Origin of the sequence: Streptomyces sp. NPDC047061, from assembly GCF_040643955.1 — a bacterium.
GTDB lineage: Bacteria > Actinomycetota > Actinomycetes > Streptomycetales > Streptomycetaceae > Streptomyces.
Genome location: NZ_JBEYVI010000001.1, coordinates 456,421 through 566,871, shown reverse-complemented (window position 1 = coordinate 566,871; position 110,451 = coordinate 456,421). Strand labels below are relative to the sequence as shown.

At 72.4% G+C, this 110,451-nt stretch carries 108 protein-coding genes and 3 pseudogenes (2 of these 111 cut by a window edge); 58 read left to right on the top strand and 53 right to left on the bottom strand.

From position 1 onward, the window contains the following. Positions 1 to 788, bottom strand: the 5' portion of a protein-coding gene (locus ABZ887_RS02690) for a hypothetical protein (protein WP_361282116.1). It extends 727 nt beyond the left edge of the window; 788 of the gene's 1,515 nt are visible here — the first part of the coding sequence; the start codon lies at positions 786 to 788; its stop codon lies off the left edge, out of view. A gap of 220 nt (positions 789 to 1,008) precedes the next feature. Here ABZ887_RS02690 and ABZ887_RS02685 point away from each other — a divergent pair, with 220 nt between their 5' ends. From ABZ887_RS02685 to ABZ887_RS02670, 4 genes are all read left to right on the top strand, one after another. After that, positions 1,009 to 1,515 carry a SigE family RNA polymerase sigma factor gene (locus ABZ887_RS02685; protein ID WP_361282114.1) on the top strand — a complete coding sequence of 169 codons (507 nt, stop codon included), beginning with the start codon at positions 1,009 to 1,011 and terminating at the stop codon, positions 1,513 to 1,515. A 10-nt stretch (positions 1,516 to 1,525) separates the two neighbouring features. After that, positions 1,526 to 2,083: a hypothetical protein gene (locus tag ABZ887_RS02680; protein WP_361282112.1), complete on the top strand. Its 558-nt coding sequence runs from the start codon at positions 1,526 to 1,528 to the stop codon at positions 2,081 to 2,083. 96 nt (positions 2,084 to 2,179) lie between these two features. Next, on the top strand, positions 2,180 to 3,331 hold the full coding sequence (locus tag ABZ887_RS02675) for a dolichyl-phosphate beta-glucosyltransferase (protein WP_361282110.1): 1,152 nt from the start codon (positions 2,180 to 2,182) through the stop codon (positions 3,329 to 3,331). Then, positions 3,328 to 4,584: a hypothetical protein gene (locus ABZ887_RS02670; protein ID WP_361282108.1), complete on the top strand. Its 1,257-nt coding sequence runs from the start codon at positions 3,328 to 3,330 to the stop codon at positions 4,582 to 4,584. The genes ABZ887_RS02675 and ABZ887_RS02670 overlap by 4 nt, the downstream gene beginning before the upstream one ends. A gap of 28 nt (positions 4,585 to 4,612) precedes the next feature. Here ABZ887_RS02670 and ABZ887_RS02665 read toward each other — a convergent pair whose 3' ends face one another. After that, positions 4,613 to 5,413 (bottom strand): SAM-dependent methyltransferase, encoded by an 801-nt coding sequence (locus tag ABZ887_RS02665; protein ID WP_361282106.1) that lies wholly within the window; start codon positions 5,411 to 5,413, stop codon positions 4,613 to 4,615. 221 nt (positions 5,414 to 5,634) lie between these two features. Between ABZ887_RS02665 and ABZ887_RS02660 the strand changes: the two genes are divergently transcribed. After that, complete coding sequence (locus ABZ887_RS02660; protein ID WP_361282104.1) at positions 5,635 to 6,024, top strand: cold shock domain-containing protein; 390 nt, start codon at positions 5,635 to 5,637, stop codon at positions 6,022 to 6,024. A 77-nt stretch (positions 6,025 to 6,101) separates the two neighbouring features. Here the strand turns inward: ABZ887_RS02660 and ABZ887_RS02655 are convergent, their stop codons facing one another. After that, positions 6,102 to 6,446: a hypothetical protein gene (locus ABZ887_RS02655; RefSeq protein WP_361282102.1), complete on the bottom strand. Its 345-nt coding sequence runs from the start codon at positions 6,444 to 6,446 to the stop codon at positions 6,102 to 6,104. Between the two features lie 260 nt (positions 6,447 to 6,706). Here ABZ887_RS02655 and ABZ887_RS02650 point away from each other — a divergent pair, with 260 nt between their 5' ends. The 3 genes from ABZ887_RS02650 to ABZ887_RS02640 all read left to right on the top strand — a co-directional run bounded on the left by ABZ887_RS02650 (position 6,707) and on the right by ABZ887_RS02640 (position 9,923). Continuing rightward, positions 6,707 to 7,294, top strand: coding sequence for a hypothetical protein (locus tag ABZ887_RS02650; RefSeq protein WP_361282100.1), 588 nt, complete (start codon positions 6,707 to 6,709; stop codon positions 7,292 to 7,294). Positions 7,295 to 7,437: 143 nt separating this feature from the next. Next, entirely contained in the window at positions 7,438 to 8,799 is a 1,362-nt protein-coding gene (locus tag ABZ887_RS02645; protein ID WP_361282098.1) for a carotenoid oxygenase family protein, read from the top strand. 281 nt (positions 8,800 to 9,080) lie between these two features. Continuing rightward, positions 9,081 to 9,923, top strand: a complete 843-nt coding sequence (locus ABZ887_RS02640; protein WP_361282096.1) for a sigma-70 family RNA polymerase sigma factor — start codon at positions 9,081 to 9,083, stop codon at positions 9,921 to 9,923. 103 nt (positions 9,924 to 10,026) lie between these two features. Here ABZ887_RS02640 and ABZ887_RS02635 read toward each other — a convergent pair whose 3' ends face one another. Both ABZ887_RS02635 and ABZ887_RS02630 read right to left on the bottom strand, forming a co-directional pair. Continuing rightward, positions 10,027 to 10,524, bottom strand: coding sequence for a MarR family transcriptional regulator (locus ABZ887_RS02635; RefSeq protein ID WP_361282094.1), 498 nt, complete (start codon positions 10,522 to 10,524; stop codon positions 10,027 to 10,029). Positions 10,525 to 10,595: 71 nt separating this feature from the next. Beyond that, positions 10,596 to 11,378: a DUF3152 domain-containing protein gene (locus ABZ887_RS02630; protein ID WP_361282092.1), complete on the bottom strand. Its 783-nt coding sequence runs from the start codon at positions 11,376 to 11,378 to the stop codon at positions 10,596 to 10,598. A gap of 241 nt (positions 11,379 to 11,619) precedes the next feature. Between ABZ887_RS02630 and ABZ887_RS02625 the strand changes: the two genes are divergently transcribed. Genes ABZ887_RS02625 through ABZ887_RS02615 form a run of 3 tightly spaced genes read left to right on the top strand, consistent with a single transcriptional unit; the run spans position 11,620 to position 14,377 of the window. Continuing rightward, entirely contained in the window at positions 11,620 to 12,312 is a 693-nt protein-coding gene (locus ABZ887_RS02625; protein WP_361282090.1) for a response regulator transcription factor, read from the top strand. Then, positions 12,309 to 13,796, top strand: a complete 1,488-nt coding sequence (locus ABZ887_RS02620) for a HAMP domain-containing sensor histidine kinase (protein ID WP_361282088.1) — start codon at positions 12,309 to 12,311, stop codon at positions 13,794 to 13,796. Before ABZ887_RS02625 ends, ABZ887_RS02620 begins: the two co-directional genes overlap by 4 nt. Further along, a complete protein-coding gene (locus ABZ887_RS02615) occupies positions 13,793 to 14,377 on the top strand; it encodes a hypothetical protein (RefSeq protein ID WP_361282086.1) in 585 nt (194 codons plus the stop codon). Before ABZ887_RS02620 ends, ABZ887_RS02615 begins: the two co-directional genes overlap by 4 nt. Positions 14,378 to 14,385: 8 nt before the next feature. Here ABZ887_RS02615 and ABZ887_RS02610 read toward each other — a convergent pair whose 3' ends face one another. Then, positions 14,386 to 15,876 carry a long-chain fatty acid--CoA ligase gene (locus ABZ887_RS02610; protein ID WP_361282084.1) on the bottom strand — a complete coding sequence of 497 codons (1,491 nt, stop codon included), beginning with the start codon at positions 15,874 to 15,876 and terminating at the stop codon, positions 14,386 to 14,388. A 140-nt stretch (positions 15,877 to 16,016) separates the two neighbouring features. Here ABZ887_RS02610 and ABZ887_RS02605 point away from each other — a divergent pair, with 140 nt between their 5' ends. Further along, entirely contained in the window at positions 16,017 to 17,279 is a 1,263-nt protein-coding gene (locus tag ABZ887_RS02605; RefSeq protein WP_361282082.1) for a helix-turn-helix domain-containing protein, read from the top strand. Positions 17,280 to 17,326: 47 nt separating this feature from the next. On the opposite strand, the gene ABZ887_RS02600 is transcribed toward ABZ887_RS02605, so the two are convergent. The 3 genes from ABZ887_RS02600 to ABZ887_RS02590 all read right to left on the bottom strand — a co-directional run bounded on the left by ABZ887_RS02600 (position 17,327) and on the right by ABZ887_RS02590 (position 20,717). Further along, positions 17,327 to 18,106 (bottom strand): crotonase/enoyl-CoA hydratase family protein, encoded by a 780-nt coding sequence (locus ABZ887_RS02600; protein ID WP_361282080.1) that lies wholly within the window; start codon positions 18,104 to 18,106, stop codon positions 17,327 to 17,329. A gap of 73 nt (positions 18,107 to 18,179) precedes the next feature. Continuing rightward, the gene (locus ABZ887_RS02595; protein ID WP_361282078.1) at positions 18,180 to 19,397 is read right to left on the bottom strand and encodes a CoA transferase; all 1,218 of its coding nucleotides are present in this window, start codon (positions 19,395 to 19,397) and stop codon (positions 18,180 to 18,182) included. 42 nt (positions 19,398 to 19,439) lie between these two features. Continuing rightward, positions 19,440 to 20,717, bottom strand: coding sequence for an acyl-CoA dehydrogenase family protein (locus ABZ887_RS02590; protein WP_361282076.1), 1,278 nt, complete (start codon positions 20,715 to 20,717; stop codon positions 19,440 to 19,442). Between the two features lie 447 nt (positions 20,718 to 21,164). On the opposite strand from ABZ887_RS02590, the gene ABZ887_RS02585 reads away from it, so the two are divergent. Together ABZ887_RS02585 and ABZ887_RS02580 are read left to right on the top strand one after the other, a co-directional pair. Then, on the top strand, positions 21,165 to 22,157 hold the full coding sequence (locus ABZ887_RS02585; protein ID WP_361282074.1) for a 3-hydroxyacyl-CoA dehydrogenase NAD-binding domain-containing protein: 993 nt from the start codon (positions 21,165 to 21,167) through the stop codon (positions 22,155 to 22,157). Continuing rightward, the gene (locus tag ABZ887_RS02580; RefSeq protein WP_361282072.1) at positions 22,157 to 23,050 is read left to right on the top strand and encodes a 3-hydroxyacyl-CoA dehydrogenase; all 894 of its coding nucleotides are present in this window, start codon (positions 22,157 to 22,159) and stop codon (positions 23,048 to 23,050) included. Before ABZ887_RS02585 ends, ABZ887_RS02580 begins: the two co-directional genes overlap by 1 nt. Positions 23,051 to 23,193: 143 nt before the next feature. Here the strand turns inward: ABZ887_RS02580 and ABZ887_RS02575 are convergent, their stop codons facing one another. Next, positions 23,194 to 23,682: a MarR family transcriptional regulator gene (locus ABZ887_RS02575; protein ID WP_361282070.1), complete on the bottom strand. Its 489-nt coding sequence runs from the start codon at positions 23,680 to 23,682 to the stop codon at positions 23,194 to 23,196. A gap of 88 nt (positions 23,683 to 23,770) precedes the next feature. On the opposite strand from ABZ887_RS02575, the gene ABZ887_RS02570 reads away from it, so the two are divergent. Together ABZ887_RS02570 and ABZ887_RS02565 are read left to right on the top strand one after the other, a co-directional pair. Further along, the gene (locus tag ABZ887_RS02570) at positions 23,771 to 24,358 is read left to right on the top strand and encodes an NAD(P)H-dependent oxidoreductase (RefSeq protein WP_361282068.1); all 588 of its coding nucleotides are present in this window, start codon (positions 23,771 to 23,773) and stop codon (positions 24,356 to 24,358) included. A gap of 22 nt (positions 24,359 to 24,380) precedes the next feature. After that, positions 24,381 to 25,025 carry an IS5 family transposase gene (locus tag ABZ887_RS02565; RefSeq protein ID WP_361282440.1) on the top strand — a complete coding sequence of 215 codons (645 nt, stop codon included), beginning with the start codon at positions 24,381 to 24,383 and terminating at the stop codon, positions 25,023 to 25,025. A gap of 18 nt (positions 25,026 to 25,043) precedes the next feature. On the opposite strand, the gene ABZ887_RS02560 is transcribed toward ABZ887_RS02565, so the two are convergent. The 8 genes and pseudogenes from ABZ887_RS02560 to ABZ887_RS02525 form a co-directional block, all read right to left on the bottom strand. After that, positions 25,044 to 25,664, bottom strand: coding sequence for a hypothetical protein (locus ABZ887_RS02560; protein WP_361282066.1), 621 nt, complete (start codon positions 25,662 to 25,664; stop codon positions 25,044 to 25,046). Continuing rightward, entirely contained in the window at positions 25,654 to 26,142 is a 489-nt protein-coding gene (locus tag ABZ887_RS02555; protein WP_361282064.1) for a DUF6114 domain-containing protein, read from the bottom strand. The genes ABZ887_RS02560 and ABZ887_RS02555 overlap by 11 nt, the downstream gene beginning before the upstream one ends. 87 nt (positions 26,143 to 26,229) lie before the next feature. Next, on the bottom strand, positions 26,230 to 26,853 hold the full coding sequence (locus ABZ887_RS02550; RefSeq protein WP_361282062.1) for a DUF6230 family protein: 624 nt from the start codon (positions 26,851 to 26,853) through the stop codon (positions 26,230 to 26,232). Positions 26,854 to 27,084: 231 nt separating this feature from the next. After that, positions 27,085 to 28,227: an LLM class flavin-dependent oxidoreductase gene (locus ABZ887_RS02545; RefSeq protein ID WP_361282438.1), complete on the bottom strand. Its 1,143-nt coding sequence runs from the start codon at positions 28,225 to 28,227 to the stop codon at positions 27,085 to 27,087. Positions 28,228 to 28,287: 60 nt separating this feature from the next. Further along, on the bottom strand, positions 28,288 to 29,472 hold the full coding sequence (locus ABZ887_RS02540) for an SfnB family sulfur acquisition oxidoreductase (protein ID WP_361282060.1): 1,185 nt from the start codon (positions 29,470 to 29,472) through the stop codon (positions 28,288 to 28,290). Between the two features lie 4 nt (positions 29,473 to 29,476). Next, positions 29,477 to 30,033 (bottom strand): annotated as a pseudogene (gene ssuE / locus ABZ887_RS02535) (NADPH-dependent FMN reductase). Positions 30,034 to 30,045: 12 nt separating this feature from the next. Then, positions 30,046 to 30,594: pseudogene (locus tag ABZ887_RS02530) on the bottom strand (LLM class flavin-dependent oxidoreductase); the annotation flags it as partial. 155 nt (positions 30,595 to 30,749) lie between these two features. Beyond that, positions 30,750 to 30,827, bottom strand: coding sequence for a putative leader peptide (locus ABZ887_RS02525; protein ID WP_350786652.1), 78 nt, complete (start codon positions 30,825 to 30,827; stop codon positions 30,750 to 30,752). 143 nt (positions 30,828 to 30,970) lie between these two features. Here ABZ887_RS02525 and ABZ887_RS02520 point away from each other — a divergent pair, with 143 nt between their 5' ends. Next, positions 30,971 to 31,891: a LysR family transcriptional regulator gene (locus ABZ887_RS02520; protein ID WP_361282058.1), complete on the top strand. Its 921-nt coding sequence runs from the start codon at positions 30,971 to 30,973 to the stop codon at positions 31,889 to 31,891. 95 nt (positions 31,892 to 31,986) lie between these two features. Here the strand turns inward: ABZ887_RS02520 and ABZ887_RS02515 are convergent, their stop codons facing one another. After that, a complete protein-coding gene (locus tag ABZ887_RS02515) occupies positions 31,987 to 32,457 on the bottom strand; it encodes a MarR family transcriptional regulator (RefSeq protein WP_361282056.1) in 471 nt (156 codons plus the stop codon). 81 nt (positions 32,458 to 32,538) lie between these two features. On the opposite strand from ABZ887_RS02515, the gene ABZ887_RS02510 reads away from it, so the two are divergent. After that, positions 32,539 to 33,606 carry an LLM class flavin-dependent oxidoreductase gene (locus tag ABZ887_RS02510; protein ID WP_361282054.1) on the top strand — a complete coding sequence of 356 codons (1,068 nt, stop codon included), beginning with the start codon at positions 32,539 to 32,541 and terminating at the stop codon, positions 33,604 to 33,606. A gap of 19 nt (positions 33,607 to 33,625) precedes the next feature. Beyond that, entirely contained in the window at positions 33,626 to 34,342 is a 717-nt protein-coding gene (locus ABZ887_RS02505; protein ID WP_361282052.1) for an NAD(P)-binding domain-containing protein, read from the top strand. A gap of 79 nt (positions 34,343 to 34,421) precedes the next feature. Here the strand turns inward: ABZ887_RS02505 and glpK are convergent, their stop codons facing one another. Further along, on the bottom strand, positions 34,422 to 35,942 hold the full coding sequence (gene glpK / locus ABZ887_RS02500; RefSeq protein WP_361282050.1) for a glycerol kinase GlpK: 1,521 nt from the start codon (positions 35,940 to 35,942) through the stop codon (positions 34,422 to 34,424). A gap of 52 nt (positions 35,943 to 35,994) precedes the next feature. Then, positions 35,995 to 36,762 (bottom strand): IclR family transcriptional regulator, encoded by a 768-nt coding sequence (locus ABZ887_RS02495; RefSeq protein ID WP_361282048.1) that lies wholly within the window; start codon positions 36,760 to 36,762, stop codon positions 35,995 to 35,997. A gap of 200 nt (positions 36,763 to 36,962) precedes the next feature. On the opposite strand from ABZ887_RS02495, the gene ABZ887_RS02490 reads away from it, so the two are divergent. After that, positions 36,963 to 37,388: an ATP-binding protein gene (locus ABZ887_RS02490; RefSeq protein WP_361282046.1), complete on the top strand. Its 426-nt coding sequence runs from the start codon at positions 36,963 to 36,965 to the stop codon at positions 37,386 to 37,388. 104 nt (positions 37,389 to 37,492) lie between these two features. Here the strand turns inward: ABZ887_RS02490 and ABZ887_RS02485 are convergent, their stop codons facing one another. The 3 genes from ABZ887_RS02485 to ABZ887_RS02475 all read right to left on the bottom strand — a co-directional run bounded on the left by ABZ887_RS02485 (position 37,493) and on the right by ABZ887_RS02475 (position 40,128). After that, entirely contained in the window at positions 37,493 to 38,851 is a 1,359-nt protein-coding gene (locus tag ABZ887_RS02485) for a PP2C family protein-serine/threonine phosphatase (RefSeq protein ID WP_361282044.1), read from the bottom strand. Between the two features lie 97 nt (positions 38,852 to 38,948). Further along, entirely contained in the window at positions 38,949 to 39,707 is a 759-nt protein-coding gene (locus tag ABZ887_RS02480; RefSeq protein WP_361282042.1) for an IclR family transcriptional regulator C-terminal domain-containing protein, read from the bottom strand. Positions 39,708 to 39,768: 61 nt separating this feature from the next. Further along, a complete protein-coding gene (locus ABZ887_RS02475; RefSeq protein WP_361282436.1) occupies positions 39,769 to 40,128 on the bottom strand; it encodes a TetR-like C-terminal domain-containing protein in 360 nt (119 codons plus the stop codon). Here ABZ887_RS02475 and ABZ887_RS02470 point away from each other — a divergent pair. The 3 genes and pseudogenes from ABZ887_RS02470 to ABZ887_RS02460 all read left to right on the top strand — a co-directional run. Next, a pseudogene (locus ABZ887_RS02470) lies at positions 40,036 to 40,299 on the top strand (transposase); the annotation flags it as partial. The gene ABZ887_RS02475 and the pseudogene ABZ887_RS02470 overlap by 93 nt on opposite strands. A 307-nt stretch (positions 40,300 to 40,606) precedes the next feature. Next, on the top strand, positions 40,607 to 41,209 hold the full coding sequence (locus ABZ887_RS02465) for a transposase (RefSeq protein WP_361282040.1): 603 nt from the start codon (positions 40,607 to 40,609) through the stop codon (positions 41,207 to 41,209). Positions 41,210 to 41,279: 70 nt separating this feature from the next. Next, positions 41,280 to 41,738: a hypothetical protein gene (locus ABZ887_RS02460; protein ID WP_361282038.1), complete on the top strand. Its 459-nt coding sequence runs from the start codon at positions 41,280 to 41,282 to the stop codon at positions 41,736 to 41,738. Here ABZ887_RS02460 and ABZ887_RS02455 read toward each other — a convergent pair. Together ABZ887_RS02455 and ABZ887_RS02450 are read right to left on the bottom strand one after the other, a co-directional pair. After that, positions 41,716 to 43,596, bottom strand: a complete 1,881-nt coding sequence (locus tag ABZ887_RS02455) for a DUF4157 domain-containing protein (RefSeq protein WP_361282036.1) — start codon at positions 43,594 to 43,596, stop codon at positions 41,716 to 41,718. The two genes, ABZ887_RS02460 and ABZ887_RS02455, sit on opposite strands and share 23 nt — an antisense overlap. Positions 43,597 to 44,206: 610 nt before the next feature. After that, entirely contained in the window at positions 44,207 to 45,328 is a 1,122-nt protein-coding gene (locus ABZ887_RS02450; protein WP_361282034.1) for a PP2C family protein-serine/threonine phosphatase, read from the bottom strand. Between the two features lie 201 nt (positions 45,329 to 45,529). Here ABZ887_RS02450 and ABZ887_RS02445 point away from each other — a divergent pair, with 201 nt between their 5' ends. The 3 genes from ABZ887_RS02445 to ABZ887_RS02435 all read left to right on the top strand — a co-directional run bounded on the left by ABZ887_RS02445 (position 45,530) and on the right by ABZ887_RS02435 (position 50,314). Next, on the top strand, positions 45,530 to 48,250 hold the full coding sequence (locus tag ABZ887_RS02445) for a SpoIIE family protein phosphatase (protein ID WP_361282032.1): 2,721 nt from the start codon (positions 45,530 to 45,532) through the stop codon (positions 48,248 to 48,250). Positions 48,251 to 48,458: 208 nt separating this feature from the next. Then, positions 48,459 to 48,701 (top strand): hypothetical protein, encoded by a 243-nt coding sequence (locus ABZ887_RS02440; RefSeq protein WP_361282030.1) that lies wholly within the window; start codon positions 48,459 to 48,461, stop codon positions 48,699 to 48,701. 245 nt (positions 48,702 to 48,946) lie between these two features. Then, positions 48,947 to 50,314, top strand: coding sequence for an MFS transporter (locus ABZ887_RS02435; protein WP_361282028.1), 1,368 nt, complete (start codon positions 48,947 to 48,949; stop codon positions 50,312 to 50,314). A gap of 37 nt (positions 50,315 to 50,351) precedes the next feature. Here ABZ887_RS02435 and ABZ887_RS02430 read toward each other — a convergent pair whose 3' ends face one another. The 4 genes from ABZ887_RS02430 to lnt form a co-directional block, all read right to left on the bottom strand. Next, positions 50,352 to 52,331: a GAF domain-containing protein gene (locus ABZ887_RS02430; protein ID WP_361282026.1), complete on the bottom strand. Its 1,980-nt coding sequence runs from the start codon at positions 52,329 to 52,331 to the stop codon at positions 50,352 to 50,354. Positions 52,332 to 52,430: 99 nt separating this feature from the next. After that, a complete protein-coding gene (locus ABZ887_RS02425) occupies positions 52,431 to 53,237 on the bottom strand; it encodes a 3-hydroxybutyrate dehydrogenase (protein WP_361282024.1) in 807 nt (268 codons plus the stop codon). Positions 53,238 to 53,291: 54 nt separating this feature from the next. Continuing rightward, on the bottom strand, positions 53,292 to 53,771 hold the full coding sequence (locus ABZ887_RS02420) for an NUDIX domain-containing protein (RefSeq protein ID WP_361282022.1): 480 nt from the start codon (positions 53,769 to 53,771) through the stop codon (positions 53,292 to 53,294). Positions 53,772 to 53,838: 67 nt separating this feature from the next. After that, positions 53,839 to 55,446 (bottom strand): apolipoprotein N-acyltransferase, encoded by a 1,608-nt coding sequence (gene lnt, locus ABZ887_RS02415; RefSeq protein ID WP_361282020.1) that lies wholly within the window; start codon positions 55,444 to 55,446, stop codon positions 53,839 to 53,841. A gap of 184 nt (positions 55,447 to 55,630) precedes the next feature. Between lnt and ABZ887_RS02410 the strand changes: the two genes are divergently transcribed. Then, the gene (locus ABZ887_RS02410) at positions 55,631 to 56,668 is read left to right on the top strand and encodes an O-antigen ligase family protein (protein ID WP_361282018.1); all 1,038 of its coding nucleotides are present in this window, start codon (positions 55,631 to 55,633) and stop codon (positions 56,666 to 56,668) included. Positions 56,669 to 56,815: 147 nt separating this feature from the next. Here ABZ887_RS02410 and ABZ887_RS02405 read toward each other — a convergent pair whose 3' ends face one another. After that, the gene (locus tag ABZ887_RS02405; RefSeq protein ID WP_361282016.1) at positions 56,816 to 57,373 is read right to left on the bottom strand and encodes a hypothetical protein; all 558 of its coding nucleotides are present in this window, start codon (positions 57,371 to 57,373) and stop codon (positions 56,816 to 56,818) included. Positions 57,374 to 57,462: 89 nt separating this feature from the next. Next, positions 57,463 to 58,254, bottom strand: coding sequence for an aspartate/glutamate racemase family protein (locus tag ABZ887_RS02400; RefSeq protein ID WP_361282014.1), 792 nt, complete (start codon positions 58,252 to 58,254; stop codon positions 57,463 to 57,465). A gap of 39 nt (positions 58,255 to 58,293) precedes the next feature. Here ABZ887_RS02400 and ABZ887_RS02395 point away from each other — a divergent pair, with 39 nt between their 5' ends. Continuing rightward, on the top strand, positions 58,294 to 59,487 hold the full coding sequence (locus ABZ887_RS02395; protein ID WP_361282012.1) for a glycosyltransferase: 1,194 nt from the start codon (positions 58,294 to 58,296) through the stop codon (positions 59,485 to 59,487). Between the two features lie 12 nt (positions 59,488 to 59,499). Here the strand turns inward: ABZ887_RS02395 and ABZ887_RS02390 are convergent, their stop codons facing one another. Beyond that, the gene (locus ABZ887_RS02390) at positions 59,500 to 60,879 is read right to left on the bottom strand and encodes a TerD family protein (RefSeq protein WP_361282434.1); all 1,380 of its coding nucleotides are present in this window, start codon (positions 60,877 to 60,879) and stop codon (positions 59,500 to 59,502) included. 279 nt (positions 60,880 to 61,158) lie between these two features. Here ABZ887_RS02390 and ABZ887_RS02385 point away from each other — a divergent pair, with 279 nt between their 5' ends. From ABZ887_RS02385 to ABZ887_RS02370, 4 genes are all read left to right on the top strand, one after another. After that, positions 61,159 to 61,623: a DUF6643 family protein gene (locus ABZ887_RS02385; RefSeq protein ID WP_361282010.1), complete on the top strand. Its 465-nt coding sequence runs from the start codon at positions 61,159 to 61,161 to the stop codon at positions 61,621 to 61,623. Positions 61,624 to 61,665: 42 nt separating this feature from the next. Next, positions 61,666 to 62,490: an MOSC N-terminal beta barrel domain-containing protein gene (locus ABZ887_RS02380; protein WP_361282008.1), complete on the top strand. Its 825-nt coding sequence runs from the start codon at positions 61,666 to 61,668 to the stop codon at positions 62,488 to 62,490. Positions 62,491 to 62,812: 322 nt separating this feature from the next. Then, on the top strand, positions 62,813 to 63,418 hold the full coding sequence (locus tag ABZ887_RS02375) for a hypothetical protein (protein WP_361282006.1): 606 nt from the start codon (positions 62,813 to 62,815) through the stop codon (positions 63,416 to 63,418). 174 nt (positions 63,419 to 63,592) lie between these two features. After that, on the top strand, positions 63,593 to 66,031 hold the full coding sequence (locus ABZ887_RS02370) for a right-handed parallel beta-helix repeat-containing protein (protein ID WP_361282004.1): 2,439 nt from the start codon (positions 63,593 to 63,595) through the stop codon (positions 66,029 to 66,031). Here the strand turns inward: ABZ887_RS02370 and ABZ887_RS02365 are convergent, their stop codons facing one another. Then, the gene (locus tag ABZ887_RS02365; RefSeq protein ID WP_361282432.1) at positions 66,032 to 68,323 is read right to left on the bottom strand and encodes a hypothetical protein; all 2,292 of its coding nucleotides are present in this window, start codon (positions 68,321 to 68,323) and stop codon (positions 66,032 to 66,034) included. Between the two features lie 344 nt (positions 68,324 to 68,667). On the opposite strand from ABZ887_RS02365, the gene ABZ887_RS02360 reads away from it, so the two are divergent. After that, positions 68,668 to 69,486: a DeoR/GlpR family DNA-binding transcription regulator gene (locus tag ABZ887_RS02360; RefSeq protein ID WP_361282002.1), complete on the top strand. Its 819-nt coding sequence runs from the start codon at positions 68,668 to 68,670 to the stop codon at positions 69,484 to 69,486. Positions 69,487 to 69,574: 88 nt separating this feature from the next. After that, positions 69,575 to 70,045, top strand: a complete 471-nt coding sequence (locus ABZ887_RS02355) for an SRPBCC family protein (protein ID WP_361282000.1) — start codon at positions 69,575 to 69,577, stop codon at positions 70,043 to 70,045. Positions 70,046 to 70,049: 4 nt separating this feature from the next. Here ABZ887_RS02355 and ABZ887_RS02350 read toward each other — a convergent pair whose 3' ends face one another. Next, positions 70,050 to 71,174 carry a PLP-dependent cysteine synthase family protein gene (locus ABZ887_RS02350; RefSeq protein WP_361281998.1) on the bottom strand — a complete coding sequence of 375 codons (1,125 nt, stop codon included), beginning with the start codon at positions 71,172 to 71,174 and terminating at the stop codon, positions 70,050 to 70,052. 367 nt (positions 71,175 to 71,541) lie between these two features. On the opposite strand from ABZ887_RS02350, the gene ABZ887_RS02345 reads away from it, so the two are divergent. Together ABZ887_RS02345 and ABZ887_RS02340 are read left to right on the top strand one after the other, a co-directional pair. Next, complete coding sequence (locus ABZ887_RS02345) at positions 71,542 to 71,865, top strand: hypothetical protein (RefSeq protein ID WP_361281997.1); 324 nt, start codon at positions 71,542 to 71,544, stop codon at positions 71,863 to 71,865. 214 nt (positions 71,866 to 72,079) lie between these two features. Continuing rightward, a complete protein-coding gene (locus tag ABZ887_RS02340; RefSeq protein ID WP_361281995.1) occupies positions 72,080 to 72,676 on the top strand; it encodes an ATP-binding protein in 597 nt (198 codons plus the stop codon). A 48-nt stretch (positions 72,677 to 72,724) separates the two neighbouring features. On the opposite strand, the gene ABZ887_RS02335 is transcribed toward ABZ887_RS02340, so the two are convergent. After that, complete coding sequence (locus tag ABZ887_RS02335) at positions 72,725 to 73,015, bottom strand: SHOCT domain-containing protein (protein ID WP_361281993.1); 291 nt, start codon at positions 73,013 to 73,015, stop codon at positions 72,725 to 72,727. A gap of 167 nt (positions 73,016 to 73,182) precedes the next feature. Between ABZ887_RS02335 and ABZ887_RS02330 the strand changes: the two genes are divergently transcribed. Genes ABZ887_RS02330 through ABZ887_RS02315 form a run of 4 tightly spaced genes read left to right on the top strand, consistent with a single transcriptional unit; the run spans position 73,183 to position 75,665 of the window. Beyond that, positions 73,183 to 73,752, top strand: coding sequence for a TetR/AcrR family transcriptional regulator (locus ABZ887_RS02330; protein ID WP_361281991.1), 570 nt, complete (start codon positions 73,183 to 73,185; stop codon positions 73,750 to 73,752). A gap of 5 nt (positions 73,753 to 73,757) precedes the next feature. After that, entirely contained in the window at positions 73,758 to 74,147 is a 390-nt protein-coding gene (locus ABZ887_RS02325) for a cupin domain-containing protein (protein ID WP_361281989.1), read from the top strand. Between the two features lie 16 nt (positions 74,148 to 74,163). Beyond that, complete coding sequence (locus ABZ887_RS02320) at positions 74,164 to 74,748, top strand: DUF4865 family protein (RefSeq protein WP_361281987.1); 585 nt, start codon at positions 74,164 to 74,166, stop codon at positions 74,746 to 74,748. Further along, complete coding sequence (locus tag ABZ887_RS02315; RefSeq protein ID WP_361281985.1) at positions 74,742 to 75,665, top strand: phosphotriesterase; 924 nt, start codon at positions 74,742 to 74,744, stop codon at positions 75,663 to 75,665. The genes ABZ887_RS02320 and ABZ887_RS02315 overlap by 7 nt, the downstream gene beginning before the upstream one ends. A 7-nt stretch (positions 75,666 to 75,672) precedes the next feature. Here ABZ887_RS02315 and ABZ887_RS02310 read toward each other — a convergent pair whose 3' ends face one another. Beyond that, the gene (locus ABZ887_RS02310) at positions 75,673 to 77,145 is read right to left on the bottom strand and encodes a ketol-acid reductoisomerase (protein ID WP_361281983.1); all 1,473 of its coding nucleotides are present in this window, start codon (positions 77,143 to 77,145) and stop codon (positions 75,673 to 75,675) included. Between the two features lie 88 nt (positions 77,146 to 77,233). Between ABZ887_RS02310 and ilvY the strand changes: the two genes are divergently transcribed. Then, on the top strand, positions 77,234 to 78,088 hold the full coding sequence (gene ilvY, locus ABZ887_RS02305; RefSeq protein WP_361281981.1) for an HTH-type transcriptional activator IlvY: 855 nt from the start codon (positions 77,234 to 77,236) through the stop codon (positions 78,086 to 78,088). Between the two features lie 69 nt (positions 78,089 to 78,157). On the opposite strand, the gene ABZ887_RS02300 is transcribed toward ilvY, so the two are convergent. Beyond that, positions 78,158 to 79,393, bottom strand: coding sequence for an ROK family protein (locus tag ABZ887_RS02300; RefSeq protein ID WP_361281979.1), 1,236 nt, complete (start codon positions 79,391 to 79,393; stop codon positions 78,158 to 78,160). A 115-nt stretch (positions 79,394 to 79,508) separates the two neighbouring features. Continuing rightward, a complete protein-coding gene (locus ABZ887_RS02295; protein WP_361281977.1) occupies positions 79,509 to 80,159 on the bottom strand; it encodes an alpha-ketoglutarate-dependent dioxygenase AlkB in 651 nt (216 codons plus the stop codon). A gap of 67 nt (positions 80,160 to 80,226) precedes the next feature. On the opposite strand from ABZ887_RS02295, the gene ABZ887_RS02290 reads away from it, so the two are divergent. Continuing rightward, a complete protein-coding gene (locus ABZ887_RS02290; RefSeq protein ID WP_361281975.1) occupies positions 80,227 to 81,357 on the top strand; it encodes a methyltransferase in 1,131 nt (376 codons plus the stop codon). Here the strand turns inward: ABZ887_RS02290 and ABZ887_RS02285 are convergent. Both ABZ887_RS02285 and ABZ887_RS02280 read right to left on the bottom strand, forming a co-directional pair. After that, positions 81,344 to 82,216 carry a class II fructose-bisphosphate aldolase gene (locus tag ABZ887_RS02285; RefSeq protein ID WP_361281973.1) on the bottom strand — a complete coding sequence of 291 codons (873 nt, stop codon included), beginning with the start codon at positions 82,214 to 82,216 and terminating at the stop codon, positions 81,344 to 81,346. The genes ABZ887_RS02290 and ABZ887_RS02285 overlap by 14 nt on opposite strands. 2 nt (positions 82,217 to 82,218) lie before the next feature. Next, positions 82,219 to 83,112 (bottom strand): SIS domain-containing protein, encoded by an 894-nt coding sequence (locus ABZ887_RS02280; protein WP_361281971.1) that lies wholly within the window; start codon positions 83,110 to 83,112, stop codon positions 82,219 to 82,221. A 134-nt stretch (positions 83,113 to 83,246) separates the two neighbouring features. Here ABZ887_RS02280 and ABZ887_RS02275 point away from each other — a divergent pair, with 134 nt between their 5' ends. Next, a complete protein-coding gene (locus ABZ887_RS02275) occupies positions 83,247 to 84,026 on the top strand; it encodes a DeoR/GlpR family DNA-binding transcription regulator (protein ID WP_361281969.1) in 780 nt (259 codons plus the stop codon). A 30-nt stretch (positions 84,027 to 84,056) separates the two neighbouring features. Here ABZ887_RS02275 and ABZ887_RS02270 read toward each other — a convergent pair whose 3' ends face one another. The 3 genes from ABZ887_RS02270 to ABZ887_RS02260 form a co-directional block, all read right to left on the bottom strand. Then, a complete protein-coding gene (locus ABZ887_RS02270; protein ID WP_361281967.1) occupies positions 84,057 to 84,452 on the bottom strand; it encodes a luciferase family protein in 396 nt (131 codons plus the stop codon). A gap of 204 nt (positions 84,453 to 84,656) precedes the next feature. Next, positions 84,657 to 85,586 (bottom strand): carbohydrate kinase family protein, encoded by a 930-nt coding sequence (locus ABZ887_RS02265; RefSeq protein ID WP_361281965.1) that lies wholly within the window; start codon positions 85,584 to 85,586, stop codon positions 84,657 to 84,659. Then, positions 85,583 to 86,260, bottom strand: a complete 678-nt coding sequence (locus ABZ887_RS02260) for a class II aldolase/adducin family protein (RefSeq protein WP_361281963.1) — start codon at positions 86,258 to 86,260, stop codon at positions 85,583 to 85,585. The genes ABZ887_RS02265 and ABZ887_RS02260 overlap by 4 nt, the downstream gene beginning before the upstream one ends. A gap of 57 nt (positions 86,261 to 86,317) precedes the next feature. Here ABZ887_RS02260 and ABZ887_RS02255 point away from each other — a divergent pair, with 57 nt between their 5' ends. Then, positions 86,318 to 87,040, top strand: a complete 723-nt coding sequence (locus tag ABZ887_RS02255) for a TetR/AcrR family transcriptional regulator (protein WP_361281961.1) — start codon at positions 86,318 to 86,320, stop codon at positions 87,038 to 87,040. Here ABZ887_RS02255 and ABZ887_RS02250 read toward each other — a convergent pair. From ABZ887_RS02250 to ABZ887_RS02240, 3 genes are all read right to left on the bottom strand, one after another. Next, entirely contained in the window at positions 86,991 to 87,422 is a 432-nt protein-coding gene (locus tag ABZ887_RS02250; RefSeq protein ID WP_361281959.1) for a cupin domain-containing protein, read from the bottom strand. The two genes, ABZ887_RS02255 and ABZ887_RS02250, sit on opposite strands and share 50 nt — an antisense overlap. A gap of 38 nt (positions 87,423 to 87,460) precedes the next feature. Beyond that, on the bottom strand, positions 87,461 to 88,285 hold the full coding sequence (locus ABZ887_RS02245) for a phosphoenolpyruvate hydrolase family protein (RefSeq protein ID WP_361281957.1): 825 nt from the start codon (positions 88,283 to 88,285) through the stop codon (positions 87,461 to 87,463). 122 nt (positions 88,286 to 88,407) lie between these two features. Next, positions 88,408 to 89,631: a Tm-1-like ATP-binding domain-containing protein gene (locus ABZ887_RS02240; protein ID WP_361281955.1), complete on the bottom strand. Its 1,224-nt coding sequence runs from the start codon at positions 89,629 to 89,631 to the stop codon at positions 88,408 to 88,410. Positions 89,632 to 89,791: 160 nt separating this feature from the next. On the opposite strand from ABZ887_RS02240, the gene ABZ887_RS02235 reads away from it, so the two are divergent. The 9 genes from ABZ887_RS02235 (at position 89,792) to ABZ887_RS02195 (ending at position 100,275) form a co-directional block, all read left to right on the top strand. Next, entirely contained in the window at positions 89,792 to 91,186 is a 1,395-nt protein-coding gene (locus ABZ887_RS02235) for a PLP-dependent aminotransferase family protein (RefSeq protein WP_361281953.1), read from the top strand. 328 nt (positions 91,187 to 91,514) lie between these two features. Next, positions 91,515 to 92,543 (top strand): LacI family DNA-binding transcriptional regulator, encoded by a 1,029-nt coding sequence (locus ABZ887_RS02230; RefSeq protein WP_361281951.1) that lies wholly within the window; start codon positions 91,515 to 91,517, stop codon positions 92,541 to 92,543. A 166-nt stretch (positions 92,544 to 92,709) separates the two neighbouring features. Continuing rightward, a complete protein-coding gene (locus ABZ887_RS02225) occupies positions 92,710 to 93,939 on the top strand; it encodes a sugar ABC transporter substrate-binding protein (protein ID WP_361281949.1) in 1,230 nt (409 codons plus the stop codon). Next, positions 93,932 to 94,912 carry a sugar ABC transporter permease gene (locus tag ABZ887_RS02220; protein WP_361281947.1) on the top strand — a complete coding sequence of 327 codons (981 nt, stop codon included), beginning with the start codon at positions 93,932 to 93,934 and terminating at the stop codon, positions 94,910 to 94,912. Before ABZ887_RS02225 ends, ABZ887_RS02220 begins: the two co-directional genes overlap by 8 nt. Before the next feature lie 58 nt (positions 94,913 to 94,970). Beyond that, entirely contained in the window at positions 94,971 to 95,804 is an 834-nt protein-coding gene (locus ABZ887_RS02215; RefSeq protein WP_361281945.1) for a carbohydrate ABC transporter permease, read from the top strand. Continuing rightward, entirely contained in the window at positions 95,801 to 96,640 is an 840-nt protein-coding gene (locus tag ABZ887_RS02210; RefSeq protein WP_361281943.1) for a ThuA domain-containing protein, read from the top strand. The genes ABZ887_RS02215 and ABZ887_RS02210 overlap by 4 nt, the downstream gene beginning before the upstream one ends. Then, on the top strand, positions 96,637 to 97,758 hold the full coding sequence (locus ABZ887_RS02205) for a Gfo/Idh/MocA family oxidoreductase (RefSeq protein ID WP_361281941.1): 1,122 nt from the start codon (positions 96,637 to 96,639) through the stop codon (positions 97,756 to 97,758). Before ABZ887_RS02210 ends, ABZ887_RS02205 begins: the two co-directional genes overlap by 4 nt. 102 nt (positions 97,759 to 97,860) lie before the next feature. Further along, complete coding sequence (locus ABZ887_RS02200; RefSeq protein ID WP_361282430.1) at positions 97,861 to 99,006, top strand: Gfo/Idh/MocA family oxidoreductase; 1,146 nt, start codon at positions 97,861 to 97,863, stop codon at positions 99,004 to 99,006. Positions 99,007 to 99,108: 102 nt separating this feature from the next. Then, entirely contained in the window at positions 99,109 to 100,275 is a 1,167-nt protein-coding gene (locus tag ABZ887_RS02195; RefSeq protein WP_361281939.1) for an MFS transporter, read from the top strand. Between the two features lie 43 nt (positions 100,276 to 100,318). On the opposite strand, the gene ABZ887_RS02190 is transcribed toward ABZ887_RS02195, so the two are convergent. Together ABZ887_RS02190 and ABZ887_RS02185 are read right to left on the bottom strand one after the other, a co-directional pair. After that, positions 100,319 to 101,347 (bottom strand): GntG family PLP-dependent aldolase, encoded by a 1,029-nt coding sequence (locus tag ABZ887_RS02190; protein ID WP_361281937.1) that lies wholly within the window; start codon positions 101,345 to 101,347, stop codon positions 100,319 to 100,321. Between the two features lie 125 nt (positions 101,348 to 101,472). Further along, complete coding sequence (locus ABZ887_RS02185; protein ID WP_361281935.1) at positions 101,473 to 103,218, bottom strand: alpha/beta-hydrolase family protein; 1,746 nt, start codon at positions 103,216 to 103,218, stop codon at positions 101,473 to 101,475. A gap of 246 nt (positions 103,219 to 103,464) precedes the next feature. On the opposite strand from ABZ887_RS02185, the gene ABZ887_RS02180 reads away from it, so the two are divergent. Together ABZ887_RS02180 and ABZ887_RS02175 are read left to right on the top strand one after the other, a co-directional pair. Continuing rightward, positions 103,465 to 104,199, top strand: a complete 735-nt coding sequence (locus ABZ887_RS02180) for a CPBP family intramembrane glutamic endopeptidase (RefSeq protein ID WP_361281933.1) — start codon at positions 103,465 to 103,467, stop codon at positions 104,197 to 104,199. A 38-nt stretch (positions 104,200 to 104,237) separates the two neighbouring features. Beyond that, positions 104,238 to 104,972: a maleylpyruvate isomerase family mycothiol-dependent enzyme gene (locus tag ABZ887_RS02175; protein ID WP_361281931.1), complete on the top strand. Its 735-nt coding sequence runs from the start codon at positions 104,238 to 104,240 to the stop codon at positions 104,970 to 104,972. A gap of 43 nt (positions 104,973 to 105,015) precedes the next feature. On the opposite strand, the gene ABZ887_RS02170 is transcribed toward ABZ887_RS02175, so the two are convergent. After that, positions 105,016 to 105,417, bottom strand: a complete 402-nt coding sequence (locus tag ABZ887_RS02170; RefSeq protein WP_361281929.1) for a MarR family transcriptional regulator — start codon at positions 105,415 to 105,417, stop codon at positions 105,016 to 105,018. Between the two features lie 86 nt (positions 105,418 to 105,503). On the opposite strand from ABZ887_RS02170, the gene ABZ887_RS02165 reads away from it, so the two are divergent. Together ABZ887_RS02165 and ABZ887_RS02160 are read left to right on the top strand one after the other, a co-directional pair. After that, positions 105,504 to 106,979: an MFS transporter gene (locus ABZ887_RS02165; RefSeq protein ID WP_361281927.1), complete on the top strand. Its 1,476-nt coding sequence runs from the start codon at positions 105,504 to 105,506 to the stop codon at positions 106,977 to 106,979. A gap of 73 nt (positions 106,980 to 107,052) precedes the next feature. Further along, positions 107,053 to 107,337 (top strand): DUF6332 family protein, encoded by a 285-nt coding sequence (locus ABZ887_RS02160; RefSeq protein ID WP_361281925.1) that lies wholly within the window; start codon positions 107,053 to 107,055, stop codon positions 107,335 to 107,337. Here the strand turns inward: ABZ887_RS02160 and ABZ887_RS02155 are convergent. The 3 genes from ABZ887_RS02155 to ABZ887_RS02145 all read right to left on the bottom strand — a co-directional run bounded on the left by ABZ887_RS02155 (position 107,298) and on the right by ABZ887_RS02145 (position 109,997). Beyond that, the gene (locus tag ABZ887_RS02155; RefSeq protein WP_361281923.1) at positions 107,298 to 107,963 is read right to left on the bottom strand and encodes a response regulator transcription factor; all 666 of its coding nucleotides are present in this window, start codon (positions 107,961 to 107,963) and stop codon (positions 107,298 to 107,300) included. The genes ABZ887_RS02160 and ABZ887_RS02155 overlap by 40 nt on opposite strands. Then, a complete protein-coding gene (locus ABZ887_RS02150) occupies positions 107,960 to 109,243 on the bottom strand; it encodes a sensor histidine kinase (protein ID WP_361281921.1) in 1,284 nt (427 codons plus the stop codon). Before ABZ887_RS02150 ends, ABZ887_RS02155 begins: the two co-directional genes overlap by 4 nt. 91 nt (positions 109,244 to 109,334) lie before the next feature. Then, positions 109,335 to 109,997 carry a TetR/AcrR family transcriptional regulator gene (locus ABZ887_RS02145; RefSeq protein ID WP_361281919.1) on the bottom strand — a complete coding sequence of 221 codons (663 nt, stop codon included), beginning with the start codon at positions 109,995 to 109,997 and terminating at the stop codon, positions 109,335 to 109,337. Between the two features lie 290 nt (positions 109,998 to 110,287). Here ABZ887_RS02145 and ABZ887_RS02140 point away from each other — a divergent pair, with 290 nt between their 5' ends. Beyond that, positions 110,288 to 110,451: the 5' end (the start) of a medium chain dehydrogenase/reductase family protein gene (locus ABZ887_RS02140; RefSeq protein ID WP_361281917.1), read on the top strand. Its footprint extends 934 nt past the window's final position; only the first 164 of its 1,098 coding nucleotides appear in the window; the start codon lies at positions 110,288 to 110,290; its stop codon lies off the right edge, out of view.

The window sequence follows — 110,451 nt, the reverse complement described above, 5'->3', positions numbered from 1 at the left end:
ACGACGACGGTCCCGCTGTCCCGCCCCTCGGCGCCCAGTACGATCCGCGCCTCGTCCGCCCACCGTTCCGTGGCGCACAAGGGCCCTTCGTGGCCGGGGAGTTGCTCGGCGAACGTGAACCCGTGGGCGTACGCGAGCCATTCGCCACCCGCAGGCCCGTCGCCGTCCGCAGACCCGTCGCAACCAGCAGGCCCGTCACTGATCGCACGCTCATCGCCGACCGCACGCCATGCGCCGCCCACGGATCGGTCGGCGCCCGAGCGGGTCCGCAGTTCGCCGGCGGCGCCCGCGTCCCACAGATGGCGGTGCAGGTCGAAGCGGAACCGGCGGCTGGGGCGCGGATGCGGATGCCACGGGGCGCCGGGCTCGCCCAGCGTGCCGTCCCACACCGCGAGGCTGATCCGCTGCCCGCCGTCCGCCCAGGCGGGCGGTGTCCGGACCACGAGGCACAGGGAGCCTTCCCCGGCGTCGTACCGAGCGAGCGGCATGGTCAGCCCCGGCCGCAGCAAGCCGTCGGGCGCGATCCTGGGCAGATGCCAGCGCAGCAGGTCGGGCGCCAGCCGCCGCAGGTCGGCACGGATCCGATCCCGGACGTCCCGGCCGCGGGCCCGGGCCAGTGCGCGCAGATCGAGGTCGAGGTCGAAACCGGCGGCGGCGCACGCCCCCGCCCAGTCGCCGGTGTTCCGGCGGGCGGTCGCGGTCTCGATCATGGCGGGCGGCACGGCGAACTCGCGCACGCGCCGCCACAGGGAGAGGTGGGTGTCCCCGGTCGCGAAGTGAGTGGCCATCAGCACTCACCTGAAGCGGACGGGACCCCCGATCTGACAGCAGAATGAGTGGTCATCGCGGGGAGCATACGGCGCCGTCACCGAGGTCCGCCAGGCAATTACGCACGGGCCCGCACGAGGCCCGCACGTGACGCGGATCACCCCGCCCGGGTGCAGCGTTCTGCCGCCCCCAGGGCCTTTTCCCAGGTGTAGGCAGCCGGGGAGAGCGGGGACCGTGGGAATGGAGCAGGCTCGGGCCGGTGAGTACGACGAGTTCGTGGCGGCCCGCTGGTCGGGGTTGTTCCATCTGGCCCGTCTGCTCACCGGTGGCGATCGGCATCGGGCCGAGGATCTTTTGCAGGAGTCCTTGGTCCGGTTGTGGTTCGTCTGGCCGAAGATCGCCGACGAGGCGCCGGAGGCGTACGTCCGCAAGGTCCTGGCGCGCGCGGCGGCCCGTTCGGCGCGGCGCCGGTGGTGGGGCGAGCGCCCCGTCGAGGAGCTGCCCGAGGTGGCGGCGGCCGGCGACGTGTCGGCGATCGTCGCCGAGCGTTCCCGGCTGGAGACCGCGCTCGCGCTGCTGACCCCGCGTCAGCGGGCCGCGGTCGTCCTGCGCTACTACCAGGACCTGCCCGACCGGCAGGTCGCGGAGGTGCTGGGGTGCCCGGTGGGCACCGCCCGGTCGCACGCGGCGCGCGGGGTGGCCCGGCTGCGGGAGCTGCTGGCGGACGCCATCGAGCCGGTGGGGTGAGGGAGAGGCCATGGATCACTTCGAGCGGCAGTTGACACAGTTGATGCACGGCGACCGGGAACCGGCGGCGTTCGAGCCCCGGCACCGGGCGCGACTGCGGGCCGGTGTGCAGGCGCGGCGGCGGGTCCGGGCGGCCCGGCGGGCGGCCGGCGGTGTCCTCGCGGCCGCGGGGCTCGGCCTCGGCCTGTTCCTGTGGCCCCACACCGGTGTCCGTGACGAGCCGAGCGCACCGCACCCCTGGCCCGCGACCAGCCCCACCGACCGTACGGCCCCGACGCCGGGCCCCTCCCCCAGCGCGCCGCCCTCCGGCGCCACGACCTCGGCCCCGCCACCCACGGACACCACCGCGCCCCAGGACACCCCGTCCTCCACGAACGGGCATACCGCCTCGTCCACGCCGACCTCGACCGCGACGGCGTCGTCCACCCCGGACGCGGGCACGACCCAGGGCGCGACGGAGGGCTCGTCCGGGAGTTCGACCGCCACCACGTCACCGCCGTCGGCACCCGCGACCGAGAGTCCCGACCCGTCGAACGGCTCCTCGGCCGCGGCCGGCTCGGCCGGATAACAGGCGGCCCGCAGGCCGCGCCCTCCCCTCACCCACCCCACCACCGGGGGTGCCTTCGGCACGCCCCGAGAGCGAGAACGAATGCGAAAAAACGTAATGAATCATCCTCGGGTCGCGCTCCCGGTCCCCGCGCCGCCCGCTCCGCCGCACCACGAGGAGCCGGTACTCGACCTGGCCGTACCGGTGTTCAACGAGGAGACGGACCTGGAGCCGAGCGTGCGGCGGCTCCACGCCTACCTGCGGGAGACGTTCCCGTACCCCTTCCGGATCATCGTCGCCGACAACGCCAGCACCGACGCCACCCCCCTCATCGCGGCCCGGCTCGCCGCCGAGCTGCCCGAGGTGGAGTGGATACGGCTGGCCGAGAAGGGCCGCGGCCGGGCGCTGCGGGCCGTCTGGTCGGCGTCGTCGGCGCCCGTGGTCGGCTATCTCGACGTGGACCTGTCGACCGGGCTCGCGGCGCTGCTGCCGCTCGTCGCCCCGCTGCTCTCGGGCCACTCCGACCTGGCCATCGGCACCCGGCTGGCACCCGGCGCCCGGGTGGTGCGCGGCCCGAAGCGGGAGGCCATCTCCCGCTGTTACAACATCCTGCTGCGCTGCACGCTGTCGGTGGGGTTCTCGGACGCGCAGTGCGGGTTCAAGGCCGTACGACGGGACGCCGCCGCACGGCTGCTGCCGCTGGTGCGGGACTCCGCGTGGTTCTTCGACACCGAGCTGCTGGTGCTCGCGGAGCGGGCCGGGCTGCGGATCCACGAGGTGCCGGTCGACTGGGTGGACGACCCCGACAGCCGGGTCGCGCTGCTGTCCACGGCGCTCGCCGACCTGCGCGGCGTCGCGCGGGTCGCGCTGTCACCGGCCCGGGGCGCGCTGCCGCCGGGGCGGCCACCACGGCCGTACGCCGTCCCCGCGGCCGTCCTGGCTCTCGCCCATCTGCTCCTGTACGCGGCGCTGCGCCCGGCCGCCGCCGGGCAGGTGGCCAGCGCGCTGTCCCTCCTGGCCTGCTGGACGCTCGCCGTGCCGGTCCGCGGCCGCCTCCCGTGGCCCGCCCCGGACGCCCCGCCCGCCCTGCCCGCCTTGGCCGCCCGTCTGGCGCTGACCGCCGGTGCGCTCGCCGTCCTGCGGCACACGGTCCCCGCCGCCGGACTCCGCGCGGAACTGGCCGCGCTCGCCGCCGCCCACGTGTCCCTCGTCGTCGCGCGGTCGGCCTTGCGCGGGTGGAGTCGCCGGACGGGGTCCGCGGCCTCATGACCACGCCCCTGAAGAGCACCGCGCCACCCCGCCCCGCCGTCTCCGGAATCGCCGCACCGGAGCTCGGCCGGCGCCTGCGCGACACGGTCCGCCGCCATGGCCCGGTCCTCGCGCTGTTCGGCGTGCTGAAGCTCGTCGGCTTCGGCTCCTTCATGTATCTGCTGGACTCGGCCGGGGACTTCCGCAGGAAGCATCCGCGGTTCGGGGGCGGTGCGCACACCTGGGACGTGCTGGGCACCTGGGACGGCTGGTGGTACCAGCAGATCGCCCTGCACGGCTACCACCCGGCACTGGTCCCGGTCCCCGGCGCCACCGGCCTGATCACCCTCCAGGGCAACTCGGCCGCGTTCTTCCCGCTCTACCCGGCGCTGATGCGGGTGGTCATGGAGGTCACCGGTCTCGGTCCGTTCGGGGCCGGGCTGCTGGTGTCGGTCGTGGCGTCGTTCGCGGCGGCGCTCGGGATCGCCGCCGTCGCCGCGTGGGTCGGCGGCCCGCGGGCGGGCCTGGCGGCGGCCGGGCTGTGGGCCGTGTGGCCCGGCTCCGGCGTGGAGTGGGCGGTCTACTCGGACTCGCTGTACGTGGCCCTGGCCGCCTGGGCCCTGTACGCCGTGCTGACCCGCCGCTGGCTGACGGCGGGGGTGCTGACCTTCGCGGCCGGCCTGAACCGGCCCACCGCCGCCGCCCTGGTCGCCGCGCTCGCCGTGGCCGCGCTCCTCGCGCTGCGCCGCCGCACCGACGGCGTCGCCCGTCCGCTGACCGCGATGCTCGTGGCCCCGCTGGGTCTGCTCGGCTACCTGGGCTGGGTGGGCCACCGCATGGGCGACTACGGCGGCTACTTCGCGCTCCAGTCGGGCGCGTGGGGGCACGAGTTCGACTACGGCAGGCAGACCCTGGACGTCCTGACGTCCGTCCCCGTCGGCCACTTCGGGTATCTCTTCGCGCTTCCCTTCGCGGACGTCATCGGGGTCGGGGTGGTCCTGCTGGACCTGGCGCTGCTGCCGCTGTTGTTCCGGCTGCGGCCGCCGGCGGTACTGGTCGTGCACACGGTGCTCACCCTCGCCCTGGTGCTGGGCAGCCAGCAGTACTTCGCGAACGTCTCGCGCTATCTGCTGCCCGCCTTCCCGCTGTTCGTCCCGCTGGCGGTCGCGCTGCGCCGGATCAGCCTGCCCTGCCTGTGTGTTCTGCTGGGCATCGCGGCACTGGCCTCCGGCTCGTACGCGGGCTACGCCCTGTTCGAGCTCGGAGTGCCCTGACGACGGCCCGGTCCCGTCGGACCACGGCTCAGGCCTTCTTGACGGCCACTCCGCCGTAGAAGCCGATCTCCTCGGAGCCGGCCGGCGGGGTGGTGTCCGGGCGCCAGAACGGGACCTGGGTCACGCCGGGTTCGACCAGCTCGAATCCGTCGAAGAACTGCTCGACCCGGGCCAGGGGGCGCAGGTTCATGGAGGCGGTCGCGTTGTTGTAGACGGCCTGGGCCTCGCTGCGGTCGTCGGCGAAGTCGTCGGTGGCGTGCGAGAGGACCAGGAAGCTGCCGGCCGGGAGCGCGTCGCGCAGGGTGGCCACGATCCGCTCGGGCTCCTCCTCGTCGCGGACGAAGTGGAGGATGGCGACCAGGAACAGGGCGACCGGCTGTCCGAAGTCGATGATCCGGCGCACCTCGGGGTGGTCGATGACGGACCGCGGGTCGCGCAGGTCGGCGAGGACGATGCTGGTGGTGCCGGCCCGGCTGAGCAGCGCGTCGCCGTGGGCCTTCACGATCGGGTCGTTGTCGACGTAGGCGACGCGGACGTCCGGTGCCAGACCCTGGGCTATCTCGTGCACGTTCGGCGAGGTGGGCAGCCCGGTGCCGATGTCGAGGATCTGACGGACGCCGCTGTCGATGACGTGCCGGACCGCGCGCTGCAGGAAGCCGCGGTTGGCCCGTACGGAGATCCACACCTCGGGCGCGACGGCGGCGAGCTGGTCGCCTGCCTTGCGGTCCACCTCGTAGTTGTCCTTGCCGCCCAGCAGGTAGTCGTAGATCCGGGCCGGATGCGGCTTGCTGGTGTCGATCTCCACGGACCCGTTGCCGTCCTGCGTCACGTGCGCTCCTCTCAACGGCCGTCCCGGCCCCCCTTGGCCCACCGACGGCTGGCGACAGCTTTCCATATCAACTTCGGTGTCGGCGCACCGAGTTCCCTCGCCCGCCGGCTTCTCCGCCCCCTCCGTCGCCCCTGCTGTCGACCGACCGGGCCGGACTTGACTACCATCGGGCCCAGGTGTCCGGGCAGGTGGCCCGGTTTGGTTTTGGTTGGGGGTTTCTCATGGTCAGTGGTCGTGTGGTGCGGTTCGACAGCTCGCGCGGATACGGGTTCATCGCTCCGGACGGTGGCGGAGAGGATGTCTTCCTGCATGTGAACGACATGCAGATGTCGGAGTCGTACGTCCGCCCCGGCGTGGCCGTGGAGTTCGAGATCGAGGCCGGCGAGCGCGGCCCGAAGGCGTCCGGTGTCCGGCTCGCCCGGGGAGCCGACGTGCGCACGCTCGGGCCGGACGACGACTCGCTGTGCGATCTGCTCAGCGCGGAGGAGTTCACCCGCGAGGTCACCGAGACGCTGCTGGCGTCGGCGCCCACGCTCACCGCGGAGGAGATCGTGCGGGTGCGGGGCGCGCTGGCCCAGTTCGCGAAGAACCACGGCTGGATCGAGGGCTGACCCGCCCGCGGCGGACGGCCGGTTCACGCTTCGCGTTCACGAGTCGCTTTCCCGTGTCGCGTTCACGCGTTCACGCGTCAGGGGAGCGGAGCAGCCGGCCGCCCGCTGTGAGGGCGGCGACCGCCCAGCGGGCCGATCAGGGCCAGGTGGCGCACGGAGCCGGCCGCGGCTCGCAGGGTGGGCCCGAGGGTCTCCGACCCGGTGTCCGCGCGCAGCACACCGGCGGTGACCGTGATTCCGGCCGCGGGCGGGCGCAGGAGCAGCGGCGGTAGTGCCGTTGCCGGGCAGAACAGCCCTATGAACAGGGCGAGTTGCACGCGGCCGGGGCGGGAGGCGGCGTCCGCGAGCATCCGCGGGGCCGAGCCGTCGTCGGTGGCGAACTCGGCGAGGGACTCGGCGACGGCGAGACATCCGAGTAACACCGCCTAGAAGTACGGCAGTTGGGCGAGAAGTCGGCGCGGCCGACGCCAGGTGTCCCGCCATGCCCCCGCACGCATCACGCCGGTCAGCATGACCGCGGGCCCGTCCGATCACCCAAACCTCATCGTGACGAGGGTCACACTCCCGCGGTCGAACTTTGGCGCCCGTCCCGCATCTAGTCCGCGTCGGTTCTCGAACGGCTACGGAGCAACCCCCCTCCAGGGCCGTCCACTTGATTCTGCGATTCGGCAAGGAACATTCAATGGGTTTCATGGCTTATCTGCGCGGCTTCGTCCCCTGGATCGTCGCCGGCGTCGTGTCCGGCGTCGTCGACTGGCGCTGGGGCGCTGTCGCCGGTGTCGTCTCGGGGCTGGTGCTGCTCCTCCAGGACCGCCGTCGGGGGGTCGACCTCGACGCGCTGATCCTGGAGGCCAGCACCATCCTGTACTTCCTGGTGATCGGCGGCGTCTCCCTCAGCAACCCGGACTCGGGGCTGAAGGACCACACGGACGCCCTCTCGTTCGCCTGGCTGGCCGCCACCGCGTGGGGCTCCATGGCGATCCGCCACCCCTTCACGCTGGGCATCGCCAAGCGGCAGACGCCGCGCGAGTACTGGGACATGCCCGAGTTCCTCCAGGTCAACAACTACATCACCGGCTCCTGGGGCGCCGGGTTCACGTTCATCGCCGTCGTCCTGGCCGTCGGCAACGCGGTGGACGCCCCGTCCTGGGTGGGCATCACCGCCCACGTCATCGGCCTGGCCGCCCCGATCGTCTTCACGAAGGTCTACCCCGAGCGCGTGCAGCGGCGGCTGCTGGAGTCCCAGGGCCTGTCGTCCGCACCCCAGTGACCTGTCGCCTCGGCTCCGCACGGCGTCCGGGACTCCGAACGCCGTGCGGCGGGCTGCGCCTCTGCCCGGCCATCGACCGAACGCCCCGGACCTGATCCGCACGGGGCCGGCACCGCCCTGCCGGCCCGGACAAGGAATGCACCATGACCGAAGAGACCACCGCTCCCCTCTACCTCAAGGGCCGCTTCGCCCCGGTCGCCGAGGAGCACACCGCCTTCAACCTCACCGTGCGCGGCACCCTCCCGACCGAACTGGACGGCCGCTACCTGCGCAACGGCCCCAACCCGCTGCCCGACGAGGACAACGGCCACTGGTTCACCGGCCCCGGCATGCTCCACGGCCTCCGGCTGCGCGGCGGAAACGCCGAGTGGTACCGCAACCGGTGGATCCGCGCCCGGGAGCGGGAGGGCCACCCGTTCGTCCGCGAGGACGGCACCTTCGACCTGACCGCGACGCCCGGCAACACCCATGTCATCCGGCACGCGGACACCGTGCTGGCGCTGTGCGAGGTCGGCTTCCCCTACTGGGTCACCCCGGCGCTGGAGACCGTCGGGCCGTACGACTTCGGCGGCAGACTGACCACCGCGATGACCGCGCACCCCAAGGAGGATCCGGTCACCGGCGAACTCCACCTGTTCGGCACCGGGTTCGCCCCGCCCTACCTCACCTACCACCGGGTCACCGCCGAAGGGGAGCTGCTCGACAGCCGCCCGATCGAGGTGCCGGGCCCGACGATGATGCACGACTTCGCCATCACCGAGCACCACGTCGTCTGGATGGACCTGCCCGTCGTCTTGCGGCCCGAACTCGCCGGCCACGGCGGCATGCCCTACCAGTGGGACGACGGCTACGGCGCCCGGCTCGGCATCATGTCCCGCACGCCGGGCAGCACCGAGGTGCGCTGGTTCGACGTCGACCCCTGCTACGTCTTCCACGTCGGCAACGCCCACGAGGACGCGCAGGGGCGGATCGTCCTCGACGCGGTGCGCTACGACCACGACAGGTTCGAGCACGCCTGGGGCGACATCGGCGGGCCCACCGGCGTGGCCGTCGTGCCGGAGCCCGGCCTCGTACAGGCGCCCGCGGTGCTGTACCGCTGGACGCTGGACCCGGCCACCGGCAAGGCCACCGAGCTTCAACTGGACGACCGGGACGCCGAGTTCCCCACCCACAACGAGACCCTCACCGGACGCGAGAACCGCTACCTGTACACGGTCTCCGGCGACGGCATAGCCAAGCACGACCTCACGGGCGGGACCACCCGGGTCCACGCGACGCCCGGCGCCCGCTACGCGGGGGAGGCGGTGTTCGTCCCGGCCGCGACCGGCCGGAGCGAGGACGAGGGCTGGCTGCTGTCGCTCGTCTCCGACGACGACGGCAAGGCCGGTGAACTGCTCGTCCTCGACGCCACGGACCTTTCCGAGCAGGCGGTGGTGGAACTCCCCTACGCTGTCCCCGCGGGTTTCCACGGCAGCTGGCTGCCGGAACTCGGCGACGAGGACTAGCCGGAGCCCGCGAGAACAGAGAGGCCGAGACGATGCGGTTGCTCCGGTCCGGGCGCCGGAAGGACACACCAGCCGATGCCGGTTCGGCACCCGGTCCCGCAGCCGCATCCGTCTCCGCCCCTTCCTTCGCCGGTGCGGCCTCATGAGCCGGGTGACGGCGACCGGCGCGGAGGCCGCGCGCGTCGAGGACGCGGTGCTCACCCGGGCCGCGCAGGCGGGCGAGGTCGTCGCCCTGGGGCTGCTGCTCGAACGCCACCGCGCGGGTATGCGCGCGGTGGCACTTGAGCCTGCTGGGGCCGGGCCCGGACGCCGAGGACGTCCTGCAGGACGCGGCGCTGACCGCGCTGCGGCGGATCGGCGACGTCCGTGATCCGGGGGCGGTGGGCGCGTGGCTGCGGATGATCGTGCGCAACGCCGCGCGCTCCCTGCTGCGGGACGCGGTTCCCGTCCGGCCCATGGAGGAGGGCCTGCATCTGCCGTCCCCGGAGGCAGGTCCGGAGCAGTGGCTGGAACAGAGCGCGCTGCGGGACTGGATCTGGGCGGCGCTGGACGAGCTCTCGCCGACGCTGCGGCTGCCCCTGGTGCTGCGTCACTTCACCACGAGCGTCACCTCGTACGAGGGGATAGCCGGCGTCTGCGGGATCCCCGTCGGCACGGTCCGCAGCCGGCTCAGTCAGGGCCGGGCCAAGCTCGCGGCGGCCCTGGCCGGTACGGCGGACGCCGCGCACGGCGACACCGCGCGGCGCACCCGGGACAGCCGCACGCAGGCCCGGGAGACGCTCGCCGCCGCCGAGAGCGGGCACTTCGGCGCGCTGCTCACCCAACGCTGGTCCCCGGAGGTCGCCCTGTTCAGGGGAGGCGACCGGGTCGGGGGCGGGAACCTGCTGGTGCGTGCCATGGACGGCGACATCGCCGCCGGGGTGCGGCAGCGCCTCGCGCATGCCGTCGCCGGGCGGTCGCTGGCCGTCTGGGAGATGGACATCGTCAACCCGTCCGACGACCCCGGTCACTGCCCGCCCAGCGTGGCCTGGCTGATGACCCTGGACGAGGCCGGCCGTGTGCACCGGCTGCGCCTGTTCCATCCGCGGCCGCTCCGGGCGATGGAGCTGCTCCCGGCACTGTGACCCGTCGGATGCCGGACACGCCGGATGCCGGACACGGCGCCGTGCGGCGAGCAGCAGGCACCGCTCATGCGGTCGCCTGAATGCTCAAGTCGTCGTGATGCGCTCAGCGCACCGGCGAGTCGATCCGTCCGAGGATGCGTTCGGCGTCCTGGCCGAGCCGGCGGAGGCGCTCGGGAGAGAGGTTGTCCACGACGAGGTGACGGACGTTGGCGACATGGGCGGGCGCGGCGGACTCCAGTTTCCGCATGCCGTCGGGCAGCAGGACGGCGTTGGTGAACCGCCCGTCGGCCGGGTCCGGTTCGCGGCGGACGTAACCGCGCTTCTCCAGCCGCTTCACCAGGTGCGACAGCCGGGACAGCGACGAGTTGGTCTCCTCGGCCAGCACACTCATCCGCAGGGTCCGGTCGGGTGTCTCGGCCAGCATCGCCATGGCCATGTACTCGACCATGCTCAGATCCGCGTCCCGCTGCAGCTGGGCGTCCAGGGCCCAGGGCAGCCGGGTGATCAGACGGACCACCGACATCCACGAGGCCAGTTCGGCGGGCGTGAGCCACAGGCCGGCGTGCTCGTCGTCCGGTCGGGTCTGGTCGGGGGCGGTCACGCCGGGAGCGTACCAGCTCACTTGAGCCTTCACGTCATGCACGCGGGGCGCGCGCCGTCCCGGCGGCCGGGTCAGGAGACGGCCGGTCCGGTGAGGTACCGCCCCTTCTCGTCGTACGGCCAGACGTTGGGCAGGCAGCCGTGCATGCCCTTGATCTGCTGCATCATCACGGGCGCCGGCCGCCCCGCGCCCGGGCAGCCGACATGGCCGTGGCCGAGGAAGTGGCCGACCTCGTGGTTGATGATCAGCGCCCGGTAGTCCTTGACGCGCCGGGCGTAGACGGGGGTGGCGAGGAGCCAGCGTCTGAGGTTCACCATGACCTGGTCGGCCACGTTGCAGTTGACCTCGCCGCCGGTGTCCAGCCCGTACTGCCCGCAGATCCTGTCCACCGTCCCGGGCGTCGCGACCCGGACGACGAAGTCGGTCGGACCGCTCGACACCCGTTCGAACGCCGAGCGGCCGTCGGCGGTCCAGCCGCGCCGGTCGGCCAGGATCCGCTCGACCTGCCGGGCGACGTCCGCCGCGGACAGGTCGATGCCGTTCTCGACGTCGACCCGGTAGCGCAGGAGCGTGCCGGAGCCGACCCTGGTGCTGCCGCCGGTCGCGGTGACGAACGTGCCCGGCCCCTTGGCCGGGATCTCCGGCGTGGGCGAGATGCGCGGGGAGGCGGAGGTGGTGGCCGGTCCGGGCGACGGGGACCGGGTGCCATGGGCCGTGCCGGCGGCGCCGAGGAGTCCGGACCGGGCGCGTTCGGTTGGCCCGCCCCGGGTACCGGCGTGAGCCGCCCCCGTACCGGACGGACTCCCGTCGAGGGCCGCGAAGCCGGCGGCACCCAGGACCGCCAGCGCGGCCACCGCTCCCCAGACCGGCCCTCTCCCCTTCCGCCCGCGGGGGACGGCATGGGAGGGACCGTTACGGCGACGGCCACGGGAGGAACGTGCTGTGCGCGTGGTCATGACCGTCAGGCTGTGATCGGAATGTGATCGGACCTGGCGCAAGTGATAACGAAGAGATAACGGACATGGTTCGGCAGGCTTATATGATCATCCCGTAACAAACGCACAGCTGTGCGGATGCGATGCGGATACTGAGCGCATGCCACGCGTTCTGCTGATCGAAGACGACCGTGCCGTGCGGGAGGGGGTGGCCCTCGCCCTGCGCCGCCAGGGCCACGAGCTCGCCGCCGTCGCGACCGGCGAGGACGGGCTGGAACGGGTGCGGTCCTTCCGGCCGGACGTCGTGGTGCTGGACCTCATGCTGCCCGGGATGCCCGGACTGGACGTGTGCCGCCGGATCCGCGCCCTCGACCAGACCCTGCCGATCGTCATGGCGACCGCGCGCGGCGACGACGAGGACATCGTGGTGGGCCTGGAGGCGGGCGCCGACGACTACGTGGTGAAACCCGTGCAGGCGCGGGTGCTGGAGGCCCGTCTGCGCGCGGTGCTGCGCCGGGCGGGCGGCCCGCCCGCCGAGGGCGGCATACCGAAGATCGACACCTACGGCGACCTGTCCGTCGACCGGGCCGGGCTCGCGGTCGCCCGCGACGGGGTGCCGATCCCGCTCGCCCCCTCCGAACTCCGGCTGCTGCTCACCCTGTCCGCGTCGCCCGGTCAGGTGTTCAGCCGGCAGCAACTGCTGGAGGCGGTCTGGGAGCACAGCTACCACGGGGACGCGCGGCTGGTGGACGCCTGTGTGCGGCGGCTGCGCGCCAAGATGGGCGAACCGCCGCGCGAACCGCGCCACATCCAGACCGTGCGCGGCTTCGGCTACCGGTTCGCGGCCCGGTGAGGCGCCCGCGCCTCCCGCAGCTGCGCGGTCTGCGGATCCGCCTGGTGCTCGCCTTCACCCTGGTCGCCGCCGTCACCGCGGCCACCACCGGCGCCCTGACCTTCCGTGAGGCCCGTACCGGCGTGCTCCAGCAGAGCCAGGACGCCGTGATCCAGCAGCTGCGCACGCAGGTCGGCCGCCTCGCCCCGGACCTCGTCTTCCCGCCGGACCGGGCCGCGCTGGCGCGGTTCGCGGCGGACGTGGCCCGCTCCGAGCCCTCCGGCACCTGGCGGGTGCTGGCCACCTACGGCAGCCTGAGCGCCACCTCCGCCGTCGGCGACCGCTTCGAGGAGCTGACCCCGGCCGTGCGCGAGGCCGTCGGCTCCAGCATGGCGACGGTCTTCCAGCGGGTGGCCGTCGGCGACCGCACCGCACTCGTCGTCGGCATGTCGGTCACCTTCGCCGAGGCGCCCGCGAAGGGCGTCTACACCTCCGGCATGCATGTCTTCCTGACGGTGCCGCAGACCACCGAACGCGCCTACGTCGACGCCCTGGTCACCGCCGCCGAACGCGCCGCGGTGCCCGCGCTGACGCTCGCCGTGCTGCTGGCGCTGCTCGCCGCCCGCGGGGTGCTGCGCCCGGTCCGGGCCCTGCGCCACGCCACCCGCAGCATCGCCGAGGGGCGCCTTGACACCCGGCTCGCCGTCGACGGGTCCGACGAACTCGCCGATCTCTCCCACACGTTCAACGAGACGGCCGCCGCGCTGGAGAAGTCGGTGGCCGAACTGCGCGGCATGGAGGCCCGGGCCCGCCGGTTCGCCGCGGACGTGTCGCACGAACTACGCACCCCGCTCGCCGCCATGGCCGCCGTCACCGACGTCCTCGACGAGGACGCCGCCCGCCTGGACCCGGACACCGCCACCGCCGTCCGTCTGATCAGCGAGGAGACCGTGAAGCTGGCCCGGCTGGTGGACGACCTGATGGAGATCTCCCGTTTCGACGCGGGCGCCGCGGTACTGCACCTGGACGAGATCGACCTCGCCGAGTCCCTGCGGCGCACCCTCGACGCCCGCGCCTGGACCGGCCTGGTGGACTGCGAGCTGCCGCCGCCCGGCACCCTGCGCGGCCGCGTCGACCCGCGCCGCCTCGACGTCGTCGTGGCCAACCTGGTCGGCAACGCGCTGCGGCACGGCGCCCGGCCCGTCGCCCTGCGCCTGTACGACGGCGGGGCGCCCGGCGCGGAGCGGCTCGCGGTGATCGAGGTGCTGGACAGCGGGCCCGGGATCCCGGACGACGTGCTGCCGCACGTCTTCGAGCGGTTCTACAAGTCGGACGCCGCCCGCACCCGCACCGAGGGCAGCGGCCTGGGCCTCGCGATCACCGCGGAGAACGTCCGGGTGCACGGGGGCACGGTCCACGCCGCGAACCGGCCCGGGGGCGGCGCCGTCTTCACCGTACGGCTCCCGCTCCCGGCCGGCGAACCGCCCCGGGAGGACCGGTGGTGACCTTCTGGCGCCGGGTCCGCCTCACGCTCCTCGCGCCTGCGGCGGTGTGCGTCCTGGCCTCTTGCGGCATACCCACCACCGGTGTGGTGCAGGCGGGCGGTCCCGCCAGCGGCGTCGTGCCGACGGCGGGGCTGTACTTCGTGCGGGACGGCGCCCTGTTCGCCGTCCGGCGCGAGACCGACGCGCCGGGCGACGTCGAGTCGACGCTGCGGCAACTGCTCCTGGGCCCCACCGACGCGGAGCGGAGCAAGGGGCTGACGACACGCCTGCCCCTGCCCACGGGGATGCCGTCGGCGGTCCCGACCGTCCCGGTGGCGGGCGGGGCCGCCATCGCCGTACCGGAGGCACCCGGCGGGGCGGGCTTGGTGCGGGTGACGTCTCACGAGGACCGGATCTCCGTCGAACTGTCCTCCACTGCAGGCGAGTTGAGCGATCCCGGCCTCGCGGCCGCACAGCTCGCCTGTACGGCGGACGCGGCGCAGCGCACAGCCGACCCCGATGCCGAACCCGCGCCGGTGACGGTCACGCTCCCGGGCGGCCGGCGCATCGAGGGAGCCGCCACCGGGTGCCCCGGCGTCTGACACCCGGCTCATCGCCCGGCCGGCGGCACGATCTCCCTCTTGAGGATCTTCCCGGTGGGTCCCTTCGGGAGGCTGTCCGAGATCCACACCTTCCGCGGGTACTTGTAGGCGGCGACCTGGCCCTTGACGTACGCACGCAGTTCCTCGGCCGTCGCCCGCGCCCCCGGCCGGAGCACGACCGCCGCACCGACCTCCTCGCCGAGGTCGGGGTCGGGAAGCCCGATGACCGCGGCGTCGGCGACGGCCGGGTGCTCGTAGAGCACGTCCTCGATCTCGCGGGGGTACACGTTGTACCCGCCCCGGATGATCACGTCCTTCTCCCGGCCCACGATCCACAGGTACCCGTCCTGGTCCAGCCGGCCGAGGTCACCGGTGTACAGCCAGCCGTCCCGGATCGTGGCGGCGGTCTCCTCGGGGCGCCGCCAGTACCCCTTCATCACGTTGTGCCCGCGCACCGCGATCTCGCCCGTCTCCCCCTGCGGCACCTCCCTGCCGTTGTCGACCACCCGCACCCGGACGCCCGGGATCGGGGTGCCGACGGAGCCGGGCCTGGGTCCGGCCCGCAGGGTGTTGACCGAGACGACGGGCGAGGTCTCCGACAGTCCGTAGCCTTCGAGCACGACGCAGTCGAACGCGGCCTGGAAGTCATGGAGCACCTGGACGGGCAGTTCGGCGCCGCCGGCGAGGCACACGCGCAGCCGGGAGACGTCGTGGCTCTCCCTGCCGGGCTGCCGTACGAGCCTGCTGTACACGGTGGGCACCCCGGCGAAGACGGTCACCCCGTGCGCCTCGAGGATGTCGAGGGTCCGTGCCGCGTCGAAGCGTGGCAGCAGGGTGAGACACGCGCCGAAGGCCACGGCGGCGTTGAGGGTGCAGGTCTGCCCGAAGGCGTGGAACAGGGGCAGTCCGCCGAAGATCACGTCGTCGGCGGTGAGCTGGAACAGTTCGCCGGACGCGATCTCGCAGTTGCGGTCGAGGTTGGCGTGGGTCAGTTCGGCGCCCTTCGGCCGGCCGGTGGTCCCCGAGGTGTAGAGGATGACCGCCGTGTCGTCGTCGTGACGGTCCGTCACATCGTCCAGGGGCGGGGCGGGTTCCAGCAGTTCGTCGAGGGCACCGGGACGGACGACGACCGCCTCCGCGTCCTCCTGCCGCGCACCGGCGTACGCCTCCTCGGCGAAGTCCTGCCAGGCGAACAGCAGCCGGGCCCCCGAGTCCCCGAGGTGGAAGGCGACTTCACGGGACTTGAGCAGGGGGTTCATCGGGACGACGATGCCGCCGGCCCGGAGCACGCCGTAGTGGACGACGGCGAACTCGGGCACGTTGGGCAGCATCAGCGCGACCCGGTCGCCGGGCTTCACGCCACGGTCGCGGAGCAGTCCGGCCATGCGGGCGGTGCTCCGGTCGAGCGCGCGGTAGGAGACCGCGGTGTCCCCGAGGCGGAGCGCGGGGCGGTCCGGGTACGTCCGGGCGCTGTCGGGCACATGGTGGGCGAGGTTCATGACGCGTCCTTCCCAAGCACTTCCCAAGGGCTCGAACGAGCAGAGGCTAGGCCCGGAACGCAGGGAAATCACTGGGCTCGCGGTACGACCCCGGGGACCGAATTGGTGCCGCTGGACCATTCTGCGGCTAGCTTTGAGGCATGGCTGCGGATCATCCAGAGGCCGTGAAACAACTGTCCGTTGTCGCGGAGAACGTAGGGTCACATCTTCCGGAGGTCGGCCGCGACATCGGGGACTACGTTCTTGCCGAGATACCGGAGCTCAGGGGCGACGCGACCATCGTGAAAATCCTCCGGGCGAGCATCTCGGAAAACGCCGGAACGCTGCTGCACGTCTTCGAGAACGACATTCCCCTGGAAAAGGTCGAGGGGCCCGCGGCCGCCCTCGAATACGCCCGGAGGCTGGCCCAGCGCGGAATTCCCCTGAGCGCGCTGATCAGGGCCTACCGGATCGGGCACTGGCGTTTTCTGCAGTGGTGTCTGGACGAGCTCAACCGGCAGGACGCGTCCGAGGACCTGGCCGTCGCCACCAGCCGGCGCATGCTGCACACGAGCTTCGGCTACATCGACCGGGTCACCGAACGCGTCATCGCGGAGTACCAGCACGAACGCGACAACTGGCTGCTCAGCCAGACCGCGGCGCGCGCCGCCCGGGTGCGCGACGTCCTCGCGGCGGGCGACGTCGACCTCGACCGGATCGAACCGGCCCTCGGTTACCGGCTGCGGCAGCATCACCTCGGGCTGGTGGCATGGCTGCCCACACCGAAGGACGGGGGCGAGGGACTCTCCCGGCTGCACCGGATCACCGACGAGATCGCCCGGCGGCTCGGCTGCCCCGCGCGGCCGCTGTTCGTCCCCCGGGACGCGATCGTGTCCTGGGCCTGGCTGCCGCTGGGCCCGGACAGCGACGTCCCCTGGTCCGAGGTGTCGAACGTGCTGGAGCACAGCGATCCCTCCGTCCACATGTGCGCCGGGGGCGTCGGATACGACGTCGAGGGTTTCCGCGCCACCCACCGGCAGGCACTGCGCGTCCAGGAACTCGCGGCCGTGGCCGATCCGGTCCCCCGGTTCACGCAGTTCTCCACCGTGGCTCCCATCGCCCTGATGGCGACGAACGTCGAGGACATCCGCGCCTGGGTGTGGGACGTCCTCGGCCCGCTGGCCCTCGACGACGAGAACAGCGCACGCCTTCGGGAGACCGCGCAGATGTTCCTGGACAACGGCTGCAGCTACACGGCCACCGCGAGCGCCCAGATCCTGCACAAGAACACCGTGCAGTACCGCATCCGCAAGGCGGAGGAGATCATGGGGCACCCGGTCCAGAAGGAGCACACCGATCTGGAGATCGCGCTGCGCGCCGTCCAGTACCTCGGCTCCACGCTGCTGCGCACGGACGCCGAATGAGTCACGGGGGACGCGAGACGTCTCGGCGCTCGTGCCGGCGTCCGGGGTCAGCGGCCTTCCCAGTGCGGCTGCCGGTGTTCCGCGAAGGCGTGGGCGCCCTCCTGGGCGTCCTGGGAGGCCAGGACCGGGTCGGCGATGAGGTCCTGGTCGGCGAAGGCGTCCTCGTCGCTGAAGGACCGCCGCTCGGTGACGACCCGTTTCACGGCCTCCACGGCCAGGGGTGCGTTGAGCGCGATGCTGCTCGCCAGCTCCAGCGCCCGCTGCAGCGCCTGGCCCGGTTCCGTGAGCTCGTTGACCAGGCCGAAGCGCTCGGCGCGCTCGGCCGGCAGGGTCCCGCCGGTGAGGAGCAGTTCGAGCGCGATGTTGTGAGGGATGCGCTCGGGCAGGCGCACCATGCCGCCCTCGGGCGGCACGATGCCGTAGCGGACCTCGGTCTGGCCGAAGGTGGCGTTCCGCGCGGCCACGATCATGTCGCAGGCGAGCGCCATCTCGGTGCCGCCACCCAGCGCATAGCCCTCGACGGCGGCGATCAGCGGGGTCCTGATCCGGGCGCGGGTGATCCCCGCGAAGCCCCGTCCGTCGACGATGGGCTTGTCGCCGGCCGCGAAGGCCTTGAGGTCCATGCCCGCGCTGAAGACGCCGCCGGCCCCGGTGAGGATCCCGACCCTGAGGTCGTCACGGGACTCCAGCTGGTCGAGGGCGGCGGCGAGGGCCCGTGCGGTGGCCCCGTCGATGGCGTTGCGGGCCCGGGGCCGGTCGATGGTGATCACGAAGATGCCGTCGATCTCCTCGGTGCGTACGGTCGGTGCGTTGGTGGCCGTGGTCATGACGTGTTTCCCTTCTCTTCTCTCCCTGGCGGCGGTCCCCCGCGCTCTTGCCTCGTGCCTTCGCCCGATGCCCTCAGGCGACGGCCTCGGCCTTGTGCAGTTGCTCGATCCCGGTGGCGTCGAAGCCGATGTCCCGGAGCACGGAGTCGGTGTGTTCGCCCAGGTCGGGGGCCGGACGCGGCCGGACCTTGGGCTCCTGCTCCAGCCGTACGGGGCTGTCGACGGTCAGATACCGGTCGCTGCCGCCGTCCTCGATCGGGACGAGGATCCCGTTGGCCACGAGCTGCGGGTCGTGCGCGAACTCCTCGATCGTCTGCGCGACTCCGTAGGTGAGGCCCGCGGCGTCGAGCACCTGCCGCCACTCGGCCAGCGGACGGGCCGCGAACGTCTTGTCCAGCAGGCCGGCGATCTCACCGGCGTGCGCACGCCGGCTCTGCGAGTCGGCGTAGCGCGGGTTCTCGCCGGCCTCGGGGTGACCGATCGCCTGGAGGAAGAGGGGGACCTGCTTGTCCTCGTTGGCGAAGGCCAGCAGCAGCCAGCGGTCGTCCGCGGTGCGGTACGCGTTGGCGAGGGCGTTCGGCGGGTCGGTCCTGTCGACCGGACGGGGGGCCTTCCCGCCGACCAGGACGGCCTGCAGCCACATGCCGGCCGCCCAGGCACCCTCGGCGATCAGCGAGGCGGTGACGCGGGCGCCCTCGCCGGTCCTCTCCCGCCGGTAGAGCGCGGTCATGATCCCGGCGAACAGGGTGATCGCCGTCGGGTGGTCGCCCGACCCGAACGCGTTCATGGCCGGCGGTGTGTCGTGCTGGCGGGTGACGTCCATCAGGCCGCTGCGGGCCCAGAACGCGGTCACGTCGAACCCGGGCAGGTGCGCGTCCGGCCCCTCCTCGCCGAAGCCGGTGACGTCGGCGTAGATCAGCCGGGGGTTCAGCGGGGTCAGGTCGTCGTAGTCCAGGCCCAGCTTGGCGCGGGTGTGCGGCGGGAAGTTGGTCACCAGCACGTCCGCCCAGGTGACCAGCCGTTCGACCACGGCCCGGGCGCCGGGTGCCTTCAGGTTGAGCGCGATGCTGCGCTTGTTGCGGTTGTCCAGCTGCCAGGGGTAGTTGACCCCCTCGACGCGGGGGTTCGGCGGCATACGGCTGAGCGAACGGTAGGCGTCGCCCACACCCGGGGGTTCCACCTTGACGACGTCGGCGCCGAAGTCGCCGAGGATGGTGGCCGCGGCGGGCCCGGCGATGAAACTCGCGAGATCGACTACGTGCAGTCCCTCGAGGAGGGGCGTGCTGCTCATGACGACTCCTTGTCCTCGATGTGTCCTCGACGGGGCGCCGGGTCAGTGGTGGCTCGGCACCGCGGGCACGAAGGCGCTGTAGCCGGTGATGTCACGGCCGACGATCAGCGCCTGCACGGTGTCGGTGCCCTCGTAGGTGTCGATCGCCTCGATGTCGCACAGATGCCGGGCCACGTGGTAGTCGAGCAGGATCCCGTTGCCGCCGAGCATGTCGCGGGCGTCGGCGAGGATGGCCCGGGCCCGTTCGGTGTAGTGCATCTTGGCCAGCGCGACCCGGGGCATCGAGTACTCGCCCTCGTCGAGCAGCTGGCTCAGCCGGTACTGCATGCACAGCATGTCGGTGATGTCGGCGAGCATCCGGGAGAGCCGGTACTGGATGAGCTGGAAGGCGGCCAGCGGCATCCCGAACTGCCTGCGCTGCTTGGCATAGGCCAGAGCGGTCTCGTAGCCGGCGATCGCGGCGCCGATCGACTCCCAGGCGACGCAGAACCGCGAGGCCAGCAGGACCTTCTCGGTGTCGCGGAAGGTGTGGACGTTCGCCAGCCGGTTCTCGGCCGGCACCCGGACGTCGGTGAGGGAGATCTGCGCGTTCTGCACACAGCGCAGCGCCGTCTTGCCCTTGATGACCTCGGAGACGAATCCGGGTGTCCCCTTCTCGACGACATAGCCGCCCACGTGCCCGTCGTCGCCGCGGGCCCAGATGATCGAGTAGTCGGCGAAGGAGGCGTTGCCGATCCACCTCTTGTGACCGTTGAGGACATAGGAGTCGCCGTCCCGGTGCGCGGTCGTCTCCAGTTTGACCACGTCCGAGCCGTGCGTGGGCTCGGTCAGGCCGAAGGCGCCGAGCTTCTCCAGCCGCGCCATCGGCGGCAGGAAGCGCTGCTTCTGCTCCTCGGAGCCGAGCAGCGCGATCGATGTCATGGCGAGGGCGGAGTGGACCCCGGTGAACGTCGAGACGCTCAGGTCGCCCCGGGCCAGTTCGAGGATCACCAGTCCGGCCGTCACGTTGCTCATCCCCGGGCAGCCGTACCCGGAGATCTGGAAGCCCGCGATGTTCAGCCGCGCCAGCTTGGGCACCAGCTCGAAGGGGAACTCGGCCCGCTCCCAGTACGGGTTGATGACCGGGATGACCTCCTGGTCCATGAACTCGCGGACCTTCCTCTTGAGGGCCCGCTGCTCGTCGGTGAGCAGGTTGTCCAGAAGGAAGTAGTCGGAGAACTCCGGTCCGCCCAGTACGGGCGGCTCCACGCCGGACGAGTTCCCGTTGGGGCTCGCGAGGGCGTGTCCCTGATCGGCTGCCGCGCCGTGTGTCGCCTTCATCTGCCGTTCCTTCCGATCGGGAATCCGATGAGGAATCCGCTGGGAAATCTGGTGGGAAATCGGGTGGGGAATCCGGTGGGGTCAGTACGAACGACGCTAGGAGGCGGCGGAGCCACAGCCACTGGGCGCGGAACACCACGTTGCCGTCCGGTTTGGTGCTCCTGCACCAAACCGGGTGAGCCCACGGCACGGCGGATCCGGCGCCGGCACGTGCTGCCGGCCCTCAAGTACCGGAAGCGGCGCAGGCGTTGACGGTCCGGGAGTCCCGGGCACCGCGGCGGACCGCGGGGCGCCGGGCGGCCCTGTACCGCGGTACCAAGAACCCGCCCGGTTCCTGGGCGCGCAGCCCGATGCGCCGGTGCTCCCCCGGGCCGAGGGTTGTCCCGTGGCCGCAGCACGGCGCCTCCACGCACCCTCCGCGCCCACGATCAGGAGCAGTGATCAGCCATGACATCGCACAGGCCCGTCCACCGCGTGGCGATCGTCGGGACCGGCACCATCGGTGCCAGCTGGGCGACGCACTACCTCGTCCGTGGCTTCGACGTCACGGCGACCGACCCCGCGCCCACCGCGGAGACGGCCCTCAGGTCGTACGTGGCAGGCGCCTGGGACGCGGCCGCCGCGATCGGGCTCGCGCCCGGCGCCTCGCCCGACCGCCTCGGTTTCACCCCCGACATGCGGGCGGCCGTCGCGGACGCCGACTTCGTCCAGGAGAACGCGCCCGAACGCCCGGAGCTCAAGGTCAGACTGTTCGCCGACCTCGACGACGCCACACCACCGGACGCGATCATCGCGTCGAGTTCGTCGGGCATCACGATGACCGCCATCCAGGCCGACTGCCGGCACCCGGAGCGGACCGTCATCGGCCACCCCTTCAACCCGCCGCACGTCGTCCCCCTGGTGGAGGTCGTCGGCGGCACGAGGACCGCGCCGGAGACGGTCCGGGACGCCATGGCGTTCTACGCGGCGATCGGCAAGAGACCGATCCACCTGAAGAAGGAGCTCCCCGGGCACGTCGCCAACCGCATCCAGGTCGCGCTGTACCGCGAGGTCGTGTACCTGATCCAGGAGGGCGTGCTCGACGTGGCCGACGCCGACGACGCGGTGTCCTGGGGGCCGGGGCTGCGCTGGGGCGTCATGGGGCCGTCCCTGCTGTGGCACCTCGGCGGCGGCGAGGGCGGCATCCAGCACTTCATGGACACCCTCATGCCGCGCATGGCGGAGTCCTGGGGGCAGCTGGGCACCCCCGATTTCACGCCCGGACTCAGGGACACGATCGTGAGCGGTGTCCTCAAGGAGGCGGACGGCCACTCGATCGAGGAGTTGTCGGCCCGCCGTGACGCCATGCTCGCGGCATTGCTGGCCGTGCGCGCGCAGAACGACCTGTCCGGACCGGCGGCCGGGACCCGGCCCGGGTCCGGCGCGAAGGAGGGAACGTGATGGGCGACCGGGACACGCTGTTCGTGCTGGAGGCGAGCGGCGGCGGCCGCCTGTTCTCCGTGCTCCCCGACGGCTCCGGCAAGACGGTCCTCGTCAATGGGTGCCGGATCCCCGACGGTGTCGCCGTCGACGCCGGCGCCGGGTACGTCTACTGGACGAACATGGGCGTCCCGGCGGAGAACGACGGCTCCGTCGAGCGCGTGGACCTGGACGGCGGCAACCGGACGACGATCGTCCCCGACGGCGCCACCCACACCCCGAAGCAGCTCCACCTCGAAGCGGCCGACCGGAAGCTGTACTGGAGCGACCGCGAGGGCATGCGCGTGATGCGCTGCGACCTGGACGGCTCGAACGTCGAGACCCTCGTCCGGACCGGCGAGGGCGAGGACGACCGCCGGGACGAGACCAAGTGGTGCGTGGGTGTGGCCGTCGATCCGGTGGGCGGGCATCTCTACTGGTCCCAGAAGGGTCCGAGCGACGCGGGACTCGGCAGGATCCTGCGCGCCGGCATCGCCCTGCCCGCCGGGCAGGCGCCGGACCGGCGCGACGACGTGGAGGTGCTGTTCGAGGGCCTGCCGGAACCGATCGACCTCGAACTCGACCTCAGGGCACGCGCGTTGTACTGGACGGACCGCGGGGACCCGCCGAGGGGCAACACCGTCAACCGGGCCTCGCTGGACCCGCCGGACGGCCGCTGGACGTCCGAGATCCTCGTGACCCACCTCATGGAGGGCATCGGCATCGCCCTCGACCCGGACCGTGACCGCATGTACGTGACCGACCTGGCCGGGACCGTCTACGCGGCCGGACTCGACGGATCGGACCGGCGCGAGATCCTCGTCGCACAGGGCAACCTCACGGGCATCGCCCACGCCGTCCTGCACGAGGGCTGAGAACCCGGCCCGGAAACCTCGACGCGGCGTCCGTCGAGCACTCTGCCGGGCGATCCGTTCCGGACAAGGCGTGGTGCTAGGGCCTGTCTGGCAATGCCCAGGGTCGTATCGGCGGCGTCTATGAGGGCAGTGTGGGACGCGGTCTAGGACGCGCCGTCGCCGGCAGCCTTGCTGCGGTGAGACTCGAGGCGATCGGCTGCTTGCTCGCTCCATGCCCGGATGACTGATGCCTGCTGGGGGGTCAGTGAGTCGAGGAAGTGGCGGCGGATGTTGCCGCCGTGCACGAGGATGGCGCTCTGGGCGGCGCGGCGGCCCTCGGCGGTCAGCCCGACCCCCGCGCGGCGACCATCGGCCCCGTACTGGGTGCGCTTGACGAAGCCGCGTTTTTCCATGCGCGTCAGCTGATGTGAGACGCGGCTCTTGTCCCAGTCGAGCGACTCGGAGAGCTCGCCGACACGCATCTCGCGGCCGGCGGCCTGCCACAGCGTGACCAGCACGCTGAACTCGGCCTTCGAGATATCGCAGTCACGCTGCAGACCACGCTCCAGTTCCCTGGTGAGCAGGCGCTGCGCGCGCATCCAGGTGTCCCAGAACTGCCACTCCTCGGGTTCCAGCGATCGGGTCTCCGCCATATCGCCGAGAATACCGCGACCAGCGGAGTTGTCACTTCAACTCCCTCAGATCTAGAGTTGACGCGACAACTCTCCAGGAAGGAAGACCATGGCACTTCGCATCGCACTCATCCTCGGAAGCACCCGCCCCGGACGCCGCGGCGACCAGATCGCCGCCTGGGCGCTGGAGGCCGCCCGTGTCCATGGCGGCGCCGACTACGAACTCATCGACCTCGCCGACCACAACCTCGGCAACCTCGACGAGCCCGGCAACCCGAACCTCCAGCAGTACCAGCACGACCACACCCGCGCCTGGGGCGCACTCATCGACAGCTTCGATGGCTACGTATTCCTCGTCCCCGAGTACAACCGCTCCTACCCCGGAGCCCTGAAGAACGCCCTGGACTACGTCTACCGGGAGTGGAACGACAAGGCTGCCGGGATCATCAGCTACGGCGGCTGGGTCGCCGGGGCCCGGGCCGCCGAGGCGTTGCGGCTCGTCCTTGCCGAACTCCAGGTGGCCACGGTCCGGGCCCAGCCCACCATCTCGACGCATCCCTCGTTCCACACCGGCGCCTTCGTCCCCCAGGACGGCCTCGACACCGCCGTGGGCGGCATGCTCGACCAGGTGATCGCCTGGTCCGGCGCCCTGCGCGGGGTGCGCCAGGCCAAGACGCAGACGCCCACGGCTGCATGAGGCCCAGTTCGTGACCGATCACGTGACAGGACGCGGTGAGCTGACGGACGCAGCATGGGAGGCGCTGAAGCCCCTGCTGCCTGCTACCGATGGACCAGGCCGTCCGTGGCGCGACCGCCAGCAGGTAATCAACGGCGTGTTATGGCGGTTGCGAACAGGTGCTCCCTGGCGTGACCTTCCGGAACGCTACGGGCCGTGGCAGACGGTTTATGAGCGGTTCGCCCGTTGGGAGCGGGACGGGACCTGGGCCCGCCTCCTGGAGCACATTCAGGCTCGGGACGACTCCGTCGGAGCGGTGGAATGGACGGTGTCGGTGGACTCCACCATCAACCGCTCCCACCAGCACGCCGCCGGCATCCGGGCCAGCGAGCTCGCCCGCGCCTCCGGCCAGCACAAGCAGGTCATCGGCTCCCTCGTCGACGACCTGGAACACCTGGGCTACGTCGAACGCAGGCCCGACCCCGCGGACCGCCGCGCCAAACTGGTCGTCCCCACCGAACGCGGCCTGCTGCAGATGGCGGCGGCCGCCGCCATCATGCGCTCGATCGAGGAACGCCATGCGCGGGCACTCGGCGAGGCGCAGTACGCCACCTTCAAGGCGGCCCTGCACAGCGTGGCCGAACTCCCGCCCGAGTCCCCGCACGACACACCCGGCGACACCGCCTGACGCCGCGCAGGCCCGGCGTCAGGCGCGGTGCGGACCACGTGCCGTCGTCCGCAGCCGCGGGCCCTTGATGGACAGTCGGCCACCGAACTGGGTGAGCTGGGAGGCGGTCGCCCCGGCGAGGGTGATGGTGCGGGTGCGGGCCGCCGGGTGCGCGAGCCAGCGGGGTACGGCGTCGGGGGTGACGGAGACGGTGCGGTCCGCCGGGAGCGGGCTGCCGCCGAGGCCCGTGACCCTGCCGGTCAGCTTGCGGACGTACAGGGTCGCCACCCCGCCGGCCCCCTGCCCCTTGAGCGTGGAGGTGGTCGCCGGCCTGGCCCGCAGGCGCATCGCCGCGCGGCCCCGGCCCGCGGTGAGATCGAGGTTGACGGCGTCCAGCGACCGTACGGTGAACTTCAGGGCCCGGACGGTCCCGGCCCCGGTGCGCACCGAGACCACCCCCCGGAATCTCGCGCCGCGGAGCACGAGCCGGTCGGCACGGAGCACACAGGGGCCCTTCGCGGGGCGCACCGGGGGCGACGAGCCGAGCCGCGGGCCGGCCGGGCCGGCGGTCACCCGCGGTACGTCGAGGTGGAGGAGCACGGCCACGCCGACCACGGCCAGCGCGCCCGCCAGCGGCCGGGTCACACGGTCAGGAGCCACTTCGCCCCTCTCCCGCCGAGGCCGCAGCAGCCGCCGCGGCAGCCGTGGGCGCCGCGGCCGTCTGGTCGTCGGCCGGGGGCGGCAGCCAGGCACAGGCCAGGGAGCCGCCGACCAGGCCGCAGGCCACGCCGAGGAACAGGCCGCCGAAGTTCGCGACGGGGAGCGAGACGACGGCGAGCAGGAGGGTGGCGATCCCGGCGAACACACGGAGATGGGGGCGACAGCAGAGCGTGAGGCCCAGCACCAGGAGCAGGGTTCCGATCACCAGCGACCCGGCACCGGACGTGGTCGACAGGGCGAGCGGAATCCCGCCCAGGTTCAGGTTCGCGTAGGGCCAGTAGAGGATGGGCAGACCGGCGGCGAAGGTGAACAGCCCGGCCCAGAAGGGGCGTTCGCCACGCCACGTGCGGAACCCGCGCCGGAACTCCGGTGCCCTGGCGAGCAGTTCATGTCCTCGGCCGAAGGGGTTGGTGATCACGCGTCCTGTCCTGATGAGTGGGGTCGTGGTCCCGCGAGGAGGCGGTGCGCCCGGGCGTGCGGCCCCCGTGCACCGTGGCCGTCCGGGTCAGAAGCATGCGTGGTTGCCGTGTTCGACCCGCAGTCGCAGGCCGGGGATGTTGAAGGTGCCGGCCGACACCGCGACCGCGGTCACCCGCACGTCGTCCAGGGTGGTCGTCACCGACTGCTGGGCGACGCCGTCGGGGTCGAAGAAGCGCGAGTTCCGGTCCCCGGACCTGATCGGGCCCTTGGTGACGGCCCCCTGGGCGACGCCGATGTCGAGGCCGCCGAAGTTCGCCTCACCGACCGACTCGCTCGTCGCGTCGATGAACAGGTTCGAGGCCTCGGCCGGCCGGTCGTCACCGCCGGTGAGCCGCAGCGTCTGGGTACCGAGGACCGGGACGTCGACGACGACGGACTGGCACAGCCCGTCGACCGAGGCGTGCCGGAAACCGGAGACCACGACGGGCACGAGCTGGTGTTGCCTCGTCACGTCGACCATGCCGTAGAGGCTGAACCCGCGGGCGGTCAGTTTGTCGGCGGCGACCTGGAACTTCTGCCCGGAGATGAAGAAGGAGGCGGCGAGCACGCCCTGCGCCATGGCGATGCCCACGGTCGCGCAGGCCGCGACACCCGGCACCAGAACGACCGCGAAGCGTCTCCAACGGGTTCTTCCGGCGCGGTGCGACATCCCGTCTCCTTCGGTCGTGAGGTGGACCCGACCATGCCGACAAGGCAGCGGATGCCCCGTTTGCCCGGTGATGGATCCTAGGCTCCCGGCTGCGTGAACCGACCGCACGCCAGGCCCGCCGGACGAGTGACGCAACTTCTGCTGCTCTCTTCGGGCGACGAGGCCCGCGCCACGGCCGTCGCATCCGGCCTGGCGGCACCCTGACGGGTGGCTGCCGCCGGGCCGCCCTCCTCAGGACGCGAACGGCACCTGCGCCGACGGTGCCGCGTCCTTCCCGGCGGGGTGGCGCCACACGCCCTCCGCGGCCAGCCGGGGCAGCACCCCTTCCCCGAACCAGTACGCCTCCTCCAGATGCGGGTACCCGGACAACACGAACTCCTCGATGCCCAGCGCCGCGTACTCCCTGATCCGCTCGGCGACCTCGGCGTGCGAGCCGACCAGGGCGGTCCCGGCGCCGCCGCGTACCAGCCCGATACCCGCCCACAGGTTGGGGTGGATCTCCAGCGCGTCCCGCCGGCCGCCGTGCAGGGCCAGCATCCGCTGCTGCCCCTCGGACTCGCTGCGGGCGAGCCCCGACTGCACCGACCGCACGGTCTCCGGGGCGAACCCGTCCAGCAGCCGGCCGGCCTCGGCCCACGCCTGCTCGGACGTGTCCCGGGTGATGACGTGCAACCGGATCCCGAACCGCAGGGTGCGCCCCTGCTCCGCCGCGAGCCCCCGGAGCCGGGCGATCTTCTCGGCCACCTGGGCCGGCGGCTCGCCCCAGGTCAGGTAGACGTCCACGTACCGGGCCGCGACCTCGCCCGCGACCGGCGAGGACCCGCCGAAGTACACCTCGGGCACCGGCTCCGGCACCCGGGCCAGCCTGGCGTCCTCGACCCGGAGGTGCTCTCCGTCCAGATCGACCGTCCGGCCCTCCCACAGCCCCCGTACGACCTCCAGGAACTCACCGGTACGGCGGTACCGCGCGTCCTTGTCGAGGAAGTCCCCGTAGGCCCGCTGTTCGTGGCTCTCGCCGCCGGTCACCACGTTGAGCAGCAGCCGTCCGCCGGTCTGCCGCTGGAAGGTGGAGGCCATCTGCGCGGCGAGCGTCGGCGAGACGAACCCCGGCCGGAAGGCGACCAGGAACTTCAGCCGCTCGGTGTGCTGGCTGACCATGGCCGTGGTCAGCCACGCGTCCTCGCACCAGGCGCCGGTCGGGGTGAGCGCCCCCACGAAGCCGAGGTCCTCGGCGGCCCTGGCGATCTGGCTCAGATAGGCGACCGTCGGCGGCCGGTCCCGTCCGGAGGCCGTCGCCGGGGTGCCGTGGCCGCCGCCGACGACATGCCGGCTGTCCCCGTTGGTGGGCAGGAACCAGTGGAAGGTGAGGGACACGAGGCGTTCTCCGATCACGAGTGTCCGTGTGCGTGGGGCGCGAGGCGCGGGGCGGGGTGGCTAGAGCAGGCCGTGGCGGGGCGGCAGGGTGCCGTTGAGGACGTACCGGCCGATGTGCTGGATCTTCCAGCGGGTCGGATCGTGCAGGGTGTGGGTCCGGGCGTCCCGCCAGTGCCGGTGCAGGTTCAGCGAGTTGAGTGCCGAGCGGGTTCCGGACAGCTCGAAGAGCGCCCCGGCGACGGTCACGGCCGTCTCGGCCGCCTGCACCTTGGCGGCGGCCACGGCGACGGACGCCTCGGCGGCCGACGCGTCGGTGAGGTCGGCGCCGGCCGTGTCGACCGCGCGGCCGGCCTCCCGTAGCAGGGCCTCGGACGCCCTTACCTGGACGGCGAGTTCACCGAACCGCTGGATCGGCAACGGGTCCTCGGCGGCGGACTCCACCCCGCTCTCGAACCACGGCCGGCTCCTGGTCCGCACGAACTCCGCGGCCTCGGCCAGCGCGCCGCCGGCGATCCCCACGTCGATGGCGGCATGCAGCAACTGGGCCACGGCGCCGTGGAGTTGGGGTCCCTGAAAGGTCAGGTGGTGCGGCAGTACGCGGTCGGCGGGCACGCGGACACCGTCCAGCCGGACGGTCCCGCTGGCGGTCGTACGCTGCCCCATGCCGTCCCAGTCGTCGACGACGGTGAGGCCGGGCGCGTCCCGGGGGACGTACGCCACGTGCAGGTTGCCGTCCTCGGCGCGGGCCAGGACGGGGATCCAGTCGGCGAAGAGGGCGCCGGTGGAGTAGTGCTTGACCCCCGTCAGCAGCTGACTGCCGTCGTCCTGGCGTGCCAGGCGGGTGCGGATGTCCTGGACGTGTCTCGTCCCCGCCTCGGACTGGGCGTTGCCGAAGCGGCTGCCGGCGAGCAGTTCGGCGAAGAAGAACTTCCGCTGTTCCTCGGTTCCCTGACGGCGGATCACGTTGACGTACACGAAGTGGCTCTGCGGGATCTGGGCGAGGCTGCCGTCGGCCGAGCCGAGGAGCCGGAAGATCTCCGCGAGGGTCAGGGCGCCGACGCCCGCGCCGCCGTGCTCGGCGGGCACGGTGACACCCAGCAGACCCGAGGCCGACAGCTGGTCCAGCTCGGCGCGGGGCAGCCTGCGTTCGGCGTCCCGTTCGGCGGCCCCGGCCCGGAACGCGTCGGCCAGGTCCCGCGCCACGGCGAGGGCCTCGGTGTCGTCGGCGATGACGTGGGCGGTCATCGGCTCAGCTCGCCGCGGCGAGGACGGGCGTGCGGCCGAGGAGCGCGGCCGAGAACTGGTCGACGACCGGGACGAGGGCCTCGGCGGCGGCCGGCGCCAGGACCAGGGTGCCGTCCTCCCCCACGGTGATGTCCTTGTCGAGGGTGAACCAGCCCTGGACGATGTGGGCGGCGCCCATGGAGGTGAGGACCGGGCGCAGCGCGTAGTCGATGGCGAGGCGTGGGCGACGGAGCCGCCGGTGGCCAGCGGCAGCACGGTCTTGCCGGTGAGCGCGTACTGCGGGAGCAGGTCGAGGAGGGCCTTGAGGACGCCGGAGTACGACGCCTTGTAGACCGGGGTGCCGACCACGACCCCGTCGGCGCGGGCGAACAGCTCGGTCGCCTCGACGATCGCCGGGTGCCGGAAGTCCGCGCCGAGCAGGGCCCCGGCCGGGATGGTGCGGACGTCGAGCGGAATCACCTCGTGGCCCTGGGCGGTCAGCCGCTGGTCCAGGTGGCGCAGCAGGCGGCCGGTGCGGGAGGAGGCGGAGGGACTGCCGGAGACGGAGAGGACGGTGGCCATGGAACTGCCTCTTCGCTCGGGGGTGTTGAGCGGCTTGGGCTTGAGGGAGAAGTCCCGCAACCGGTAGAAGTCACCGGCGAGTTCGGTGTGGTCCTCGGTCCAGATCTGGCGCAGTGCCCGGATGAACTCCTCGGCGCGGCGGTACCGCTCGTCGTGCTCCAGCCAGGGCTCGCCGAGCGCGGTGAACTCCCCCTTGAACCAGCCGGAGACGACGTTCACGGCGAACCGGCCGTTCGAGAGGTGGTCGGCGGTGGCGCCGAGTTTGGCGAGGACACCGGGGTGCCAGAGGCCGGGGTGGACGGCGGCGATGACCTTCAGGCGCTCGGTGGCGAGCAGCAGGGCGAGGCTGAAGCTGGTCGACTCGTGCTGGTACTCGGCGCCGTAACTGGCCATGTAGCGGACCTGGCTGAGCGCGTACTCGAAGCCGTTGTTCTCGGCGAGGACGGCGAGTTCGCGGTTGTAGTCGTATCCCCAGTCGGTGCGTTGCTCGATCCTGCTGGTGACGAGTCCTCCGCTGACGTTGGGGACCCAGTAGGCGAATTTCACGGGCGCGGCGGGCATGCGGAACTCCTGTTGCGAGTTTTCGGGCACGCCGGAATTCAGGGTGCCCGGTGCGGTGCACGCGCGGGCAGGGTGAATTCGGGCGGGAAAAGGAAGAAAGAGAAGGAGGAGAGGAAAGGAGAGCGCGGCGGATCTTGGCGGGTGATGCGGGGTGATCAGGCCGCGGCGCAACAGGAGGCGCTGGAGACGCGCGCGAGGTCGACGTGGCGTCGCCGCGTGAGGTCCAGTCGCATCTTCATGCCGTCGATGGTCGCAGTCGGCGCCGACGGGCGTCAAGGAAAACCCGACCGTTCTCGTATCGCGGACCATTGAATTTCACGAACGTGTGACAGGGAAACCCTTGAACGCGCCCCGAATGGCGGCGCATTCTGCCGGGGTGCGGACCGAACAGCCGGAATACATAGCGGCCGTGACCCGGCTCGGCTCGCTGCGTCGGGCGGCCGACGAACTGCGCCTGTCGCAGCCCGCGTTGAGCGAGACCGTGCGGAACCTGGAGCGGGAGCTGGGCGTCGACCTGCTGGAACGCAAGCGCACCGGCGCGACGATGAGCGCGGCGGGGCAGGAGCTGCTGCCGCACATCGTCCAGGTACTGGAGGCGGTGGACCGGCTGCGGGTCGCGGCGGGCGAGCAGCACCGGATCAGCCGCATGGTGCGCGTCGGCACGGTCAACGCGGCGACCGTGCCGCTGCTCATCCCGGTGCTGCGGGAGTTCCGGGCCACGCATCCGGTCACCCAGGTCGAGGTGGTGGGCGCGCAGCAGACGGAGATCCACCGGGGGCTCGCCGAGGGCGGTTTCGACCTGGGGCTGGTGAACCATCTGGACGGCGACGACGTGCCCGCCGGTTTCGAGGCCACCGAACTGCTGCGCGGGCGGCCGGTGGTGTGCGTACGGCCGGACAGTCCGCTCGCCGGGCGGGCCGAGGTGTCGGCCGACGATCTGCTCACGGTGCCGTTGATCGCCATGCGCACCGGCTATGTGATGCACCGCTATGTGCACCGGCTGCTGGCGGACCGCACCCCCGTCTTCCCGTACTCGACGGACGGTGCCGAGATGGGCAAGCTGATGGTCGCGGAGGGACTGGGCGCGACGGTGCTGCCGGACTTCAGCGTGGTCGGGGACCCGCTGGAGCGCGCCGGGACGATCGTGTGCCGGCCGCTGGCCGGGGACGCCACCGAGGTGGTGCCGATGCTCCAGCGCCGGCGGGCCGATTCGGTGCCGCGGGCCGCGCAGGACCTGTACGAGGCGTTCGTGCGGCGGGCGGCGGCAGCGCCCCGAAGCGGCGCGGGGCTGTATTGACATGCGGCTCCGCCGCGTGGGCGCGACCAGCCACGACGGCGCCCCGGACGAACGACGCCGCATTGCGGCAATTCCAGCGGATCCCTTGGCGGGCCTCAGCTGTCGAGCGCGGTCAGATGGTTCCGCAACGCCGTGGTGATCTGCTCGGCCGCGGCGAGCTGGTCCGGGGTGAGGGCTGCCACGAACAGCTCCCGTACGGCGCGCAGATGGGGCAGGGACGCGTTCCGGAACGCCTCCGCGCCTCCCGCGGTGAGCACCACCTCGGCACCCCGGCTGTCGGTGACGCACTCCTCGCGCCGGAGCAGCCCGCGCCGTTCCATCCGGCCGATCTGGTGCGAGAGCCTGCTGCGCTCCCAGCCGACGCGGGCCGCCAGTTCGGAGGAGCGCAGCCGCCGTCCGTCCGCCTCGCGCAGGGCGAGGAGCACGGCGTAGTCGCCCGGCGACAGGGAGCTCTCGTGCTGCAGTCGTGACGCGAGCTCGGCGCGGAGCGCCTCCGTCGTCTCGATGAAGTCCCGCCAGATCCGCAGTTCCTCAGCGGTGGGGAATTCCTTCCGTCGCGCCGTCATCGTGGAGCCACTCCCTCTTGTTGACACGTCAATCATATGCGAGCAATGATTGACACGTCAACTACTCGAAGGAGTCCCGTCATGTCCGCCCCCGCGTCCGATTCCGCACCCGACCCCGTACCCGACCTCGTCTTCGGCCTCGACACCTTCGGCGATGTGCCGCAGGACGATTCGGGAGCCCTGGTGTCCGACGCGCGGGCCATCCGGCAGGTCCTCGACGAGGCCGTGCTCGCGGAGGAGACCGGCGTCGACGTGATCGCCCTCGGTGAGCACCACCGCCCGGAGTTCGCGATCTCGACCCCGGAGACCGTCCTCGCCGGTATCGCCACGCGCACCCGGCGGATCCGGCTGGCCTCCGGCGTGACCGTCCTGAGCTCCGACGACCCGGTCCGCGTCTTCCAGCGCTTCGCCACCGTGGACGCGCTCTCGAACGGCCGCGCCGAGGTCATCCTCGGGCGCGGCTCCTTCACCGAGTCGTTCCCGCTCTTCGGGTACGACCTGAGCGACTACGACGTGCTGTTCGAAGAGAAGATCGAGCTGTTCGCCAAGCTGCTGGAGGAGAAGCCCGTCACCTGGAGCGGCACCAAGCGGGCACCTCTCGAAGCCGCCGACGTCTTCCCGAAGACCGAGTCGGGACACCTGACCACCTGGGTCGGCGTCGGCGGCACACCCCAGTCGGTCATCCGCACCGCCCGCTACGGCTTCCCGCTCATGATCGCCATCATCGGCGGCAACCCGGAGCGCTTCGCGCCGTACATCGACCTCTACCGGCGCGCCGCCGACCAGTTCGGCACCACCGCGCACCCGGTCGGCATGCACTCGCCGGGCTTCATCGCCGACACCGACGAGGAGGCCCGCGAACTGCACTGGCCGCACTACCGGGTCATCCGTGACCGCATCGGCGCGCTGCGGGGCTGGCCGCCGGTCCGCAAGGAGGAGTACCGGGCCGAGATCGAGCACGGCTCCCTCTACATCGGCTCTCCCGAGACGGTGGCCCGCAAGATGGCCCGCGCCATCGAGGCGCTCGGCGTCGGCCGGTTCGACCTCATCTACACCAGTGGGGCCCAGCCGGTCAGCGCCCGCCTGCGCGCCGTGGAGCTCTACGGCAGCAAGGTGGTCCCGATGGTCCGCGACCTCCTCGCGGGCTGACGCCGTGAACGGAGAAGGCATGGAGACCACCGGCGTACGCACCGTCGGCATCCTGGGGGCGGGGAAGGTGGGCACCGTGCTGGCACGGCTCGCGGTGGCCGCCGGCTACCGCGTGCTCATCGCCGGATCCGGCGACCCCGCCGGGATCGCCCTCACCGTCGAGGTGCTCACCCCCGGCGCCGTCCCGGTCGCCGCCGCGCAGGCCGCGGCGGAGGCGGACGTGGTCGTCCTGGCGCTGCCGCTCGGCAAGTACCGGGGCATTCCCGCCGAAGCGCTGCGGGGCAGGCTCGTCGTCGACGCGATGAACTACTGGTGGGAGGTGGACGGCGACCGCGAGGACCTCACCGACCCGCTGACCTCCTCCAGCCAGACCGTGCAGGCGTACCTGCCCGGAGCGCGGGTGATCAAGGCGTTCAACCACATGGGCTACCACGACCTGGAGGACGGGGCGCGGCCCGCGGGGACGCCGGGACGCAGGGCGATCGCGATCGCCGGCGACGATCCGGACGGCCTCGCGGCGGTCGCACACCTCGTCGACACGCTCGGCTTCGACCCCGTCGTGGCCGGCCCGCTCGCCGAAGGGGTCCGGCTGGAACCGGGCACCGAGCCGTTCGGCGCGAACGTCGACGCCGGGGAACTGCGGGCCATGCTGGACCGTTTCCCGGACTCCGACCGCGGACGCGCCGTCGTCGCCGCCCGGGCGGCCGCCACGGCACCGGCCGAACCCGCCGTCTGAACACCCGTACCGGGCACCGGCCGTCCCGATCGTGCGGTGCGGGCACGGTTCGTCCGCCTCGCCCCACCGCGGCCGGTGCTCAGGGAGAGCCGGGCCGTCTTATCCAGCCCAGCGACCGTTCGACGGCCCGTTGCCAGTTGTCGTACTCCGCCTCCCGATGGCCGGGGTCCATCGCCGGCAGCCATCGGGCGGCCGGGTGCCAGTTGCGGCGCAGGACCTCGAGGTCCGGCCAGTACCCTGCGGCGAGCCCGGCGGCGTACCCCGCCCCCAGGGAGACCGTCTCGGAGACCATGGGCCGGACGACGGGCACGTCGAGGACATCGGCGACGAACTGCATGAGGAGGTTGTCCGCCGTCATGCCGCCGTCCACCTTCAGCTCCTTCAGCGGCACCGAGGAGTCGGCGTTCATGGCGTCGACGACCTCACGTGTCTGCCAGCCCGTGGCCTCCAGGACGGCCCGGGCCAGGTGCCCGCTGGTGATGTAGGAGGTGAGGCCGACGATGACGCCGCGTGCGTCGCTGCGCCAGCGGGGGGCGAACAGGCCGGAGAAGGCGGGGACGATGTAGCAGCCGCCGTTGTCGTCGACGGTCCGCGCGAGTGTCTCGATCTCCGGCGCGCTGTTGATCAGTCCCAGTCGGTCGCGGAACCACTGGACCAGTGCGCCGGTGACGGCTATCGACCCCTCCAGGGCGTAGGCGGGTGCCCGGTCCCCGATCTTGTAGGCGACCGTGGTCAGCAGTCCGTGCCGGGACCGGATGACGTCGTTGCCGGTGTTGAGCAGCAGAAAGCTGCCCGTGCCGTAGGTGCACTTGGCCTCGCCCGGGGAGAAGCAGGTCTGGCCGAAGAGCGCCGCCTGCTGGTCGCCGAGTGCGGCGGTGATGGGCACGCCGGGCAGCAGCGAGCGGGCGTCTCCGTACCTCTCCGCGTTGGACCGGATCTCGGGCAGCATCGGCCGGGGGACGCCGAAGAACGCCAGGAGTTCCTCGTCCCAGGTGAGGGTGCGGATGTTCATCAGCATGGTGCGGCTGGCGTTGGTGGCGTCGGTCATGTGCAGACCGCCGTCGGCTCCCCCGGTGAGGTTCCAGATCAGCCAGCTCTCCATCGTGCCGAACAGCACCTCGCCGTCCTTCGCCCGCTGTTCCAGGCCCTTGACGTGGTCGAACAGCCAGCGGAGCCGCAGCGCCGAGAAGTAGGTGGAGGGCGGCAGCCCGCACCGGTCGAGGAAGAACTCCTCTCCGGGCCGTTCCCTCAGCTCCTCGACCAGCGACGCCGTACGCGTGTCCTGCCAGACGAGCGCCCGGCCCAGCGGGGTGCCGGTACGGCGGTCCCAGAGCACCGTCGTCTCCCGCTGGTTGGCCAGGCCGATGGCGGCGACCTGCGCCACGTCGACGGCCGTGCCGGCTCCGGACAGGGCCTCGGACACCACCCGTCGCAGGTTCTGCCATATCTCGACGGCGTCGTGCTCGACCCAGCCGGGCCTGGGGAAGTGCTGCTGGTGCTCGCGCTGCGCGACGGAGACCAGCCGACCGCCCCGGTCGAACAGGATGCATCGTGTGGAATTGGTGCCCTGATCGATGGACATCACATACCGTTCCACCATGATCGGGTCCGCCTTCCGATGGGTCGCGGAGTGAGCGCGGGAGCCAGGGGGTCTACCAGCGGGCGGCGCCCAGGTCTCTGGAGATCGCCCGTGCGGCCTCCCGGATCAGCGTGATCAGGGTGGGCCGGGGGTGGCCCTGGCTGTCACAGACCCGCTCGACCGGGCCGGACAGTCCGATGGCACCGACGACCAGGCCGCCGTGCCCGCGGATCGGCACGGCGAGCCCGGCCTCGCCCATGCTCATTTCCTGTATCTCGGCGGCCCAGCCCACCTCCCGGACCTCGGCGAGCGCCCGGGTGAGCTGCTCCCGGGTGACCAGGGTGTGCCTGGTGTACGCCTCCAGGCCCGAGTCCAGGGCGGACTCGAGGGGCGCGGTGCCGTACGCCAGCAGCACCTTGCCCAACGAGGAGGCGTGCAGCGGCAGCAGCGAGCCCACGTCCAGGGTCTGGAGCGTGTCGTCCGGCCGGAACACATGGTGGACGACCAGGACCATGCCTTCCAGGGGGGTGCCCAGGCGCACCGCCTCGCCGCTGCGGGCGGCCAGGGCGTCGGCCCAGTTGATGGACCGGGACCGCAGCTCGTTGACGTCGAGATAGCTCGTGCCCAGATGCAGCAGGGCGGCTCCGAGCTGGTACTTCCCGGTCGCCGCGTCCTGCTCCACGAAATCCACGTGCTGGAGCGTGCGCAGAATGCCGTGGGCGGTGCCCTTGGCCAGCCCGAGGGAGGCCGCCACCTCTCCGAGCCCGAGTCGGCGGGGCCCTCCGGCGAGCAGGCGCAGGATCGCGGCCGCCCGTTCGATGGACTGGACCGGACCGGTCATGAATCGAGCCTATTACCGTCTCGGAAGGTCTGCCGTACGTGCGGAGGGCGCCTCGGCGCCGGAGCGGGAAGCCCCCGTTCGGTAATGCCGACCCACGTTCATTGACCGACCCGGCCCGGCTCCTTAGCGTGCTAACAAGCCCGGCAAAGTGCCGAGGCTCGTGAGTCGGGGCCGGTGGCCCTCACCCCTGGAGACACGAGATGGCGGTACAGCTCAACACGCGGGTGCGGGGGGCAAGCGAATACGTCTTCCCGATGCCGCCCGTCGCCGGTGCCGTCCCGGACGTGCGTCGACGGGCGGCCGCGGTCCTGGCCGCCTGGAAGGTGTCCCCGGACGTCGTCGAGGACGCGCTGCTGGTGGTGTCGGAACTGCTCACCAACGCGATCGTGCATGCCCTGCCCCCGGCGGTGCTGCGGCTTTCGTGGATGCGGGACGCCGGACTCGGCACCCTGCGCATCGAGGTCACCGACTCGGGTCCCGCGCGTACGGCGGGAGAGCCGCCCGCGGGGATCGACCCGGACGAGCACGGCCGGGGTGAGGGGATCGTGCACGCGCTGGCCACTCGCTACGGCATCCATGTGCATCCCGGCGCGGTCACCCGGTGGGCGGATCTCGTCGCCGTGTGACCACCCGGGGGCCGCTCTCGGCTCCCTTCCCGTCGACAAGGTTTCCCTTCCGGTCCCGTCGACAAGGTTTCCTTCCGGTCCCGCCGACGAGGGCTCCCTTCCGGTCAGCGACCGGGTCCCGACGAGAACACCGCGCCCGTCCGCTGCGCCGACCAGCGCCTTCCACCGTCCGACCCCACGGTCGCGGACCGGCTGCAGGACACCACGGTGACGGGCCCGCGGCCGTCGTACTCCTCCGGTCCACATCCGGGTCCGGGTCCGGCTTCCGATGCCGGTTCCGGGACGGTCGTCCCCTGCGCCTCCGATGCGGACGAAACCGGTTCGCCCACGGCCTGCATCTGGAGCAGGAGCAGTGCCGCGTCGTCGTGCAGCCGGCCGCCCACGTGCGCCAGCAGTTCGTCATGGACCGCGGAGAGGATGTGCTCCGGCTCGCCGGACACATGACGGGCGACCCTTTCGGCCAGCGGGTAGAACTCGCGGGCGCGGTCACGGGCCTCGATGACCCCGTCGGTGTAGAGCAGCAGCTGATCTCCGTCGGAGAACGGCAGGATCTCCAGGCAGGGGGGCTCGCCGCCCAGGGCGAGCAGGCCGAGGGGCGGAGCCGGGCGGCCGGCCTCGACCGCGACGACGCCTCCCGACGCGGGTATGAGCAGGGGCGAGGCGTGTCCGCAGTTCACCATCTCGAGCTCCCCGGCGCGCGGGTGTCCGACGACCACCGCGGTGACGAAGTCGTCGGGCCCGAGGTTGCGGGCCAGGCTCCGCTCGATCCTGCCGACGACGGCGAGCAGATCGGGCTCGTCGTAGGCGGCCTCGCGAAAGACACCGAGGACGAGCGCGGCGATCTCCACGGCGGGCAGCCCCTTGCCGCGTACGTCGCCGACGATCAGCCGCACCCCGTGCGGGGTCTGCACCAGGGCGTAGAGGTCACCGCCGATACGGGCCTCCGCCGCCGCCGCGCTGTAGCGGACCGCGACCCGGAACGGGCCGACGGTCTCCGGGATGGGCTTGAGAACGGCGTGCTGGGCGGCCTCCGCGACCGAGCGGACGGCGGCGAGCACGCGTTCCCGGCGACCGCGCAGGGCGCTGGCCAGGGCGCTCGCCAGGGTGACGGCGAGCAGTGCCGCGAGCACGGCCGCCAGTTCATGCCCCGGACCGGCCTCGCTGACCCCCAGGGTCGCGCCCAGCACCGCGGCGAGGAGTCCCACGAACAGCACGCCTCGGGGACCGTTGGTGCTGGCGGCCAGCGCCGGCCCGGCAGCCAGCAGCGGCAGCCAGAACATCCCCGATCCGGCGAAGACGTCGACGAGCGCGATGCCGGAGACGATCAGAACCGGGACCACGGGCATGCCGGCGGCCAGCTGTGCGGCGGCGCGCCTGGGGACCGGCGCCCCGAAACCGGTCACCGGCTTCCGGAGCGGCCGCAACGGCCAGTGGTTGCCACCATGGTCTCGCGCCTGCCTCATGTCTCTTCCGCAATCCTCACCCGTACGAGCCTTAAGCCCGACTTATCCGTTTCATCCAGGAAAGAGGTTCGGCCTACAAGCCACAAGGAGCGGGATTTCAGATAGTGAGCGACAGGCCCCTGGTCACCCGGTCCGCGACCGGGATCAGCCGGGCCCGGACCTCCGGGAGCCGGGAGAGCCGCTCCGCCGGGAGGGAGACGCCGAGCGAGCCGAGGACGTCGCCCCGGTAGATGGGCACCGCGACGCACACGGTACCGAGGGAGTACTCCTCGAGATCCGTGACGGCCGGGGCCAGGGGCGAGGCGTCGAGGTTCCGGAGCAGCTCCGGGAGGGTGGTGATGGTCCGGGGCGTCAGGTCGGCGAGGTCGTGCCGGGAGAGGTAGTCACGGCGGGACTCCTCGTCCAGTTCGCGCAGTACGGACTTGCCGAGGGCGGTGGCGTGCCCCGCGTCCTCGAATCCCACCCAGAGGTCGACCCGGGGCGCACGGGGCCCGTCGACGATCTCGGCGACGCTGATCTCGCCCTCCTCGTAGAACGTCAGGTAGGTGGCGGTGACCAGCTCGTCACGGAGCGCGGCGAGCGTCGGCCGGACCCGGGTGAGCAACGCCTGGGTGTGCCCCGCGGTGTGCAGCGTCTCCAGCTTGTCGCCGAGAACGAAGCCGCCGTCGACCAGCTTCCGCAGGTACCCGTCGTGGACCATGGTCCGCAGCAGGTGGTAGGCGGTGGCCAGCGGCAGCCCCGTCTCGCGTGCCAGCTGTTTCGCGGGCGCGCCGTTCTCGTGCGCGCTCACCGCCTCCAGCAGCCGGAAGGCACGCTGCACGGACATGATGAGCGTGGGGCTCTCATGAACGCTCATGCCACCAGCGTGCGCCCGCCACCCGGTACGGGCAAGACGCGGGGTTCTCGCGGACACCGGCTCAGGCGTCCCGGCGGCCGTCCCCGCCGCTTCGCCGCCCCGGCGCGTCGGTGACGAGGCGGACGAGGTGTTCCGCGAGGCCCGCGTCGAGGGGGGAGCCGGTCATGAGCCGCCGGTAGAGGATGGTGCCCGCCCAGATGTCCTGGACCAGGTCCGTGTCGAGGTCGTCGGGCAGATCACCCCGCGCCATGGCGCGGCGCAGCGCGACGGCGATGTTCTCGCGCTTGCGGAACAGGAAGGCTTCGCGGAACCGGGTCATGAGTTCGGGGTGGGGAAGCAGACCGGCGGCGAGTGCGGGCAGCGAGGCGGCAGCACGCCGCGGGTCCTCGGGGTCGATGACTTCGCCACCCGCCGCGGCCACACGTACGCCACCGTGATCACGGACGGCGAAGGCCACCACCCCATCGACGTCCTGCCCGGCCGTGCGGCGGCGCCGCTGGCGTCCTGGCTGAGGGCGCATCCAGGAGTGGAAGTGATCTGCCGTGACCGCGCGGGAGCGTATGCCGAAGGCGCGGTTCTCGGTGCCCCGGATGCGCTGCAAGTCGCGGACCGCTTTCATTTGCTTCAGAACCTCGGCCAGGCCGTCGAAGAGTACGTCGCGGCGTACCGCGACTGCCTGCGCGTCGCCGTCCCACCTTCGGCCCGTGAGGCCGCCGACGGCGAAGCCGAGATGCCCGTCACTGCACTGCCGACCGGACGCCGAGCCGAGCGGATGCGGGCCCATCACGCCCTGGTCCACGGCCTCATGAGCGAAGGGACGGACCCGCGGGCGATCGCCCGCCACCTGGGCTGGGGACGGCACACCGTCCAACGGTACGCGCGCCACCCGCTGGCAGGACATGGTCACCGGGCGCCGAACCCGCGCCAGCCACCTCGACATCCACCAGGCCCACCTGCAACGACGCATCGACGAGGCCGGCGGCGCGATAACCATCAAGGAACTGCGCGCAGAACTCGCCGACCGCGGCCACCAGGTGCCCTACACCAGCCTGCGGGACTGGGCCCGCAGCCGCCTTCAGTGGCCCGACGCTCCCGCACGAGCCGCCACAGCACCCTCCGTACGTGCCGTCGTCGGCTGGATCACCCGCCACCCCGACACCCTCACCGAAGACGAGACCACCCAGTTCAAGGCAGTCCTCGTCACCTGCCCCGAGCTGGACCAGGCCCACGACCTCGTACGGGACTTCGCCCGGATGCTCGCCCTGCGCACCGGCGCCGACCTGCCGGACTGGATCAACACCGCCCGCACCGCACAACTGCCCGGGATCACCGGCTTCGCCCACGGACTCACCACCGACCTGGCAGCCGTGACCGCTGGGCTCACCGTCCGCTGGAGCTCCGGCGGCACCGAGGGCGCCGTAAACAGGGTGAAGAAGATCAAAAGGCAGCTGTACAGCCGGGCCGGATTCGAACTCCTTCACAAGATGATCCTGCTTCAGTGACGCTTCGCGACCGCTGTCCAAGATCTGTGCCAGAGCCGCCGGCCCCCGGCCTCTGAACGATGCCACCCTGGTGCGCTTCACGTTTGCCACGCCACACCGTCCATTCCGGGTCTGCGTCCGCAAGAGCCAGTCCGACCTGCTGATCGTGTGGCAGATCTTCCTGCGCCGCTTCTACGAACCGGACACCGCCTATCACCTCGACCAGAACATCGACACACTCGACACCATCGTCGACCTAGGCGGCAACACCGGTCTGGCCGCCGCTTACCTCGACGCCCGCTACCGCCCTCGAACCCTGCTCACCGTGGAGCCGATCGCCGAGAGCCGTGCCGTCCTGGAACACGACGCGGCCGAGGCAACTCCGGAAGCGACCGGCGCCACTGCCCCGCCGATGGTCGACAACGCGCCGACCGTCTTGGCAGAGCCGCTGGACGGCCTGCGCATCCGGCGCCGCGGGCCGGACCAGGTCCGCGGCGACAGGACGTACTCCGGTCATGGCACCCCGGCTACTTGGTGGGCAGAGCCGTGAACGCTGCCAGGGTGTGGCTGACGAAGCCGCGCAGTCGGCGGTCCGTGCCGTAGTTCGGATCGTTCATCATGCTGAGCAGCTTCATCCAGGGGTCGATGTCACCCACCGGTACCGGCTTGCCCAGCGCTTCCAGCCGGCGGGCGTAGAGGCTGCCCCGGCCCAGGGTCCTGAGCTGGGTGAGCGGGCTGATCGCTCCGGCGCCCGCCGCCGTGTACGCGGTGCGCAGCTCGTCGTCGGTCCGGTCCGCGAGGCGGCCGGGCAGTTGGACGTAGTAGCCGATGCCGGTCAGGTTCGTGCGTACGGTCAGCGGGTTGGTGAAGGACTTCACGCCGTTGGGCACCGGCCTGTGCGTGGTGCCCGCCGCCTTCTCCGCGTCGCCCGCGAGGGCGGGGACGACGGGGCGGACCGCGGCCGAGGTCCAGGAGCCGTGGAAGGTGTGGCCGAGTGGGGCCGCGGCATCGGTGTCGTACATCTGGAAGTAGTGACCGATCCGGGCGCGGGCGGCGTCGCTGGGCGCGCCCTCCCTGTTGCGGGCGTAGTTCTCCAGCGTGATCACGTCGTTGCCGTCCCGTATCACCACGCCGGCGTAGTGGGCGCTCCAGAAGGAGGTCAGGTCCAGGACGGGGGCTCCGGGCCGGCTGTGGTCGGTGCTGAGCAGTGCGCTCCCCAGATCACCTCCGGGCGGTATGTCCTGCAGAGAGACGGTCATGAACGCCTCGCCGACGTCCGGCTGTACGTACTGGTTCACTCCGAAGTGGCGGTTCGCCGGTTGGCCCCCGATCACCCGCCAGGTGTCGGTGCGCAGTGCGGTGCCGTATGCCGTGGCGATGACCCGTGCGGAGTCGGCCTGTTGGATGCTGAGCGGGGCTCCGGTGACCGCTGGTGGGGCCGGGTTGACGAGGAAGCGGGCGATCTCGAATTCCGGCAGCTGTGGGGGCAGCGCGCCGATGCCGTCGGGCGCGGCGATCTGGATCTCGCCGGCGCCCAGGGCACCGCTGACGATGTCGTTGCAGTTCTGGGCACCTATCGCGGCGATTCCGCGCCCGCCCCAGCCTTGGTGGCGGACGGTCACCCTGCGCAGGACGTGTCCGTTCACGGTGATGGTCTGGTTCTCGAGCGCTGAGTCCGGCACCAGTTCGACGGCATCCGCCAACGCACGCCGCCAGGCGTTGCTCTCGTCGATGAGTGCCTGGGTGGCGTAGAAGACCTTCGGCTGTCGGGCTGTGAGCTGGCAGTCCTCGATGGCCAGTCGGCCGTTCGCCGACACCCGCAAGGTGACGCCTGCCGGGTCGGCCGAGACCAGACGGAGCTGTCCGGCCGGGTTGAGGAACGACACCGGCGGGTCGGCGGGGGCGGGGACCACGGCGTAGGAGACGTTGTTCTGGCCGATGAAGGCGTCCTGCGCGGCCGTCGGGGCCGACCATACGGTGGCGCCCACGACCACGCCCGCGGCAGCCCGCTGGCCCGGCGTCACCTGGTTCCATGCCTGGACCGCGGGCGTCGGCAGTGCCCGTGGGCCGCCGGGACCGTCGGGCAGTCGTACGGGCAGTCCCCTGGCGAAGCGCCATCCCGCCGTGTGGGCCTCTGCCTCCAGTGCCGCGCGGTCGCTTCCGGGCGCGACCCGGCCTGCTCGTTGCTGTACCACGTGCGCCACCTCGTGCCCCAGCACCTGCCGGCTCCAGGAGGAGCCGGGCTGCCAGGCACCGGGCGTCAGGTGAATGTCGTCCCCGACGGCCCAGGCCACCGCCCCGCAGTGGGGAGCCGTTGCGTGCAGATGCACCCGCACATATGCCAGCCCAGTCCCGAACGCGGCTTCCAGTTCCGCCCGTAAGCCGGCCGGCAACGCGAATCCCGTCATCGTTCCCCCTTTTGCCCACGGAGTCGCTCCGCCGTGGCGCGTCTCCTCATGGGCGGTCAGCCTAAAGTCGCTCGGCGCGGTATGACCGGCTCCGTCGCCGACGAGCCCCGAACGGGTTGCGGGCGCGGCTTCGCGGTACGGAAAATGCCTGGCGGGGCGAAGTTGGATCGATGGTGTCAACGGCCTCTTGATCGTCATTCTCCCCGTAGGCGGCCAGGAGTTCGCCCCGCCGCGCAGTCAGTCCGGCACGGTCAGCTCGCCCGGCGCGAGTACGAGAACCGGACCAGCACACTCGTGCCGCCCAGACCATGATCGGTCTCGCCGAAAACCGCTGGACCCAGTACCGAGGCCGCACACCACCGCCGATCCGTGATCAATGCACCCTGAAAGCCACCGGCGGGTTACTTGTTCCCTGGTGTCCGGGCTAGGACTCCGGGGCCTACGACGGACTGCGGGCCGCCGAGGCCAAGGGCAAAAAGAGCGGGCGCCCTCGGGACGCACCCTGCACCGTCTGCGGCGGCACAACGCGGCCGTACGTAAGATCAACGCACAGCCGGACCCTATCCGCCCGGCCGGCCGTGGGGTTGGGAATTCGGGGGGCCGCCCGTTCTCAGCCTTCCACGCCCACGGCTCCCCGTTCCGGCGCGCCGGCGCACCTCAGCGCGAGCGCCGCGATGTCGTCGTCGAGCCGTCCGCCGCCGTGCTGGAGCAGGTCTCCGTGCAGCTGGTCGAGCAGCTCGCGGGGCTTCTCCAGGTCCTGCTGCCGCATCCATTCCGCCAGCGGGAAGAACTGGCCGTCGTGGTTCCGGGTCTCCGACACGCCGTCCGTATAGAGCAGCAATCGGTCCCCCGGGGCGAAGGCGACGACGTCGACCCAGTAGCGGTCGCCGATGAGCGCCGCGAGGTTGAGGGGCGCGGAGGCGACGGTGGGTTCCAGGACCCGGACCTTCCCGCCGTGCGCGATCAGTGGCGGCGGGTGCCCGCAATTGAGAATGTGTACGCGGCCGCCGCCGTGCGGGATCTCGGCGAGGAGAGCGGTGGCGAAGTGCTCGGGCTGGTCATGGGCGGGAAACGCTGCGCTGTGGCGGGTGATGGCGGTCTCCAGGCGATGGATGATCGCTCTGAGGTCGGGCTCGTCGTACGCGGCCTCTCTGAAGCAGCTGATCACCGCCGACGCCGCCCCCACGGCGGACAGACCCTTGCCCCGTACATCGCCTATGAGCAGCCTGATCCCGTGCGGTGTGCCGATCACCTCGTAGAAGTCGCCGCCGATCCTGGCCTGCTCCTGGGCCGCGAGATACAGCGACTCGATCTCGACGTCGTCGATACGGCGCGGCAGCGGGCGCAGCAGCACCTTCTGGGCCGCGTCGGCGACCAGTCGGACCTGGAAGAGGATGTCTTCCCGCTGGAGTCGGACATGGCTCCCGTAGGCGGCCGCGAGGGTGACGGCGATGATCGCGGCCGCCGTGTACTGCGTCCCCAGGTCGGTGTAGAAGAAGCTGAGGATGATCATGGCGAGAAAGCAGAACGCCCCCAGCATGACCGTGGGAAACACGGGCCACATCGCGGCGGCCAGGGCGGGCGCGGCCGGCAACAACCGGCTGATGGCGATATCCCTGGGAGTGGAGAACGCCAGGCCGATGATGAGGACGGCCAGGATCACGGGTGACAGCCGGGCGGCTTCCCATCGGCCGCTGTAGGCGGGGCGACGGCGCCTGTGCCGTGCAGACATGATCACAAAATGCATCATATCGACCTAAGTGTCCATCAAGCGCAGAGAAATCGTGGCCCCGGTCGGGCGTCCAGGGCGGACCGCCGAGCCCCAAGATCCGTTGCCAGACAGGCATGGCGGCACAGATGTCCGAGGTCAGCCAGACAAGGATCCGGTAAATGGGCCCTGGCCTCTCGGGATCACCGATGCTAGAAAGGTCGCATGGCGAATCGATTCGCCCGTTTTCGGCACCTATCCGTCGAACGGTTGTTCAACACGAGCACCCGAAGCGTGGCCGGGCAGGTGCTGGTCTTCCAGGTGGCTCTGGTGGTGCTGCTGGTGACATGCGCCGTCATTGCCCTCGTCCTCCAGTCGGAGCGGGACACCAGCGCCGAGGCCAGGCACCGCTCCACTGCCGTGGCCCAGACTTTCGCGCACTCACCAGGTGTCCTGGCGGCCCTGGCGACCCCGGACCCGAGCAAGATCCTCCAACCGCTCACGGAGGCGGCTCGCCGTGGTGCCGGCGTCGACTTCATCGTGGTCATGAACACCGAGGGCATCCGGTACACGCACCCCTTGCCGGACCGGATCGGGAAGCGGTTCGTCGGCGAGATCGGGCCGTCGCTGGAGGGGAAGGTCTACGTGGAGAGCGTCAACGGCCCACTCGGCCGTGAGGTGCAGGCCACGGTCCCGATCAAGGACACCGACGACAAGGTGGTGGCACTCGTCTCGGCCGGGATGAAGGTCAAGAAGGTCGAGAGCCAGGTGGACCGGCAGCTGCCGATCATCCTGGGCGCCGGGGCCGCGGCCCTCGCGCTGTCCACCGGAGTGACGGCACTGGTGGGCCGGCGCCTGCGACGGCAGACACACAGCCTCGCCCCGGACGAGATGACCTTGATGTACCAGCACCACGACACGGTCCTGCACTCCGTTCGAGAAGGTGTGCTGATCGTGTCCCCGGACGGGCAGCTGATGCTGGCGAACGACGAGGCCAGGCGACTGCTGGATCTGCCGCCCGACGCCGAGGGACGCCTCGTGCCGGAGCTGCCGGGCCTCGATCCCGGGACGACGGAGCTGCTCGTCTCCGGGCGGGAGGCCACTGACGAGGTGCACCTCTCCGGAGAGCGACTGCTCGCGGTCAACCAGCGGTCCACAGATCGTGACGGCGGCCCCAAGGGAACGGTGGTGACGCTGCGCGACTCCACCGAGCTCCAAGCGGTGACCGGCAGGGCGGAGGTCGCACGGGAGCGGCTGAGGCTGCTGTACGACGCCGGACTGCGCGTCGGCACCACCCTGGACGTGCTGCGCACCGCCGACGAGTTGGCGTGCGTCCCCATCCCCCGGTTCGCGGACTTCGTCACCGTCGATCTGGCCGACGCCGTGCTGCACGGCGAGGAGCCGTCCCCCACAGGGGCGGACATGCGACGCGCGGCCGTGTGCGGCATCCGGGACGATCATCCGCTCTTCGAACAGGGCCGACTGTTCGCCTATCAACCGGCCACGCCCCAGGCACGCGGGTACGGCAGTGGACGTTCCGAGCTGGTGAGCGACCTGCCGAGCGCCACGTCCTGGCGCTTGCAGGACCCCGAGCGCGCCAAGGCGATCATCGAATACGGCATCCATTCCCTGATCACCGCCCCCGTCCAGGCGCGGGGCGTCGTGCTGGGCATGGCCAACTTCTGGCGCGGCCACCGTCACGAGTGCTTCGACGAGGAGGACCTGTCGCTGGCGGAGGAGCTGGTGGCCCGTGCCGCGATAAGCATCGACAACGCTCGCCGCTACACCCGTGAGCACGCGATGGCGGTCACCCTCCAGCGCAGCCTGCTGCCGCAGGCGATGCCCGAGCAGAACGCCCTGGACATCGCCTACCGGTACCTGCCCGCCCAGTCGGGCGTGGGCGGGGACTGGTTCGACGTGATTCCGCTGCCGGGGAGCCGGGTGGCACTGGCCGTCGGCGACGTGGTCGGCCACGGTGTCCACGCGGCCGCCACGATGGGCCGGCTGCGGACCGCGGTGCACAACTTCTCCGCGCTGGATCTGCCGCCGGACGAGTTGCTGGGCCATCTGGACGACCTGGTCGGCCGTATCGACCAGAACGAGGCGGCGGCGAGTTCCGCGGGCGTCGTGGGCGCGACCTGCCTTTACGGGATCTACGACCCGGTGACGCGCCGCTACGTCATGGCGCGTGCCGGGCATCTGGCGCCCGCGCTGGTCCGGCCCGACGGAACCGTCACCTTTCCCGACGTGCCGGCCGGTCCGCCCCTCGGCGTCGGTGGCATGCCGTTCCAGACCGCGGAGCTGTGCCTGGAGGAGGGCACCCAGCTCGTCCTCTACACCGACGGCCTCATCGAGGACCGCAGGCGTGACCTGGACGTCGGCATGGAACTGCTGCGTGACGCGCTGACCGGCCACCCCCATCGCCCGCCGGAGGAGACCTGCAAGTTCGTGCTGGACAGCCTGCTCCCCGAGCGCCCGAAGGACGACGTCGCGCTGCTCGTCGCCCGTACGCGGCAGCTGTCTGCCGACCGGATCGCCGACTGGGACGTCCGGCCGGACCCGGCGGCGGTCGCGGGAATGCGCGACGCGGTGGCCGACAAGCTGGAGGCGTGGGGCCTGTCCGAACTCGGCTTCACCATGGAACTCATCCTCAGCGAACTCATCACCAACGCCATCCGCTACGGCGCCGAGCCCATCCACGTACGGTTGATCCGCGACCGAACACTGACCTGCGAGGTCTCCGACGGCAGCAGCACCTCGCCCCACCTGCGCTACGCCGCGACGACGGACGAGGGCGGCCGGGGCCTGTTCCTGGTCTCCCAGATGGCAGAGCGCTGGGGCACCCGCTACACCCCCCAGGGCAAGGTCATCTGGACCGAGCAGGCCCTGCCCGAGATCATCCAGGAGCCGGTCCCGGTGGCAACCGCAGCGGAAACCGACCGATAGGCCGCCAGGTGCGGGCAGCGGCCGGCCGGATTCCGTCAACGGTCGGCTTCTACGGTCAAGGGTCGATCAGATCGAGAACTGCTCCTTGCGCAGCAGAGGACGCATCCGGCTGGTGAACCCGCCTGTGCGGAATGACCCCGGAGTCGCGCTGATGCCTGCACAATGCATGCCGGACTATGCCAAGGGATGAGGCGGGGGAGGGTTGGCCGTGGGCGGAGTACACGGTCGGCTGCTGGTGGTCGACTTCGATATTCAGCTGGCGAAGCATGACCGTTCGCCGCGCGACGGCCACTGGCACGCCGACCCGCATCGCGACATTCACCGGGGCAAGGCAGCCGCTTCCAACACCTGGCTTCGCCTGAACTGCAGCCGGAGAGCTGCGTACGCCGCAGTCCAACCCGGCGCTACGACGATTGATCCGCAGACCATTTCGGCTTTCTACGCTGCGTAGTCAGCACCAAGTCAGCACGGGAGTCAGCACGGCGTCTCCAAATAATGCCGGATTAGGACAAAGCGGGACGATGCCCTTCGCGCCCTCGTTGAGGCCACCGTGGAGGCCCGACGCCACCTCCATGGTTGACGCACGCACTCCTGCACCAAAAAATATGGTGTCCCACCACATACGCCTCTGACCTGCGCGTTCCTACCGTATGGCGACACGCAATCGTCCCCGCCGAACGCAAGGAAGTGGTGCCGATGTCGTCACCAGCAAGCGCCCCGCCCGCTCCCTCGAACCTCCCCCGCATCGTCGCCGCCGGCCTCATCGGCACCACCATCGAGTGGTACGACTTCTTCCTCTACGGCTCCGCGGCCGCCCTCGTCTTCAACAAGCTGTTCTTCCCGGACTCCGACCCGCTCGTCGGCACGCTGCTGTCGTTCCTGACGTACGCCGTCGGGTTCGCCGCCCGGCCGCTCGGGGCCCTGGTGTTCGGGCACTACGGGGACCGGCTCGGGCGCAAACGGCTGCTCGTGCTGAGTCTGCTGCTGATGGGCGGGGCGACGTTCGCGATCGGGCTGCTGCCGACGCATGCGACGGTCGGCGGCGCGGCGCCCGTCCTGCTGACGCTCCTGAGGCTGGTCCAGGGGTTCGCGCTGGGCGGTGAGTGGGGCGGAGCCGTCCTGCTCGTCTCGGAGCACGGGGACGCGCGCCGGCGCGGCTTCTGGGCGTCGTGGCCGCAGACCGGGGCCCCGGCGGGCCAGTTGCTGGCGACCGGCGTGCTGTCGCTGCTCACCTCCGTCCTGCCGGACGGCGCCTTCGTGAGCTGGGGCTGGCGGATCCCGTTCCTGCTCTCCGGTGTGCTGGTCGCCGTCGGTCTGTGGATCCGGCTCTCCGTCGACGAATCCCCCGTCTTCCGGGCGGCGCTGGCACGGTCCGAGGCCCGGCGGAGTGCCGGGACGGCGGAACAGCCGCCGCTGGTCGCCGTGTTGCGGCACCACTGGCGTGACGTGCTCGTCGCGATGGGCGCGCGGATGGCGGAGAACATCAGCTACTACGTCATCACGGCCTTCGTCCTCGTCTATGCCACCACCTCCGCCGGCGTCTCCCGACAGACCGCCCTGAACGCCGTGCTCATCGGCTCCGCCGTGCACTTCGCCGTCATCCCGGCGTGGGGCGCGCTCTCGGACCGGGTCGGGCGGCGCCCCGTCTACCTGCTGGGCGCGGCCGGGATCGGGCTGTGGATGTTCCCGTTCTTCGCGCTCGCCGACACTGGCCGATTCGGTTACCTGGTGCTGGCGGTGACCGTCGGACTGGTGCTGCACGGCGCCATGTACGCGCCCCAGGCCGCCTTCTTCACCGAGATGTTCGCGACCCGGATGCGCTACTCCGGCGCCTCCGTCGGCGCCCAGTTCGCCTCCGTCGCCGCCGGTGCGCCCGCCCCGCTGATCGCCACCGCGCTGTTGGCCGACTACGGCAGTTCGACGCCGATCGCCCTGTACGTGATCGCGGCGTCCCTGCTCACCGTGGTCGCGGTGGGCGTGGCGAAGGAGACCCGGCGGCGCGACCTGGCCGACGACGGCACCGCGAGCGTCACGCCACGTGCCGAGGACGTATCCGCCCGCTGAGCCCGCGCCGCTGGTCCCCCGGCCGTCGGCCCCGGGATCAGCGGCGCTCCGGCGGCGCCCCCAACCGCTGTAGGCGCAGGGCCAGTTGGATCTCCAGGGCGCGGGCCGGCCGCTGCCAGTCGTCGCCGAGGAGGCGGGCCACCCGTTCCAGCCGCTGGGCCACCGTGTTCACGTGGACGTGGAGTTCGTCCTTGGTGCGGGCCGGGCTCATCCCGCAGGCGAAGTACGCGTCGAGGGTGCGCAGCAGTTCCGTGCCGCGCCGCGTGTCGTAGGCGACGACCGGGCCGATGGTGCGCGTGACGAACGCCGTGACGTCCCGTTCGCCGGCGAGGAGCAGACCGAGGAAGCCGAAGTCCTCGGCGGCGGCACCGTCGCCGCCCCGGCCGAGGAGGTTCAGCGCGTCGAGGCAGCGGCGGCCCTCGGCGTAGGCGGCGGCCACCGTGTCGGGGCGGGAGGCGAGGGCGGCGACGGGGGCGGAGGCGCCGACGGTCACCGGCTGCCGGACGGCGGCGCCGAGCTGCCGGGCGGTGCGCCGCGCCAGGTCGGTGGCGGTCTCACCGGGGCCGAGGGGCAGCAGCAGGACGGTGCCGCCGTCGCGGGCGGCGGCCAGGCCGTGCCGGGTGGTGGCGAGGTGGGAGGCTGCCGACCACAGCCGGCGGCGCGCTGCCGCCGTTTCCTCGGCGTCCGCGGCCGGGCCGTCCAGGCGGGCGGCCAGCACGACCTGGGGGGCGTCGAGGTCGGCGCGCAACCGGGCGGCACGGTCGCGCAGTTGGCGCGGTTCGCGGTCGCGGGCGTCGAGGAGGTCGTCCAGCAGCTCGCCACGCACCCGCTGTTCGGCCTCGGCGGCGGAGCGGCGGGCCAGCAGGAGCAGTGAGGTGACCATCGCGGCACGCTCCAGGGTGCGCTGGTCGACGGGGTCGAGGCCGGGATGGCCGCGCAGCACCAGCGCGCCGAGGAGCTGGCCGCCCGCGGCCACCGCGGCGATCCAGTCGTCGCCGTGCCGTACCGCGTGACCCTCCGTGCGCGAGGTCTCCAGTGACCGGGCGAGCGACCGGGCGTCGGCCGTGTCGGTGAACTCGACCGTGCCGCCCAGGACCTGGGAGACGGCGGCGGCCACGTCACCGACCTGGCCGCCGCGCAGCACGAGTTCGGCGAGCCGGTCGTGGACGTCCGAGGCACGCTCGATGACCGCGCTGCGGTCCTTGATGATCTCGTTGGCCCGCTCCAGGCCGGCCATGGCCGAACGGGTCTCGGTGAGCAGGTTCGCCGTGTCGATGGCGGCCGCGGCGAGCGCGGCGAAGGAGCCGAGCAGGGCGATCTGCTCCCGCTCGAAGACGCGGGCCCGCCGGTCCGCGGCGAACAGCACCCCGATGACGTGCGGTCCCAGCATGAGCGGGACGCCGAGGATGGCGACCAGCCCCTCGTCGCGTACCCCCGCGTCGATGGTCAGCGTGTGCTGGAAGCGGTCGTCCTTGAAGTAGTCGTCGGTGACGTACGGCCGTGCGGTCTGCGCGACGAGTCCGCCGAGCCCCTCTCCCATGCCGAGCCGCAGCTGCTGGAAGCGGGCCGCGACCGAGCCCTCGGTGACCCGCATGTAGGTGTCGCCGCGCGCCGGGTCGTTGAGGCTCAGGTAGGCGACGTCCGTGCCGAGCAGGGAGCGGGCGCGCTGGACGATCGCCTGGAGCACGGCGTCCACGTCCCGCAGTCCCGCCAGGTCGTGCGCGGTCTCGAACAGGGCGGACAGCTCGGCCTCGCGTCGGCGTCTGCCCTCCAGCTCGCCGCGGACCCGCAGCGCGAGCAGCTTGGCCCGCTCCAGGGCGACGATCCGCTCCGGCGGCCGGTTCTCTGCGCGGGCGAGCAGCACCGGCTGCTCGTACGCCTCCGCCGAGGCGCCCCTGGCCAGTAGTTCGAGGTACACCGGCTCGACGCCCCCGGGCGCTTCGGCGCCGGGGTCGAGGACACCGGCCGCCGGAGCCGGGGCAGGCCGCCGGGCGGACTGCACGTGATTGCGAGACATGTTCACAGGATTCCGCATCGCCGCTCCGGCCCGTCGGGCCTGTGGAAAACTCGCGGGCCGACGGCGGCCCGCCCTTTCAGCCGGTGGGGGTCCGTCCCGTCAGTGGGCCGTCCAGCCGCCGTCGAGCACCAGCGAGGTGCCCGTGACGAAGGATGCCTGGGGGGCGCAGAGATAGGCCACGGCCTCGGCGACCTCCTCCGGTTCGACGAGCCGCTTGACGGCGCTGTCGGTCAGGAGCACCTCGGACAGCACCCGCTCCTCGGGGATGCCGTGCGCCCGGGCCTGGTCGGCGAGCTGTTTCTCGACCAGTGGGGTGCGCACATAGCCGGGGTTCACACAGTTCGAGGTCACCCCATGGGGTGCGCCCTCCAGAGCGGCCGTCTTCGACAGGCCCTCAAGACCGTGTTTGGCGGCCACATAGGCGGACTTGTAGGCGGAGGCGCGCAGCCCGTGGACGGAGGACACGTTCACGATCCGGCCCCAGCCCTGCGTGTACATGTGCGGCAGCGCGCCCCGGACCAGCCGGAACGGCGCCTCCAGCATCACGGTCAGTACGGTGTGGAAGACGTCCGGCGGGAACTCCTCGATGGGGCGCACCAGTTGGAGACCCGCGTTGTTGACGAGGACGTCGGTGCCGGCGGCGGCGCGTTCGGCCGCGTCCAGGTCGGTGAGGTCGAGGACGTACGGCTCGACGGCCCCGCCGCCCGCCGCCCCCAGGGCCCGCCCGGCGACGTCCACGAGCTCGGCCAGCCCGGCGGTGTCCCGGTCGACGGCTCTGACCCGGGCGCCGGCCGCCGCGAGACGCAGGGTGCAGGCGCGGCCGATGCCCCCGGCGGCGCCGGTGACCAGGGCGGTGCGGCCGTGCAGGTCGAGGGCGGGGCCGGTGCGGATGCTGGGCGAGCTCATGGGGCGACCCTAGGTGGCCTCCCCGCGCTCCCACATAGCGTCAGCACACATACTTCAGCCCGAAGCCGTAGGGTCGAACCATGTGGGTGCATCCGACAGGGCCTGCTTGATCCGGAACACTCCGAACTCGTTCAGCTCCGGCAGGGCGTCCACGTCGAACCAGGCCACTTCCAGCGACTCGTCGTCGTTCACCCGGGCCTCGCCGCCGACGGCCCGGCAGCGGAAGGTGATGTCCATGTACTGGCAGACGTCGCTGTTCGGGTAGGTGACGGGCTCCAGCGCCTGGACGAGGACCACCCGCTCGGCGACACAGCGCACCGCCGTCTCCTCGAAGACCTCACGCACGGCGCAGGCCGCGGGCTGCTCCCCCGGCTCGGGAATGCCACCGATGACCGACCACCTGCGGGTGTCGGTGCGGCGGCCCAGGAGCACTCTGCCCTCGTCGTCGAAGACGATGGCGGTGATCCCGGGCAGCCAGAGCAGCTGGTGGCCCGCGGAGGCGCGGATCGTGCGGATGAAGTCAGGAGTAGCCATGATGCGACCCTAACCGCCCGCCTCCGCGCACCCGGCCGGAAGCACGGGGCGTACAGCGGGTGTACGGCTACGCGTCACCGGCGCGCCGACCGCGCATTCCGGCCCCGATCGCCCAGCCGACCCCACCCGCGGCGACCAGCACCAACGCGATCTCGGGCAGGATGCCCAGCCTGGTCGCGGGGGTCTCGGAGGTGCGCAGCGGCACCTTCTGGACCAGGTAGGCGGGCACGAACATGCCGGTCTTCTGGGTGATCTTCCCGTCCGGCATGATGATCGCGCTGACGCCGCTGGTCACCGGCACCGTGACGGTCCGGCTGTGCTCGACCGCGCGGATCCGGGACATGGCGAGCTGCTGGTAGGTCATCTCGCTGCGGTCGAAGGTGGCGTTGTTGCTCGGTACGGAGATCATCTCGGCACCGTGCGTGACGGTGTCCCGCACGTCCCAGTCGAAGGCGGCCTCGTAGCAGGTCGCGAGGCCGACCTTGGTGCCGTCGATGTCGAACACACCGGGCTTCGTGCCCCGGCTGAAGTCCTGGCGGACCATGCTGGTCCAGTCCTTGTTGACGGCACCGACCAGACCACGCAGCGGGAGGTACTCGCCGAAGGGCTGGATCTGCCGCTTGTCGTACGTCGACGTCGGGCCCTTGACCGGGTCCCACAGGATCTGCTCGTTGAGCAGCTTGCCGTCCCGCTCGACGACCCCGCCGACGGAGATGGGCACGCCCATCGCCTTGGCCGCCTCGTCGATCACGGTGGCCGCGTCGGCGTCGGAGAACGGGTCGACATCGGAGGAGTTCTCCGGCCACAGCACGAAGTCCGGCTTGGCGACCTTGCCCGCCTTGACGTCGGCGGCCAGCTTGAGCGTCTCCTTCACGTGGTAGTCGAGCACCGCCTGCCGCTGCGAGGCGAAGTCCAGGCCGGCGCGCGGCACGTTGCCCTGGATGACCGCGACGGTGACGGAGCCGTTCTCGGCCTTGTCGCTCACCAGCGTCCGCGCCGCGACCGCGCCCACCACGGGAACGGCCACGCTCAGCAGGGCCGCGGCCGCCGCCCCGCGCCGGAGCTCGCGGGTGCGCCGGCCCTCGACGGCCAGCCGCCCCGCCTCGTACAGACCGAACCCGCACAGGACGACGGCGAAACCGAGCACCGGGGTGCCGCCCAGCGCGGCGAGCGGGAGGAAGACGCCGTCCGCCTGGCCGAAGGCGATCTTGCCCCAGGGGAAGCCGCGGAAGGGCACACGCGCGCGTGCCGCCTCACCCGCGATCCATATGGCGGCCGCCCACACCGGCCAGACCGGGAGGTTGGAGACGGCGGCCACCCCCACACCGACCAGGGCGATGAAGATCGCCTCGATCGCCACCAGTGCGAGCCACGGCCCGGGACCGACCTCGACGCCGGTCCACACCAGCAGCGGCAGCAGGAAGCCGAGCCCGAAGACGTAGCCGAGACCGAGGGCCGCCTTCCACGAGCGGCCGCGCAGCACCCACGCGAATCCGGCGAAGGCGGGCAGGGCCAGCCACCACAGGGTGCGCGGCGGGAAGCTGACGTACAGCAGCACTCCGCTGAGGGCGGAGGCGGCGGCCGGGACCAGGTGGCGGAGCAGCCGGAGGGCGCGGGGGGCGGGACGCGGCGTGAGCTGGTCCGACTGGTCCACGGAAGTTGCGGTGACGGTCACCCGGGGAGTGTACGGCGGTCGACCTTGCGGCCGACAGCACGGTCTCGGCATGCAGGAACCCCACCGTTCCCGCGCAAGTCATCCACAAAGCGGGCATCGGCGGTTACGGTGTGCGAGGCGGGCGGCGGGGCCTGCCACAGGTCGGGGGACCGGGGTACGGGGGGCGACGGTGGGGTCGACCGGGATGACGTCCGCTGCCGAGGCGCACGCGGACAACGACAGACGAAACGTTTCTGATGTGGTGGGCGTCGTGGTGCTCGGGGCCTGCGCCGTGTGGCCGCTGATCTCGGCGACCGGGCGCGACGCACGGCCCGAGGGCGTGCTGCTGGCGGTGCTCGCGGTGGCCGCGGGCTATGCCGCGGGCCGGATGTCCGGGTCGCTGCTGCCGGTCGCCGCGCCGTGTGCGGGCGCACTGGCGGGGCTGGCGCTCGCGGTGGCAATGCCCCAGGTGGCCCCGGGCCCCCAGTTCACGACCCCGCTCGGCCATGCCGGCGCCGTCGCGGCACTGCTGGTGCTCGCGACGGGCGGCGCGTGCTGTGCCGCTTGGGCGACGCCGGTTCCGGCGCTGCGGTTCGCACTGCGGATGCTGGCCGCCGGCATCGCGGTGGCCGGGGCGGCCGTGGGCTCGACGGCCGGCTGCGCGGCCAGCGCCGTCGTCCTGCTGTGCTCCCTCGCCGCCGGCCGGATGCGCCGGCGGGGACCGGGCATCGCCGGGCTGGCCCTGGCGGCCGCGCTGGTGACCGGCACGGTCTGGGCGATCGCGGCGAACGTCCTGCCGGCCGGCCTCACCTCCACCCTGACGGGCCCCCTCGCCGAGCACCGGGTGCAGCTGTGGCGGGACGCCGCGCGTCTCGCGCACCGGAACACCGCCCTGGGCGTCGGCCCGGGGCGCTTCGGCGAGCTGAGCGGCACCGCGTCCGAGTCCCTGCTGCCCGACGGCAAACCGCACTCCGCACCGCTCCAGCAGGCCGCAGAACAGGGCCTGGTCGGCGGTCTGCTGCTGGCCACCGCGTTCTGCTGGATCCTCTACGCCCTGTGGCGTTCGCCCCGCTCCACACCGGTCGCCCTCACCGCGGGCGCGGCGCTCACCGCCCTGGCCGCGATCGCCGCGGTGGGCAACGCGCTGAGCTTCACGACGGTGTCGGCGGGGGCGGGCCTGCTGGCGGGCCTGGCGACGGCACGCCCCTGGGTGGCAGGGGTGACGGCGACATCGGGCGGTTGAGCTGTACGGGTGTATGGCCCGGTCCCCTGTGCTCCAGCCACATGTGCTTCGGCCACATGTGCTTCGGCCACCATGTGCTTCGGCCACCATGTGCTCCAGCCACATGTGCTCCGGCCCCACAGGGGCCGGCCCCGGGTGGGACCTGCGTCAGTGAGCCGTGCCCGGCGTGATCGTCCGCAGGCGTTCCCTGATGACCCGTACCGCGGACTCGGCGTTGTCCACGGTGATGGTGAAGGTGTGGCCGTCCCACAGGCGCAGCACGATGCCCTCGCCGCGGCGGACGACGACGGCCGTGCCCTTCTCGGGGCGCCAGCGGTAGCCCCAGCCGCCCCAGTGGCGCGGGGTGATCTGCGGGGAGAAGTCGGCGCCGACCACCTGGGAGAGCGGAATACGCCGACGCGGTACTCCTATATGACCGCAGCGGATTTCGAGGCACTCCCGGTCGAGTCTCAGGTCGACGTGTACGAAGGCGAGGGTGCCGAAGAGGACCAGCAGCCCGGCCGCGATGCAGCCCACGACCGACATCACCAGCGGGGCGATTCCCGCGTTCCAGGCGGAGTCCACGGCCAGTTCGATACCGAGCGCCATGCAGGCCGCGCCGACCAGAGCCAGCAGCCACTGGACCCGGTTCGTGGCGCGCCCGGTCCAGACATCCGGGTGCGGGGCGTCCTCGTCCGGAGAGCGGTCGCGGGGGTGGTCCCTCATGTCTACGAGATTACTCACGTTTCGCTGCGCGGGTACCGCGTTGCGGAGGGTGACTGCTCACATCGGCGGTATTCCGGGCCCCGGGGAGTTCACTGGGACGCGGCAGGACTGGCCGTGCGCAGCAGGCGGGCCTCGGCGTAGCTCAGCGCGGCCTCGGGCAGCTCGCCCTCCCGGCCGTTGAGCAGCACCGTCACCGTCCCCGTGGCCGGAGCGTCGGGGGCCGGCCGCGCACCGATCCGGCGCAGTGCCTGGGCGGCCACCGCACCGGCGGAGCCGTGCAGGGCGAGGGGCGCGGCGCCGGGGCGCTGGACGGCGACGCGGATACGTTCCGCCAGGAGTTCGTAGTGGGTGCAGCCCAGGACGACGGTCGTCACGTCGTCGGGGGTGAGCTCGGCCGCCGCGGCCACGGCGGCGTCGACGGCGGCCTGGTCGGCGTGCTCCACGGCCTCGGCCAGTCCCCAGCAGGGCACCTCGGTGACCGGTACACCGCCGGCGAACTCCTCGATCAGGCCCCGCTGGTAGACGCTGCCCGTGGTCGCGGGGGTCGCCCAGATGGCGACGGGGCCGCCGCCGGCGGCGGCCGGCTTGATCGCCGGGACCGTGCCGATGACCGGGATGCCGGGTTCCAGGCGTGTGCGCAGTGCCGACAGGGAGTTCACGGTCGCCGTGTTGCAGCCGATGATCAGCGCGTCGGGCCGGCGGGCGGCGGCGGCCTCGGCGACGGCCATGGCACGCTCGGTGATGCCCTCGGGGGTGCGCGGTCCCCAGGGCATGCCCTCGGGGTCGAAGGAGAGGACGAGATCGGCGTCGGGGCGCAGCCGCCGTACCGCTGCGGTGGCCGCCAGCAGGCCGATTCCGGAGTCGATGAGCGCGATCTTCACCCGGCCACGATAGACGATGGGCCGTTGGGAGCAGGTCCGATGGGGCAGACTGCGCGGGTGAGCGCCTTCACATGGATCGCCGCCGTGTCCCTCGCCGCCTGGTTGTGGCTGCTGCTCTGCCAGGGCTGCTTCTGGCGCACCGACGTCCGGCTGCCGCCCCGGCGCGAGCCCGCCGAGTGGCCGGACGTGTGTGTGGTGGTCCCGGCCCGGGACGAGGCCGCGGTGCTGCCCCTGAGTCTGCCGTCGCTGCTGGCGCAGGACTATCCGGGGCGGGCGGAGGTGTTCCTGGTCGACGACGACAGTACGGACGGCACCGGGGAGTTGGCCCGGGAGCTGGCCGAGCGCCACGGCGGGCTGGAGCTGACCGTGACCTCGCCCGGTGAGCCGCCGGCGGGCTGGACGGGCAAGCTGTGGGCGGTACGGCACGGCATCGCGCTGGCACGCGCGCGTGGCCCCGAGTACCTGCTGCTGACGGACGCCGACATCGCGCACGAGCCGGACAGCCTGCGGCTGCTGGTGGCGGCCGCCGGCACCGGGGGCTTCGACGTGGTCTCGCAGATGGCCCGGCTGCGGGTGGCGAGTGGGTGGGAACGGCTCGTGGTGCCCGCCTTCGTCTACTTCTTCGCGCAGCTGTACCCGTTCCGCCGGATCGGCCGGAAGGGCTCGCGCACGGCGGCAGCGGCGGGCGGCTGCGTCCTGCTGCGCGCCGACGCGGCCGAGCGGGCGCGCATCCCGGACGCCATCCGGCATGCCGTGATCGACGACGTGGCGCTCGCCCGGGCGGTGAAGGGCTCCGGAGGGCACATCTGGCTGGGGCTCGCCGACCGGGTGGACAGCGTGCGCCCCTATCCGCGCCTGCACGACCTGTGGCGGATGGTCTCCCGCAGCGCGTACGCGCAGCTGCGGCACAACCCGCTGCTGCTCCTCGGTACGGTCGCCGGTCTCGCGCTGGTGTACCTGGTGCCGCCGGCGGCGGTACTGGCGGGGGCGGCCGGCGGCGGCACGGCGGCGCTGCTCCTCGGCGCCGCGGCCTGGCTGATGATGACCGCGACGTACGTACCGATGCTCCGCTACTACCGCCAGCCGCTGTGGCTCGCCCCGCTGCTGCCGTTCACCGCGTTCCTCTACCTCCTCATGACGGTCGACTCGGCGGTGCAGCACTACCGGGGGCGCGGGGCGGCCTGGAAGGGCCGTACGTACGCGCGTCCCGACACGGTCGCCGACGAAGGCTGACCGCCTTTCGCGTCACTTGCGGCCGGGCGTCCAGTTCATGCCCCAGCCGTAGGCACGGTCGACGGTCCGCTGCGGGCTCACCCCGCGCTCCGGGACGAGGTAGCGCGCCTCGCGCTGTACGACCAGGTCGCCGCCGGTGTTGGTGAGCAGGGCGAGCGCGCACACGGTCGAGGGAACCGTGCACTCGTCCAGCGAGAAGTCGACCGGGGCGCCGTGCTGGGGCTGGAGGGTGACCGTGGCATGCAGGTCGGCGAAGGACCTGGCACCCTGGTAGATCGTCACGAAGATCAGGATCCGCCGGAAGTCCTGCCTGTGGTCGAGGTTGACGGTGAGGTTCTCCCCGCTCGACACGGCGCCGGTGCGGTCGTCGCCGTCGAGGTGGATGTACGGCGGCCGGTTCACGGAGCCGAAGGCGTTGCCCAGCGCCTGGACGACGCCCTTGCGGCCGTCGGCGAGCTCGTACAGGGCGCACAGGTCGAGATCGAGGTCGCCCGCACCGCCGCGCAGACCGCCCCAGCCGGGGAGCTGTTTGCGGACCTGCCAGTTGAGGTTGACCCGCAGCGCGCCCGAGGTGCCGCCCTGTTTGGCCAGGGAGACGGAGGGGGCCGCCTTCGTGAGCGTCACCTTGGACAGCCGTACGGGCGCGGTCGGCGTGGTCGGCGCTGTCGGCGGAGGCGGCGGGACGGGCAGACCGGCGGAGGTCGGCGCCGGGTGCTGCGGGAAGGGCGGGGTGACGGGCCGCGGCGGGGTGAGGGGACCGGTGACGGGACCAGGGACCGGGACCGGGGCCGGCGGGGTGACCGGACCGGCGACCGGCGGGGTGACCTGCGGCGTGGGCGGCTGCACCGGGTGCTGCGGCTCGTCCACCGTGATCCCGAAGTCGGTGGCGAGCCCTTCCAGCCCGCTGCTGTACCCCTGCCCCACCGCCCGGAACTTCCAGCCGCCCTGGCGGCGGTACAACTCACCGAGCACGAAAGCGGTCTCCACCGTGGCGCCCGTACTGTCGAACCGGGCGACCACGGTCCCGTCCGCCGCGTTCCGGACCTCGACATAGAGGCCGGGGACCTGCCCGAACGTTCCGCCGTCGGCCGAGGCCGCGAGGACGATCCGCTCGATCGGGGCCTCCACGCGCGCGAGGTCGACGTGAAGGGTGTCGGTGACCAGGTCGCCGGAGCGCCGCTTGCCCTCGTGCCGGACCGCGCCTGAGGCGTGCGCCGGCTGGTTGTAGAAGACGAAGTCACCGTCGGAGCGCACTTTCCCGGCGACCAGCAGCAGCGCCGAGGCGTCCGCGTCGGGGGCACCCGGACCGGAGCGCCAGCCCAATTCGACCCGCAGTGCCGTGGTCGGCACCGGCGTATTCGATCCTTTCGGCATTGGCATGTCCGCCCCCATCATGTGTCGGCATCCCGGGCGCGCCCCGGCGGCCCCAGGTCATCCCTACCCTCACAACCTATTCCCGGGGACAGGGATCTCCCATGAGCGGCACAGGAAGATCCCTGGCCAACTGCAGGTAACCGGCTCGGAACTCGGCCTTTACACGATCAGAACGCTGATTGCCGTCCTTTTTTGCCGAGTTCGCTCGGATTGGGGATCCGGCGTCACTGCCGACACGGAAAACAACCCTCTTATCGGTCTCCCCAACCAGCACATCGTGGGCTTAACTTATGTGCCATGACCTCCCCCCGCTCCACCTATGGCGGCGGCTACTACTCCGCCTCCTTCCCGGACACTCCGATCTACGACTCGCTCGTGGCCGAACGGGGCACCCCGCAGATCGCCCCGATCCGGGTCCCTCCCGCCTACGACGCGCCCAGCGGCTTCAGCAGCAACCTGCCCGCGCTGCCGTCGGCGCTGCCCGCCCTCCCGGCGGGTCCCTCCCAGCCCGCCCCGGGCTACGGTTACCCGCAGCAGATGCAGCAGCCCGCCCCGCTGCAGCAGGCGCCCACGGCGTACATCCCCCAGCAGGCGACGGGACCGCGCGGCTACCCCGCGCAGCAGCAGCCGCAGCCGCCCCGTCCGATGATGGGTGGCACGGGTTACGAGGCGATGCGCCCGGCGGCTCCCCGCCCCGCGCCGGCGGCTCCGTACCAGGACCCGTACAACAACCAGCAACAGCAGCAGTACCGCGGCTACTGATCGGCGCCCCCCGATGTCCGTGCGGCCTGGCACGATGGCGTCATGGGGACGGCCGAACTGCAGTCGATTCACGTTCACCCGGTCAAGGCGCTCCGGGGCTTCTCGCCCCGGGAGGCCGTCGTGGAGCCCTGGGGGCTGGCCGGTGACCGACGCTGGGTTCTGATCGACGACGGGGGAAAGGTCGTCACCCAGCGTGTACAACCGCGCCTCGCGCTCGCCGCTGCCGAGCTGCTGCCCGGTGGTGGCGTACGGCTGTCCGCGCCCGGGCGCACGCCCCTGACGGTGCCGGTGCCGGAACCGGGGGTCACGGTGCCGGTGGACATCTTCGGTACGAAGGTGGAGGCGGTCCTCGCCGCGGAGGCGGCCCATGCGTGGTGCGGCGCGTATCTGGAGGCCGATGTCCGCCTCGCCCACATGGACGCCCCCGCGACACGCCGCCCGATCGACCCGGACCACGCGCTGCCGGGCGAGACCGTGAGCTTCGCCGACGGCTATCCCCTGCTGGTCACCACGCAGGCCTCGCTGGACGCCCTCAACTCCCTGATCGCGCAGGGCGAGCATGCCGACGAGGCCCCGCTGCCCATGAACCGGTTCCGGCCGAACGTGGTCGTGAGCGGTACGCGGGCCTGGGCCGAGGACGGCTGGAGACGGATCGCCATCGGCGAGGTCGAGTTCCGGGTCGCGAAGATGTGCGGGCGGTGCGTGGTGACCACGACGGACCAGGTCACCGCCGAACGCGGCAGGGAGCCGCTGCGGACGCTGGCACGGCACCGCAGGTTCGGCAACCAGCTGGTCTTCGGCCAGAACCTGGTACCGCACGCCCCCGGCACGATCCGGGTGGGGGACCCGGTCCGGGTCCTCGACTGAGGTCCGGGTCCTCGACCGACGTCCGCGCCCCCGAGCCGACGCCTCGCACCGATCCGCGCATCCGCCCACCGCTCATCGGCGCATCCGCCGATCCGCCCGTGACCGAGCCGCCCGTGGCCGAGCCGTTCTCAGTCGAGCCGGCCGCGGCCGGAACTCAAGTGATCTCCGCCTCGGCGGGAACCCAAGCCCGCGGCCCGGTCGTTGAGGCGGTGAGAAGTTCATGAGAGTCCCGGCCCGAGGTGATTTCGCTCTCTCTTCGGCCCGGGTCCCGGGTGAACGGACCGGGCGGGGGTTATCACGGAGCGGGAGGGGGTGGTGGTCGGTGCGAGCGATCCGCGGCCTGTGGCGGTGGCGGCGCAATCCGCTGCGCCGCGCGACCGACCTGGTCGAGGCCTGGGTGGCCCTGGTGGCGCTGGTGCTGATCGTGGTGGCCGCACCGGTGCTCGGCTCGTTCGTCGGCGCCGCCGCCCAGGGCACCCTGCAGCGGTCGGTCCGGCAGCAGCAGCACGACCGGCATCTCGTGATGGCCACGGTGGTGCGCAAGCTGGGCAGCGCCCCGGTCGAGCCCGACCCCGACGCCACCAGCGCCCACGACAACCGCAGCCGCGTCCTCGCCGACTGGACCGCACCGGACGGCACCCGGCGACACGGCTCGGTCCTGACGACTCTCAAATCCCCGCACAGGGGCGACCACTTCGACGTCTGGACGGACCGGCACGGCCTCATAACGGCCCGCCCGCTGGACGCCGTGACGGCGACGACCCACGCGGTACTGGCCGGGTTCGGCGCGGCCCTGCTCACCGCGGGTCTCGTCGACAGCGTCCGGCGCATGATCGTCTGGCGTATGGTCCGTCGCAGGTACGCACGTTGGGACCAGGCCTGGGACCGGGCGGGCCCGGACTGGGGAAAGGCCGGCACGGGCAGCTGACGGCCTTCCGCCTCTGGTCAACCCACCACCTCGGCGCACGCTACGGTGGACCGGCCGAAGTGCATTCGGCATCGACCCGCGCGCGAGCGAACCACGGGGGCCGGGCACCGTCCGCGGTACCGCCCCGAAGGCGAGCGAGCGATCTGTACGACGAGGTGGGGGCACAGCAACGCCATGGCACAGGGCACGGTCCAGGTGACGCACACCGGCACATCGAGGTGGCGGCGCCGCACGGGTGAGTACGCTTCGCTCGCCGCCGCCCTGGAGGCCGCCGCCGACGGCGACGTCCTCACGGTCGCGCCCGGCACCTACCGGGAGAACCTCGTCGTCCAGCGCGCGGTGACGCTGCGCGGGCCGGAGGGCTCGCCCGGCTCGGTGCGCATCGCCCCCGTGGACGGGGTCCCGCTGACCGTGCGCGCCTCGGCGGTCGTCCAGGACCTGCACGTCGAGGGCCAGGACGCGGCCGCGCCCGCGCTTCTGGTCGAGGAGGGCACTCCCGAGCTGCTGGACGTGCGGATCGTCACCCGGTCCGCCGCCGGGATCGAGGTGCGCGGCGGAGCCCGGCCGACCGTACGCCGGTGCACCGTGGACAACCCCGCGGGCATCGGCATCGCCGTACTCGACGGCGGCGGCGGGGTGTTCGAGGAGTGCGAGGTCGTGGCGGCCGGACAGGCGGGCGTGGCGGTGCGCGGCGGCGGCCACCCGCGTCTCGACCGCTGCCGGGTGCACCACGCCTCCGGCACGGGCATGACGGCGACCGGGGAGAACTCCGCGCTGGAAGCGGTGGGTTGCGAGATCTACGAGGTCCGCGGCTCCGGCGTGCAGGTCACCTCACGGGCGACGGCGCACCTCACCGACTGCGACGTGCACCGCACCACCGCCGACGGGATCACGCTGGACACCGACGCGGTGCTGACCCTCGCGGACTGCCGTATCCACGACATCCCGGAGAACGCGGTCGACCTGCGCTCGCGTTCGGTGCTGACGCTGACGCGGACGACCGTGCGTCAGTTCGGGCGCAACGGGCTGTCGGTGTGGGACCCGGGCACCCGGGTGGACGCCAACCAGTGCGAGATCTTCGACAGCACGGGCGACTATCCGGCGGTGTGGGTCAGCGACGGCGCCACCGTGGTCCTGGACTCCTGCCGGGTGCACGACGTGCCGGACGCCCTGTTCGTGCTGGACCGCGGCTCCCGCGCGGACGTCGTCGACAGCGACCTCTCCCAGGTGCGCAACACGGCCGTGTCGGTGAGCGACGGCGCCACCGCGCAGCTCGACGACTGCCGGATCCGGGACGCGGCCACCGGCGCCTGGTTCCGCGACCACGGCAGCGGCGGCACCCTCAACAACTGCACGGTCGACGGCACCCAGACCGGTGTGATCGTCACCAAGGGCGCCGACCCCACCATCGAGCGCTGCATGGTCGACTCCCCGGCCGAGGCGGGCTTCTACGTGTCGGCGGGCGGCCGCGGCACCTTCCAGAACTGCCGGGTCACCGGCAGCGGCGGCTACGGCTTCCACGTGATCGACGGCTGCCGCACGACACTGCGCAAGTGCCGCACGGAGCGGTGCGCGCGCGGGGGCTACGAGTTCGCGGACGGCGGTCCGGACACGGGCTCGGGCACCGGCCCGGTGGTGGAGGACTGCACCAGCGACGAGAGCAGCAGCCTGCGGACGCCCGAGGCGCGCGAGACGGCCGTACAGACCTCGTACCAGTCCCCCGGCCTGCTCGGCGCGATCCCCGGCCAGCGCAGCACCGAGCAGGAGCCCCTCCTCGCTCCCGTCACGCCCGAGGAGCCGGTACGGACCTCGAAGGCCGTGCTCGGCGAGCTCGACGCACTGGTCGGCCTGGACAGCGTCAAGCGCGAGGTGCGTGCGCTGACCGACATGATCGAGGTCGGCCGGCGCCGCCAGCAGGCCGGCCTGAAGGCCGCCTCCGTCAAGCGGCACCTGGTGTTCACGGGCTCCCCCGGCACCGGCAAGACCACGGTCGCCCGGCTCTACGGCGAGATCCTCGCCTCGCTCGGGGTGCTGGAGAAGGGCCATCTGGTCGAGGTGTCCCGGGTCGACCTGGTCGGCGAGCACATCGGTTCCACGGCGATCCGCACCCAGGAGGCCTTCCAGCGGGCGCACGGCGGGGTGCTGTTCATCGACGAGGCGTACGCGCTGTCGCCGGAGGACGCCGGGCGGGACTTCGGCAAGGAGGCCATCGACACGCTGGTGAAGCTGATGGAGGACCAACGGGACGCGGTGGTGGTGATCGTCGCGGGCTACACGGAGGAGATGGAGCGCTTCCTTTCGGTCAACCCCGGGGTGGCGTCGCGTTTCTCCCGGACCATCACCTTCAGCGACTACGGCCCGGACGAGCTGCTGCGGATCGTGGAGCAGCAGGCCGACGAGCACGAGTACCGGCTGGCGCCCGGCACGTCCGAGGCGCTGCTGACGTACTTCACGGTGCTCCCGAAGGGCCCCGCGTTCGGCAACGGCCGTACCGCCCGCCAGACGTTCGAGGCGATGGTGGAGCGGCACGCGAGCCGGGTCGCCCAGTTCGCCGACCCGACCACCGACGACCTGACACTGCTGTACGCGGCGGACCTCCCCGAAGTCGGCTGATCAGCCGCCCGGTTGCGGCCGCTGCCCGGGCAGCTCCGGGCGCAGCCGGGCCAGCAGCCGCTCCCGTTCCACGGCGAAGACCGGGTCCGCCTGGTAGTCGGAGTGGCCCAGGATCGGCGCGGGGAGCGGGTGTCCCGCGGTGCGCCCGTAGGCGAGCGGGTCCTTCAGGGGCGTGTGGTCGACCTGCGGGCCGTCGCCGCCGGTGATCCGTACGGGGCCGCCGATGGGGTCGGTGAGGCGGTAGAGGTTGCGCCAGCAGGCGACGTCGCGGTGCAGGGAGCCGAGTTCGGCGGGGCCGAAGTGGGCCGGGAACCAGCGGCCGTACAGCCGTTCCAGCGGGGAGCCGTACGTCAGCAGGGCGACCCGTTTGCGGACCGCCGGGGTCAGCTGCCAGGCCGCGGCGGCCGCGAGGACGCTGCCCTGGGAGTGGCCGGAGATGACCAGCCGGCCGCCGGTGCGGCGGGTCCAGGTGTCCATCCGCCAGGTCAGGTCGGGGACCGCGCGCTCGGCGTAGCAGGGCGGGGCGAAGGGGTGGGCGGCGCGCGGCCAGAAGGTGCCGACGTCCCAGAGGATGCCGATGGTGCGCCGCGCGGCGGCGTCCTTGTAGGCGCGCCGGCCCCAGGTGACGAAGAGTATGAAGCCGAGCCCGACCAGCCAGGATCCGAGCGCCTGGGAGGTCTCGGCCGCGCCGTGCACCAGGGCCTGGGTCCGCTCTGCCGCCGCGTCCGGGGTCTCCCCGGTGGCCAGCGCGCCCGCCAGCGCCCCGGCGCCCAGCACCAGCGTGGCGGCGCCCAGCACGGTGACGACCAGCGGCGCCCGGTCGGTGAGGACGGCCATGGCCCGGACCCGGGCGATACGGCGGCTGCGGGCCGCGTCCTCCGGCTCGCCGGGGTGGCCGAGGGCGACGGCGGTGCGTTCCGCGCGGCTGAGCCGCGAGGTGTGCCAGGACAGCCAGGCGACCGCGGCGAGCAGTACGACGAGAACCGGCGGGATCACCGACGCCTGCCAGGTCAGCAGTACCGGGGGTCCGGCGATGGACGTGCCGGTGCCGTCCAGCCAGTCGGAGACGCGCTGGGCGACCCCGCCCGAGATCACCCCGCCCAGCGCGCAGGCGAGCAGCGCGACCGCGGGTCCGCCGAGGCCGCGGATCGCGGCGCGCGGATCGGGCTGCCGGCGGTGCAGGTCGTGGGCGACCGCAGCGAGGACGATCACCAACACGCCCTGGGCCAGCGCCAGACCGCCGAAGGTGGTGTCCCCGGCGAGCCGGCCCGCGGAGTGCCATCCCGGGCGGGACCAGCCGGCGTACACCACCGCGAGCAGCAGCAGGGCCAGCGCGCCGAGCGGCAGGCGTCGTACGAGACGCCGGTCGAGTGCCCGGTCGAGGCGGTTCTCGCTGCGGCCCCGGCGGCAGACCACCCACACCGCGGCGAGGGCCCCGGCGGTCAGCGCACCGGTCAGCAGCCACCCGATCGTGTCCAGTACGGCGGCTCCGCCCCGTCTGCGGTCGAAGGAGGCCGCCGGTGCGAGGACCGCGGCGGCGACGGTGAGCAGGCCCGCCGCGGTGTGGGCGGCGCGCAGCCGGGCGACCAGCCGGCGCCCGTACCAGAAGCCGGGGCTGCCGAGGGCGGTGTGGCCGGGCTCGGGGTCGAGGTCCGGCGGCCTGGTGGACTCGTAGGCGCTCCAGGTCCGGTGCGAGAGGTACCAGAGCAGGCCGGTCAGGGCGGTGGGCACCAGGGCGGCCAGCGCGAGCCGGCGTCCGGGTGCGCTCCACCAGCCGCCGTCGGGGCCGCTGGGTGACAGGAACCCGAGCCAGGAGTGCCGGCCGGCGCAGGCGGTGACGCCCGCGCACTGCCAGGCGGCGAGGTCCAGGGCGACCTCGCAGGCGGCGGCGACCAGCAGCACCGTGAGGGTGAGCCCGGCGAGCCGGACCAGCAGGCCGTAGCAGCGGACGGTGCGCGGCCGGTCCCGGGCGGCGGGGCGCATCCAGTGGGCGAGGTTGACCACCATGAACGGGAGGAGCAGCAGCCACAGCGCGCGGGAGGCGTTGCCGGAGGTGAGGTTGCACCAGACGTACGCCTCGGGCACCGGCCGGTCGCGGTAGTCGCCGGGCCGGGACTCGGCGTCGACGTCCTCGGCGCGCCGGAAGACGGCCGCGGTGTCGTCGCCGGTGATCCGGACCGTGCGCGGATCGTCGAGCATCTTCCCGGGCGTGGTGCCGCCGACGCCGTGGACCAGGAGCTCCAGGTCGATCTCCGGTGCGGCGGGCCGCTCGGCCGGGTCCGGCTTCGCGATCGTGGTGCGGTCGGCGGGACCGCCGGCGGTGCGTTCCTGCGCGCGTTCCACTCTTCTCGCACTTCCCCCGTGACGCGCCGATGGTCTGTGTCCGTGCGGGTTCCAGGATCGCCGATTCCGATGTGACGCACACCACTCGCCACCGAATCTCCCCGTTGTGTGTGAAACCCAGTGCAACACGCGGTGACCAAATGACGTGTGTGCACCGACACAGGGAGTGGCGCAACCTGTGTGGTCCCGTGAAAGGATGGGGCGCCCGCGCACCGAAGCCGGATGGAATGTCCTGGTCGGGGCTGGTACGCAGGGCGTGTCGGACGGCTTGAGGCGAGAGGACCGGAGCGTACGTGAGCGAGAACCAGAACCTCCTCGCGGAGCAGCGCCGCGCCCTGATCCTGGACGAGGTCCGGCGCCGGGGCGGCGTACGGGTCAACGAGCTGACCCGCAAGCTCGGCGTGTCGGACATGACCGTACGCCGGGACCTGGACGCGCTGGCCCGGCAGGGCGTGCTGGAGAAGGTGCACGGCGGCGCGGTGCCGGTGGTCGAGGCGAGCACGCACGAGCCGGGGTTCGAGGCCAAGTCGGGGCTGGAGCTGACCGCCAAGGAGGACATCGCGCGGGCCGCCGCCGAACTCGTCGTACCGGGTACGGCGATAGCGCTGTCCGGCGGTACGACGACGTACGCGCTGGCCCATCATCTCCTGGAGGTCCCCGACCTGACCGTGGTGACGAACTCGGTGCGGGTCGCGGACGTCTTCCACGCGGCGCAGCGTGTCTCCGGGCAGCGCCAGGGCGCGGCCACGGTGGTGCTGACCGGTGGGGTGCGCACCCCGTCCGACTCCCTCGTGGGCCCGGTGGCCGACCAGGCGATCGCGGCGCTCCACTTCGACCTGCTCTTCCTCGGCGTGCACGGCATATCGGTCGAGGCCGGCCTGTCCACCCCGAACCTCGCGGAGGCGGAGACCAACCGCCGCCTGGTGCAGTCGGCCCGGCGGGTCGTGGTGGTCGCCGACCACACCAAGTGGGGCACGGTGGGCCTGAGTTCCTTCGCCAAGCTGGAGCAGGTCGACACGCTGGTCACGGACGCCGGCCTGCCGGCCGCGGCCCGTGCGGAGATCTCGGAGCATCTGCGCCGGCTGGTGGTGGCGGGCGAGCCGGAGGTCTGATCGCGACGGCGGTACAGACATCTGACGGACCGCCAGTTATCGTGGCGGAGCCGGCCGACCACCTTCTCGGCCAAGGGGGTTCTCGTCCATGACGCGCCGTCTGCGCCCCGTGGGGCTCGACTTCGTCGAGACCGCGCCCGTACGTCTGGTCTTCGCGAGGGAGATGTCCGCGCCGCCCGAGCGGGTCTTCCACGCGCTCAACGACGACGTACCCGGCTGGGCGGAGTGGTTCGCCGCGGTGACCCGCGCCGAGTTGGTCGACGACGGCGCCGGGCGCGACATCCGCCTCAAGGGCGGCGGGCGTTTCCGGGAGACGATCATCGCGGCCAAGGAGCCCGAGGTGTACGCCTACCGGGTCGACCTGACCAACGCGCCCGGCGCGCACGCCATCGCCGAGGAGTGGCGGCTCGTGCCGTCCGGCGGCGGCACCCGCGTGCAGTGGACCTTCGCCGTGGACGGCACGGCGCCGTTCCGTCTGGCCGTGAAGGTGGCACGCGCGGGGTTGGGCAGGGCCTTCCGGGGCGCGGTCACCGAACTGGACCGCCGCCTGTCGCGGTAGCGCCTCAGCCGCGCCAGACCCCCGTCTCCAGCAGTGACTCGATCGCCGCGGTGTACGGCGCGATGTCCAGGCCCTGCCCGGTGAGCCAGGTGTCCGAGTAGTACTTGTCGAGGTAGCGGTCGCCGGGGTCGCACAGCAGGGTCACCACGCTCCCCCGCCGTCCCTCGGCGACCATCTCGGAGACGATCTTCAGGGCGCTCCACAGTCCGGTCCCGGTGGACCCTCCGGCCTTCCGCCCGATCGCCCGTTCCAGCGCCCGCACCGCGGCCACGCTCGCCGCGTCCGGCACCTTCATCATGCGGTCGACGGCCCCGGGCACGAAGCTCGGCTCCATCCGCGGCCGCCCGATGCCCTCGATCCGGGACCCGCAGTCGCACGTGACGTCCGGATCGCCGGTGGTCCAGCCCTCGAAGAAGCAGGAGTTCTCGGGGTCGGCGACACAGATCCGGGTGTCGCGCTGGGTGTAGTGCACGTAGCGCGCGAGCGTCGCGGACGTACCGCCGGTCCCTGCCGTGGCGACGATCCAGGCCGGTTCCGGGAACCGCTCCAACTCCAGCTGGCGGAAGATGGATTCGGCGATGTTGTTGTTGCCGCGCCAGTCCGTGGCCCGTTCGGCGTAGGTGAACTGGTCCATGTAGTGACCGCCGGTCTCCACCGCGAGACGCGCGGACTCCTCGTACATTTTCCGGGAGTCGTCGACGAAGTGGCACTGCCCGCCGTGGAATTCGATGAGGCGGCACTTCTCGGCGCTCGTCGTGCGCGGCATGACGGCGATGAACGGCACGCCGATCAGCTTGGCGAAGTACGCCTCGGAGACGGCCGTCGAGCCGCTGGACGCCTCGATCACCGGGCGCTCGGGCCGGATCCAGCCATTGCACAGGCCGTAGAGGAAGAGTGAGCGGGCCAGCCGGTGCTTGAGGCTTCCGGTCGGATGTGTCGACTCGTCCTTGAGGTAGAGGTCGATGCCCCAGGCCTCGGGCAGCGGGAAGCGCAGCAGGTGGGTGTCCGCCGAGCGGTGGGCGTCCGCCTGGACCTTCCCGACGGCTTCTTTGAGCCAGTCGCGGTAGGCGGTGTCGCTGTGGTCGACGTCGAGGGTGGCGCCGGTCCGGATCTGCGGGGTGGTGCTCACGGCGGGACTCCTTACGCTTCGCGCCGGCGGCGTCCGAACGCGGCCGACGCACCGATCATAAACACCTTCCGCACGCTTCTCACCTGCATAAACGCATCTTTGAGCGTCTCAAAGGCACCCCTGGGGAACGGCGCCGAACAGTGGCGCGAACACTTCGGGGCGCATTGCGGCGAGTGCTCCGAGCGCCCCCCGACCGGCGGTCCGTGCGTACTGGTGCTCCGCGCCGAGGGCGGGCAGACTGCCACCGGACGGGACGAACGTCTCGAACGGGGGCGCACACTGGAGCACGACACGAGCCGGAGCGCGCCGGCCGGGGCCACAAGCTTCCGGACCGGTGCCCGAGGTACTCGAAAAGGGGCGGGGCAGGATGGCGGAGCCGGAGTTCACGGCGACGGGCGTGCGGATCGACAAGCGGCTGCGTTCGCTCACCCGGGCCGGTCAGGTCCGGATAAGGGACGGCAGGCTGCAGCTGCTGACGAGCTACGGCAGCGAGATCGACAGCGCACCCGTGCAGGCGGTACGGGCCTCGAAGCCCTGGTTCGCGTCGGAGGACCGGGCCTTGGCCGACCTCAACGGCCAGCGCTACTCACTCACCCTGGGTGACCACGATCCGGCACCGGGCGAGCCCGGACCGCCGGCGGCGCGCCGCTTCATCGAGGCGGTGCAGCGGGCCGCCGGGCGAGGCCGCTGAGCCGCCCGGACCTGCGGGGCGTGACCGCCGGGCCACGGCGAGTTGCGGGACCGTACGCACTGGGTCACGCTTGTCTCACGTCACTCTGGGTTTACCGGCGATAACGCTGCGAACCAGCCCGCCGGCCACGACAGCAGGCGGCCCCGTGGACGGCGGCACCCTGCTGGATCCGTTCTCCGTGTTCTTCCGGACCTCACGTCGGGGAGTCGCAGCCGTGATCAAACACCCAAGCAGACACTGCTCGGTGGAGCTCCAGGCATTGCCCTCGCGGATCGGCCAGGTCCGCAGAATCGTATCTGCGCAGTTGCGCTACTGGCATCTCGACCCGTTGATCGACCGGGCGGCGCTCGGTGTGACGGAGTTGCTCACCAACGTCCACCGGCACGCCCAGCCCGACAAGAACTGCACCGTGGAGATAGAGCTCCAGCTCGACCGCCTCACGGTGTCGGTACGCGACCACGATCCGCGCCTGCCGGTGGTCGAGGACGGCACGGAGATCGCGCCGATGGCCACCTGCGGCCGGGGGCTCGCGATGGTGGCCGCGGTCAGCGAGAGCTGGGGAGTGCGGCCGCACGACGACGGCAAGGTCGTGTGGTTCACCCTGCCCGCGCCGACGGCCACACCGAAGACGGCCCGCCCGCAGCGCCGGGTCGCCGAACCGACCTCCCGCCTGATCGCCGAACCGGAACCCGCGTCCGCCGGCGCGCCCACGCCCGCACATGCAGCCTCCGGCGCCCCGGCCACCGCGCACGCGACCGCCGCCGTCCCCGGTGCCGCACACGCTCCCGCCCGCTCGGCTGTGGCCAGTTGAGGCGGGCGGTGAGTCTCCTCGCCGAGTCTGCCCTCCGGCACTAGTGCTTCATGCCGCACCACCCTTGCCGATGCGGCCGAAGTGCTCCTCCAGGACGGACAGCCTGCGCCAGTACTCGTCCTCGTCGATCTCGCCGGTGGCGAAGCGACGGCCGAGGACCGCCAGCGGTGAGTCGCCGGCCGGACGCCCCGCGTCCGCCGGACGCCAGGGTCCGCCGCGCCCGCGCCATGCGGTGCGGCGCAGGAACGTGCCGACGCCGAGTACGACGGCCGCCCAGATCAGCGGGAAGAACAGGATCCACGGGCCGGGCCCGCCGCCCCAGTTCGCCAGGGTCTGCATGTCGGTTCAACTCCCAGGGTCTCGTTGTGATGCATCGAGACTGACCGCCGGGAGGGGTCCGGGTCGTCGTGCGGCCGACGGCAGTGGCCGTACCTCCCGGGGAGTACACGGCGGCGGTCGACGTGCTCCCGAAAGCCCGAAAGGACTGGCGTTCTGTAACTACTAGTATGTACAGTCGTTCCATGAGCACGTCGGAGCGGTTGATCGAGTCCACCCGTGAGCTGCTGTGGGAGCGCGGTTACGTCGGCACCAGCCCCAAGGCCATCCTGGAGCGCGCGGGCGCCGGCCAGGGCAGCATGTACCACCACTTCACGGGCAAGCAGGAGCTGGCGCTGACCGCGATCCGGCGGACCGCCGAGGAACTGCGGGTCACCGCCGAGGCCGTGCTCACCGGGCCCGGCACGCCGTACGAGCGGATCGAGGCGTATCTGCGGCGCGAGCGCGACGTCCTGCGCGGCTGCCCGGTCGGCCGGCTGACGATGGACCCGGACATCATCGCCAACGACGACCTGCGCGCGCCGGTGGACGAGACGCTCGACCGGATCCTGGAACTGATCGCCGGGATCGTCGAGGAGGGCAAGGAGCAGGGGGAGTTCGGGCCCCGGGTGGACGGCGAGGAGATCGCCGCGACCGTGCTCGCGACCGTCCAGGGCGGCTATGTGCTCGCCCGGGCGTCCGGTTCCCCGGCCGCGTTCGACGCCGGCGTGCGCGGACTGCTGTCCCTGCTGAGGAGTTGACGTACGTGCACATCACCAGGAGACGCCCGGACACCCTGCGGGGCCCGGCGGAGAACTTCACCGGCACGGTGTGGCTGGACGAGATCGCCGCGCCCGCCGCACCGTCCCGGCTGCGCATGTTCAGCGTCCACTTCGCGCCCGGCGCCCACACCGCCTGGCACCGGCATCCGCACGGCCAGGTGCTGCACGTCCTGGAGGGCGAGGGGCTGGTACGGCGCAGAGGCGGCGAGGCGGAGGTGATCCGAGCGGGTGACACGGTGTGGATCGAGCCGGGCGAATGGCACTGGCACGGTGCCGCGCCGCGCAGCTTCATGACACATCTCGCGGTCGTGGAGGCCGCCGAGGACGGCACGACCAGCGAGTGGCATGAGCACGTGACCGACTACCCGGCCTGAGAGGGGACCTGGCGCCATGCACGCCATGCAGTACGAGTTCACCTTGCCCGCGGACTACGACATGGATGTCATCCGCGCCCGCGTCGCCCGCGTCGGGCATCTGCTGGACGACTGGGAGGGCCTGGGCGTCAAGTCCTACCTCATGCGCGAACGGGGCCTGCACGGCTCGCCGGTGAACCAGTACGGGCCGTTCTACCTCTGGAACACCCTGGCAGGCATGAACGCGTTCCTCTGGGGAGGCGCCTTCCAGGGGCCGGTCGACGACTTCGGGCGGCCGCGGACACGGCAGTGGACGGGCCTGGCCTTCGAGGAGGGCACCGCGGCCGGCTCCCCTGCCGCGTTCGCGGTGCGCCGGCGGCAACCGGTGCCGGAGGGTGTCGAGCTGGCCGCCTTCATGGCGGACGCGGCGGCCGACACCGGGCGGCTGGCCACCGCGGACGGTGCCGTGCTGGCCGCGTCCGCCGTGGACACGGACGCCTGGGAACTGGTCCACTTCTCGCTCTGGGAACACGACGCACCCAAGGCCGAGGGGGATGTCTTCCAGGTGCTGCACCTGTCGGAGCCGGGGCGCGGGGCGCTCCCGCGCGGGCGGCAGTGGTGAGCGCAGGGGCGCCCGGCGTCCGTACGGTCCTCGGTGACATCCGGCCCGCGGACCTGGGTGTCTGTGACGCGCACGACCACCTCTTCCTCCGCAGTCCCCGGCTGCCGGGGCAGGAACTGAACGACGCGAGTGCCGCCCGGGCCGAACTGGCGGCGTTCCGGGCCGCGGGCGGGGCGGCCGTCGTGCAGTGGACGCCGTACGGGATGGGACGGCGGGCCGCCGATCTGCCGCTGCTGTCCCGGGCCGCCGGTGTGCACGTGGTCTGCGCGACGGGACTGCACCAGGCGGCGCACTACGCCCCGGAGTCGCTCGACGGGCTGCGCGGGCGGCTCGCCGAGGTCTTCGTCGCCGAACTGACCGAGGGCATCGGCACGTCCGGGGTGCGCGCCGGTCTGGTCAAGGTGGCGGGCGGCTTCCACCACCTCGACGCGCACGCCCGCTGGACGATGGCGGCGGCGGCCGAGGCCCACCACGCGACGGGCGCGCCGATCGCCGTCCACCTGGAGCTGGGCACCGGCGCGCTCGACGTACTCGACCTGCTCTGCGGCGAGTTGGGCGTCCCCGGCGACCGGGTGATCCTCGGCCATCTCAACCGCTCCCCCGACCTCGCCGTCCATCGGCAGGCCGCCGCCTCCGGCTGCTGGCTGGCCTTCGACGGGCCGTCCCGGGCCAACCACGCCACCGACTGGCGGATGCCCGAGGCCGTACGGGCCCTGGCCGAGGCCGGGTTCGGGGACCGGTTGCTGCTCGGCGGGGACACCGTGGTGGCGGGGGCGCGGTCGGTGGACGGCGGGCCCGGGATGCCGTACCTGCTGCGGCGGGTGCGGCCGCGGCTGGCGGCCGAGCTGGGTGCGGAGCACGTCGACCGCATCCTCACCGGCAACCCGGCCCGGGCCTTCGCCGTCGACTGGCGCTGATACCGCCTCAGACCACCGAGATGTCCACCGACGGGCGGAGCTTCGCCGCGGCGGCCAGCGCCTCGTGCGCCGGGTGGGTGTCGAAGGCGCCCAACAGATCCTGGTCCGCAGGGAGTTCGGCCGCCGGGTAGGCGATCTGCTCGAAGGAAGCCAGGAAGCGCGGGCCCCACCGGCGGGTGCCGAGACGCGCCGTACGGGAGCAGTTGTCGACCATGTACGCCACGTCCCGGGCGTGCATGTAGGGCAGCAGCGAGTCCACCGCCTCGATGACGGACTCGTTGACGATCTCCGACCAGGGGTGACCGCGCTCGGCGAACTCGTCGATCTGCGCCATCATCGTGGCGACGAACACACCGGCGGTGAACGGCTCGACGGACAGCTCCCGTTCGGCCCGCCGGGCCCGCACCCGCTCCCCCGCCGCCCACATCGGCGAGCCGCCGATCCTGCTCATCTCCCGCTGCCCGAGCCGCCGTTCGGCCAGGATCACGCTGCGGATCTCGGTGCCGTCGGCGACCTCGTCGTAGATCTCGGCGACGAGCTCGCGGGCGGGCCCGTACGTCGCCGTGTACGCCCGGTCGAAGACCTCGCGCCCGGCCGGGTCGAGATCCTGCCGGACGGCCCGCAGCCCCGCCCGGGAGATGGTTCGGGCGATGGGCCCGGTCACGTTCTCGCAGGACCGCTCGTACGCCGTCACCTCGTCGTCCCCGCCGAGCCGGTAGTGGCCGTACAGGCTCTCCACGATGCCGTGCACGGCGCCGAGCAGGATGGCGCGTTCGCCGACGATGTCGGAGCGGTACTCGCTCGCCAGCGTGGTGCGGAAGGTGTACGGCGCGCCGAGCGCGACCGACCAGCCGAGGGCGAGGTCGGTGGCGCGGCCGTCCGGATCGACCGCCACGGCGAAACTGCTGTTGATCCCGGCGCCGTTGATCTCCGCGCCCTGTTCGTAGAGTCGGCGCACGGAGTCGCCCATGCCCTTGGGGCAGACGGCGATCACGCCGTGCCCGGCCGGGAAGTCGCCGCCGGTCTCCCGGAGATGGCCCAGCAGGAAGCCGTGCGAGAGGCCGATGACCGCACCGGGCTTGAGGACCGCGAAGATCTCCCGGTGGTGGGCGGCGAGGGCGGCGTCGGCGATCAGCAGGAGGAGCAGGTCGCTGTCGGCGGCGACGGCGAGCCAGTCGCCGAGGGTGCCGTTCTCCTCGGTGAAACCGTGCGAGCGGGCGTCGGCGGCCGAGGCGGAGCCGGGGCGCAGGCCGACGGTGACCGTGATGCCGGTGCCGGCGAGGGAGTCGCGCAGGTTGCGGGCCTGGGCGCGGCCCTGCGGGCCCCAGCCGAGGACACCGATCCGGGCGACTCCGGCGAACGCCTGGGGCAGCAGGGGGAAGAGGTGCCGTCCGCCGCGCAGGATGGTCTCCGTGCCGCCGGGCACGTCCATGGTTTCGAGTGCGAAGACACGGGAGGTGTAGGTGGTCGTCGAGGTCATGGTCGAGTTGTAGGCTCCGGGCGGGCGTTGCGACAAGCGCAACTTCCGCAGCGGTCTGTTGCGGATCATGAAAGGGCCTGGTCGCGGCGTGCGGGACGATCACCGGGGGCTGCGGCTCTTCCTCCATCTCGCCCAGTCCCTGAACTTCGGGCGGACCAGCCTGGACTGCCATGTCAGCCCGGCGACGCTGACCCGGACCGTACAGCGGCTGGAGGCGGAGCTGGGGCATCGGCTGTTCGACCGGGGCCCGCGCGGGGTGTCCCTGACGGCGGAGGGCCAGCGCTTCCGCGAATACGCCCTACAGGCGCTGGAGTTGTGGCAGGCGTATCGCGACGAACGCCCCGACCCGGCCGAACTCACCGGCAGGCTCTCGGTGTTCGCCACCGTGACCGCCTGCCAGACCCTGCTGCCCGAGCTGTTGGCGCCGTTCCGTACGGCGCACCCCCAGGTGCGGCTGGATCTGCGCACCGGGGACGCGGCGGCCGCGCTGGCCCGGCTGGACGAGGGCGAGGCCGACGTGGCCGTGGCCGGGATCCCCGCGCGGCTGCCGGAACCGCTGGTCGGCCGGACGGTCACGGTCACCGATCTGGTCCTGGTCACCGCGCGTGACCGCCCGGATCCCGGCCTGGACGGCCCGTTCGTCCTCCCCCAGCGCGGTCTGGTGCGCGAGGCGGCCGACCGCTGGTTCCGGGCGCGCGGGCGGCCCGTGCACGTCGCGTGCGAACCGGACGGCCACGAGGCCCTGTTGGCCCTGGTCGCCCTGGGTTGCGGCACGGGCGTGGTCCCCCGGCTGGTCCTGGAACACAGCGCGGTGCGGGACCGGGTCACGGTGCTCCCGGCCGACCCCGCGCCGGAGCCGTTCCCGATCGGTCTGTGCGTACGCCGAGCCGACCTCAGGCGGCCGCTGGTGGCGGCGCTGTGGAGCCTGACGGCGCGGTGGTAGGCGGGCGGCGCGGTGGTGGGCGGGCGGCGGTGGGCCGTTGCGGTGGCCGGCCGGGTGGGTGGCCGGTGGCTACCGGAGTGCCCCCAGCGGGTCGTCCAGCACCGGCTGCCAGGCCAACTCGGCCGCTCCCACCAGGCTGTTGTGGCTCAGCGTGCACGGCAGGATCGGCACGCTGCCGCTCTGGCCCCACAGGCTGCGGTCGGCGACCACGGCTCGCAGCCGCTCGGGGTCGGCGTCCAGGAGGGTGCGATGCAGGCCGCCGAGGATGATGCGGTCGGGGTTGAGGATGTTGACAAGGCCCGCCAGGCCGAGGCCGAGCCGGTCGATCAGGGCCTCGGTGGCCCTGCGGACGGTCGGGTCGGCGTAGTGGTCGCGGACCAGGTCCTCGGCCTGCCGGAGCAGCGACACCTCGGGGCCGGGCTCGCGGCCCGCCTCGATCAGCAGGGCCAGCGGATCGGCCTCCACGTCCAGGCAGCCCCGGCTGCCGCAGTGGCAGGGGCGGCCCTCGGGGTTGACGGCGAGGTGGCCGACCTCCAGGGCGAGGCCCGAACTCCCGGTGTGCAGGCGGCCGTCCAGGACGAGGGCGCCGCCGACGCCGCGGTGCCCGGTGGCCACGCACAGCAGGTCCCGGGCGCCCCGGCCGGCGCCGTGCCGGTGCTCGGCCAGCGCGGCCAGGTTCACGTCGTTGCCCGCGAACGCCGGTCCGGCGATCCCGGCCGCGCGCACGCACTCCGCGAAGATCCGGCGCACGGGCGCCCCCACCGGCCAGGCCAGGTGGAGGGGGTTGAGGGCCAGACCCTCCGGTTCCGCGACGGCGGACGGCACGGCGAGACCGGCGCCGACGCAGTGCAGGCCGGTGCTGCGCAGGAGGTCGGCGCCCGCCTCGACCACCGAGCCGAGCACCTTCGCCGGGTCGGCGTCGACCGCCTCGCAGCCGGGCGCGGTCGCGACGATCCGGCCGCCGAGCCCGACCAGCGCCGCGCGGAACCCGTCGGCGTGGACCTGCGCGGCGAGCGCGACGGGGCCGTTCTCGGCGACCTCGAGCCGGTGCGAGGGGCGGCCCTGCGACCCGGCCGCGGCGCCCGGGTGGGCGTCGACCCTGATCAGACCGAGCGCCTCCAGTTCGGCGGCGACGGCACCGGCCGTGGCCCGGGTGACGCCGAGCTCCGCGGTGAGCACCGCGCGGGTGGGGGCGCGGCCGGTGTGCACGAGTTCCAGGGCGGGGCCGAGTGCGCCACGTCCTCGGTCCAACCGGGGTTTCGAGGTTCCGTTCCCCGTCGGGCCGGGGGCCGTTTTGCCGCTCATGAAAGGGAGTCTGCCATGATCCGTAGTGTTGAACCGTGCCGGTACGTTGTGGCTGGTCGCGCCCACGCGGCGGAGCCGCACATCGATTCAGCCCCGCGCCCCTTTGAGGCGCGCTTCACAAACCGCTCATTCGAAGAGTCACGTTCAGACGGCCGACCAGACCCAGCTCCTCCGGTCTCGTCCCCGGATACACCTTCGGCACCCCGTGGTACGCCAGCCTGCTCTCGCCCCCGAACACGAACAGGTCCCCCGACCGCAGCTCCACGTCCGTGTAAGGCCTCCCCCTGTTCTCCGTGTTGCCGAAGCGGAACACGCACGCGTCCCCCAGGCTCAGCGACACCACCGGTGCGTCCGACTTCTCGTCGGCGTCGCGGTGCATGCCCATGCGGGCGTCCGCGTCGTAGAAGTTGATCAGTGCGATGTCGTACGACAATCCGCCGGCCGCCGTCGGGCCCAGGGCGTCGGTCACCGCGCGGCGGCCCAGTTCGTCGAGCCAGGCCGGGAACGGCTTCACCGGGCTGCCGTCGCCGTCGACGGCTGTGCGGGCATAGGCGTACGGGTGCCAGTGCCAGCCCAGGCAGACCTGGCGGGCGGTCATCGTGCCGCCCCCGGGCGTGCGGACCGTGCGCAGGCCCGCCGGGGGCCGGGCCCAGTCGCGGCAGGCGGCGAGCAGCGCGCGCTGGCGGTCCGCGTCGAGCCAGTCGGGGACGTGCACGGCGCCCGGCGCGATGCGGGCGCGCGCCCTCGGGAACAGCTGATCCTCCATGCCCCCATCCTGCCCGACCGGGCCTGAGCTGCGGTTCGGCTAGCCTGGACGCACGATGAGCGACCGTATGACGACTGCCCGGGGCGAGTTCGAGCTGTCCCGCTTCCCGGAGGATCCACGCGACCGGCTGCGTGCCTGGGACGCCTCCGACGCGTACCTGCTGCGGTATCTCGGCCGGGAGCGGATCGGGCTGTCCGGTACGGTCGTGGTGCTGGGCGACCGCTGGGGGGCGCTGGTCACGGCGCTGGCGGAGCACCGGCCGGTGCAGATCACCGACTCGTACCTGAGTCAGGAGGCGACCCGTGCGAACCTGGCGCGCGCGGGTGTCGAGCCGGGCGCGGTGCAGTTGCTGACCACACAGGATCCGCCGCCGGAGCGGGTGGACGTGCTGCTGGTGCGGGTGCCGAAGAGCCTTGCGCTCCTCGAGGACCAGCTGCTGCGGCTGGCGCCCGCCGTGCACGCCGGCACGGTCGTGATCGGCACCGGCATGGTCAAGGAGATCCACACGTCGACCCTCCGGTTGTTCGAGCGGATCATCGGGCCGACCCGGACCTCGCTGGCCGAGCAGAAGGCCCGGCTGATCCACTGCACACCGGATCCGGAGCTCGCGCGCCCGGAGAATCCGTGGCCGTACAGCTACGCGCTCCCCGACGGCATCGGCGCGGTCTCCGGGCGTACGGTCGTCAACCACGCGGGGGTCTTCTGCGCCGACCGGCTCGACATCGGTACGCGGTTCTTCCTGGCGCATCTGCCCGAGGGCGGCCGGCGAATCGTGGACCTGGGGTGCGGGAACGGCGTCGTGGGTACCGCGGTGGCGTTGGCCGATCCGACGGCCGAGGTGCTGTTCGTGGACGAGTCGTTCCAGGCGGTCGCCTCGGCGGAGGCAACGTACAAGGCCAACGGGGTGCCCGGGCATGCCGAGTTCCGGGTCGGGGACGGTCTGGCCGGGGTCGCGGCCGGGAGCGTGGACGTGGTGCTGAACAACCCGCCGTTCCACTCCCACCAGGCGACCACCGACGCGACGGCGTGGCGGATGTTCAGCGGGGCCAAGCGGGCGCTGCGGCCGGGCGGCGAGCTGTGGGTGATCGGCAACCGGCACCTGGGCTACCACGTGACGCTGCGCCGCCTGTTCGGCAACAGTCAACTGGTGGCGAGCGACCCGAAGTTCGTGGTGCTGAAGGCGGTCAGGCGCGGGTAGTCCCGACGGCGCCGGCCAGCACGCCGATGATCCTGGCCACCTCCCGGGCCATCGCCTCCCGGCCGGCACCGAGGTAGGTACGGGAGTCGACGGCCTCGGGACGGTCCGCGAGGAAGCGGCGGACGGACGCGGTCATCGCCATGTTGAGCGCCGTGCCGACGTTGACCTTGACGATGCCGCCGGCCACCGCGGCGACCAGGCCCTCGTCCGGGACCCCGGAGGAGCCGTGCAGGACGAGCGGGACCGGCACCGCGGCCGCGAGGCGTCGGAGCAGGTCGTGGTCGAGGGCGGCGGTGCGGGTGGTCATGGCGTGCGCGCTGCCGATCGCCACGGCCAGCGCGTCGACACCGGTGCCGGCGACGAAGTCCCGCGCCTCGGCGGGGTCGGTACGCGCCCCGGGTGCGTGCGGGTCCGGCGCCGGCCGACCGTCCTTGCCGCCGACCTCACCCAACTCGGCCTCGATCCACAGGCCTTGAGCGTGCGCCCAGTCGACGGCGGCCGCGGTGGCGGCGAGGTTCTCGGCGTACGGCAGCCGGGACGCGTCGTACATCACCGAGCTGAACCCGGCGGCGGGTGCCTCCCGGAGCAGGTCGTCGCTCCGGACGTGGTCGAGGTGCAACGCGACGGGTACGAGGGCGCGTTCGGCGGCCGCGGTGGCGGCGCGGGCCAGCGGGAGGAGCCGTCCGTGGCGGAACTTGGCGGCGTTCTCGCTGACTTGGAGGACGACGGGCGAACCGGCCGCCTCGGCGCCCGCGATGACGGCCTCCACGTGTTCGAGGCCGATGACGTTGAACGCGGCGACTGCGGACCGGACTTCGGCGGCCCTGGTCAGTAGTGCGCCGGTGGCTGCGAGGGGCACGCTCACTCCTCGCCGGACGGGGTGAGGATCACCGAGCGGGTGAGATGGCGCGGCCGGTCGGGGTCGAGGCCCCGGGCGACGGCGACGGCGACCGCGAGGCGCTGGGCGCGGACGAGTTCGGCGAGCGGGTCGAGGGTGCCCTGGATCCACAACCCGCCGGTGGCGCCGACCTGTTCGGCGAGTCCGGCGGGGGCCCGGCCGAACATCCAGGTGGCGGTGGTGCGGGTGGTGATGCTGATCGGGCCGTGCCGGTACTCCATCGCCGGGTAGGCCTCGGTCCAGGACAGGGAGGCCTCGCGCATCTTGAGTCCGGCCTCGCTCGCGAGCCCGACGGTCCAGCCGCGCCCGAGGAAGGTGAACTGGGCGCACTCGACCAGCGCGGGTGGCAGGGGGGCCGACAGCGCGGTGCGGGCGTCGGCGACCACGGCGTCGGTGTGCAGTCCGAGGTGGGCGCGGAGCAGGGTGAGCGCGCTGGTCGCGAACCGGGTCTGGACGACGGAGCGTTCGTCGGCGAAGTCCAGGACGACGAGGTCGTCGGCGGCCTCCGCGACCGGGGTGCCGGGGTCGGCGGTGATCGCGGCGGTGCGGACGTGTCCCTTCAACTCGCCCAGGAGGTCCAGTACTTCAGTGGTGGTGCCGGACCGGGTGAGGGCCAGTACCCGGTCGTAGGACCGCCCGTGCGGGAACTCCGAGGCGGCGAAGGCGTCCGTCTCGCCGTGCCCCGCGGACTCGCGCAGTACGGCGGCGGCCTGGGCCATGAAGTACGAGGTGCCGCAGCCGACGATCGCCACCCGCTCGCCGGGGGCGGGGAGCGCGTGGGCGTGGCGGGTGGCCTCGGTGGCGGCTTGTGTCCAGCAGTCCGGCTGGCTGTTCAGCTCTTCGGTGGTATGTGACATACCACTACCCCTCCCCTGGATGCCCTGTCGTGATTGTTCTTGCAAGATAGAGCCACCTTTCAATCACAATCAAGCATCCCGCCCAAAGTCAGGTGCGCTAAGGTCACCGGAAGATCGAGGAACGGAGGCGGCGGATGTCACGCGACGCCCGCTGGAAGGCACTGCTCGAACTGCTGGTCGAGCGCGGTCGCCTCGAGGTCGAGGAGGCGGCGGCCGAGCTCGCGGTCTCGGCGGCCACCATCCGCCGGGACCTCGACCAGCTCGCCGAGCAGCAGATGCTGGTGCGCACCCGGGGCGGGGCGGTGGTCCACGGGGTGTCGTACGAGCTGCCGTTGCGCTACAAGACGGCCCGGCAGGCCTCGGAGAAGCAGCGGATCGCCAAGGCGGTCGCCGACCTGGTCGCGCCGGGCGAGGCCGTGGGGCTGACGGGCGGCACCACCACCACGGAGGTGGCCCGCGCCCTGGCGGTGCGGGGCGACCTGGCCACCGGCACTCCGGCGCTGACGGTCGTCACGAACGCGCTCAACATCGCCAACGAGCTGGCGGTGCGGCCCCAGTTCAAGATCGTGGTGACGGGCGGGGTGGCGCGCCCGCAGTCGTACGAGCTCATCGGGCCGCTCGCGGACGGGGTGCTGAGTCAGATCACCCTGGATGTGGCGGTGCTCGGGGTGGTCGGATTCGACGTCACGCACGGGGCGGCCGCCCACGACGAGGCGGAGGCCGCGGTCAACCGGCTGCTGTGCGAGCGTGCGGCCCGGGTGGTCGTCGCCGCCGACTCCAGCAAGCTGGGCGGGCGGGCCTTCGCCCGGATCTGCGCGGCGGAACTGGTGGACACGCTGGTGACGGACACGGCGGCGGCGCCGGAGGCGGTACGCCGGTTCGAGGAGGCGGGGATCCGGGTCCTGACCGTGTGACGCGGCGGGCCCCAGCGGCCCCGTTCCCGGTCACATCCCGCTGGTGTCCGCGCTGACGAATCCCGCGCCCCGCTGGTCGTTGCAGCCGAACACGGGCCGGTCGGCCGGGTCGGGCCAGCTCTGCCGGGCCTGGAGGGCGACGCTCACCAGGGTGAGCAGCAGGTCGACGTCGCTCGCGGCGTCGAGGCGTATGGTCACCCACTGCGAGCCCGGGACGATCCGGATCGCCCCCGTGCCCCTGAGGTCCTTGGCGAAGTGCCGGATGGCATGGGCGGTGAGACGCAGGTCCACATCGCGGTCGGAGTGGAAGTGCGCGATCTCGCCCTCCGACGAACTCACGGCCTGGCCCAGACCGCAGCTCGGTACGGCCTGGGTCAGGTCGGGCCAGGTCGCCAGTTGCGCCAGAGCGCGCGAGGCCAACGTCATGGGGCCATCATGGCCCGCTCACTCTCCGGTAACCAACCAGCGAGCAGTTATTAACCGAGCTGTTGCCGGACTCTGTCCGAACACAGACGCCCGGGACGAGTGAATATCCGCAGGATTTCAGTGGTTCGAGGGACGGAAGGTACCTCTCGGGCGTCCGGGGCGAACGTGGCCGACGTCACGTTTTACGCAGGGCCCGCATCTGTCCTACGCGCGCCTGGCGGCCGTCGCCGCGAACGCGTCGGCGGCTGCGAGGTCGAAGTCCCCGTGGTCGCTGCCGAGGCCCTGGGCGACCAGGGCCGCCACGGCGTTGCCGAGGACGGCGGAGTCGTGCGGGGTGCGGCCCAGCCCGATGCCGTAGACGAATCCGGCCGAGAAGGCGTCGCCGCAGCCGGTGGTGTCCACGACGTCGATCTCGAAGGCGGGCACCGGCTCGGCGCCCTCGGCGGTGACCAGCAGCGCGCCGTCGCCGCCCCGGGTGACCGCGACCAGCCCGGCGCCGGCCCCGACCAGCTTCTTCGCGCCGGCCACCAGGTCGTCCTCACCGGAGAAGCCCAGTACCTGGTCGTCGTTGGGGAGGAGGTGGTCGACGTACGGCAGCGCCGCCGCGATCTGCTCGAAGCTGCCGAGCACTCCGGGCGCGAGCAGGTCCACGGAGGTCGTGACACCGTGCTCCTTGGCGAAGTGCAGGATGCGCGCGGCGACGTCGACGCCGATCAACTCCGGGCCGCCGAGGTGGAGATGGGTGGCTTCGGCGAGGGCGTCCCAGGGCACGTCGTCGACACCGTAGGTGATGTTGGCGCCGAGCAGGTGCAGGGAGGGCCGGTCGCCGTTGGGGCGGATGGGCAGCACGCTCGCCGAGGTGGCGGTGTCCGTGCGCCGGACGAGGAAGCCGGTGTCGATCCCGGCCCTGCCGAGCAGCTGCACCAGCATGTCGCCGGTCGCGTCGGCGCCGATGGCCCCGGCGCTGCGCACGGTGGCGCCGAGCTTGGCGAGGCTGAGCGCGGTCCCGCCGGCGGTACCTGCCGCGGTCATCCTGATGTCCTCGACCAGGGTGGCGCCCTGCCCCTCGGGTATCGCGTCCACCGGCCGGACCAGCACGTCCAGCACATGGACGCCCATCGTGACGACTCTCATGGCTTGCCCTCCTGCAGGGTGTGGGTGGTGCCGTAGTTCCGGGCGATCGCGGCCTCGATCACCGCGAGTTGCTGCCGCTCGTCCAGGACGCGGGGCGTCCCGAGGGCAGCCGCGCGCTGGTAGACACCGCAGGCCCATTCGAGCAACAGGGCGTTCTCGACGGCCTTGTCGAGGGTCGGGCCGACGGTGACCGAGCCGTGGTTGGCCAGCAGGGCGGCGCTGCGGCCGTCGAGCGCGGCGAGCACCGACTCGGCGAGTTCCGGGGTACCGAAGGTGGCGTACGGCGCCACCCGCACGGTGCCGCCGAGGGCGAGCAACTGGTAGTGGATGCACGGAAGTTCGTCGAGGACGCAGGAGAGCGCGGTGGCCATCGGGGCGTGCGTGTGGACGACCGCGCCGGCGCCGTAGCGGCGGTAGACCCCGAGGTGCAGGTCGAGTTCGGAGGTCGGCTGGAGGGTGCCTGCGACGACCTTGCCGTCCAGGTCGACCACCGTCACCTGGCCCGCGGTGAGCTGGGCGAGCACCGCGCCGGTGGCGGTGACCGCGACCCGGTCCCCCACCCGCACGCTGACGTTGCCCGCCGTACCGATGAGCAGGCCCGCGGCTCCCAGGCGACGGCACACGTCCGCCACCGCGGCCCGTTCCTGAACCAGCGCGGAGCTTGAGTCCGTCATGGCCGCGACGCTAACGTAAACCTGAAACAAAGTCACGTTCAGATTCAGGAGCCGCGGGTGAGCGAGCCGACCGCCGAGGAGACCGGGGCCGTACTGCGCCGGACTCCCCAACAGGCGCGCAGCAAGGCCCGGTTGGCGCGGGTGCTGAAGGCGGCTGAGCGGGTGCTGATCGCCGAGGGCGTGCCGGCCCTGACCACGACCCGGGTCGCGGCCGAGGCCGGGGTGTCGGTCGGCTCGCTGTACCAGTACCTGCCCGACCGGGACGCGATCATCGACGCGCTGGCGGCGACGTACTTCTCCCAGCTCGAAGCGGTGATGGAGGAGTTCGTGCGCAGCGCGGCGGCCGAGCGCTGGTCCGACCCGGTCGGCGTGCTGATCGACACCTATGCCGGGCTCTACCGCACCGAACAGGGTTTCCGCGCCCTGTGGTTCGGCAGCGGCCTGACCGACCGGACCCGGGCGGCGGACCGGGAGCACAAGCGCCGGATGGCCGACGGAGTGCACCGGGTGCTGCTCGCGCTCGGCATCGCCGGCGACACGGAGGGGCTCGGCCGGGCCTGCCATGCCGCCGTCCTCGCCGCCGACGCGCTCGCCCAGGAGGCCTTCCGCCGCGACGCCGAGGGCGACGCGGGCCTCCTCGACGAGGCGAAGGTCATGCTGCGCGGTTACCTCGCGGCCCTCGCGGCGAGGCCGGCGCAGCAGAACAGCGGTGCGGTGGGCACCGCGCCGGTCAGCGGGCCCGTTCCCAGACCGGCTGGACGCCCGGAGTCAGCGCGGTGAAGTCGGGCAGCTCCCGCAGGGCCAGCTCGGCGCCGCCCGGTGTGTAGACCGCGATGACGCGCAGCTGCCGCCAGCCGGTGTTGAAGGTGGAGTGCGGCGTTCCCCTGGGCACGCAGACGAAGTCCCCCGCCGCCACCGGGAACTCCCCCGAGTCACCGACGGTCTGGACGCCCTCGCCGTCGATGAAGCAGAGCATCTCGTCGGAGCCCGGGTGCGTGTGCACGTCGTGCCCCTTGGCGGGATTGATGATCACCTCGCCGGCGGTGAGGGGCGCCCCGGGGAACAGAGCGGCGCTCACTCCCCACTTGATGCTTCCCCAGTCGAAGACCTCGGTCGGCAGTTCGGAGGGCCCGGTGCGGGTCCTCGCCTCGGATTCGCTCACGGTTCCTCATCTCGTCGGAGTGGTAGGTGTCGTGGGACTCATCGGAAGCTGATCGACTTGAAGTCCTCGGTCTGCCTGCGGATGCCGGTCTCCGTGGGCAGGCGTTCGATCGAGCTCGCGCCGAAGAAGCCCACGACTCCGTCCGTCCGCGTGAGGACGTACTGTGCGTCCGCGGGTTCCGCGATGGGGCCGCCGTGGCACAGCACGAGGATGTCCGGGTCGACCGCCACCGCGGCATCCCGCATCGCCTGGACGCGCGTCACACAGTCGTCGAGGGTGAGCGCGGTGTGGGCGCCGATGGTGCCCTTGGTGGTCAGACCCATGTGCGGGACGAGGACATCGGCACCGGCCTCGGCCATGGCGGTGGCCTGACCGGCGTCGAACACGTACGGCGCGGTCAGCAGGCCGCGTTCGTGGGCGGCGGCGATCATCTCGACCTCCAGGTCGAAGCCCATCCCGGTCTCCTCCAGGTTCTGGCGGAAGACACCGTCGATGAGCCCGACCGTGGGGAAGTTCTGCACACCGGTGAACCCGGCCGCCTCGACCTGGTCGAGGAAGCGGCCCATCACCCGGAACGGGTCGGTGCCGTTGACGCCCGCGAGCACGGGGGTGTCCTTGACCACGGGGAGCACCTCGTCGGCCATCTCCATGACGATGGCGTTCGCGTCGCCGTAGGCCAGCAGGCCCGCGAGGGAGCCCCGGCCGGCCATCCGGTACCGCCCCGAGTTGTAGATGATCAGCAGGTCGATGCCGCCCGCTTCGGCGGACTTCGCGGAGAGGCCGGTACCGGCACCGCCGCCGATGACCGGCCGCCCTGCCGCCACGGTCTTCCGCAGCCGTTCGAGTGCCGTGCTCCGGTCCATGGTCACGTCCTTTCCGTCCACCCGCGGGTGCGCGTCTCCGCCCGCCCACGGGCGCGGGTCGGGGGCCTCACCGGCCGTCCGGGGCCCCACCGGCCGTCGGGGTCCACCTGCCGTCGCGGTTCTCACCGGCCGGAGGTGATCAGCCGGTGCAGCCGCCGGGCGGCGGCGCGCCCGAACCCGGGGTCGTTGATGTGCTGGTCCATCTCGATGATCTCGGCCGGCGACCCGGTGAGCGCGTCGCGCAGCGCCGTGAAGAGCTCCGCGTCCGCCGTGGCGTCCCGGAACGGGCCGTCCTCCTTGTCGATGCCGCTCAGCCCGCGCAGCGGGAGGACCACCGCGACCGGCCCGTCGGCGCGGGACAGCTTCTTGCCGATCCTGCGGCCGAGTTCCGCGTTCTCCGCCGGCGTGGTCCGCATCAGCGTGACCGTCGGGTTGTGGATCAGGAAGCTCCGCTCGTCGAACCTCGCGGGGACCGTCTCCCGTGGCCCGAAGTTGACCATGTCGAGTGCGCCGAGCGAGACGACCTGCGGGACACCCCGTTCGCCGGCCGCCTCCAGCCGGTGCGGGCCCGCGCTCAGCACACCGCCCACGAGGTCGTCGGCGAGTTCCGTGGTGGTGAGGTCGAGCACCCCGGCGAGCCGGCCGTCGCGCGCCAGCTTCTCCAGCGCGCGGCCACCGGCGCCGGTGGCGTGGAAGACGAGCGGTTCGTAGCCGAGCTCGGTCAGTTCCGCCCGTGCCTCGTCGGCGGCCGGGGTGGTCAGGCCGAACATCGTCACCCCGACCAGGGGCCGCTGCCCGTCGGCCGGTGCGGCACGGCGGGCTTCCTGCACCCCGGCCATCGCGGCGATCGCGGCGGCGGCGTTGCCGAAGACCTGTCCGGAGACGGAGTTGATCCCGGCGACGTCCACCACCGAGTGCATGAGCGTCACGTCGCTCTCGCCGACGTACGGCGAGACGTCGCCCGAGGCCATCGTGGACACCAGCAGTTTCGGCACCCCGACCGGCAGGGCCCGCATCGCCCGGGACGCGACCGACGAGCCGCCGGAACCGCCGACGGCGAGCACACCGTCCAGCCGGTCCTCCGCGTACAGCGCGAGGACCACCGAGGCGGCGCCGGAGGCCATCGCCGCCATGGCGGCGCCCCGGTCACCGGCCTCCCGCAGCGCCGTGAGCTCGGCGTCGCCCGCCCGGGCGACCGCCGAGGCGGTGACGTCCGCGGCGTACTCCGAGAACACGCCGACGTCGACGGTGACGATGCTCGCGCCGTGGGCGCGCACCCGGTCGGCGATCCAGGCGTACTCCTCGCCCTTGGTGTCCATCGTGCCGATGAGAACGACCGTGGCCATCGTGCCCGCCTCCTGCTCTCCTTCGAGCCCTGTGCCAGGCATTGTTGCCGGGTGGGAACGTGGTGTGTGGTCCACTTGCGGCCGAGTGGACCAAGGCCGGTGCACCGAGGCCGGTGCCCAAGGCCAGGCCGAGTGGGCCGAGCCGGGAGGTGGGCGGTCGATGCGGACGGACGAGGACGCCGAGCGGGTGGCGCGGCTGCTCGGCGTGTGGCGCGGTGAGGCGTCGGTGAGTGTTCCGCTCCGGGACGCGCTCGCCGAGCTGATCGACGGCTCGCACCTGCCCGCCGGGTGGCGCATGCCGGGCCAGCGTGCGCTGGCGGCCGCGCTCGGCGTGGCCAGGGGCACGGTCGCCCGAGCCTACGCCGAGCTCATGGCGAGCGGCCGGCTGACCGCGGCGCGGGGGTCGGGCACGTATGTCCGGGGCGCCGTGGGCCTCGTCCGGCCGGACGAGGGGCGGCTGACCTCGTTCGGCGGCGGTCAGGTGGTCGTCGATCTCTCCTCCGGGGCGCTGCCCGGCTCGGAGCTGGTCACGGACGTCATGCCGGAGGTCGGCAGGCAGCTGCGCAGGCACCATCTCCAGGGGACGGGCTATCACCCCGCGGGGCTGCCCGAGCTGCGGGCCGCGCTCGCCGCCCGCATCACGGCGCAGGGCCTGCCCACGCGTGCGGAGCAGGTCCTGGTGACCGCGGGTTCCCAGCAGGCCGTCTGGCTGATCGCGACCGCCATCGCCGGGCCGGGCACCCTCACTCTGGTCGAGGACCCCAGCTACCGAGGTGCCCTGGAGGCCTTCGCGGGAGCGGGCGGCCGGGTCCGGGGCATCCCCTTCACCCCGGCCGGCGCGGACCTGAACCTCCTCGAAGCCGGCGTCGCCGACGCGGATCTCCTCTATGTCCAGACCGCGCTGCACAACCCGACCGGCGTCCACGTGCCGGAGCCGCGGCGCAGGGGCCTCGCCGACCTCGCGGCCAGGCACGGCACACTCGTGGTCGACGACCAGTCGCAGGCGGAACTCGGCTGGTTCCGCTCCGGCCCGCTGCCGGGGCTGGAGCGGGTGGCCGACCCCGAACGCCTGCTGATCGTGGGGACGTTGTCCAAGCTGTTCTGGGGCGGGCTCCGCGTCGGGTGGGTGCGCGGGCCCCGGGAGATCGTCGGACGGCTCGCCGCGCTGCGCGGCGGCATCGACCTCGGCGGCCCGGTCGCCGACCAGCTGGCGGCACTGCTTCTGCTGCCCCGGGCCGACCGGCAGCGCGCACTGCGCCGTGACTTCCTGGCCCAGCAGTTCGCGGTGACCGAGGAGGTGCTGCGCACGGAGCTGCCCCACTGGCGGTGGAGCACGCCGGTGGGCGGCTCGGGTCTGTGGACCGACACCGGCCGGGACGCGGTGGCCCTCGCCCAGCAGGCCCTGGCCCGCGGCATCCGGCTCACCGCCGGTCCGGCCTTCTCACCGCACGGCGGACACCGCACCTTCGTACGACTCCCGGTATGGCACCCTCAGTCCCGTTTCGCCGCCGCGGCCCGGCTCCTCGCCACCCTCCAGGACACCCGTTCCCCGTGACGAGCCGCGCCCGGAATACCCCGACCGCCGGTTACTGCCGGCCGCACCGTCGTCCCAGCTCGGTGACCCTGCTCCCCGCATTCCGGCAGGTTGCCCGGGGCAAGTGGGCCGCCCAGCGCTGCCTCCTTCGTCAAATCCGTGACGGGACTCGGGTGTTGGGTGCTCGCGGTGACCGACCGGCGGGTCCGTCCGCCCCGGTGGATTTTTTTGACGCACGGCCCTTGCCGTTGTTCGTGGGCGATCCCTACAGTCTCGTCGCAGTCAGTCGATACGCATCGACAGTGTTCGGCAGCGGGTCGGACCGATCGAGGCCGAAGGAGGGGTTCGCATGGTGACAAGCCGGGATGTGGCCCGGTTGGCCGGCGTGTCCCAGAGCACCGTCTCCTATGTCATGAGCGGACGCCGTTCGATCTCGCCCGAGACCCGTCGTCGGGTCGAGGAGGCGATCGAGGAGCTGGGGTTCCAGCCCAACGCGGGTGCGCGCGCACTGGCCAGCCAGCGCAGCCAGGTGATCGGCCTGGTCGTGCCCTTCGCACCGGGGGCCGACATGACGGGGGTGCTGCCCTTCATCGAGACGATCACCAAGTGCGCCCGCGAAGAGGACCACAACGTCATCCTGGCCACCGAGGACGAGGGTGCCGTGGGCCTGACCCGGCTGAGTGACCAGTCGCTGTGCGACGCGATCGTGCTGATGGAGGTGGGGGCGAAGGACCCGCGCATCCCGGTGGCGGCCGGCCTGAGCGTGCCCGTCATCCTGATCGGGGTGCCGGACGACCCCGCGGGCCTGTACTGCGTCGACCTGGACTACACCCTGGCCGGGCGCATGGCCGTGGACGAACTGGCCGCGTCCGGGCACGACCGCGTCGTCCTCCTCGGCTACCCGCCCGAGATGATGGCGCGCGACGTCAACTTCGTCCGGCGCTTCCTGCGCGGAGCCGAGGACTCGGCCGCCGCCCACCGCGTCGCCTACGCCGAGGTGAGCCCGCCGGACATCAGCCGTGCCGGCGCCGAGGCCGCCCTGGACGTGGCGCTCGCGGGGCCGGGGCCCGGCGCCGGCGGCAGGCTCGGTCTTGTCGTCCCCGACCCCCAGTTGATCCAGCCGACGTTGCAGAGCCTGCTGGACCGCGGTCTGGTTCCGGGCCGCGACCTGTCCGTCATCGGACTGTGCACGGACCGCACGGCCGAGACCTCCACACCCCCCGTCAGCAACCTCTCGCTGGAACCCAGGGACGTCTCGCGCCGTGCGATGCGGATCCTGTTCCGGCTCCTGAACCGCGAGAGCGTGCCCGCCCAGTCGCCCGTCGAGCTGGTGACCCCACGGCTGACCCGGCGCCGGACCACCCTGCCCGCCCGCTGACCCCCGCGGCCCGAGTCCCGGGGGACGACATGTCATCGCTGTCGATGCGTATCGAATCCGGTACGTGTCGGGCGTTGAGCTGCACCCTCTGTCGATACGTATCGACACCCCCGCGCGGTCCGCCCGAGACAGCGCCGGTCGAGGAGAGAACGAGGAGAGGACGAACATGGCTCAACGACGAGCATTCCTCCGGAGAACGACACTCGCGACGGCCCTGGCGCTGCTGGCACCGCTCTCCCTGGGCGCCTGCGGGTCGAGCGCCGGATCGTCCGGCGGCGCCGACACGCTGCGGGTGATGGACTACTACACCGACCAGCCCGACAGGGGGATCTACGCGAAGGTCCTGGACGCGTGCGGGCGGCAGAACGGGGTGAAGATCGAGCGGGAGGCCGTGGCCGGCCCCGCCCTGATACCCAAGGTGCTGCAACAGGCCTCCTCGCGGACCCTGCCCGACGTCCTGATGCTCGACAACCCCGACCTGCAGCAGATCGCCGCCGGCAGCGCCCTCGCCCCGATCGGCGACTTCGGCCTGTCGGCGGACGGATACGCCAAGGGCGTGGTGGACGCCTCGACCTACCAGGGCAAGCTCTACGGCCTGCAGCCGGTCACCAACACGATCGGTCTCTTCTACAACAAGGACATGCTCGACAAGGCGGGGATCGAGCCGCCCACCACCTGGGCGGAGCTCAAGTCGGCCGCGAAGAAGCTCACTTCGGGCAGGAGATACGGCATCGCCTTCGCCGCACCGGCCACCTACGAGGGCACCTGGCAGTTCCTGCCCTTCATGTGGTCCAACGGCGGCGACGAGAAGGACATCGCCACACCCGAGGTCGCGCAGGCCCTTCAGCTGTGGGTGGACCTGGTCGGGAGCGGATCCGCGTCGAAGTCGGTGGTCAACTGGAGCCAGGCCGACGTCGACGACCAGTTCGCGGCGGGCAACGCGGCCATGATGGTCAACGGCCCCTGGCAGTTCCCGGTCCTGGACAAGGACAAGAGCCTGCACTACGGCGTCGTGCAGATCCCGGTGCCCGAGACCGGCGACACCCCGGTCGTCCCGCTGGGCGGCGAGACCTGGACCATCCCGCAGACCGGCAACGCACAGCGCCAGGCCAAGGCGGCCAAGGTCGTCGCCTGCCTCAACTCCGACGAGAACCAACTGGCGCTCGCCGAGCAGCGCCAGACCGTGCCGACGAAGACCGCGCTGATGGACAAGTTCGCCGCGGAACAGCCCAGGATGCGGGCGTTCACCGAGCAGGTGCGCAACGCCCGTGCCCGCACAGGTGAGTTGGGCAAGGACTGGCCGAAGGCCGCCACCAGGATCTACACCGCGATGCAGACCGCGCTCACCCGGGGGGCGACCCCGGCGAAGGCACTGAAGCAGGCCCAGGATGGCTGACGTGCTGCGGCGGGCGGCGGGGGCCGTGGACGGTCCCGGCGCCGGTGCCCCCTCGGACAGGAGGACCGGCGGACTCGGAAGACTCGGCAGACGCGGCCGGCGGCACCAGTCCCACCTGCTGTTCCTGCTTCCCGCCCTGGCCTACATGGTCGCCTTCTTCGGCTACCCGGTGGTGAAGAACGTCGTCATGGGGTTCCAGCACTACACCACGGCCACCTTCTACTCCGGACGGGCGCCCTGGGCCGGGCTCGCCAACTACCGGGCCGTCGTGTCCTCCTCCGTGTTCGACAAGGCGCTCCTCAACACGGCGCTGTTCACCGTGGGTTCGATCGCCGGGCAGTTCCTCACCGGTCTGGCGGTCGCCGTGTTCTTCCGCCGCAGGTTCCCGCTGAACGGCGTGCTGCGGTCCCTGCTCCTGCTGCCGTGGCTGGTGCCGCTGATCGTCTCCAGCACGGTGTGGCGCTGGATCCTCGACCAGGACAACGGGGTACTCAACCGGTTCCTCGGTGACCTGCACCTCGTGCAGGACCGTCCCGGGTGGCTGACCAGCACCTCGCTGGCGCTGATCGCGGTGATCGGCGTCAACATCTGGATCGGGATCCCCTTCAACGTCGCGATCCTCTACGGCGGACTCCAGGACATCCCCGAGGAGTTGTACGAGGCGGCGGCCCTCGACGGCGCGACGGGGTGGCGGGCGTTCCGGTACGTGACCTGGCCGCTGCTGCGCCCCGTGGTCGCCGTGGTGCTCGTGCTCGGCGTCGTCTACACGGTCAAGGTGCTCGACGTCATCCTGGGGCTCACGGGCGGCGGTCCGGCGAACGCGACGCAGACCATCGCCAGCCAGTCCTACCAACTGTCCTTCCAGCAGTTCGACTTCGGGCAGGGCGCCGCGCTCGGCAACATTCTCATCGCCGTCTCGCTGGTCTTCGCCGTCCTCTACCTGCGCGCGAACCGACGCGCCGTCGAGCTGTGAGGCCGTCATGACACCGATCACGCACACCGCTGTCACCGCTGTCACCGCTGTCCGACCGGTGACGCACCCACCCGTCCACGGGCGGCGCTCCCGGCGGCCGTGGGGGTACACCGCGGTCGGGGCGCTGATCCTGGCCGTGATGCTGTTCCCGGTCTACTGGATGGTCAACGTCTCCCTGCAGCCGGGCAACGCCGCCGTGGGCACCTCCTGGTTCCCCACCCGCCCGGACCTCGACGGCTACGCCACCGCGCTGAGCCAGCAAGGGCCCAACCTCCTGACCAGCCTGATCGTGGCAGTGGGGAGCGTGGCGTTCAGCCTGGCCGTCGCGAGCCCGGCCGCGTACGCGCTCGCCCACGTCCACGCGCGCTGGGTCGGCCCGGCGCTGCTCGGGATCCTGGTCAGCCAGATGGTCCCCGGCATCGTCGTGGCCAACGCCCTCTACAGCGCCTACAACGACCTCGGCCTGCTCAACTCGATCCCCGGCCTGATCCTGGCCGACTCCACGGCGGGCGTCCCCTTCGCGATCCTGATCCTGCGGGCCTTCATGGGCAACATCCCGCCCTCGGTGATCGAGGCGGCCCGGGTGGACGGGGCGGGCCGGCTGCGGGCGTTCGTCTCGATCGTCCTGCCGATGAGCAGGAACGCCCTCATCACGGCGGGGCTGTTCACGTTCCTGTTCACCTGGAGCGACTTCCTCTTCGCGCTGACCCTGACCACGACCGAGGACGTCCGCCCCGTCACGCTCGGCCTCTACCAGTACCTCGGCGCCCATGTGAGCGACTGGAACGCGGTGATGGCCACCGCGACCCTCGCCTCCGTCCCGGCCCTCGTCCTGCTCCTCGTGGCACAGCGCCACATCGCCACCGGCGTGACCGGTGGAGCCGTCAAATGACCTGCCCCTCGGGCGACTTCGAAGAAAGGCAGCACACCACTGTGACCACGCCCTCCGCACCGCCCTCGTCCCCGTCCCCGCTCCAGGTGACCGTGTGGGGCGAGAACCGCCACGAGAAGCTCGAGGAGCACGTGGCCAGGATCTATCCGCAGGGCATGCACACGACGATCGCGGAGGGCATCAGGGAGAACCTCGGTGACGCCTGCACCGTGCGCACCGCGACGCTGGACGACCCCGAACACGGCATGACCGAGGAGGTGCTCGCCGGCACCGACGTCCTCACCTGGTGGGGACACGCCGCCCACGCCGAGGTGTCCGACGAGGTCGTGGAACGGGTGCACCGGCACGTGCTGTCGGGCATGGGGCTGGTGGTACTGCACTCCGGCCACTGGTCGAAGATCTTCGTGAGACTCATGGGCACCAGCTGCACCCTGCGCTGGCGCAACGAGCACGATCGCGAGCTGGTGTGGACGGTCGATCCCACCCACCCGATCGCCCGCGGAGTGCCCCATCCGATCGTCGTCGAAGAGGACGAGATGTACGGGGAGTTCTTCGACATCCCCGCCCCGGACGAGCTGGTCTTCGTCAGCTCGTTCACGGGCGGCGAGGTGATCCGCGGCGGCTGCACCTTCCGCCGCGGCCACGGCAGGATCTTCTACTTCAGCCCCGGCGACCAGGACTACCCGGTCTACCACCACAAGGACATCCGCCGGGTGATCGCCAACGGCGTCCAGTGGGCGCGTACGGACCGGCCCGAGCGCGGCCACCCGGAGCTGCTGCGCTACGACACCGACGACTTCTTCAACGGCACGTCCTACTCGGGGCCGCTGCGATGACCCACCGAACCCACCGAATCATCGGTTGCGGGCCGGAGAACCCCCTGCGCGTCGTGGTGGTCGGCGCCGGCTCCATGGGCCGGCAGTGGCTGACCACCGTCACCGCCTCGCCCGAGACCGAGCTCGTCGGCATCGTCGACCTCGACCTGGCCGCCGCCCGGCGGGCCGCGGCGGACCTCGGCCGGCCCGGCCTCCCGGTCGGCTCCGACGCGGTCGCGCTCGCGGCCGGCAACGGTGCCCAGGCGGTCGTCAACGTGACGGTTCCGGAGGCGCACCACCCCGTCACCACCGCCGCGTTGTTCGCCGGGCTGCCGGTCCTCGGCGAGAAGCCGATCGCCGACACCCTGGCCCGCGCCCTGTCCCTGGCCGCCGCGGCCGAGGTGAGCGGCGAACTGTTCATGGTGAGCCAGTCCCGGCGCTGGAACCCCCAGCTGTTCGCCCTGCGCGGGATGCTCCGGGAACTCGGTGCGATCGGCACCCTGACGACCGAGTTCTTCAAGGCCCCGCGCTTCGGCGGTTTCCGCGAGGAGATGGCCTTCCCGCTGCTGGTCGACATGGCGATCCACGCCTTCGACGCGGCCCGTTTCCTGCTCGGCGCGGATCCGGTCGCCGCCTACTGCCAGGCGTACAACCCGTCGTGGAGCTGGTACGAGGGCGACGCCGCGGCCAGTGCCGTCTTCGAGATGGCCGGCCGGGCACACTACGCGTACAACGGCAGCTGGTGCAGTCCGGGCGCCGAGACGTCGTGGAACGGGACCTGGCGGGCGAGCGGCGAGAAGGGCTCGGCGCTGTGGGACGGCGACAACGAGCCCGTGCTCGTCGCCGACGTACAACCCGCCGAGCTCCCCCGCTCCCCGTACTCCGACATCGCCGGAGCGCTCCAGGTCTTCGTCGAGTCGCTGCGGACCGGCGGCGTACCCATGGGCGAGGTGCACGAGAACGCCATGAGCCTGGCGATGGTCGAGGCCGCGGTGCTGTCGGCCCGGACCGGACGGCGGGTGCTCGTCGACGACGTGCTCGACCAGGCGTACGCGGCGGCTCTGCGCGACGAGAACCGCCCGGACGTACGTGCCGCCCTCGCCGGCTGGCCGTCGGTCCGCGACGCCCTCGTCCCGTAGCGCCGTCGCTCCCCCACACCCTGTCGAACCCACCGAGACGGAGACCCCGTGCCCCGCCCTTCTCCCGCTCCTGTTCCCGGCCGCCCCCGCCTCGGGGTGGCGATGATCGGTCACTCGTTCATGGGAGCCGTGCACTCCCAGGCCTGGCGCACCGCTCCCCGGATGTTCGAGCTGCCCTTCGACGTCGACATGACCGTCGTCTGCGGCCGTGACCCGGAACGTACGGCCCGGGCGGCCGAGCGGCTGGGGTGGGGCGACTGGGCGGACGACTGGCAGCAGGTGGTACGGCGTGCCGACGTGGACGTCGTCGACATCTGCACCCCCGGCGACTCCCACGCCGACATCGCGATCGCCGCTCTGGCCGCCGGCAAGCACGTGCTGTGCGAGAAGCCCCTCGCCAACACGGCCGACGAGGCCGAACGCATGGCCGCCGCCGCGCGGGTCGCCGCCGAGACCGGCGTCCGGTCGATGGTCGGCTTCAACTACCGGCGGGTGCCGGCGCTGGCGCACGCCGCATGGCTGGTCGCCGAGGGCGTGATCGGCGAGGTGCGGCACGTCAGGGCCCAGTACCTGCAGGACTGGATCGTCGACCCGGAGTTCCCGCTGGTGTGGCGGCTGCGCCGGGAACGGGCCGGCTCCGGCGCGCTGGGGGACCTCGGGTCGCACCTGGTCGACCTGCTCCAGCACCTGACCGGAGAGCGGCTCACCGGGGTGTCGGCGACGCAGGCGACGTTCGTCACCGAGCGACCGCTGCCGGAAGAGTCCAGCGGGCTGGCGGCGCGGGCCGGGACGCGGCGCGGGCAGGTGACCGTCGACGACGCGACCGCGTTCACCGGCCGGCTGGAAGGAGGCGGACTCGTCGTGGTCGAGGCGACGCGTTTCGCCACCGGGCGCAAGAACGCGGTGCGGATCGAGGTGAACGGATCACGGGGATCGCTCGCCTTCGACTTCGAGTCGATGAACGAGCTCCACCTGTACGACGCGGCCGACCCGGAGACGGAGGCGGGGTTCCGCCGGATCCTGGAGACCGAGCCCGAACACCCGTACCTGAGCGCCTGGTGGCCGCCCGGTCACGGGCTGGGCTACGAGCACGCGTTCGTCCACCAGGTCCACGACTTCCTGACAGCGCTGGCGGACGACGCAAGCGACCTGCGCCCCTCGTTCGCCGACGGCCTGCAGGTCCAGTACGTCCTGGAGGCCGTCGAACGCAGCGCCGCGGACGCCTCCCGCTGGACGAGCATCGGCTGACCCCTGGGGGCTCGCCCCGAGCCGACGCCCTTGTCCGGGTCGCCGGTATTCGCCTAGCCTGAGTTTGTGCCGCTAATAAACAAACTCCGGTCGCACACCGCCGTGCCCGGAAACGCCCTCACCCGACTCCGTATCGCCCTGACCGTCTTCTTCGCCATGGACGGCTTCGTCTTCGCCGGATGGGTCGTCCGCATCCCGGCCATCAAGGAACAGACCGGCGCCTCGGCCAGCTCCCTGGGACTCGCCCTGCTCGGTGTGTCGGCCGGAGCCGTGATCACGATGATGTTCACCGGACGGCTGTGCCGCCGGTACGGCGCCCACCCCGTGACCGTCGTCTGCGCCGTCCTGCTCTCCCTGAGCGTCGCCCTGCCTCCGCTCACCCACTCGGTCCTGGCCCTCGGCGCCGTACTGCTGGTGTTCGGCGGCGCCTACGGCTCCATCAACGTGGCCTTCAACAGCGCCGCGGTCGACCTGGTGCGGGCCCTGCGCCGCCCGGTCATGCCCAGCTTCCACGCCGCGTTCAGCCTGGGCGGTATGACCGGCGCCGGCCTGGGTTCACTGATCGCCGGGGTGCTGACCCCCACGCAGCACCTGCTCTGCCTCACCGTGACCGGCCTGGCGGTCACCTTCTTCGCGGGCCGCACCCTGCTCCGCACTCCCCCTCCCGCCACGCCCGAGGACGACGCACCGCGGGCGGCATCCGCACCGCACCGCCCGGCGCCCCGCACCCGCCTGCTCGTCGTCACGTTCGGTCTGATCGCCCTGTGCACGGCCTACGGCGAGGGGGCCATGGCCGACTGGAGCGCCCTGCACCTGGAGCAGGACCTCGGCGCCGCGCCCGGTGCGGCCGCCATCGGCTACTCCTGCTTCGCCCTCGCCATGACCGTCGGCCGGCTCAGCGGCACCAGGCTGCTGGAGGTCCTGGGGCAGACCCGGACCCTGGTGTTCGGCGGCGCGACCGCCGCGATCGGGATGCTGTTCGGCGCACTCGCCCCGGCCCTGTGGGCGGCCCTCCTCGGATTCGCGATCACGGGACTCGGCCTCGCCAACCTCTTCCCCGTCGCCGTCGAACGCGCGGGCAGGCTGGCCGGCCCCGACGGGGTCGCCATCGCCTCCACCTTCGGCTACGGCGGCATGCTCCTGGGACCACCCGCCATCGGTTTCATGGCGGACTGGTTCTCCCTCCCCACCGCCCTCACCTCCGTCGCCGTCCTCGCCGCCACGGCCGCGGCGATCGCGCTCCTGACCCGGCGCACGGCAGGCCACTGACCGAAGCCTCCCGCGTCCGGCCTGCCGAACCCGCGCTCCGGCCTCAGCCGGACGGCGGGAACGCGTCGACGGCCCGCAGGATGTCGCGGCGAGTCACATCACAGTGCGTGACCATGCGCACGGCGGCGGCCGCGGGCACGGCGAGGACTCCCCGGGCGGCGAGCACCTGGACAGTGGCGGGCGGGTCGTCGACCGGCACCATGACGATGTTGGTCTGCGGTGCGACCGCCTTCCACCCCCGCTCGGCGAGCCCGGCCGCGAGCAGCCGGGCGTGGTCGTGGTCGGTGGCGAGTCGGTCCACGCGTTCCAGGGCCACCAGACCGGCGGCGGCGAGCACTCCGCCCTGCCGGACACCGCCGCCGAGCATCTTGCGGACCCGGCGTGCCTCCCGCACGAACTCCGTGTCACCCGCCAGCACCGAGCCCACCGGTGCGCCGAGTCCCTTGCTCAGGCAGACCTGCGCGGTGTCGGCACCCGCGACCAGGTCGGCCGGCCGCACGCCCAGGGCGACCGCGGCGTTCCACAGCCGGGCGCCGTCGAGGTGCACCGACAGGCCGGCCTCGTGGGCGGCGTCGGTCAGCCCGCGGTGCTGCTCGGGTGTGGTGACCGTGCCGCCCGCCGCGTTGTGGGTGTTCTCCAGGCACAGCAGCCGGTCCCGCAGCGTGAAGTAGGGTCCGCCGCGGGTGACGGTCCGGCCGATGTCGGACGGGCTGGGCACGCCGGGGCCGGCCGTCCAGGGCAGCGGGCGGGGCATGCCTCCGGCCAGCCAGGCGGCCGTGCCGAGCTCCATGTCGAGGATGTGCGCGCGGTCCGGGGCGAGGAAACGGTCGCCGCGGTCGAGGTGGACGAACAGTGCGATCAGGTTGCCCATCGAGCCGCTGGGCACCCACAGCGCGGCCTCGGTGCCGAGCAGTGCGGCGACCTTCGTCTCCAGCGCCCGCATGGTGGGGTCGCCGTCCAGGACGTCGTCGCCGACCTCGGCGCGGGCCATGGCCTCGCGCATCCGTGCGTCGGGCCGCGTGACGGTGTCGGACCGCAGGTCGACGGGCGGTCCGTCCGCGGGCGCCGTCATGAATGCCTCCGGAAGGAAATGCCGGCCGGTACCGGAGTCCGGCCGCGGCAACTACGGCCAGCAATGACACGTCGTGACGGGACATCAGCAAGGTTGCCGCCAGGCCGAATCGGGACGAGCCCCGGTCAGTCCAGCAGCCCCGGCTCCCGTACCGACTCCAGCACCCCGGCGAGTCTTGCCGTGTCGGCGGCCGTCCACTGCGGTGGACTCGTGATCTCCGCCCAGGCGCTCGTCGGCAGGGTCCCGTACCGGTGGCCGAAGCCGTCCGGGACGCTGTCGGCGCCAGCCAGGTCGCATGCCACCTGCCAGAACGTCAGCAGCGGATACCACTGCATCGCCGGTGAGACGTCCCGGGCCCGCGGCCGGTCCAGCCAGTCCGGCTTGCGGAAGGCGAGGTCGGGCGACCACCAGACGACCGGGTCGGAGCCGTTCTGTAGGTAGACCGCGCGCGGTTCGCCCCAGGGCGCGGCCGGGATGCCGTAGTCGGCCGGCACCTGCGCGAAGCGCACATGTGCCCCGTCGTCGACCACCGGCCGCCATTCGGGGCTGCCCGGCTGCCGCTGGGCGGTGACCGTCTTCCACAGCGGGTTGTCGTAGGTCGGCCCGACGAACAGCGCGCCGCCGGTCTTCGCGACGAGCGTGGACAGCGAGCCGTTCAGCGCGGACTCCATGGAGAAGGAGCCGAGGCTCTCCCCGTAGACGAGGAGCCGGGGGCGGGAGCCGGCGGGGAGCGTCCGCCACTTGGCGTAGACGGCGTCGAAGAGTGCGCGTCCGGTGTCGGCGGCCTCGTCCTCGGTGAGCGCGGAGACCCAGCTGGGGAGGTAGGAGTACTGCATGGCGACCTGAGCGGTGTCGCCGCCCCACATGTACTCCAGGGGATTGCTGCCCTGGCCGTTGATCCAGCCGGTGCCCGTGGTGCCCATTACGGCGAGGACGCTGCAGGAGAAGCCGCCGGTGCGTTCGAGTTCGCGTACGGCGAGGGCGGCGCGTTCGTCGAGGCTGTCGGCGGAGCGCAGGCCGACGTAGACCCGCACCGGATCCACCGCCGGGCGGCCGGTGAAGGCCGCGATGTCGGCGCGCGGCGTGGCCGTGCCGACGAAGTCGCGGCCCTTGGCGCCCAGCGTGTCCCAGGGCGCGGCGGAGTCCGGGCTGCCGGAGAGGGTGGGCAGGCCGGGCCGGTGGACGCCCTTGGCGGTGCCCTGGTCGGCGAGGGAGGCGGCTCTCTCGATCGCGTCCAGTGCCGCGCGCAGCAGGAAGCCCTGGACGACTCCGACGATCACGAACGCGGCGAGGGCGACCCCGGTGGCGTACGCGAAGGGGCGCGGCAGGTGGGCGCCGAACGCGCGGGCGACGACGCGGGTGCCGAGCCGTACCGTACGGCCGGCCAGGAGCAGCAGCGTCCCGACGAGCGCGGCCACCACCGGGACGAGCGCCCACTGCCACCAGAGGATGTGCGGGGGCAGGGTGACCGCCCGGCGGACCTGGCCCTGCCAGCGGACGCTCCAGGCGGTGACGGTGACCACCGCGGCGGCGCCGAGCACGCCCAGGGCGGCCCAGAGGGCACGGCGGACCCGCGGGCGGATGCGGGCGCCGGCCCAGCGGAGCAGCAGCCGGGCGAGGGTCTCCAGTACCCCGCCGACGGCGTAGCCGACCGCGGCCGAGACGCCGGCCGCGAGTCCCTGGAGCCACCAGGCCCGCGGGAGCAGGGACGGGGTGAGGGACAGGCAGTAGCACAGGACCGCCACCACGGTGCCACCCCAGCACGGCCGCCGCCGGACCACCCGGCCGGGGCCCGCGTACCGGCGCACCCGCTCCGCCGCCCGCCGGGTCCATTCCTTCGTACGATTCAGAGCCCTGCCCGCACCACTCACTTGGCCACCTCGGGACCACGATCGGCCACCGCACCCACGGCCGCATCCGGAAGATCCTTCAGGACCGCGCTCCCTTCCGGGAAAAGGTGCAGAGCCTCGCGGGGTGCCCCATCGTGGTGGGCATGGCCCAGGCCCGCGCGACCGAGAACCCCCGCTCCATGCCGCCCGCGGCCGGGCCGACGCCGCCCCCGCGGACCGGCGCCCCGCTGCCGCACGTCCCGGCCGGGCGCTGACACCCCGCCCGGCATGCCGCTCCTCCCCCGGCTCACGCAACCCACCCGGCTCCCGCGGCTCCCCACCCGTACCGCCGTCGCTGCGGTGGTGGCCGTCCTGGTGCTCGCGAATCTGCTGGACAACCGCTGGGCCGGATCCTGGATCCTGCTCACCGCGATCGTCGCCTCGGCCGTCCTGGTGGGGCTGCTGTTCTGGGCCGGGGGCAGCTGGTCGGAGCTGGGGCTGGGCCGGAACACCCTTGTGGACGGAGTGCGTTGGGCGGCGGCCCTGATCGGGATCGTCGCGGCGGTCTATCTGTGCGCGGCCCTGCTGCCGGTCACCCGGGGGCTGTTCGCGGACCAGCGGACGGACGCGCTGAACGGCTCGGAGATCGCCTTCAAGGCGCTGGTCGCGGTGCCCGTGGGGACGGTACTGCTGGAGGAGACGGCCTTCCGCGGGGTGCTGTTCGCGCTGCTGTGCCGCCTGCGCACGGCCACGACGGCGGCGGTCCTCTCCTCCGTGCTCTTCGGCCTCTGGCACATCCTGCCCTCGCTGAACCTCAACAAGGACAAGCCGACGCTGGGTTCGCTCTTCGGGCACTCGGTCGCGGGGGCGGTCCTGGTGGACATCGGCGCCGTGCTGTTCACTGCCGTGGCGGGCTGTCTGCTGTGCTGGCTGCGTGATCGCAGCGGCTCCCTGCTGGCGCCGATGGCCCTGCACTGGGCGGTCAACGCCCTGGGCTACGCGGTGGGGTTCCTGCTGCGCTGACGGCCCTCTCCGCGCCACGTATCCGGCAGACTCACGGCATGGAGACTGCCGAGTTCCTCGAGATCCTCGACCGGGAGGGCCGGTTGCTGGCCGCGGCCGCCCTGGAGGCGGGGCTCGACGCCCCGGTGCCCACCTGCCCCGACTGGCGGGTGCGCGACCTGCTGCGGCACACCGGCACCATCCACCGGTGGGCCGCCGGTGTCGTCGCCGACGCCGAGACCGCGCCCCGCCCGATCCCGGACCCGCCGGGCATCGACGGCACCGAACTGACCGCCTGGTACCGGGACGGCCACCGCCGGCTCGTCGACACCCTCGGCGGCGCACCGCAGGACGTGACGTGCTGGACCTTCCACCCCGCCCCGGTCCCCTCGCCGCTGGCCTTCTGGCTCCGCAGGCAGGCCCACGAGACGACCGTCCACCGGTACGACGCCGAGGCCGCACGGGGCGGTCCGGCGTCCCCGGTCGGCACGGACTTCGCGGTCGACGGCATCGACGAACTGCTGCGCGGCTTCCACGCCCGCACCCGCAGCCGGGTCCGCAGCGAACACCCGCGGGTGCTGCGGGTGCGCACGGTGGACGCGGCCGGGGCATGGACGGTACGGCTGTCGGCGCGACCGCCGGTCACGGAACCCGGTACGCTCCCCGGCGCCACGGCCGAACTCTCCGGTCCCGCCGACCAGTTGTACCTGGCCCTGTGGAACCGGGTGCCGGTGCCCACGGTGACCGGCGACCCGGGACTCGCCGAGCTCTGGCTGACGAACTCCGGTATCTGACTGCCCGGTAGGGCAACCGGCCGGCCGCCCTGACCGGCCGGGCTCAGCCGGATTCGGCGGCCAGCATCCTGGTGAGCACCGCGCGCTGCACCGGCAGCACCTCGCCGTGCAGTGCGCGCCCCTTGCCGGTGAGCACCACCCGCACGCCCCGCCGGTCCTCCGGGCACATGGCCCGCTCGACCAGGCCGTCCTTCTCCAGGCGGGCGATCAGCCGGGACAGCGCGCTCTGGCTGAGGTGCACCCGCTCGGCGATCTCCTGGACACGGAAGCTGCAGGCGCCGTCCGGCGCCGGGCCGTCGGAGAGCAGGTCGAGGACCTCGAAGTCACTGGCGCACAGGCCGTGGCCGTGCAGGACACGGTCGAGCTCGCACTGGGTGCGGGCGTGCAGGGCCAGGATGTCCCGCCATTGCTCCACGAGCGCCTGCTCGGGCTTCGTCGCCGCCATCCGGGCACCGTAGCAGAGAAACCGGATTGTTGCATTGTAATTAAATGCGTTTGCATTCGATGCATGTGCATGTAGTGTCTGGGTCCATGACCTCTCCGCTCACCGCCCCCGCTTCCGAGGGACGCTGGACCCCCCGGCTCTGGGGCACGCTGCTGGTGCTCTGCGCCGCCATGTTCCTGGACGCGTTGGATGTGTCGATGGTCGGCGTCGCCCTGCCGTCGATCGGCTCCGACCTGCATCTCTCCACCTCGACGCTGCAATGGATCGTCAGCGGCTACATCCTGGGCTACGGCGGCCTGCTCCTGCTCGGCGGCCGCACCGCCGACCTGCTCGGCCGGCGCCAGGTGTTCCTCGTGGCCCTCGGCGTCTTCGCGCTCGCCTCGCTCCTCGGCGGGCTGGTCGACTCGGGCCCGCTGCTGATCGCCAGCCGCTTCATCAAGGGACTCAGCGCGGCCTTCACCGCGCCGGCCGGCCTCTCGATCATCACGACCACGTTCCCGGAGGGCCCGCTGCGCAACCGCGCCCTCTCCATCTACACCACCTGCGCCGCCACCGGCTTCTCCATGGGCCTGGTGCTGTCCGGCCTGCTCACCGAGGCCAGCTGGCGCTTCACCATGCTGCTGCCCGCCCCCATCGCCCTGATCGCGCTCCTCGCCGGCCTCAGGCTGCTGCCGCGCAGCTCCCGCGAACGCGACCACAACGGATACGACATCCCCGGCGCGGTCCTCGGCACCGCCTCGATGCTGCTCCTGGTGTTCACCGTCGTGGAGGCCCCGCAGGTCGGCTGGGCGTCGGCCCGCACCCTGCTCTCCTTCCTCGCGGTCGCCGTCCTGCTCACCGTCTTCGTCCGGGTCGAACGCCGCTCCCCCGGCCCGCTCATCCGCCTCGCCGTGCTGCGCTCGGGCAACCAGGTCCGCGCCCAGCTCGGCGCGATCGCCTTCTTCGGCTCGTACGTCGGCTTCCAGTTCCTGACCACCCTCTACATGCAGTCCGTGCTCGGCTGGTCGGCGCTGCACACCGCCCTGGCCTTCCTGCCCGCGGGCGCGCTGGTGGCGGTGTCGTCGACCAAGGTCGGGGCGGTCGTGGACCGCTTCGGCACCCCGCGGCTGATAGCGGCCGGCTTCGCGTTCATGGCCCTCGGCTACGCCCTGTTCCTGCGCGTCGACCTGGACCCGGTCTACGCCGCGGTGATCCTGCCGTCGATGCTGCTGATCGGCGCGGCCTGCGCCCTGGTCTTCCCCTCCCTCAACATCCAGGCCACCAACGGCGTCGACGACCACGAGCAGGGCATGGTCTCCGGGCTCCTCAACACCTCGGTGCAGGTGGGCGGTGCGATCTTCCTGGCGATCGTCACGGCCGTGGTCACCGCGGGCGCACCCGCCCACGCGACCCCGCAGGCGGTGCTCGACAGCTACCGTCCCGGCTTCGTGGTGGTCACGGGTGTGGCCCTCGCCGGACTGCTGATCACGCTCACGGGGCTGCGGGCCCGACGCCCGCAGGAGACCGTCGTGATCGCCAAGTCCACCTCCCTGGAGGCGGAGCGCGTGTCCGCGCGCGACTGAACGGGGACGCCTCCGAACCGTGCGCCCGGCGGGGCCCGTTGCCCGCCGGGCGCACGGCTGTGAGACTGCCGGGATGACGATGTACGGGGGACGGCGAAGTCAGGCCGAGCGGGACGCGGTCACCGTCGAGATCGGATACGCGCTGTGCAGTGCGGTGTTCGCTGCCGTGGTCGTCCTCGGGGCGGTGGCCGGCCCGACGCTGCTGTTCGAGCTGCCCGGCGTGCTGGAGCGCACCCTGCGCGTCGTGGGCGTGGTGCTCGCCGCCGTGGTGTTCCTCGCCCGGGTGGTCAGCGTGCTGGTCCGTTTCCAGCGCCCGGCTCAGCCCAGCCAGCCCGGTCGCACCAGCCCCGACTCGTAGGCCAGGACGACCAGTTGGGCGCGGTCGCGGGCGCCCAGCTTGATCATGGTGCGGCTCACGTGGGTCTTGGCGGTGAGGGGGCTGACGACCAGGCGGCGGGCGATCTCCTCGTTGGACAGGCCGATACCCACCAGGGCCATCACCTCCCGCTCCCGCTCGGTGAGCCGGGCGAGAGCGTCCGCGGCGGCCGGTTCCTTGGAACGGGCCGCGAACTCCGCGATCAGCCGGCGCGTCACCCCCGGCGACAGCAGCGCGTCCCCGGCCACCACCGCCCTGACCGCCCGCACCAGTTCGTCCGGCTCGGTGTCCTTGACCAGGAAGCCGGAGGCGCCGGAACGGATCGCCTCGAAGACGTACTCGTCGAGCTCGAACGTCGTCAGCATGACCACCCTGACGTCCTTCAGCTCCCCCTCCCCGGTGATTCGGCGGGTCGCGGCCAGGCCGTCCAGACGCGGCATGCGGATGTCCATCAGGACGACGTCGGGACGCAGTTCACGCACTTTGTGCACCGCCTCCTCGCCGTCCGCCGCCTCACCGGTCACCTCGACGTCCGGCTGCGCGTCGAGCAACGCCCGGAAACCGGCCCGCACCAGCGACTGGTCATCGGCGAGCAGCACCCGGATCATCGGTCCTCCCGGTCGTGGTTGTCATGCCTGTCGCGGTTGTGGTGCCTGTCGTGCCTGTCGTCCAAGGGCAGTACGGCCAGCACCCGGAAGCCGCCGTCGGCGCACGGCCCCGCCTCGATCGTGCCCCCCAGGGCGGCCGCCCGCTCCCGCATCCCGGCCAGCCCGTTCCCGCTGCCGCCCGCGTCCGCCCCGGTCGCCGGACCGTCGTCGTCGATCCGCAACCGCAGCTCCCCTCCCCCGTGTTCGAGCCGCACGCGCGCGTGCCGCGATCCCGAGTGCCGTACGACGTTGGTGAGGGCCTCCTGCACGATGCGGAAGGCGGCCAGGTCGGCGCCCGGCGGAAGGGCCGGCGGCTTCCCCGTCACGGTCACGGCGAGTCCGGCGCCCGCCGCCTGCTCCACCAGCTCCGGCAGCCGCCCCAGACCGGGTGCCGGCCCTCGCGGCGCGTCGCCCGGGGCACGGAGGGTGTCGAGCACCTGACGCACCTCGCCGAGTGCCTCCTTGCTGGCCGCCTTGATGGTGGTGAGCGCGGCCCTGGCCTGCTCGGGGTCGGAGTCGAGGAGCGCGAGACCCATGCCCGCCTGGACGTTGATGACCGAGATGCTGTGCGCCAGGACGTCGTGCAACTCCCTTGCGATCCGCAGCCGTTCCTCGTCCGCGCGCCGCCGGGCCGCCTGGGCCCGGTCGGCCCGCTCGCGCGCCCACTGCTCGCGCCGCAGCCGGACCAGCTCGGCCACCGCGACGATGATCAGCACCCAGGTGGCGATGATCACCTCCTGGCCGAGGTTCGCCCCCGTGTCGCCCGGCGGCGGCAGCTCGCGGTACAGCCAGAGCGAGATCAGCAGATGCCCGGCCCACAGCATCCCGAGCGCGGTCCAGGCGGCCCGGCGGTGCCCGGCGACGACGGCACTGAAGCAGGCCACGGCGACGGCCGCGAAGACCGGTCCGTACGGGTAGCCGGCACCGAGGTAGACGAGGGCCGACGCGGCCGTGCCGAAGGCCACGAACACCGGGTGCCGGTGCCGCCACAGGAGCAGGGCGCAGGTGGCGAGCAGCAGCAGGCGGGCGTACGGGTCGAGGGGCTCGCGGTGGGGCTGCGCATGGGCCGCGAAGTTCGAGACGACCAGCACGAGGACGGTGAGCAGCACGCTGGAGCGCCACGGCAGGCGGGGGCGACGGGTCCCGAGGCCGGGGCCGGTGGCTTCCGGGTGGTTCCACCACGGGGGGCCGTGGTGCCACCACTGCGCGGGGCCGCGCTCCCGTGCCCGCTGCTCGTCCATGACCGCCACGCTAGACGCAGCCGGAGCACGCGGGCATCAGCCCGGCGAGGTGATCACGCGTACTCCCCGGGAAGTAGGCCGCCGGGCCTGGTCAGCGGCCGGACGTCAGCTCCGCCACCTCGGCGTCGAACAGCCGGTCCGGATCGAAACCCATGCCCGTGAAGTGGCCGGCGAGTTCCAGGGAGAGCACTCCGTGCATCCGGGTCCAGAACGCCAGCGCCCGCCGTAGCACCCCCGGCGGTCCGGGGTGGCCGCCGGCCCACTCGCGGTGCTGGGAGAGGTGTGCGGTGAAACCGGCGGAGGCCGGCGGGGGCGCCTCGGGCTCGGCCGCCGCGCAGACGTCGAGCAGGGCCGCCATGATCTCCTGGGCGATGCCGGTGATGTCGTCGGGCGCCCGGTAGCCGGGGACCGGCGTGCCGTAGACGAGGAAGTACCGCTGGGGGTCGTCGAGCGCCCAGCTGCGCAGGGCGTGGGCGAGGCCGCCGATACCGGCCGCGGCGTCGGCGGCGGCCCGGAACGTGTCGGCCAGGCTGCGGTAGGCGTCCCGGATCAGCTCGGTGATCAGCTCGTCGCGGCTGCCGAAGTAGCGGTAGAGGGCCGGGCCGCTCATGCCGAGTTCCTTGGCGATCGCGTTCAGGGACAGGCCCGACGCGCCCGCCTTGGCGATCTGCTCCCAGGCCCGCGCCTTGATGTCCGCCCGCACCTGGGTCCGGTACCGCTCGCGGGGGCTCACCGCGTCCGCGTCTGCGGCCATGGCCGTCACGCTCCTCTCTCGCCTTCGCTTTCCCGCTTTCGCTGCCGGGCGCCTCGGCTGCTCGTCGCCTCGCCGCCACAGAGCCCGGTCATTTCAGGCTTAGAGCTCTCATCTTTGTTTCAACCTATCACTTTCGACAGCGGATCTAACAGATGCGATGACCGCACCCAACGCTAGGGCTTGACACTCCAGAGAGTACCAGTCATGTTTGTTATAGCTTCTAACGCAAGCGAGAACCTATCCCGCTTGCGAGCACATCTCCACACCGTCTGTACACGGAGGCCGTCGTCATGGGAACTGCAGGAACCGCCGGAAACACCGGAAACGCCCAGCTCATCGAGATCGTCCTGCCCGGCGTCGTGGAGCCGGAGGGCCTGCGCGTCGAGCGTCGCGAGATCCCGGCCCCGGCGGCCGGCCAGATCGTCGTCCGGGTGGAGGCGACCGGTGTCTCCTT

Coding starts and splice junctions, on each gene's coding strand:
- ABZ887_RS02505 (WP_361282052.1), top strand. CDS start 33,626: ATGGAGACCACCGGCGTACGCACCGTCGGCATCCTGGGGGCGGGGAAG.
- ABZ887_RS02625 (WP_361282090.1), top strand. CDS start 11,620: ATGCCACGCGTTCTGCTGATCGAAGACGACCGTGCCGTGCGGGAGGGG.
- ABZ887_RS02425 (WP_361282024.1), bottom strand. CDS start 53,237: ATGAGCTCGCCCAGCATCCGCACCGGCCCCGCCCTCGACCTGCACGGC.
- ABZ887_RS02180 (WP_361281933.1), top strand. CDS start 103,465: ATGCCGCTCCTCCCCCGGCTCACGCAACCCACCCGGCTCCCGCGGCTC.
- ABZ887_RS02445 (WP_361282032.1), top strand. CDS start 45,530: ATGGCGAATCGATTCGCCCGTTTTCGGCACCTATCCGTCGAACGGTTG.
- ABZ887_RS02670 (WP_361282108.1), top strand. CDS start 3,328: ATGACCACGCCCCTGAAGAGCACCGCGCCACCCCGCCCCGCCGTCTCC.
- ABZ887_RS02220 (WP_361281947.1), top strand. CDS start 93,932: ATGGCTGACGTGCTGCGGCGGGCGGCGGGGGCCGTGGACGGTCCCGGC.
- ABZ887_RS02585 (WP_361282074.1), top strand. CDS start 21,165: ATGACATCGCACAGGCCCGTCCACCGCGTGGCGATCGTCGGGACCGGC.
- ABZ887_RS02550 (WP_361282062.1), bottom strand. CDS start 26,853: ATGTCGCACCGCGCCGGAAGAACCCGTTGGAGACGCTTCGCGGTCGTT.
- ABZ887_RS02575 (WP_361282070.1), bottom strand. CDS start 23,682: ATGGCGGAGACCCGATCGCTGGAACCCGAGGAGTGGCAGTTCTGGGAC.
- ABZ887_RS02145 (WP_361281919.1), bottom strand. CDS start 109,997: ATGGCCGCAGACGCGGACGCGGTGAGCCCCCGCGAGCGGTACCGGACC.
- ABZ887_RS02330 (WP_361281991.1), top strand. CDS start 73,183: ATGTACAGTCGTTCCATGAGCACGTCGGAGCGGTTGATCGAGTCCACC.
- ABZ887_RS02590 (WP_361282076.1), bottom strand. CDS start 20,717: ATGAAGGCGACACACGGCGCGGCAGCCGATCAGGGACACGCCCTCGCG.
- ABZ887_RS02540 (WP_361282060.1), bottom strand. CDS start 29,472: ATGACCGCCCACGTCATCGCCGACGACACCGAGGCCCTCGCCGTGGCG.
- ABZ887_RS02390 (WP_361282434.1), bottom strand. CDS start 60,879: ATGGGGGCGGACATGCCAATGCCGAAAGGATCGAATACGCCGGTGCCG.
- ABZ887_RS02240 (WP_361281955.1), bottom strand. CDS start 89,631: ATGGCCACGGTCGTTCTCATCGGCACGATGGACACCAAGGGCGAGGAG.
- ABZ887_RS02405 (WP_361282016.1), bottom strand. CDS start 57,373: ATGAGGGACCACCCCCGCGACCGCTCTCCGGACGAGGACGCCCCGCAC.
- ABZ887_RS02610 (WP_361282084.1), bottom strand. CDS start 15,876: ATGAACCTCGCCCACCATGTGCCCGACAGCGCCCGGACGTACCCGGAC.
- ABZ887_RS02275 (WP_361281969.1), top strand. CDS start 83,247: ATGTCACGCGACGCCCGCTGGAAGGCACTGCTCGAACTGCTGGTCGAG.
- ABZ887_RS02160 (WP_361281925.1), top strand. CDS start 107,053: ATGACGATGTACGGGGGACGGCGAAGTCAGGCCGAGCGGGACGCGGTC.
- ABZ887_RS02230 (WP_361281951.1), top strand. CDS start 91,515: ATGGTGACAAGCCGGGATGTGGCCCGGTTGGCCGGCGTGTCCCAGAGC.
- ABZ887_RS02205 (WP_361281941.1), top strand. CDS start 96,637: ATGACCCACCGAACCCACCGAATCATCGGTTGCGGGCCGGAGAACCCC.
- ABZ887_RS02270 (WP_361281967.1), bottom strand. CDS start 84,452: ATGACGTTGGCCTCGCGCGCTCTGGCGCAACTGGCGACCTGGCCCGAC.
- ABZ887_RS02450 (WP_361282034.1), bottom strand. CDS start 45,328: ATGTCTGCACGGCACAGGCGCCGTCGCCCCGCCTACAGCGGCCGATGG.
- ABZ887_RS02455 (WP_361282036.1), bottom strand. CDS start 43,596: ATGACGGGATTCGCGTTGCCGGCCGGCTTACGGGCGGAACTGGAAGCC.
- ABZ887_RS02385 (WP_361282010.1), top strand. CDS start 61,159: ATGACCTCCCCCCGCTCCACCTATGGCGGCGGCTACTACTCCGCCTCC.
- ABZ887_RS02430 (WP_361282026.1), bottom strand. CDS start 52,331: ATGTCTCGCAATCACGTGCAGTCCGCCCGGCGGCCTGCCCCGGCTCCG.
- ABZ887_RS02515 (WP_361282056.1), bottom strand. CDS start 32,457: ATGACGGCGCGACGGAAGGAATTCCCCACCGCTGAGGAACTGCGGATC.
- ABZ887_RS02660 (WP_361282104.1), top strand. CDS start 5,635: ATGGTCAGTGGTCGTGTGGTGCGGTTCGACAGCTCGCGCGGATACGGG.
- ABZ887_RS02525 (WP_350786652.1), bottom strand. CDS start 30,827: ATGCGACTGGACCTCACGCGGCGACGCCACGTCGACCTCGCGCGCGTC.
- ABZ887_RS02410 (WP_361282018.1), top strand. CDS start 55,631: ATGACGTCCGCTGCCGAGGCGCACGCGGACAACGACAGACGAAACGTT.
- ABZ887_RS02370 (WP_361282004.1), top strand. CDS start 63,593: ATGGCACAGGGCACGGTCCAGGTGACGCACACCGGCACATCGAGGTGG.
- ABZ887_RS02265 (WP_361281965.1), bottom strand. CDS start 85,586: ATGAGAGTCGTCACGATGGGCGTCCATGTGCTGGACGTGCTGGTCCGG.
- ABZ887_RS02395 (WP_361282012.1), top strand. CDS start 58,294: ATGGGGCAGACTGCGCGGGTGAGCGCCTTCACATGGATCGCCGCCGTG.
- ABZ887_RS02345 (WP_361281997.1), top strand. CDS start 71,542: ATGGCGGAGCCGGAGTTCACGGCGACGGGCGTGCGGATCGACAAGCGG.
- ABZ887_RS02295 (WP_361281977.1), bottom strand. CDS start 80,159: ATGGAGGATCAGCTGTTCCCGAGGGCGCGCGCCCGCATCGCGCCGGGC.
- ABZ887_RS02310 (WP_361281983.1), bottom strand. CDS start 77,145: ATGACCTCGACGACCACCTACACCTCCCGTGTCTTCGCACTCGAAACC.
- ABZ887_RS02510 (WP_361282054.1), top strand. CDS start 32,539: ATGTCCGCCCCCGCGTCCGATTCCGCACCCGACCCCGTACCCGACCTC.
- ABZ887_RS02570 (WP_361282068.1), top strand. CDS start 23,771: ATGGCACTTCGCATCGCACTCATCCTCGGAAGCACCCGCCCCGGACGC.
- ABZ887_RS02490 (WP_361282046.1), top strand. CDS start 36,963: ATGGCGGTACAGCTCAACACGCGGGTGCGGGGGGCAAGCGAATACGTC.
- ABZ887_RS02170 (WP_361281929.1), bottom strand. CDS start 105,417: ATGGCGGCGACGAAGCCCGAGCAGGCGCTCGTGGAGCAATGGCGGGAC.
- ABZ887_RS02355 (WP_361282000.1), top strand. CDS start 69,575: ATGACGCGCCGTCTGCGCCCCGTGGGGCTCGACTTCGTCGAGACCGCG.
- ABZ887_RS02480 (WP_361282042.1), bottom strand. CDS start 39,707: ATGAGCGTTCATGAGAGCCCCACGCTCATCATGTCCGTGCAGCGTGCC.
- ABZ887_RS02175 (WP_361281931.1), top strand. CDS start 104,238: ATGGAGACTGCCGAGTTCCTCGAGATCCTCGACCGGGAGGGCCGGTTG.
- ABZ887_RS02605 (WP_361282082.1), top strand. CDS start 16,017: ATGGCTGCGGATCATCCAGAGGCCGTGAAACAACTGTCCGTTGTCGCG.
- ABZ887_RS02645 (WP_361282098.1), top strand. CDS start 7,438: ATGACCGAAGAGACCACCGCTCCCCTCTACCTCAAGGGCCGCTTCGCC.
- ABZ887_RS02595 (WP_361282078.1), bottom strand. CDS start 19,397: ATGAGCAGCACGCCCCTCCTCGAGGGACTGCACGTAGTCGATCTCGCG.
- ABZ887_RS02280 (WP_361281971.1), bottom strand. CDS start 83,112: ATGTCACATACCACCGAAGAGCTGAACAGCCAGCCGGACTGCTGGACA.
- ABZ887_RS02210 (WP_361281943.1), top strand. CDS start 95,801: ATGACCTGCCCCTCGGGCGACTTCGAAGAAAGGCAGCACACCACTGTG.
- ABZ887_RS02335 (WP_361281993.1), bottom strand. CDS start 73,015: ATGCAGACCCTGGCGAACTGGGGCGGCGGGCCCGGCCCGTGGATCCTG.
- ABZ887_RS02190 (WP_361281937.1), bottom strand. CDS start 101,347: ATGACGGCGCCCGCGGACGGACCGCCCGTCGACCTGCGGTCCGACACC.
- ABZ887_RS02150 (WP_361281921.1), bottom strand. CDS start 109,243: ATGGACGAGCAGCGGGCACGGGAGCGCGGCCCCGCGCAGTGGTGGCAC.
- ABZ887_RS02200 (WP_361282430.1), top strand. CDS start 97,861: ATGATCGGTCACTCGTTCATGGGAGCCGTGCACTCCCAGGCCTGGCGC.
- ABZ887_RS02290 (WP_361281975.1), top strand. CDS start 80,227: ATGACGACTGCCCGGGGCGAGTTCGAGCTGTCCCGCTTCCCGGAGGAT.
- ABZ887_RS02685 (WP_361282114.1), top strand. CDS start 1,009: ATGGAGCAGGCTCGGGCCGGTGAGTACGACGAGTTCGTGGCGGCCCGC.
- ABZ887_RS02320 (WP_361281987.1), top strand. CDS start 74,164: ATGCACGCCATGCAGTACGAGTTCACCTTGCCCGCGGACTACGACATG.
- ABZ887_RS02465 (WP_361282040.1), top strand. CDS start 40,607: ATGGTCACCGGGCGCCGAACCCGCGCCAGCCACCTCGACATCCACCAG.
- ABZ887_RS02165 (WP_361281927.1), top strand. CDS start 105,504: ATGACCTCTCCGCTCACCGCCCCCGCTTCCGAGGGACGCTGGACCCCC.
- ABZ887_RS02650 (WP_361282100.1), top strand. CDS start 6,707: ATGGGTTTCATGGCTTATCTGCGCGGCTTCGTCCCCTGGATCGTCGCC.
- ABZ887_RS02260 (WP_361281963.1), bottom strand. CDS start 86,260: ATGACGGACTCAAGCTCCGCGCTGGTTCAGGAACGGGCCGCGGTGGCG.
- ABZ887_RS02380 (WP_361282008.1), top strand. CDS start 61,666: ATGGGGACGGCCGAACTGCAGTCGATTCACGTTCACCCGGTCAAGGCG.
- glpK (WP_361282050.1), bottom strand. CDS start 35,942: ATGGTGGAACGGTATGTGATGTCCATCGATCAGGGCACCAATTCCACA.
- ABZ887_RS02300 (WP_361281979.1), bottom strand. CDS start 79,393: ATGAGCGGCAAAACGGCCCCCGGCCCGACGGGGAACGGAACCTCGAAA.
- ABZ887_RS02225 (WP_361281949.1), top strand. CDS start 92,710: ATGGCTCAACGACGAGCATTCCTCCGGAGAACGACACTCGCGACGGCC.
- ABZ887_RS02485 (WP_361282044.1), bottom strand. CDS start 38,851: ATGAGGCAGGCGCGAGACCATGGTGGCAACCACTGGCCGTTGCGGCCG.
- ABZ887_RS02235 (WP_361281953.1), top strand. CDS start 89,792: ATGCGGACGGACGAGGACGCCGAGCGGGTGGCGCGGCTGCTCGGCGTG.
- ABZ887_RS02675 (WP_361282110.1), top strand. CDS start 2,180: ATGAATCATCCTCGGGTCGCGCTCCCGGTCCCCGCGCCGCCCGCTCCG.
- ABZ887_RS02420 (WP_361282022.1), bottom strand. CDS start 53,771: ATGGCTACTCCTGACTTCATCCGCACGATCCGCGCCTCCGCGGGCCAC.
- ABZ887_RS02580 (WP_361282072.1), top strand. CDS start 22,157: ATGGGCGACCGGGACACGCTGTTCGTGCTGGAGGCGAGCGGCGGCGGC.
- ABZ887_RS02155 (WP_361281923.1), bottom strand. CDS start 107,963: ATGATCCGGGTGCTGCTCGCCGATGACCAGTCGCTGGTGCGGGCCGGT.
- ABZ887_RS02495 (WP_361282048.1), bottom strand. CDS start 36,762: ATGACCGGTCCGGTCCAGTCCATCGAACGGGCGGCCGCGATCCTGCGC.
- ABZ887_RS02245 (WP_361281957.1), bottom strand. CDS start 88,285: ATGGACCGGAGCACGGCACTCGAACGGCTGCGGAAGACCGTGGCGGCA.
- ABZ887_RS02600 (WP_361282080.1), bottom strand. CDS start 18,106: ATGACCACGGCCACCAACGCACCGACCGTACGCACCGAGGAGATCGAC.
- ABZ887_RS02435 (WP_361282028.1), top strand. CDS start 48,947: ATGTCGTCACCAGCAAGCGCCCCGCCCGCTCCCTCGAACCTCCCCCGC.
- ABZ887_RS02680 (WP_361282112.1), top strand. CDS start 1,526: ATGGATCACTTCGAGCGGCAGTTGACACAGTTGATGCACGGCGACCGG.